Source organism: Paraburkholderia sp. SOS3 (assembly GCF_001922345.1).
Lineage (GTDB): Bacteria > Pseudomonadota > Gammaproteobacteria > Burkholderiales > Burkholderiaceae > Paraburkholderia.
Window position 1 is genome coordinate 1086150 of the sequence record NZ_CP018811.1, and the last position, 115343, is coordinate 1201492.

Here is a 115343-nt window from a genome sequence, read left to right on the forward strand (position 1 = left end):
AGGATGTAGACGCGCACCAGCAGATTCGACGTCACGAAGGAGAAGTAATACATGCTGCCCAGCACCAGCGCGAACATCGCCGCATGCGTCGATAGCCGCCAATGAAGCCCCGCCCTGCGCAGAACGCCTTCCGCCAACAGTTGAACACTCGACACGTAAAATGCCGCCGAGATAAGCGCGTTCGATCTCCATTCATCGGGCAGGTGGCAGATCTGCACTGCCGAGCCGAGTGCGAAAGCAAAAAACGAAGCGGCGAGAAAACGCAGATAGCGCAGTCTCCTATCGTAGATCCATGCACAGGCAAAGCCGAGCGAAAAGACTGCCGTGATACCTGGGATGATCAACTGAACGAGCTGATTGGGCGTTATATGAGCGGGCATGTGGCTTGTTCTCCGCGGACGGCCGCGAATCGCCGGGCCTGGGGAGTGGCGTTTCTCGGCGCGTACCGTCAGCCGCCATGTACGACTCCCTCAAAATGGAGGTGCATCCGACAGGGTCAGAGGATTGTACGCCCGGTGCATGGAAGGCTTCGGGCAGTGCGACGTCGGCGCACTCGGGACAGATGTGGGGCGGTACGCGCTTTCCGCCCCGACTCAGGTCGGCATAAATGCAGTTATCCTTTGCAGATAAACTATATATGCCTTCGTCGCTCTATTAAACTCGCGCTCGACGACCGGCCCTTAAGCCGCTTTGAGAGCTGTTGATGCATTCAAACATCGACGGCGAGCGCGCCGGGCCGCAGGTCGTCCGGCTTGAGCCTGGCCACATCCGCGCCTTCTCAATGAGGAATGACTGTGCAGCCGTTCGAACCTGTAATCCTGGCTACACCACGACTCGTGCTTCGCCCGCTTCGCGAGGAGGACGCGCAAGCGCTGTTTGCCATTCGGTCGGACGAAGTTGCGATGCGCTATTTCTCGTTTCCGGCAATGACATGCCTAAGTCAGGCAACGGACAGGATCACCCGCAAATTGTTGACGTCCACCAACGGACAGGACCTCATTTGCGTGCTTGAATTGCGGGAAACTGGCGAAGTGCTCGGAGATTGTGCGCTGTTCCATGCGGACCACCAATGCGCGCGCGCCGAAATAGGCTTTAGCCTGCTACGCAGGCATTGGCGAAGAGGATATATGTACGAAGCGGCCTCTGCTCTGATAGAACACGCGTTCTCGACCTTGCAGCTACGGCGGATCGAGGCGGATGTCGATCCACGTAACGCGGCCTCGGCTCGTCTTCTTGAGCGGCTCGGATTCGTCCGCGAGGGGCTTCTGCGTGAGCGTTGGGTAGTCGGCGACGAGGCGTCCGACAGCGCGCTGTACGGGTTGCTCAGCCGGGATCGTCGTCAATCAGATTGTCGAATCGATCGACGTGTTGTTCGAGAGTCGACCTGACGTGTTGAGACCGGCACCGTTGACGTCGTGGCGATAAATTCTTTGCGCAAATCGCTTCGGTGCATTCCTTCGTCTCGACCGTGTTGTCTGTGGCGACTGCTACGCCGGATGAACACATTGTGCCCCTGACGGACCTCGATGAACATTACGCTATCTCCCACTACCGAGCTTGATGCTGAAGCTTTGGTGACCATTCGCATTGCAGCGATGCGAGAGAGCTTTGAACATATCGGGCGCTTCGATCAGCGGCGGGCTCGCGAACGTTTTCTGATTTCCTTCGACCCAGCAATGTGCCGTTTCATCGAGGCCAATGGCACTCGTGTCGGCCTTGTTCTGATTCGCCCTCACGAAGGTCATTGGTTGCTCGATCACTTCTACGTTCTGCCCGAACACCAGGGAAAAGGAATGGGTGCATTTGTGCTGGAGCAGATTTTTGCGGATGCGGATGCGCGACACATGCCCATCCGGGTGGGCGCTTTGCGTGGCAGTCATTCCAACCGCTTCTATCAGCGGCATGGCTTTGTTCAAACACATGAAGCGCAATGGGATATCTATTACGTGCGCCAACCATGTACGCCCAGGAAAAAGCAAGCATGACGGGAGCGAGCGCCAATCCAAAAGTCTATCAGCGGTAACGTTGGAAATCGGCGCGTAACAACGCGAACTGAGAGAGATCGTGATAGGCGCCGCCCCAGTGCCCTGCCTGACGTTGTTGACCTTCCAGGAGAAAACCCAGCCTCTTCAATGTGCGAATGGAGGGCGCGTTATGACCAATGGGCACGACGGTTTACTCAATTCGCTCGACAAACTGCGCCCTGTCGAATGGCGCCTCGTATGGCTGCGGCCAGTACTCAAGCACGTGAGCGATCTTTCCGCTTTTGACCGTAAAGAACGAGATCGCTCTTGCATCCGAGGTGCCATCCGTGACGGATACGTCTGAAACAACCTCATTCCCGGCAGCGACGATACGATTGATCGTGAAGACCCACTTACCTTGCGCCGGATACGCCGTGTTAAGTCCGGCGAAATTTGCAGTACCCCGGATCCGCTCGTTCGACTGGGGCCAGTCGAGAACAAAATCGTGCGCAAGAACAGCGGCGACAGCATGAAAATCGTTTGTAGCCATGAGGTGCCAAAACGCCTGAACCACATCGAGCGCGGTCTCGGGGAGGGCAGTCATAATCGTAGATGTGTCGTGTGCACGTAGTGAAAAATTGGTTACGGCGGATTGTCAACCGTCCAGCTCTCAACGTCGACTACCTCTTCACGGCCGAACTCGGGAATCCATCGTGCAGGGATGCATACCGCATTGCTCTGGTCGGCGAATTTCCGCAGCCGACCCGAAGCGGACCACCAAAATGCCGGAGCGCACGACCGCAAACCATCTCGCAGCGGTCGTTCTCATGCGAGCGCAAACAAGCGAGGCTTCTGTCGACGCTCCGACATTGGCTGGCGCCTGTTTTTCAAGGCTTCGTTTGATGATCGCCCGACGCTCGCGTGGCCCCGCGGCTAACAGGGCGCCGACGCAGTACGGTCGATTTTGATGTGAAGCGTGCACAAAGCCTTTGGCCTAGTTATTTCGCAGGATCTTGGACCTTTTGCCCGGGTTCTCCGAATAGTAACTTCGCGTTATGTCATGGATTCGCAGGAACCCGAATCACCCAACCTGTGCCCGTGACGCAAGAGATATCATTTATGGCCAAACGGCAAAGGATGCAGATGACCCGCTTGAAATGGAACGAAATTGCTCCGGACGGCGCGAAGGCCCTTTTCGGTGTCCATCAATATGTGACCAAGAGCACCAACCTGCCGGAGGAACTGATTCATCTCGTGTTCCTTCGAGTTTCTCAAATCAACGGATGCGCCCATTGCATCGACATGCACAGTCGCGATCTGAGGAAGACCATGTCCATCGACAAGATCACGCTGATACCGGTGTGGGACGAGGTCCCGCACCTGTTTTCCGAACAGGAGCGCGCTGCCTTGGCGTGGGCTGAGGAGGTGACTCGCGTCAGCGAAACACATGCTTCGGATGACGCCTACGCGGCAGCCTCGGCAATGTTCGCGCCGAAGGACCTCGTCGACCTTACGATAACGATTGCCGCGATGAATGCTTTCAACCGTCTCGGCGCCCCATTCCGACTTCCGGTCGCCGCGAAGGCCTGAGCTCACGGGCGGCCTCCAAGCCGAGGGCGACTAAGCGAAAGCAGGTATTCGCCAGTTTTCAGTCGCGCAATCACAAACGGCCTGACAGCAACGTCGCGTGTCTGCCCTGGAGAAGCTCAGCGAGCTACGTGCGTTGCATGTTTGGCAGAATTTCGCCGCCCCGTCTTGGCGAACGATAGTACATGTATGGCGCGCCTTGGCGCTTCGGGACTGCAATCTCTGCAACATTTTCTCGCATCGTCGAGATACCTTATCGCCGCGAATCTGCAAGTAGACAGATGGAAGGTGTACGCGGCCTATGCGTACTATGTCGCACCATAGTGCAGTCAGGCGCGGCCGCCCGTACGGATCACCACGCTTCACGCCGTGGCGGGCGACGCAAGGCGCGTGCGGTCCAGCCAGTCGCCGAGACTCGTGCGGCCGTGCCGCGCTGCACGGATTGGCACCAGCGAACGCTCGTCCATCACACCGCCGAAGTAGGTGGCTTTGTCGTCTGGTATAACCGGGCGGCCATCGCGCACGGCCCGCAGATAGTTGCCGATAAACGCATGCATCGCACACTGCTCGGGACCGGCAATGTCCACGATGATGGCCGTTACATCGTCCGCGGCGATGGGCTGGAACTGGTGCGGTGACAGCGGCGTCGTGCCGTCCATCGTGCTCAGATCGGCGATGGTGCCGGGGAACTCGAAGAACTGCATGGCGCGCACGACCGAATACGCCCCCCGATTGCGCGACCAAGCTTTCCTGCACGCACTTCGCCGCAAAATACGTATTGCCCTCCATCCGATCCACGCCGACAATCGACAGCACCACATGGTGCCGCACGCCTGCATCGCGCTCGGCCTGAAGAGATTGCGCGTGGCGTCGCGAAAGAAGGCCGCGACGGTTCGCGGGCCATGGCCCGGCGGGTTGGTCACGATGATTACCTGCGCACCGCGCTGCGCGCCCTCCAGGCACGCACCCGCGATGGCGTTGACGCCCGTGCCCGGCGATGCAGCAACGGCATCATGACCCTTCTCGCGCAGCAAGGCCACGGCCTTCACACCGATCAACCCGGTCCCTCCGATGACGACAATCTTCATGACACACCTCGTTCGGTTCGTGAAAGTGAAGTCATTGTGTGACAATCATGTCTTAGCCAGAATGGACAGGAAACGTCGATGGGACTAGTCCAGGAATTATCGATATCGAACCGGAAATACGCGCTGAAGATCGATATCGACCGGCGCCATGCGCTGCCGGTCTACTTGCAGATCTGCGAGCGCTTCAAGGCCGCGATCGCGGCGGGACACCTGAAGCCGGGCGACCGCGTGCCCGCGCTACGCGGTCTGGCCACGCAACTAAACACGGCGCGCGGCACGGTGGAAATGGCCTATGAAATTCTCGTCGACGAGGGTTATCTGCAGATGCGCGGCGCGGCGGGCACCTTCGTATCGTCGTCCTTGCCGGCGTCGGTGCTGAAGCCGGCTGCGCGCCGGGGACGCGAGCACACTGGCATGCCGCGCCCTAAACCGGCGCCCGCAGCCGGGCCCGGTCACGAAGCACGGCCACTGCGTCCCGGCCTGCCCGCGCTCGATGCGTTTCCGCGCAAGGTGTGGAGCCGCATCATCGCGCATCGCGCACGCAGCGTGGACTTTGCTTCGCTCACGTATCCGGACCCGGCGGGCTTTGGGCCGCTGCGCGAGCGCATCGCGACGTATCTGGGCCTTTCGCGCGGCGTAGAGTGCACGCCGGAACAGGTCTTCGTGACCAGCGGCTACCGTGCGTCGCTCGAACTCATTTTGCGCAGTCTCGCCAAACCGGACGACAGCGCATGGTTCGAGGAACCGGGGTATTTTCTGGCCCGTGATTTTCTCAATGAGGCGAGGCTCAAGCTGGTGCCCGTTCCGGTGGATCACGACGGGATCGATGTCGATGCCGGGCAGGCGTTGGCTCCGGACGCGCGCTTCGCGATCGTGACGCCTTCGCATCAAAGCCCGCTCGGCGCGACGCTTTCGCTGGCGCGGCGCATGAAGCTGCTCGAATGGGCGGGACGGGCGGGCAGCTGGATCGTCGAAGACGACTACGACAGCGAGTTTCGCTACGCCGGACGGCCGTTGCCGGCGCTCAAGAGCCTGGACGTGGACGATCGCGTGATCTATTGCGGAACGTTCAGCAAGGTGTTGTTTCCCGGTTTGCGGCTGTCCTACGTAGTGGCGCCCGAACGGGCCATGGCCCGCTTCGCGCAGCTCACGACCAGTATGAACGCCGGGCCGCCTTATCTGTTGCAGGCGGCAGTCGCGGACTTCATCGCGCAAGGGCATTTCGCGCGGCATCTGAAGCGCATGCGCGCGCTCTACGCGGAGCGCCGCGAGGTCTGCGCAAGGGCGCTGGAGAAGGCTTTCGGCGCAAAGGCGCGTATCGAGCGGCCCGCAGGCGGTATGCATCTCGTGATGCTGTTCAACAGCGGCGACATCGGTCCCGTCGATGATCTAGCCATCGTCGCGCGCGCTCAGGAAGCGGGGCTGGCGGTGAGCGCGCTGTCGTCGTGGCATATCGGTGCGCGCACGAAACGTACGCTGCGAGGAGTAGTGCTGGGCTTCGCGAATATCGTCGACGAAGCGGAAGCGGCGCGCCTTGCACGCATGCTGCGACGCGCGTATGCCGGTTGAGGCACGCAAGCTACCGAACAAAGGCGCCGTTATCGGACGCAAACAGGGTGTGTTGCGCGAGTTCGTCGCGTGCGGCCTTCACTGCTTTGGTCACGGCTTCGCCGCCGCGCACGAGACCTTGCAGCAGCAGGAAGTGCACGCTCTTCACGCCGATGCAATCCAACGCATAGCGCAGATAGGGCGTAAGGAAATCCTGTTGCAACGCATGCTCGCCGGTATGATGACCGCCCGAGCCGACGATCACGAAGGCTGGCCGGTCGCGCATGAGCCCGAGTTTGCCTTCCGGCGTGGACGCGAAGGTGCGATGAATGCGCAGCACGTAATCGATCCACAGCTTGAGCGCGGCGGGCACCGTAAAGTTGTGCATCGGCGTGTTGACGATGAGCACGTCGGTCGTCTCGATCTCGCGTATGAGCTTCTCGGAGACGTCGAAGTGGCGCATATCTGGCTCGCGCGACGTAATTGCTCGCGCGTAGTCGCCCGTGAGCGGCGGCAGTGGCTCTGCGGCGAGGTCGCGCTCGGTGATCTTCACGTGCGCACGCCTCTCCAGCGAACGGATCATCTCCAGGGCCAGCCGGTAGCCGTGGCTCGCCTTACTGTGGGGGCTCGCGTTGATGAACAGCACATTCATCGCGCGGCCTCCTCGTGAGCGGCCTGCAGCGGCTCGACGAAACGCATGCCTCGCGCGAGCAGACCGTTGCGGAAGTAAAAACGCTGCGCGAGCGCCATGTGCAGGCCGGTATCGAGCACAAGCTGCGCGCAGTCCGAGCGTCGGGCAATGTCGCGCATCTCCTCGATCAAGCGCGCGCCGATGCCGCTGCGTTGCAGCCGCGCGGTGACGACAAGGTCATCGACATAAAGGAAGCGGCCGTACAGCGTATTCGTTTGCACGCGATAGCCGGCCAGACCGAGAATCACGCCGTTCGCATCGCAGGCGGCGAGCAGGCGGTAGCGCTCTTCGAACTGCGCCCGCATGCGCGTGCCGAAAGCAGCGGCGTCCGTCAAATGCGGGCGCAGTTCCTTCATGATCGGAAAGGCGCGGGTCCATTCTTCGGGTGAATCGAGATGCCGGAAATCGATTGTCGTGTCCATGCGGGTTCTCCACGTTGCATGGTTTACACGATACCGATTCGATGACTCAGTCAGAAGGGCCAAAAATCGCGCCAAGCACTAGGCCATCTTGAGCGGCGAGACGTCGACGCTGACGCCGAGACCGCCGCCGCTTCGTCGTGCGAAGCTCGCGCAGCAAAGCCTTCCAGCAACTCCTGCAGCGCATACATCTCCTCTGCCTCGTTGCGAGGGATAAATGCAACTGCAGGGCTATTGCGTGGAATATTGACGACGAGCTTTTCGGCCTCAAGGCGTCGTAGCGCCTCTCGCACTGAATCGTTGACGGAGCGATCCACGTCGTGCTACGCCAAACCTATCCGACTTCGGGCCGTTTTTGTCGCGATTCTCAATGGTGAACGTCGATGTTCCGAACCGACACAAGTATTCGTCTTGTCCGTCGCTAACGGGTCTCATGCCGTCGCCATGTTCGGCGTTTTGATCGCAGAGGATGACGAACGTATCCCTCGCTGTGGTAACAAAACGCCGTCACGCGTCATACCAATTCGACGTTGTACCTTTCGAGCCAGTCCGACATCGCCAGCGCATGGTCGATGTCCCATCGGTCGTGGCCGATGCTGACGTCGCGCAGCGGTTGGCCAATCAATTTTCGGATCGCGTCTACATTGAACGTCCGCGTCGTGCGTGGCGAGGGCTTCGAGATTACGTTGCTTATGCCATCACGCAACGCTTGCTCATACGCGGGGTCTTGGGTCGCCGGATACGGGCTTTTCACACGTTTGAGAATCGCTTCAGGTACGACATCGGCCGCTGCTGCGCGCAACAGACTCTTCTCCCGTCCATCGAACGTCTTCATGCTCCACGGCGTGTTGAACACGTACTGCATCAGTTCGTGGTCACAGAATGGCACGCGCACTTCGAGACCTGCAGCCATGCTCATTCTGTCCTTCCGGTCCAGCAGGATTGGTAGCCAGTTGACGAGATGGAGGTGGCAAATCTCGCGCATCCGCTTCTCCATGCCGCTCTGGCCGATATGCGGTACCGCCGCGAGCGCCTGGGCATAACAGTCAGCCTCATATTCCTTCAGGCGAAGATCCTTGGCGAGGTCAGGCGACAACAGCGTGTCGAGTTTGAATGGCGCAATGTTCATCCAGGGGAACGTGTTCAGATTGACGCTTTCGGGCGTATGGAACCATTTATACCCACCGAACACTTCGTCGGCTGCCTCGCCCGACAAGGCGACTGTCGAATTCTCGCGTACGGCCTGGAAGAGCAGATAGAGCGATGGGAACATATCGCCCCAAGCGAACCATGCCGAGTCGAGCGCATCGACAACCGCGCGCCGCACCTGCACACCCGCGAGCTCGCGATTGTTCAACAACACTTCCTTGTGCCGGGTCTTCACCTGTTTGACGAACTCGCGAACGAACGGCGTATCGGCCGTGTCGCGTATTGGGTCCTTGACGAACTCCTTGCCGAAATCCGCGAAGTCCACAGAATAAGAATGCACCGGATTGCCGCTGCGTTCCCGAATGATCCGGTCGGCCATCGCTGTGACAAGCGACGAATCGAGGCCGCCCGAAAGCAGGCTGCAAATCGGCACATCGGCAACGGTTTGCTGACGCATGATGCGGTCCAGATGTCCACGAATTGTTTCGATCGTGACCTCCAGCGAATCGGTATGCTCACGGCCCTCGAGCTTCCAGTAGCATCGTTGCGTGAGACCATCGCGCGAGACACGCAGCACATGCCCAGGCTTCACTTCACGCATGCCCTCGTATATCGCTTCTCCCGGCATGCGGAACACGCTCATTGCCTGCCGCAGTCCATCCATCCCCACCCGGGGGGCGACGTCCGGGTGAGCCAGAATTGCTTTAGGCTCGGAACCAAACAGCACGCCGCAGCCGAACGGCTGATAGAACAGCGGCTTCACGCCCACACGGTCGCGTACCAGCAACAACTGTTCTTTACGCGCGTCCCAGATCGCGAACGCGTAAATACCGACCAGATGATCAACGAACGATTCACCCCATTCAAGGTAGCTGCGCAGCACGACCTCGGTATCGCTTCGCGTCCCGAAGCAATGGCCCCGCTTCACCAGCTCATTGCGAAGTTCGACGAAGTTGTAGACCTCACCGCTGTAGGTCAGGCATGCAATCGTTTTACCGTCTTCCGCCGCATACATGGGTTGTGCGCCGCCCTCGATGTCGATGACCGATAGCCTGCGGTGACCCAGTGCCGCATGGCGGTCGATCCAGACGCCCTGCGCGTCAGGTCCGCGCAAGGCCATCGTGCGCGTCATTGCTTCAACGACCGACTTCTGCGCGCCCAGATCGCGTTCGAAATCCACCCAGCCCGCAATACCACACATCATGCATCTCCTTTCCAATCTTAAAGATGTGACTATTTGAAATGCGGCTCGCCCGTCGTACCACTAAAATTGCGGCTTGCCGCCCCGTCAAATTGCTTCCGAGTGTTAGAGATAACACCCGGTCTGCCTGCCCACTCCGACGTCGAGATGGAAATGCGTATGCCCTACGTGAAGACGCTCGATAGTGCCGCGAGGTCGAAGGGCATACCCGGCCGCTTGATGTCTGGCAGCAACACGACTCGATGCTTGTCGCTTTCATTCAACTGAATGCTCGAACGTGTCGTCCCACAAATGGAATTCTCCATCGCGAAGGCATGATTCACTGCCGTCCACTGTTAGGAAAGCGGCCGGAGTGCCGTCGCTATGCATGGGCATGGTTAACACGAGATAGCCTCTCAATACGCCTCGGAATGGACCTCTATGAGGCGGAATAAATTCGCCGGGCCCAAGAACGGACAGCGATGCTGATATCACATCCGGAGACGTAGCGCGAATGCATACGATAGGCACGCGTGATAAAAATGCGCCAGCCCTGCATCGGATTCCTTACGGAATAAGAATCGAATGTTCCCGGCATACTGGAAGACACGCCGGAGAGGCCAAAATTTCTTGCCCGTTTGGAACATCTGAATTTACCGGCCCGCTGTGTACAGACTAAAGGATGGGGGCGCTCCATTCAGGCGATACGAAGGGGCGATTTGGATAACCTTATTCCCACCGAGTCACGAGCGTGATCGGCGTCGCGGCTTCCGCCAGCGATCTCACTTAGCGAAGATCGAAAGCATGAACCGGGAGCGACCGAGGTGGGAATGGTCCAGGACACAGGCAAATCGCCCTGTAAACGCGTTTTCGTCTCAACCGGAGACGAGATTGTTACGCGGTCAGGTAAGAGACTGTTGAGTCCTCGTGGCCCAGTTTCTGTCGATCCAGCGCATAGAATACGAGGAGCGTCTCGACGAGACCGCACAACGCGGAGAAGCCTATGCCTGTCTATATTGTCTATGCCGCAGTCGATCGACTGTCACCCGGCGTGAAGGAGGTGGTTGCGCGTGCCATTACCGACGCTCACCGCGACCTCACCGGCACAAATAGCTTTCTCGCACAGATTCGCTTCCAGGAGCATGAAGCGGGCGACGTATTCCATGGAGGGGTACGTTCAACATCCGACAGCATCTTCGTGCATGGCCTGAACCGGCTTGGACGTGCGCCCGATGTGAAGCGCAGGCTGACGGAACGAATCGTCCGCGATGTTGCGATGGCTGTATCGATGCCGACCCGCGATGTCTGGGTTTACATTGATGAACTGCCAGCGACCCAGATGGCCGAATACGGACATATCTTGCCGGAACCCGGAAAGGAAGCCGAGTGGCTTGATCGGCTGCCTGCTGCGGACCGAGACTACATGGAAGCGTTCAGTGCGCGCGGGCGCGCTCGTAGCTGATCGTGCCGGGACGCTGGAGTGGCTCATGGTACGGGTCTCCGACATAGACGATCTGTGCGAGCACGCAGATGAAGTCCTGGCCGCTGGTAGACGTCAACGATCGAAGTCTGGTTGCTCACGATTCATGTCGTTCTTGTCCAGCAGCGCATAGCGACGCGGCTGATCGCCTCGCCGTTGAGTTCCGATATCACCCTGTGTGGCTATCCGGCGCATACAACGCTACTCGGGAGACTGTGCGGTGCTTGCTCGGCCATCGGTCAGTCTCTCAAATCCGAACTGCTTCCATAACAATCGATCGACCCAGCGGGTCGGCAGGAGCGATGAGAGCAGCCAAGCCTCAAACGGTTTGGGCGCGACGCTATATCGTGCACGGGGCGCCGACGATGTGATCGCTTCATACACTATGTTTGCCACATGTCCCGGGTGTAGTCCTTTCTTGGCGTCGCTCACGGCGAACTGTAGCACCCTCTCGCCGGTCTGCCGATATGGCGTTTCGGCATACGCGCCAAGCGCTCCTTGCCGCTCCGCCTTCTCGAGCATCGGGGTGTTTGTCGAATGGGGAGCAATGACGACGACATCAATACCAAACAGACGCAATTCTCTACGCAAGCTTTCCGAGAACCCCTCAATCGCGAATTTTGTACCCGCATAGCCTCCCATGTACGGAAAGCCGACGCGGCCGCCGATCGAGCTGATGTTCACGATGCGACCGGGGGCGCCGACTAGCGATGCGTCGGCACCCAGCAATGGTGCGAACGCCTGTATCGCTGCAATCGTGCCAATCACGTTGACATCGAACATATCTTTGATTTCTTCAATCGGCTGCAGCAATAAAGGAGCGCCCGACGCTATCCCAGCGTTATTGACAAGTGCTGTCAGCCGTGCGCCATGGAGTGCTGCACGAACCGTGCTGGCCGCTTCCCGGAGTGCACTCTCATCCCTGATGTCAAGCTCCAGGGGCGTAAAGCGCACACCGAACTCCAACACGAGACGCTCCGCATCGGCCCGCTTGCGAACGGTGCCAAAAACGTGAAAGCCGCGCTCAATCAGCAACCGTGTGGTTTGATAGCCAATGCCAGTTGACACACCCGTAACTACAGCAAACTTTTCGTCATTCATGCTTTCCTCGGGAGGTAATTGATGAAGAAACCTGACCAATGGTGACTCTGACTGTTCATGAAGGTGTCGCGCAGTTCGACGCGCGACCCGGCCAACAGAGAGAACCACGCACCGATGTGCTGGCTCGCTGCACGACAGGAACGAAGCCTTGATCGTCGGCGGTCACACGGGCGGCAGTTTGCCGAACAGCCTGTCGGCGAACAGCGACGACCTCTAAGCAAACGAAAACTGCCAGAGGGAACTGGACGCCCCGGTGCCGGATGTGAATACGATGCTCCTACCATCCGGAGACCATGCCGGGTGGACGTTATTGGCCCCTTCCGGCTGGCGTATGAGGCGCACATCGCCACCGTCGATATTCATCGTCATGATCTGGAAGTTAGCGCCCGGGTTCTTCGCTGAAACAGCAATCCGTCGTAGATCCGGACTCCAGAAAGGCTGCTGCCAATCTCCATGGCTAGTGATCGGAACTGCGTGTTGACCGTCTGGTCCGCACGTCCAGATATTGAAGGTCTTTGTTCCCGCGTTGGCCGAGTAGGCCATTCGAGTTCCATCCGGCGACCACCATGGTTGACGGCTTTCGCCCGCGCCGTTAGTCACCTGACGTTCGTTTGATCCGTCCGGCGACACGGTCCAAATGTTGAGCCCGTTTCCTCCCTTTCTCGAGAAGTATGCGATCGAATTACGCGACGACCACGTCGGCCCGAAACTCCACCAGTCGGGATCCGACACGCGCAACGCCTGCGTACCTTTAGCATCTAGCACAAAGATCGCGTTCTTGCCGTCGCGATCCGAACTGAAGCTCATACGCGATCCGTCAGCGTTGAGCGCGACGCGCCCGAAGTCGTTTGCATCGCTCCGATGCAGGCGCGTAGGTACGCGACCATCCGCCGGAATGGTCCAGATCTGCGATTTGCCGGTATGCATTGACGCGTAGACGATCCGACTTCCGTCTCGCATGTAGACGGCGCGGTTATCGCCATGACCCTCGACTGTCAGTTGACGAAGCTGTCCGGCATGCACTGCATGCCGGACATTCGCGAGCGCCAAGTCAAACGGAGACTTCATCGCAAGTGCAGAGCATAGAAAAAGCCGACGCTTCACCGTCCCTCCTGTCTATGCCATGTGTTAACGTTCGTTGCACGCGCGTTACCGGGAAACGAGCGGCGACTTCCTGCGACATTGTCCAGTTTGCTACTCATGACTGCCTCTCTCGCAAAGTGGTTGTAAGGCTGCCTGTGCTAACACGAGAAGTCGCCTGCTATTCCGTGCAGGGCTAATCGCTTCGCACGACGAGACTGAACATCGCCTGACTGCTCGGCGATAAAGACCGGCCCTTCATCCAGACCATGTGCAGCGGTCGTTCGATGCGCAGGTCGTCGACAGCGATCGTCGTCAGCTCTGCGCGTCGTATCTCGTCCTTCACGCTGAGTACCGACAGATACGCGAGCGCATGCCGGGCAAGCAGCATGCGTTTGATTGCTTCGGTATCGCTGACCGACATCAAAGGTTCGATGCGCGACCCGGCCTGCGCATAGGCTTCCTCGACAGCCGCTCGCGTACCCGATCCCGGCTCGCGCATGATCACCGCGTGATCCACGAGCTGGCGCGCGAGCAACGACGTTCCCGCACGCGGATGAGACGATGCCGCTCTCGAACAGGCGACGCACCCCGATGGCGAATCGCGAAACCAGCATCGCAGCTATCACGAGTAGCGCGCCGGCCACGCTGTTGTCGGTGCGTGTCAGCACCTCGGCCAGATAGATCGCAATGCCGATCACTGCTGGGTGATGCAGGATGCGGCGGCCTGACAGCACGTTCATGGTTTGACCTCGCAGCCGCTAGAAGCACGGGACGTCACATCGTGCCCTGACGGCACCGGACAGGTGCCGCAGCCACGCCATGGCATACCCGTCCCGGTGGACATACATAGCTGTCACGATGTCTCACTCGCCGTAGTAGATATCGCAGAAGCTCGCGGGACCCACACATGACGAGGACGAATCACGGGGCGCGGCGGCTCGCTTCCCGGCATCCGACGTGCCGTTGCCAGCCGTGCCGCCGACTGCGTCATTCGACGTCTGCCGCGCCTGCTCAGCCGCGACTTTCGCTTCGGCTGCCTGAATATTCGCGGGGTAATAGACATCGTCTGCCGATGCCGGGTTGTAGCCGGCCTGCTCAAGGCGAATCAGATCGGCTCTAACCTCGGCGCGCGTGAGCGGAGCGGCGGTTTGCGCGAAACACAAAACAGGGCTGAAGAGCGCAGCAACGGCAATGGAAGCGAATGTGAGCGTTTTCATGATGTCGACTCCTTCGGGTCATGGGTTGTCAAGAGATCCACAAAGATTCAGAGGGGGTTAGCCGCCGAAATAGATGTTGCAGAAGCTCACCGGGCCGACGCAGTCGTCGGGGTGCGCGTTGTGACTGGCCTTCTCCGGCTTGCTGGTTTGCGAAGTGCCGGCAGGTGTGCCACCGATGCCGTCTGGCCGCGCGGTCGTGGACCTGGCCTGATGCGAGTAGATAAGACCGATGTCGGGATAGGACGTCTCGGTCACGAGACGTGAGCCGTTGTTTTCCGCGTCTATGAGTTGCTGGCGTACTTCGGCACGGCTGAGGCCCTGAGCGGAAGCAGTGGAGACAAAGCCGGTCGCCGCGAGAACCAGCAAAGCGCCAATCGTGATTGAGGGATAGATACGCATTTCGATATCCTTATTTAATTCGACATCTATTCATCAACAAGGCAAACCGCAGAGGTTCCTGAGCGTTGCCGGAGACGTTTCGCGGTGCTGGCCACAGCGGCCTGTCAAGTGCGATTCGTTGAGTGAAAGATTAGCCGGGTAAGGAAGAGGCGAAAAATACCTACTTTCGATGCGTCCCATGCCTTCGGGTTATGCCTCGCCGCGATCTGCCCGGCAAGTGAGTACGGCCTCGCCTTCGATTTGCTGGACTTTCACGCGCCGGCATACCGCTGCGCGGCCGCCCGAGGCATGGCATTCTGCGCGACGCGCCGGCTTACCTTTTTGTCCCTTTTCATCCGGGTTTTGTGGGGAGCGGCGGATTGAACGGATATAAACAGCGGAAGAAAAAGCAACGATGGTGCGCGACTCGAATGGCCGGTTGCCAGCGGACCCAACAACTGAGCTCCCCAAACCGCAGAGCTGCCGAACGACTCCTGACGATCCGATCACGGACGTTGGCTGCTCGTCTGCGCTATTGAACACGCGGTTCGCGCAAGCTTGTTAGCCAGGGCGCAGGCAACAACGCTTGAATGTCGTCGGGTACGCGAGAAAAAATTCTTTGGGGGCCACAGCGGAATAATCAGTTTGCCAGTGGGTTAACCGCTATGACGACACGTCATACCGTTCAACACACTAGGAGACCATACGATGAGCGGCCCAAATCACGCGCGCCACGGCGCCGTGCTGCTGTCGCTGGCTTTCGCATTGTCCGGACCACCGACGGCCGCGTATGCCGCCGGCGCCGCCGACCACGAGGGGACGGCTCAATCGCAGAGCAAGCATGCTCTGGCCGCCGAGCAGCCTTTCCTCGCGGAGAACGATGCGGCCATGACAAGGATGATGGATGACATGGCCATCCAGCCTTCCGGCAATATCGATCAGGATTTCGTCGCGATGATGGCGCCGCATCACCAAGGGGCGATCGAGATGGCTCAGGCGGAGTTGCGCTATGGGCATAACGAACAGTTGCGCCGCATCGCGCAGGAAATCATTGTCGAACAGCAGCAGGAGATTCTCGCGATGCGTATCGCGCTGGGTCTACCGTTACCGCCGCCTGTAGCCGCACCCGACCAGGAGACCCCGGCTGCGCCCGCAGCGCCGGCATCATCCGCTGGCGCGTCGGCTGCGAGGCCGCCCGCCACATCGTCTGCGCCGACAATGCATATGAACATGTCAATGCCGATCAACAACACGAAGGAATTCAGATGAAAGCCACACGACTCCACGCCGGCGCGCTAATGCTCGCACTGACGGCAGCCGCACGTATCGCGTGCGCCGGACAGGCGCCTGCTTCGTCGAGCGCACCGGACATTGCGGTGAGCCATCACGACCGGGTGTACGCCGCCGAACAGTTCTCTAATACGGTGTCCGTGACCGATCCGGCCGATAACCGGCTACTCGGCGTGATTCGTCTCGGCGATCCGACGCCGGGCAACTTCAGCCCACTCTATCGCGGCCAGGTGCTCGTGCACGGGATGGGTTTCTCGCCGGACCACAAGACCATCGCGGTGGTGTCAATCGGCTCGAACTCGGTTGCGTTCATCGACACCGCGACCAATGCGGTCAAACACATCACGTATGTCGGCCGCGCACCGCACGAGGCGTTCTTTACACCGGACGGAAACGAAGTATGGGTGACCGTGCGCGGCGAAAACTATATCGCAGTGCTCGACGCCAGGACGTATGAAGAGAAGACTCGCATCATCGTGCCGGCCGGGCCGGGCATGCAAATCTTCTCGCCGGACGGCAAGTATGGCTATATCTGCTCGTCGTTCAATCCGGAGACCGACGTGGTATCGGTTGCGGACCACAAGATTGTCGGCAAGGTTTCGCAGGCAAGCCCGTTCTGCCCGAATATCGCGGCGACGCCGGACGGCAAACAGGTTTGGTTCACGTTGAAGGACACCGGCAAGACACAGGTGTTCGACGCGCATCCGCCATTTAACGTGCTGGCGACGCTTGACACGGGGCCGATCACGAACCACGTGAATATCGTACACAATGCGAACGGCACGTTCGCTTATGTGACCGTTGGTGGACTGAATCAGGTGAAGGTGTTTCGCACCAGCGACTTCGCGCAGATCGCGACAATTCCGGTCGGCAAGCTGCCACACGGCATCTGGCCGTCAGGCGACGGGACGCGCGTGTATGTCGGCCTCGAAAATGCGGACGCATTGACCGCGATCGATACGTTGACGAACAAGGTCGTGGCAACCGTGCCGATCGGCCAGGCGCCGCAAGCGGTCACGTACGTGCCCGATGCGGTGCCGGCCGGCGCAAGCGGCGACGGTATGCAAAATCTGCAGCAACTGGGTGTCGCAGGGCAGACAGCGCATCTGACCTTGAAAGCGGTCGACGCGTCGGGCAGCGCAGCGAGTGCGCCGACCAGCGTCGCGCTATTCGATCAGGGGTTGCTGCAGGTGCTGCAGGCATCGGTCACCGGGCTAGCGCCGAAATCGCCGTATGTGCTGGCTCTTGCAGATCGTCCGGACGGTAGCGGCAACATTGAGCCGCTCACGACGTTCATGACGAATCCGGCCGGCTCAGCGATCGTCAACGCACTTGGACAGATCCGACAGGTGGTCGCGCCTGACGACGAGAGCGGCAGGCGGCGTTTTCTGGTAATCGCCCCGCAGGTGTCCGGCAAGCCGGGTGTGCCGGTGCAGGTGCAGGCACTCTGATCGTGGTCGAGCGTGGCCCGGTTGCAGCGATATGCAGGATGTGCCGCATAAACGCGATCGCGAAACGTCAATTGATGCGCCATGTCATTCAATTCGAAATTGCATCGCGAATGCTTACTTGCAGTCCCGTTGTTTCAGCTAGGATTTGAAGCGACAGTTCGCATGCTACCGACCTGTCGAGTCCTAGCCTTCAACGAAGTAGTTATGCGAGTGCTTTTCCTGCTTGCAACGTCAGTGGCCGCGCTCGACTCATTGCCGCCCGTCGCGGCACATTCGGGGAAGGTCCGCTCGCTGCCGTGGCCCAGACATGGGTCATCGCGGTGAGACCCGATCAAAGGTCGGCCGCATTCACCCTGAGCGCTTGACAAATGTTTCCACGGAAATCATAATGGTTTCCATGGAAATTACATAAAGGGGTCGTCGTGGACGATGCGACTTCGATGCAGCCGGCGCCCGCTCTCGAAGCGCATTTGGGCTACTGGATAAGACTCGTTTCTAACCGCATTTCCGGCACGTTCTCTCGCGCGTTGCAGGAGCAAGGTGTGTCGGTCGCTGAATGGGTCGCACTGAATCAACTCGGGAGCGGGACGGCCTTGAGTCCAGCTGGTCTCGCCGACGCAATGGGCATGACTCGCGGGGCCGTTTCAAAAGTGCTCGACAAATTGCAGTTCAAGGGATGGATTTCGCGCACGACGAGTCAAGAAGACAACCGCGTTCAGCTACTGGCGGTGACGCGACAGGGCAAACGTGTTTTGCCCGAACTAACAACAATTGCCGACGGCAACGATGAGCGTTATTTCGGTGCTCTGGATGCTACCGAACGAGCTACGCTGCGAACGTTACTGCAGAAGCTGGCCGATACTCATCAAATGCACGACATACCCGTGGACTGAGGCAGGGCACCCGCCACGCGTTCCCACTGCACCCTTTGTTCGTAATGAGGATATCAATGAGCAAGGCGCTCGACAATCTGAAGGCCGCGCAGCAGCGGGCCATGTCCGGCCGGCCGAAAGTGGGCGGGTTTCCGTACCTCGCTGACACCCTTCGGCGTGCAGGGGTGAGGCGGAATGTCTGGTTCTTGCCTGCATGCGAGAGCCTGTATCTGACTGAAGATGGCCCCGTCGTCGTGCAGGGCGCGCCGCTAGTGTCCGGCGCCGCTGACGTGCCACCTTTCGACCCGCAAGCACTCGTGAAAGCGCTGCGCATCGATCAGGCAGGAGAGAGTTCATTTCCAGAATTTCTGGACGCGTCGTGGCGCGCGGGTGTCGTCCGCTACGACGTCGATCTGGTTAATCGTACCGTTACATACTACGGCTGCGACGATGAAGAATATGTCGAGCAATATCCCGCTCCGGAAGCGCAATAGTCCTCAAGACTCTCGCCGCGCATGAATGACCGGGCACTTTGGAGTTCGAGATGACTCTTCTTCTGGCGTTTGCTCCATTTATCGCGTTCGTGGTGATCGAGCGCCTCGTCAGCGTGCCGGCGGGACTTACAGCCGGCGCGATCGTAGCCGCCGCGCTTCTGGTACGCGACGTCGCGACGCCTGGCCGCCACATCAAGCTGCTGGAGATCGGCACGGTCTTGCTGTTTGGTGCACTTACGGTCTATGCGCTCACGAACGATGTGCGATGGTCGATCGCTGCGGTGCGACTACGCGTCGATGCCGGACTGATGCTGATCGTGCTGGCGTCTATCGCTTTGCGGCAGCCGTTCACACTCCAGTACGCCCGCGAGACGGTCGGCCGCGAGCATTGGGGCAGCACGGACTTCGTGCATATCAACTATGTGATCAGCGCGGCGTGGGCCGTCGCGTTCGCAGCGCTCGTCCTCGCGGATATCGCGATGGCTTACGTGCCGGCGCTGCCACATTCGACGGGAGTCATCGCCACAGTAGTGGCACTTATCGCAGCGGTAAAGTTTACGGCTTGGTATCCGGAGCAGCGTGCAGCAACGCGCACATGACCGGACGTCCGGTTTGCCGGGAGACGCGACATTCGAGCGTCATGCGGTCTACGGCTGGCGCCGCCCGAGCGCGCATCGCTGCTGCTGGCGGAAGTGGAAGGCTTGAGCTACGAGGAAGCGGCGGCGGTCTCCGCGTCAGCGTCGACCGTGCGAAGCTCGCGCATGTATCGGTGCGCCTGAAGCCGGGGCGCGCGTTTATAGAGCACACCCGGCAAAGTGCGCTGCCCGCAAGCCGCTGAGCGGCGCTTCGTTTATTGCGCAAGCAACTGCGTGAACGCCTCGGTAATGAACGCAGCATCCTCGACGTTGGCGGTCGGCAGGCCCGCGCGATGGCCCCATACCGAAGGAATCGGCAGCAGCCGCGCATTGCGCATCTGCTCGACTTCGAGACGGTTGTCTTCCACCTGAAAATACAGATCGGTCTCGCTCGGCATGATCAGCGCGTTGGCGGTGATCGCCTGCAACGCGGCGTGGAAGTCGCCGCGATAGATGTCGTTGGCGGCGATGTTCGCGTGCTGCCAGGTCCACAGGTGCGCGAGCAGATTGTTCGCATCGCGGCGCAGGAAGTTGGCCTCCCAGCTCATCACCAGATAGTCTTCCAGCGAAGAAAAACCGGCGCGGCGCCACAGCTCCTCACGATAGAACGTCTGCGACATCGCCATCGCCGCATAGCTGCGGCCCATCGCGCGCAGTCCCCGTTCGGGGCGCGCGACGAAGGTGCCGTTCTGGAAAGCGGCATCGGCGGTCAGCGTCGCGCGAACGCCTTCGAGGAACACGAGGTTGTGCGGCGACGTCTTCGCCGCGCCGCATAGCACGGCGAGCCGCTTCACCATCGCCGGATAGAGCGCGGCCCAGTGATACGCCTGGATGCCGCCCATCGACCAGCCGCACGCGAGCTGCAGCGTATCGATGCCGAGTTCGGCGAGCAGCCGGCGCTGCACCGCGACGTTGTCGGCAATCGTGAAGTTTGGCCAGCGCGTGCCGTTGAACGGCTCGACCGCATTGCTCGGCGACGACGACAGCCCATTGCCGAACAGATTCGGCACGATCACAAAATAGCGCTCGGTATCGAGCGCCTTGCCGGGGCCGATCAGCCAGTCGACGTCGTAGTGATGCGCGGAGAACGACGTCATGTACAGGATCACGTTCGACTTCGCGGCGTCGAGCCGGCCGTAGGTCTTGTAGGCGAGTTGCGTGTCCCTGAACGTGATGCCGGACTGCAGCACCACGTGGCCCGCGTTGAATATCGAATAGTCTTGCATGGCTTTCGGCGTAACAGGTGAGTGAGGTCGGTAATCGAAGGCAACGATCAAGGCAATGGCGGCGGCGCGGCACCACGCCGGCGCGCGCACGCACGCGCGGCGTGCGCGCGGGGCGCTTGCGGTGCTGCCTGCGCTCCGGCTCGCCGTCCGGCTTGCCATCGGCTTGCGGCTCGCTTGCGGTTCATGCGAGGCCGCATCTGCGTGGGCTTGCCGTGCGCCTGTTGCGGATCCGGACTGCGCTTTCTGCTGCGCCGTCCGTGCGCCGCACGGCTGCTGCTGCGCGCATCCGCATCATGGCATAGACATTGCGCGGGCGTGGGCCCTTCAATATTGCCGCCCCTCCTTGCCCATGAGCACGCAGCCTGTCGATACCGCCGTCCGAACGCAGTTCGCGTTTTCCTTTCACAACCGCTGGTGCCAGCTCGCGTGCGGCGTGGTGTGCGCGATGGTCGCGTCGAATCCGCAGTACATCTGGACCCTGCTTACGCATCCGCTCATGCAGCGGCTGGGCGTGTCGTTGCCCGCGCTACAGGTGACGTTCTCGATCCTGATCGTGTGCCAGACCTTCCTGTCGCCGCTCGAGGGCTATCTGATCGAACGCTTCGGCGCGCGCTGGCTGCTGGCGGCGGGTGGCGCGTTGACCGGGCTCAGCTGGATACTGACCAGCAGCGCGTCGTCGCTGACGCAGGTGTATCTGGCTTATGGCGTGATCGGCGGCCTCGGTGTGGGCATTATCGTGGTCGGCACCATCGGCCTGATGGCGCGCTGGTTTCCGGACAAGCGCGGCCTCGCGATCGGTGTGGTGATGGCCGGCTTCGGCATGGGCTCGATGCTGACTACGTGGCCGATCGCGGCAAGCCTCGCGAAGTACGGCTATCAGCACACGCTGGCCGGCTTCGGCGTGTTGCTGGCGGTGGTCGGCATCGCCGCGGGGCTCGGCATGCGCTTGCCGCCGCCCGGCTACATGGCGGACTGGCGGCCGCCGGTGGCCGCGCAAGCGGCGCGCGACACGCGCACCGGCGCGATGCTGCGCACGCCGATCTTCTGGCTGCTGTTTGCGATGATGTCGATGATGTCGACCTCCGGCCTGATGGTCACGTCGCAAATGGCCGTGTTCACGCGCGACTTCGGCCTCGCCGACCTGAGCGTATTCGGACTCATGGCGCTGCCGCTTGCGCTGACCATCGATCGCGTGGCCAACGGGGTGACGCGGCCGCTGTTCGGATGGATTTCCGATCGCATCGGCCGCGAGCCGACCATGTGCATCGCATTCGGCATGGAAGCGGTGGCCATGGCATTATGGCTCGCGCTGCGGCACGACCCGCTGTTGTTCGTGCTGCTGTCGGGCGTGGTATTTCTCGGTTGGGGTGAGATCTTTTCGCTGTTTCCTTCGACGCTGACCGATACCTTCGGCAGCCGGCATGCGATCGTCAACTACGCGTGCCTGTCTTATGCGCAAGGCGTCGGCTCGATTCTCGGCGGTCCGGTGGCGGCGCTGCTGCATCAGCGCACCGGCAGTTGGCATGCGGTATTCGGCACGGCGATCGCGCTCGATACCTGCACGGCGGTGCTGGCGATCGCGGTGCTGCTGCCGCTGCGCCGCGCATGGTTTGCGCGGCAACGGGCACACTAAGCGTCGGCGCGTGCAGCAGTGATGCAAACAACCTCGAGGGCTGCTTGCGCGGTCGAAGGGGCTCTACCGATTCATGTGGTCGAGACGTAGTCATATCATCCCGCGTTGCCCCGAGCTTTCGCGGGCATGTCTTCACGTTGCTCCGGTTCAATACATATCGGTTCGGTGACAGGCTTGCGACGGCCGTTGCACGCGTAGAAGCGGACGTTTCTGCAGAAGTGGCGCACGGCTCTTCATGGCCGACCGCTGCCTTACGCAAAACCGCATTTTCTGCGTTGATGCGGCAAAGCCACGACTGACGACACGCGAGCATCAACGGTCGTTCAGCTTTCTCTATAACGGCCGCTCGTTCGGGAGTGGAGGCGTGTTGTAAGCCATCACCAATCCGAATGCTCTTTTATTGTTCACTGTAAAATTTTTTGCAGGTGTTGACTTGCTCCGGTCTTCACCGCCTGACATCAAAAAGCCATACCCCTCTAGGCAGGACGAGTTCCTTCAAAAGACTGCTTGAGTAACGCAAGCTAGCGCGACGGCTTTGCTACCTGCTCCGCACTCGTAGAGGAGCATGAGAGTAACCTCTCTCGAAAATTGACCTTCGAATCTAAGGACGGTAGATGCTAAGCGACCTGGGTGATTTCGACGATTACATAAACGCGCAGGTGCATCAATGGAATGCGCCCGGCATAGGCGTCAGTATTGTAAAAGACGAAGAAGTCATCTTCACGAGAGGCTATGGTTACCGTGACCATGCAAACAGACTGCCGTTTTTATCTTCAACTTTGTTTCCTATCGCGTCGAACACCAAATTATTTACAGCCATTGCAGCCGGCATTCTAGTCGAGAAGGGCGCGCTGACCTTCGACCAGCCGATTCGCGACGTCGTCCCGAGTTTGCGCTTTTACGACAAGTCGCTTGATGCCGCGGTGACACTACGCGATATGCTCGGCCATCGTACCGGCGTGCCCCGGTATGACATGATCCTGCATAGAGCCGAGTTCTCAAAAAAGGAACTATTCGACCGGATCCGATTCATGAAGCCTGTCGCTCCCTTCCGGACGAAGCTTATCTACAACAACATGATGTACGAGGCTGTGGGCCACATCATCGAGTTGCTAAGTGGCAAGTCGTGGGATCAATTCATCCGCGACGAGGTTTTGACTCCTGTGGGTATGCCCCAGACTGCTTTCACCATTGCCGACATGTTGGCTCATCCGAATCACGCGGTACCGTTCACAGAGAGGCGAGATAGCGAGGCGCTCTGGCAGACACCATATCCAGAGCTGAATTGGTCGAGTCCAGCGGGGAGCATCGTCTCTAGCCTCGATGATATGAGTCGCTGGGTGGCCATGTTGATGAACAACGGGATGATGGCTGGAAAGAAGGTCATTCCGGAGCAGATACTTCGGGCTACTTTGGCGCCGGGGCTCGCATTTCCGGACCCGCTTGCCGACGTCCTTGGTTTTCAGCCGGAGATCAATTCAATCTATGGGATGGGCCGGCAAACCTCTTCGTATCGGGGACATCTACTTACGAGTCACGGCGGCGATCTCCGCGCCTTCCATTCGCAGGTCTCGTATTTGCCACGCGAGAAATTGGGCGTAGTCGTGTTCGTGATCGGCGACCACTGCTCAATGCTGCGAAATGCCGTCGGCTATAACGTCTATGATCGCCTGCTTGGACTGGGCGAGTCGAGTTCGATGGAAGCCTTGCGCGAGTTCCATTCGAAAGCAAAGCAAAACATGCGTGAGTCGCGCGAACGGGTAAAACCAAGCGCCATTCCCAACACACGACCCTCACACGATCTCGCAGACTACGTCGGTCGCTACGAGCATCCTGCTTACGGGAAACTGTATATCTCGCTCAAGGATTCCGAGCTTGAGTTTCGCTTCCGCCAAACGAAGCTTCCATTGCATCATTACCACTATGACCGGTTCGATACCGACGATGACGAGGCAGAAGGCGCGTGGTCCATGTCGTTTTTGACCAGTCCACTCGGCGATATCGACCGCGTCAGTTTGTGGCTCGACGCGACGGATGCCGTGTTCGTCCGGATTCCGGATGCGCCTTCGCCGAGTGTGCTCAGGCAGCTTACCGGCACGTACCAGGCTGCTTTCGGCGCCAAGTGCACGATCAAGCTGCGGCGCGACAACCAACTCATGCTGCACTTTCCGGAGGCTCCCGCGGAAGTTCTAACTCCGTTCAAAGAACTTCAGTTTCGCAACCCGAAATGGCCACAAAGGACATTCGAGTTTGTGATGGAAGACGGGCGAGTGAGTGCATTGAGGCACTGGAACTCGGTCGCCGAGTTTGTTCTGACTCGGGTCGAGAATGCTGAATCCGCCGATACGATGGAGGACGAAGAGCCGATCGCCGATTAAACCAGGGGACCCATCCTCGTCGACAGGATGTGTATCGAGGAATGCTAGAAACGAGTTATCGCGAACCACCCGGTTTGCTCTATACCCGCACACGGTTTTCCTCCGCGCGCTTCTGAATCAATTCATAAACTTTGTGCCCGTTTGAAATCAAACGGACAGGCCTGGATCCGCAAAACTCGGCATGCAACGTCGAACCCGGTGGCAGCTCCTTAAGTAGACTTATTCCGATGGGACCACTGGGATGCCTTCCGCCTGTTGCCAGGAGAAAGGAATCGATACCATCGACCAGGTATTCCTGCGTTACAAAGCCATTGTCGATATGAAGTGTTCCGTCGCGGCTAGTTACATGACACGGTAGCCCAACTGGATGTTCCATGCAGAGAGGGAACATGATAGCCAGGGCAGTCAGGCCAGCGAATATCCCGAACAAAAAAAGTATGAAGCCGCGTATCAGATCGTCGCACGATTACCGCCCGCTTCCCTCAACGCCTTCATATCCCGCATCGGCGGTGCCCCGAAGAGGCGGCGATATTCACGGATGAATTGCGTGGAGCTTTCATAACCAACCTTCAGTGCCACCAGCCCAACTTCCCATTCATTCTCCAGAATCAGCCGACGTGCCTCATGTAGGCGCAGATGCTTCTGATATTGAATCGGACTCATGCCGGTAAGTTCAGCGAAGTGGCGATGCAATGTCGACACACCCATGCCAGCCTTGTCCGCCAAGTGTTCAACGCGCAGACTTTCATGGAAGTGAGTGCGCAACCAATCAATGGCTTTTGCAATCCGATGACTTTGCGACCCTGATCGTACAATTCGTCTCAAGCGAGCGCCGCCGGAGCCAGTTAAAAGGCGGTAAAGAATTTCTCGATGGAGAAGCGAGGACATGAAGGCGATGTCTGCCGGGCGTTCCAGCAGTCTTACAAGACGGGTCACGCCATCAAGGAGATCAGGATCAAGCTCTACAACGGCAAGGCAAGCATCGGCAGGAACAGAGTCCGGCCCCTCTATGTCGATCTCCGCCATGATCTGGCGGGCGAGATTGAGGTCAAGGTCAATACGCAGCGCGGTATAGGGACGAGTCGGACTTGCGTCGGGAATTGCAATGATGGTCGGCACTTCGATAGCGGTAAGAACGCAGTGGCTCTCGTCATGCAGGATGACGGTTTCTCCCGCGGATACGCGTCGACGCCCCCGGACGCATACGCACAAATAGGCCGCGTCGAAATGCGCCGTGGGTGGAACGGGCTTGGATATGCGTGCGACACGAAGTCCAGGCACGGGTGTTCCGTAGCCGCTGCGCGTCGAAGCAAAGCGCGCGATGATCGCCTCGATTTCATCACGTTGGCGTTCGGATGGATCGGTTGAGCTTTGAGGACGCATGGAAGTTGACTCGATCTGGACACCTGGAATCTTGCCACATCGCGTCGTTGAGGGTTATCCAGTTCTGTCCGTTTAGAGAGAAATGGGCAGGAAACAGGCAGCATAAGGCTACCGATATCGCGTCGTACGCACGTACGCTCTCAAGCAGGTCACTCTCTAACCTGCTTGAGGTAGGCATGAAATATAACCGCTTGGGAAACACCGGTCTTTTCGTTTCGGAACTGGGTTTCGGCGCGATGACGTTTGGTGAAAACAAAGGCTTTCAAGCGCTTGGTTCCTTGGCTCAACACGAAGCCAACACACTTGTCGCGCGCGCCTTCGAGGCCGGCGTCAATCTGTTCGATACCGCCGATCGCTACGCTTTGGGCGAGTCCGAGCGCTTTCTTGGTGAAGCTCTACGCAACCTGCAAGTGCCGCGAGAAAGTTATCTGATAGCCACCAAGGCGTTCGGAACGATGGGCGAAGGGCCGAACGACGGCGGCGTGTCGCGCGGTCACTTGCTCGACGCCGCCAAGAATAGTCTCACGCGATTGGGAGTTGATCATATCGACCTGTATCAGATCCATGGCTTCGATCCGGCAACACCAATCGAGGAATCCCTTCGAGCACTTGACGATCTCGTTCGGCAGGGGTACGTCCGATACATTGGCGTTTCCAACTGGGCAGCCTGGCAAATTGCGCGGGGAATCGGTATTTCGGAGCGTCTCGGAATCGAGAGGATTACTTCGCTCCAAGCCTATTACTCCGTTGCTGGACGTGACATAGAACGGGAAATCGCCCCGTTGCTGGAAAGCGAAGGCATCGGCCTTCTGGTTTGGAGTCCTCTCGCAGGCGGCTTCCTCAGCGGAAAACAGCCGCGAGGCGCGGCTGCGCCGGATGACAGTCGTCGCTCCGTGCATGCATTTCCACCCTTTGACGAAAAGCGCGCTTACGATGCGATCGACGTGATGCGCCCAATTGCTGAAGCTAAACAAGCGTCGATCGCGCAGATTGCGCTGGCTTGGCTGTTGCACCAGAGGGTGGTCACGAGCGTACTGATTGGTGCTAAGCGCATGGATCAGTTGGAAGAGAATCTCGGGGCTGCCAATGTGACACTTGCCCAAGACGAACTTATCGCGATCGACGGCGTCAGCAAACTCGTCGCCGAATATCCAGGATGGATGTTCGAGTTCTGGAGTCAGCGACGCGCAGATCAGCTTGCACAGTCCAAACGCTGATATTGTTTGTCGCGTTGTTATCGCCTGACGGGGTCTGTCTTCAACCCCCGTCTTCGACCGGCTTCTGTATCTCGAACTGTCAACGATTCGAAGCTCAAAATCGACTGACCGAAGTTGGGCAGCGGATGTCAGTTTGTGGGCCGAACCGCTTATACCTCGCTCATGACTGGCCGCCGAGGAATTCGGTAAACGACGGATATGTACTTTGATGTCACGCGGCTTTCCACAATGACGCCGCCCAACGATTCGGCGATGCGCCGGCTGGCGCGGTTCTCTTCGGCAACCGGATAGGTGAAACTGGCACAGCCAATGGTTCGCGTTGCCCAGTGTGCAACCAAAGTTACGGCTTCGCGACCGAAGCCATTTCGATGACGATCTTCACGAATCCAGATGCCGAGTTCCGGGCTCTCAGTGCGTACGTGGTGTAGGCCGGCCAACCCAAGGAAACTCCCGTCAGCGCGTTGCCGGATCGCGAATACATAGTCCGATCCGTCGTCTATCGGCGGTATCCAATGATCGCTGATTGACCGAGGCGCTTGTCGCTCCTCGACCCCGAGCGGCCTTTCGACCCATTGCGAAGGCTACGGGGCGGGGTTAAATCCCGAGCGGCCATTCCGATACATCCTGCCGGTTCCGGTCGGCAAGGTCAGCATCGACAACTTTCGTCCGCTCTCGATGCCGCCGTTCCTGTACCTCGATCACTGCTTGCCAAGCGGCGCGCCGCGCGGGAATGCGAGGCTTGATCATACTGCCAGAGCTTCAAATAACTGCTCCACGTTCCGCGTTCAATCGACTGACGAGCGCGATGCCAGATATCGCTGTGGCGGCTCTCCCGTTACCTGACGGAACATAACGATAAATGCACTGGCGCTGCGATAACCGAGCTTTTTCGACACCTGCGTCACGGGCTGTCCTAGTGTAAGCAGCGTGATCGCCTCTGCCACGCGTATTTGCTGGCGCCATGCGCCGAACGTCAACCCCGTCTCGGCGTTCAAACGGCGAGCCAACGTTCGACCGCTGGTCTGGAACTGCTCGCCCCAGAAATCGAGCGTCAATTCGCTCGCCGGGTCGTTCATCAGATGCTCGCAGATTTGCAGCAGCCGTGCGTCACGCGGCAGCGGCACGCCTGGTTCGACGAGCGCGCGTGTTTCCTTGAGGACTTTCAGCAACAGCGGCGCACTGAGCGCGGCATGGCTTCCCGCCGCGTATTGCTCGCCCGCGGTGCCGAGCACGATTGCCAGTTCTCTCATCAACGGCGACACGGCGATCACGGCCGGTTCGTGCCACGACCAGGGAAATACACGCGGCTCGAAATACACGCTGCACAGCTGCGTGTCACCGACCGCGTGCAGTTCATGATCCACGTCGGATGGCAGCCACACGGCGCGTGATTGCGGCAGCGTCCAGGTGCGCCCGGGGGTGAGCACACGCACGACGCCTCGCACGGCGAATGCGAGTTGCCCATGCTTGTGCTGATGCCACGTCACGCGCGCGCCGTGGCGATAGTCGACGAGCGTCGCCATCACGTCTCTGGGCAACGGCACACGGTCCAGCGGATAGCGTTTGAGCAGGAACTCTTTCATGATCTGTGCAAAAGTCGCCCGGCGGCGATATCGTCAAAAGACAAATTTTTGTCAGAAATTCGATATTGCATGTCGGCCTGCCTTTTTAGCGGAACGCTAAACTCTCGATCACTCAAGGCTTTGTGCCAACTCGCCAGCTTAAATGTTAATGGTTCGCATTCTCGCATTATTTCCGCCTTCTGCCGCCGTTTGTGGCCACTCGCCTGCCATCGCTTCTTTCTACGACGGTTGCCGCCCGTGTCATTGCTAGCCTCGTCCATCCGCAGCGCGCGCGGTCTGCTTCCCGTTGCGCTGGCCATCAGCCTCGTCAGCGGCGCGGCGAACGCAGTGCTCGTCGCGCTGATCAATCAGGCGCTGCGCGCAAGCGGCGAGGAACTGCTCGCCCTGGGCCTGCGCTTCGCGGCGCTGGGCGTCGTGGTGGTCCTCACGCGTGTCGTCTCGCAGTTGCTGTTCATGTACCTCGGTCAGCGGGCCAAGGCGCGGCTGCGCCTGCAGACGATCGGCCGCATCGCGGGCGCGTCGTACCGCGACCTCGAACGATGCGGCGCATCGCGCGCCATCAACGCGCTCACGCAGGATCTCGACACGATCGTCGTGTTCTTCATCAGCCTGCCGTCGATCGCCATGCAGGGCGCGGTGATCGTGGGCTGTCTGGTCTACCTCGGCGTCCTGTCTCTGCCGATTCTGCTGTTCGCGCTCGTCGTGATCGGCGTGGGGTCGCTCGGCACGCATCTGATCGGCACGCGAGCGCTGCGTCATTTGCGCGATTCCCGGCAGCGCGAAGACAGCCTGTTGCAACGCTTCCGTTCGCTCTTCGACGGCGCAAAGGAACTGAAGCTGCACCGGGCGCGCGCCGACGCGTTTGTCGCGCGCGATCTCGCCCCGCACGTCGAAGCCGTGCGTGTGCAGCGCACGCGCGGCTATATCCTGCACGCGCTGGCCGCAAGCTGGGGGAATGTGCTGCTGTTCGGTTTCGTAGGCCTGACCCTCTTCGTGCTCGCACGCGCTTTTCATGCCGATGCGCACGTAATGTCCGGCTATGCGCTCGTCTTTCTCTACCTCATCATGCCGGTCGAAGGTTTGTTGGCAGCGCTGCCTGCCATCGGCAGCGCGCGGATCGCTTTCGAGCGCATCGATCAGCTCGAAGCGGCGCTGCCGCCCGAGCCCGCGAGCGTCGCGCTCGACGCCGATGCGTTCAAAAGCATCGCGCTCGAAGGCGTCGAACATCGTTACAGGCGCGAAGCCGAAGATGGATTCTTTACGCTCGGACCGATCGATCTGACATTCCGGGCGGGCGAACTCGTCTATCTCGTGGGTGGCAACGGCAGCGGCAAGACCACGCTCGCGAAAGTGCTGGTCGGACTGTATCCGGCGGAGGCGGGGCGTATCGTCATCGACGCAACGGCAGTGGATGACGACAACCGCGCCGCGTACCGGCAGCTTTTCTCCGCGGTCTTCAGCGACTTCCATTTGTTCGATTCGCTGCTCGGCCTGCCCGCGCACAGCGAGGCGACGGCGCGCACCCTGCTCGTGGCGCTGCACCTCGAGCACAAGGTGCGCATCGAGAACGGGCGCTTCTCGACGCTCGATCTGTCACAAGGCCAGCGCAAGCGTCTGGCTCTGCTGATCGCTCTTCTCGAGGATCGCCCGTTCTATCTGTTCGACGAATGGGCCGCCGATCAGGATCCCCCGTTCAAGGACGTCTTCTACCGCGTGCTGCTGCCGCAACTGAAGGCGCGCGGCAAGACGGTGCTCGTCATCACGCACGACGACCGTTACTTCGATCTGGCCGACCGCATCGTCAAGCTCGACAGCGGTCAGGTGAGTTCCACGACAAAGGCAGCCTTCGCATGAACGGCAACGTCTCCCAAACGGCGCTCGCCATCGCAACGCCGCCCGCGTTTTCGCTCGAAGGCGTGTCGTGTTCGGCAGGTGGACGCGTCCTGCTGCATCCGCTGGATCTGCATATCGAACAGGGCTGCCTGACGGGCCTCGTCGGGCACAACGGCTCCGGCAAGTCCACGCTCGTCAAGCTGCTGGCGGGACAGCTCCGTGCGGATGCGGGCGTCGTCCGATGCGCGGGGAGGCCGCTCGCCGACTGGACCACGCGCGAATTCGCGCGTGCCGTGGCCTGGCTGCCGCAGCAAACGCCATCGACCGATGGCATGACCGTGCGCGAACTCGTCTCGCTGGGCCGCTATCCGTGGCACGGCGCACTCGGGCGCTTCACCGCCGACGACGCCACGCACGTCGAAGCGGCGCTGCACGCCGCCGATGTGCATCGCCACGCCGATCGCACCGTCGACAGTCTGTCGGGCGGCGAGCGCCAGCGTGCGTGGATCGCGATGCTCGTCGCGCAAAACAGCCGCTGCATGTTGCTCGACGAACCAACGTCGGCGCTCGACGTCGGCCATCAGCTGACCGTGCTCGAACTCGTCAGGACGTTGTGCGCCGAACGCGCGATGACCGCCGTCATCGTGATGCACGACATCAACATGGCGGCGCGCTTCTGCGAGCGTATCGTCGCGCTGCGCGAAGGGCGGCTGCTGATGCGCGAGGACGCGGCGAACATCGTCGATCCCGCGCGGCTCGAAGCCATCTACGGCGTGCCGATGTCCGTCACGACCGATGCCGCCACCGGCCGCCGCATGGGGTTTCCGTCATGATCGCGCCACGCAGACGCACGCTGCTGCGAGGCGCGGCCGCGCTGTTCGCGTTCTCGCGGGCCGCGAGCGTCATAGCCAGACTCGCACCGCGACGCATCGTCGTATTGAACTGGGAGCTGACCGAAACGCTGCTCGCGCTCGGGCGTTCGCCGGTCGGTATTCCGCTGCCCGCGTGGTACAGGAACACCATCGCGGTGCCGCCGCTGCCGTCCAATGTCGCGGATATCGGCCTTCTGTATCAGCCCAATTTCGATGCGCTGCTCGCGCTCGCGCCGGATCTGCTGATCGTCACCCCCGCGCATGCCGGGCTGCTCGAACCGTTGCGGCGCATCGCGCCGACGCTCACGCTCGGCGCGTACATGACCGACGCGCATCCGTATGCCCGCCTGCGTGCTGAAACCTGCAGCATGGCCGCCGCTGTCGACGCCCGAGTCCAGGCCGAGGCGCTGCTCACCGCGACCGAGCGCGTACTAGGCGATGTGGCGGCGCGCATGCCGCACGGCCGGCCGGTGATCGTGGCCGATGTCGTCGACGAACGGCATCTGCGCCTGTACGGCGCAGGCAGTCTCTTTAACGACGTGCTGTCCAGAATCGGCATGTCGAACGCGGCGAATGCACGCGCGCGGTGGACGACGAACGCGATGGGTTCCGCGGTCGTGCCACTGCCACGCCTGGTCGATGCCGCCGAAGCCGATATCGTGCTGACCCGGCCGCTTGCGCCCGACATCTGCGCGGCGCTGGCGGCGAGCCCGCTCTGGCGCGCGTTGCCGGCGGTCCGCGCGAAGCGCGTGGCGGTGTTGCCCGTCATCGCACCGTACGGCGGCCTGATTTCAATGCAACGTTTCGCCACCGCAATGGCCGATGCACGCGCCACCATCGACAACGGCGGAGGCGGACTTGCGTAGCAACCGCGTCGCGCTCGCCCGGCCATCGACACCGGCGCGTGACCGGCGGGTCGTGATGCTCGCCGGCCTGCTGGTGCCCGCCGTGTGCCTCGCCGCGCTGCATCTGCATGGCGTGCTCGATGGCGCATCGTTCTGGAAAGCGCTCGTCTCACCCGATCTCACCGACATGCGCGACGTGTTGGTGCACGAGAGCGTGCTGCCGCGCATCGCCATGACGCTGCTGTGCGGCACGGCGCTCGGGCTCGCTGGCGTGCTCGTGCAGCAGGTGCTGCGCAATCCGCTTGCCGAACCGATGACGCTAGGCATATTTCCCGGCGCGTATCTCGCGCTCGCCGTCGTCAGCGTCTGGCTGCCGGGCTGGCTCATTGCGGGCCGCGAAACCATCGCGCTCGCGGGCGGCGCACTGGCGATGGCAATCGTGCTCGGCCTCGCGTGGCTGCAACGCATGTCCTCGCTTGCCGTGATTCTCGCAGGCATGGTGGTCAACCTGTACTGCGGCGCGATCAGCCTCGCGATCGGCGTCATGCATTTCGATCTGCTGCAGAGCCTGCAGATCTGGGGCGGCGGGGCGCTCGATCAGACCGGCTGGCATCCTGCCGCGCGTGTCGCCGCGAGCGTGGCCGGTGCTGCGCTCGCGGTGGCGGTGCTGCAGCGCCCGCTGCAACTGTTCGATGCGGGCGACGCCGCCGCGCGCAATCTCGGCGTCGCGGTCGGCAGAATGCGCGGCGCGGCGCTGCTCGTGGCGGTCGTGCTCACGGCAAGCGTGGTGGCGCAGGTCGGGGTGATCGGCTTTATCGGACTGGCCGCACCGCTGCTGACGCGGCTCGCGGGCGCTCGCCGCTTGCGCGAACGGCTCGTATGGGCGCCGCCGATAGGCGCGGCGCTGCTCTTTCTGACGGACGAACTCGTGCGCGTCGCGACGGCGGGCGATTTCTCGGCCCATCTGATTCCCACCGGCACGGTCACGTCGATGATCGGCGTGCCGCTGCTCGTCGCGCTGCTGCCGCGTCTGCGCACCACGCCGGACATGCACGCAGCGCACGACCGCGGCAGCGCACGCCATGGCGTGGATGCGATGCCGCTCGCGTGGGCGGCGCTCCTCGTGATCGCGTGTGCGCTGTCGTTCGTCGTCACGCGCGGACCGGACGGCTGGCGGCTCGCGCGCCTGACCGACATCGACGCGCTGCTGTTCTGGCGCGTGCCGCATGTGCTGGCCGCGCTCGCGGCGGGCGCTCTGCTCGGCGCGGCGGGCACGCTGTTGCAGCGCATGACTGCCAATCCGATGGCAAGCCCCGATCTGCTCGGCGTCGGTTCGGGCGGCATGTTCGGCGTCGTCGCGGTTTTGCTGATCGCGGGCAGCTTCAGACCAGCCGCGCTGTTCGCGGGATGCGTGGCCGGCGCGTGCGTCACGCTCGGTCTGCTCCTCTGGCTCGGGAGGCGCGCGCACTTCGCGCCAGAGCGGCTGCTGCTGGTCGGATTGTCGATCAGCGCGCTGTTTCAGGCCGTCGTCGGCGCGGTGATGGCGAGCGGCGATCCGCGCGCGGGCGTGCTGCTCAATCTGCTCGTCGGTTCGACCTACTACATCGAGCCGGCGATGGCGTTCGTCATGGCCGCGCTCGCACTACTGTCGCTCGCCGTGGCACCCCTGTTCGCGCGATGGCTTGCGGCGCTCGGCGTCGATCCGCAGGTGGCGGCGAGCATCGGCGTGCCGGTTGCGCGCGCGCGCTTTGGCCTGTTGTTGCTCGCGGCGTTGTCAACGGCAGCAGCGACGGTCGTGGTCGGGCCGCTGTCCTTCGTCGGGCTGATCGCGCCGCATATCGCGCGGCTGTCGGGTGGCCGGCGTCCACTGCCGCAGCTCTATCTCGCGGCGATGCTCGGCGCGCTGCTGATGGTCGTCGCGGACTGGTTGGGCCGGCAGCTTCCGTATCCGGAGCAGCTTCCGGCAGGCCTCGTCGCGACGCTGCTCGGCGGTCCATGGCTCGTCACGCTGATGTTGCTGCGTGGCGCGCGGCGAACATGAACGTCGCATCGAAACGAACAAAAACGGGGCCGTCCGTGCCTCGAAACATAAAGCGAAAGTCCCCCATCCGATTCGAGCCCGCATGCGCGGGATAGCACCGTTTGTCTACTCAACGATGGGATGAAAAACATGAGAAAAACGAAAGACCTGCACGGCGCGGCGCCTGCGCCGCTAACGGGATGGCACGCGCGCATGACGCCACTGGGGCTCGCGCTCCTGACGGTGTTCGGCGCGATGTCGCCGCCGTCGCGCGCGCAGTCTGCCGACCCCGCAGGCGGCGAAGTCACGCTGCCTGCCGTCACGGTGACCAGCAGCTACGGCGCCGATGCAACGACCGAAGGCACCGGCTCGTACGCCGCGAAAAACGCGACCATCGCGGGCAAGAGCGCGCAGTCGATCAAGGAGACGCCGTACTCGGTGTCCGTCGTCACCCGCCAGCAAATGGACGACCGTAGCGACACGACCATCGAGGAAGCCTTGCGTTACGTGGTCGGCGTCAGCTCGATCAGCTACGGGGACGGCACGGCCTACTTCCGCGCTCGCGGCTCGCAGCTCGGCATCGAGTTCGATGGCACGCCGATCGTCAGCGGTCTGCAATATCTGACGCAATTCGACCTCGCGATGTATGACCGCGTAGAAGTATTGCGCGGGCCGGCCGGCGTGATCGATGGCGCGGGCGAGCCGGGCGGCGTGGTCAATCTCGTGCGTAAGCGGCCACAGAATCAGTTCCATTTGACGACGGAAACTCAGGTCGATTCCTTCGGCAGCTTGCGCCAGATGATCGACGTCACCGGACCGCTCAATAAGGATGGCAGCCTGCGTGGGCGCGCGGTGATCGTCGGCGACGCGGGGCACGAATCCATCGATCGGGCGCGTAGCAAGGAATTCATGGTCTATGGCGCAGTCGACTACGACTTCACGCCGCGCACGACGCTTTCGCTCTCGGGCGGCTATGAAGTCCTGCCGATGTACGGCTTCGACTACGGCGCGAGCGGCGTTGTCAACGCGGACCGGACCGCGCTCGTCGGCCGCGTGCCGAGTTCGTACGCGCAGAACTTCAGCCCGAGCTGGAACAGTTCGTACACGTCGATTCAGGAAGCGAACGCGAACCTCGTGCATCGCTTCGAGAGCGGGTGGAAGTCGTCGACCACGCTGTTTTATCGACACATGCTGACGCGGGCCTATTACGCGTACTCGGGACCCGGCGCGACCGCCGATGGCCTTAGCCGTTACGGCGATCAGAACCAGCGCAATACCTACGACTGGTTCGGCGCGGACAGCAACGTGTCCGGTCCGATCCAGCTTTTCGGGCAGACGCATACGCTGACGGTTGGCGCGAACTATTCGGTGATGTCGTCGACGGCGCTTTCCGGCTTCCAGTCCGTCGCTGGCCCGTTCGCCGGTGGCACCTTCAGCCTGTTCGATCCGAACGCCGTGCCGCAGGTCGATACGCCGTTCAGCTTCGGCACTAACGAGCGCACTGTCCAGTACGGCATCTACGCTCAGGCTCGCATCAAGCTCGCGAATCCGCTGACCCTCGTGCTCGGCGGGCGTGAAGCGTTCGTGCAGGATCGCACGCAATCGACGCTACCCGAGGTCTCGGACTGGGCGACGAACTCGCAGATCGACCATCGCTTTCTACCGTCGGCGGGACTCGTCTGGGATATCGTGCCGGCCGTCACGGCGTACGCGAACTACGCACGCTTCCTCGATGCGCAGACAGAAACGACGTTTTCCGGCGCAGGCATTCCACCGCGCTCGGGCGAGCAGTACGAGGTCGGCGTGAAGAGCAGCATTCTCGGTGGACGGTTGAATACGAACCTGGCGTTGTTCCGCATCAACGACAACAATCGCGCGGTGGACGACCCCGATCACCAGTATTACTACATTGCGGCTGGCAAGGCGCGCAGTCAGGGCGTCGAACTCGAAGTCGCCGGACAGCCGTTGCCGGATTTGAACGTCTACGCGGGCTATACGTATCTGAACGAGCACTTCGAGGACGATACGCCCGGGCTCACCGATGGCACGGACCCGAAACATCTGTTCAAGCTGTGGACTCGATATCAGTTTTCGCAGGGCGCGATGCGCGGCGTGTCGATTGGCGGCGGCATGCTCGCGCAGACCCGCATATCGCGCGGCGTCGAACAGGGTGCGTATGCCATCTTCAATGCGCAGGTCGGTTATCGCTTCAACAAGCACCTGGAAGCGACGCTGCAGTTGAATAACATCTTCAACCGGGGCTACTACATTCGTCCACCCGGCCAGTTTTATAGCGTGTTCGGCGATCGACGTAACGTGATGTTGACCGTGCGAACGGACTTCTGAATGCGTAGTGACGATGAGCCGGCGACGCCTGCGAACTCCGATTGATAACCACAGAACATCAATCGTTCCAAAAATTGCACTTATCGTTTTACCGGCGCCGGGCGAATATCGCCAAAACCACAATCGGCCGGACCACCGCGCCTTTTCGAGTTTTCAGGAGACACCTCGATGCACCCCTCGTCTAACCTTTCGACCGGACGTTCAAAGGCCGCTGCGGTGTTCCGCGTAACGGCCGGGAATTTCCTGGAGCAGTTCGACTTCTTCCTGTTCGGCTTTTACGCCACGCAGATCGCCAACGTCTTCTTTCCTGCCCAGAGCGAGTTCGCATCGTTGATGATGACCTTCGCCGTCTTTGGCGCGGGCTTCCTGATGCGGCCACTGGGTGCGATCGTGCTCGGCGCCTACATCGACGACGTCGGCCGCCGCAAGGGTCTCATCGTCACGCTGTCGATCATGGCGAGCGGCACCATTCTGATCGCATTCGTACCGGGCTACGCGACGATCGGCCTTCTGGCGCCGGCGCTCGTGCTGCTCGGACGGCTGCTGCAGGGCTTCTCGGCGGGTGCGGAACTGGGCGGCGTGTCGGTCTACCTCGCCGAGATGGCCACGGCCGGCCGCAAGGGCTTCTTCACGAGCTGGCAGTCCGCGAGCCAGCAGGTGGCGATCGTCGTCGCCGCAGGCCTCGGCTTCGCGCTCAACCAGTGGCTCAGCGCATCCGCTATCGCCGCATGGGGCTGGCGCGTGCCGTTCTTCGTCGGCTGCATGATCGTGCCGTTCATCTTCATGCTGCGCCGCAATCTGGAGGAAACGCAGGAGTTCAAGGCGCGCCGGCATCGTCCGACCATGAAGGAAGTATTCGGCACGCTGGTCCAGAACTGGTCCGTCGTCGTCGCAGGCATGATGCTGGTGGCGATGACCACCACGAGCTTCTATCTCATCACGGTCTACGCGCCGACCTTCGGCAAGACGGTGCTGCACCTGAGCACCGCCGACAGTCTGCTCGTGACGCTGTGCGTCGGCGTGTCGAACTTCGTGTGGCTGCCGATCGGCGGGGCGCTCTCCGACAGGATCGGCCGCCGCCCGTTGCTCGTCGGCATGACGGTGCTCGCCATCGCGACCGCCTATCCGGCACTCTCGCTGCTCGCTCACGCGCCGAGCTTCGTCAACACGCTGCTCGTCCTGCTCTGGCTCTCGTTCATGTACGGCATCTATAACGGCGCGATGGTCGTCGCGCTCACGGAAGTGATGCCGGTGCAGGTGCGCGTCGCTGGTTTCTCGCTCGCCTACAGCCTCGCGACGGCCGTGTTCGGAGGCTTCACGCCCGCGATCTCGACGGCACTCATTCATATGACCGGCGACAAGGCCGCTCCCGGCTACTGGATGAGCTTCGCCGCAGCGTGCGCGCTTCTTGCGACGTTCGCGCTCTATCGCCGTCGCGCGGTGACGCTGACCCCGGCGCACTGATGCGCTGGCTGCGCACCCCATTGCGATCCTGCACGACCACAATCACGACCATGAAAAAGCTGCTTCTGAAACTTTGCGCGGCGGCGCTCGTCGCAAGCTCGGCCGCTGCGGCGAACGTGCAGGCCGCCGACCTGCATGTCATGAGTTCGGGAGGCTTCACCGCAGCGTACAAGGTGCTCGGGCCGAGATTCTCGTCCCGGACGGGCGACACGCTCGACACCGCGCTCGGGCCGTCGATGGGCAAGTCGCCCGAAGCGATCCCCAACCGGCTCGCGCGCGGCGAGCCCGCGGACGTCGTCATCATGGTCGGCTATGCACTCGACGAGCTGATCAAACAAGGCAAGGTCATCCCCGGATCGCGGGTCGAACTGGCCGATTCGCGCATCGGCATGGTCGTGCGCGAAGGTGCGCCGAAGCCCGACATCAGCTCGGCGGAAAGTCTCAGGCAGACGCTGCTGCATGCGAAGTCGATTGCCTACTCGGACAGCGCGAGCGGCGTCTATATCGAGCGAGAGTTGTTCAGGAAGCTCGGCATCGAGGATCAGGTCAGGGCGAAGGCGAAGATGATCCCGCGGATTCCCGTGGCCTCGGTGGTGGCGAACGGTAACTACGAAGTCGGCTTTCAGCAGGTGAGCGAATTGCTGCCTGTGCAGGGTGTCACATTCGCCGGCAGGATTCCCGAGTCTTTGCAGTCCGTCACGCGTTTCGCGGCCGGCATCCCCGTCGGTGCGCAGCATCCGAACGAGGCGAAGGCGCTCCTCGACTATCTCGCATCGCCCGCTGTGCAAGCAGAAGTGAAATCGACCGGGCTCGATTCCGTCTCCGCGCATTGAGAGAACGGCGGGAAGGCCTGCCTCAGCCGGTCTTCCCATCATGTCCCGCGGACGTCGCGGGGTCGTTCGCAACGTCCGGGCGGCCTGGCCCTGACGTCCTTAGCATCTGTGCGAGACGCACGCGATCGCACGAGCCTTCCCACATCGAAACGAAGATGACGGCGCACGCGTTGCTGATGACGCTCGTGAGGGCGCGCGCCTCGGACATGAAGCGGTCGATACCCACCAGCAGCGCCACGCCGGCGACGGGCAGATCCGGAATCACCGTGAGCGTGGCGACGAGCGCGACGAGCCCGCTGCCGGATACGCCGGCCGCGCCCTTTGATGTGAGCAACATGACGGCGAGCATGGTCGCGATCTGCGGCGCGGAAAGCGGCACATCGCACGCCTGCGCGATGAACATCGCGGCGAGCGTCAGATAGATCGCGGTGCCGTCCAGATTGAACGAATAGCCCGCGGGCAGCACGAGTCCCACGACGCCCTTGTCGCAACCGAGCATCTCGAGCTTCGCGATCAAACGCGGCAGCACCGGCTCCGTCGACGATGTTGCGAGAACGATCAGCAATTCCTCGCGCATGTAGCGCAACAGTCGCCAGAGCGCGAAACCGTGCAGACGCGCGAGCGGCGCGAGCACCAGCGCGACGAACAGCACGCATGCGACGTAGAGGGACACGATCAGCATGCCGAGCGAGCCGACCGAACGAATGCCGAAGCGGCCCACGGTGAAAGCCATCGCGCCGAATGCGCCGAGCGGAGCGAGCCGCATGATCATCGCGAGCACGCCGAACAGCATTTGCGCGACGCTGTCGATGAGCGCCAGCACGGGCCGACCGGCCCGCGGATACGAATTCAGCGAGAAGCCGAAGAGCAGCGAAAGCAGCAGCACCGGCAGCACCTCGCCTTTGTCGAATGCGCCGAGCACGGTCTCCGGGATCACGTTCAGACCGAACGCCACGAGCCCGCCCGTCTGCGTGTGCTTCGTATATTGCGCGAGGATGCTCGAATCGAGACGATGCACGTCGATGTGCATGCCCGCCCCCGGTCGCAGCACGAACGCGGCAACGAGTCCGAGCACGAGCGCGACAGCCGTCAGAAGATAGAAAAGCGCCAGTGCCCGGACGATCGTGCGTCCGATGGCCTTCCCGCTGGCGAGCGACGTGATGCCCGAGACGATCGTGCAGAAGACGATCGGCGCGATCATCATCCGCACGAGCGCGACGAACGCGTCGCCGAGAGGTTTGAGCAGCGTGCCCGTCGCCGGCCATAAGTGCCCGACGGTGATGCCCAGCACCATTGCGAGCAGCACTTGCACATAAAGCAAATGAAGCGGTCTTGCCGACCTCACGATGCGGTCTTCCTTCTCGTCCTGGCCGCCGTTGTCGTGGTTGTGGTCTTGGTCGTGCTGTTGCTCGCGGCTTCGCTGGTTGCGGCGCCGGCGCGCTTCGTCTCGATGATCGCCCGGTGAAACTCCTGTGCCGCCGGCGTGAGCGGCCGTCCGCGCCGTCTTACGATTCCAATGCGTCGTTTCACCACCGGTTCGACGAGCGGCACGCTCGTGAGGATCGGGTGGTCGTGTCCGGGCATGGCCATCGACGGCACGGCGGCGACGCCGAGTCCCGCTTCGATCAATCCGAGCATCGTCGTCACGTGCCGTGTTTCGCAGACGCTTGGCGCGCGAGGCGACACGGCGGTGAGTGCCTGGTCGAGCAACAGGCGGTTACCGGAAGTCTTGTCGACAGAGACGTAGTCGTGTTCGTAGAGTTCGTCCCACGTCACGCGCTTCTTGCGTGCGAGCGGATGGTCGCGGCGGCAGGCAGCAACGAATCGCTCCTGCAGCAGGACTTTGAATTCGATCTCGGATTCCTGACTGCCCATGAAGCTCACGCCGAAATCGGCCTCGCCGCTGTTGACGGCGCCGAGTACCTCGTTGGCACTCGCATCGAGAAGCTTGACCCGGATGCGTGGAAAGCGGCGATGGTAGCTTGCGATGACGCCAGGCAGAAAGTAGTACGCCACCGATGGCACGCACGCGATAGTCACCTGACCCAGGCGGCTCGATGAAACATCGCGAATGCCGAGCAGTGCGATGTCAAGGTCATCCAGCAGTCGTTCCGCGCTCGGGGCGAACACGCGGCCGACCGTCGTGAGTGTGACGCTGCGTGTGGTTCGCTCGAACAGACGCACGCCGAGCGCTTCCTCGAGCTTGTCGATCCGGCGACTCAAAGCCGGTTGGGAAATGCTCACGGCCTCGGCAGCTTTGCGGAAGCTTCCCAGCTCCACGACCGCGCGAAACGCCTGCAAATCGTTCAAGTCGAAGTTGACGCCCACGACTGGACTCCGCGTTTTGGAATCCGACTATTTTGCATCAGTCAGGAGAGGTGCTGCAGCGGTTTCAGCGAGACGATGGTGCACAGTGGGAAAAACAGGCAACGGGCTACTTCGATGCGTTATGGCCGTCCTCGATCGCTCCGAGCATGCGCTCCACATTGATGCTCTCTTGATTAGGTGAGAAGTGAATGGCAAGGTTACGAGCATTACCAAGCTCGACGAGAGCGGTAAAGCATTGCAGGATGCGGCGGGAAAGCCTGTTACGGTGCCTGTGAATTGAACGACTCTGATAGGAAACCCACACGAAAGGAACAGCTACCAAAATGAGTGAAGCATTCGACAAACTGAGGCGTGAGCCTTTGCTTCCAGAGCATCACTACCGAGAAAAATTGGAGTACAAGGAAGGCCGGTTAGTGAAGCTTGAGCAGATGCTTGCTGCTCCAGAAAAATTCCCTGGACACAAGCGAGGTCTATCTTGGGACAGGGGCACTATATCGTTAGAAATTCTGATTGCCCGCTATTCAGCCGGTGAAGCCGTGGCTTCACTCAAAGATGACTTGACCCGCTGCATGGAATTGTTCAAGTCCCACTATGAATCATATCCAGACTACGGACGACTGCGCCTTTGGGAGCCTGACGCCTACCAATACGTAATGTGGCTGCTATCGCTGGCGGTGCTGCTCGGCCTGAGGGAATGGGTGCCGGTCATCGCGACGTGGATTAGCACTGAATCCGAGGACGGCCAGGACGTGTTGGTGAGCCGCCTGTTTGGCCGCCTGGGCATTTCCCTGCCGGGTGATTCGCTGATCCACGAGAAGCCCTACGCCGACCTGTTGCGCGCAACAGAAACGCAAGATGAGGCACAGCAACAGGCAATGGCCGACTACCTGAAGCGCTGGTATGGCGGCATGAAGGATTGCTACTGGTACGACCGCCACAAGCGTCTCGAAGCGGGCTTTTTCGGGTATTGGGCGTTCGAGGCCGGGCTGGTGACGCTGCTTTGGAACATCGACGACCGCAGCTATCGCGACATGCGTTTTTATCCGAAGGATCTGTTGCACTTCGCGAGCGAGCAGGTAACGGTCCCGCACGATGAAGTGCAGAAGCCGCATATCTCGCGAAAGACCGGCGAGCGCTGCCCCTACGCGGGCCGCTGGGGCGTGCTCGAATCGCCGGGCGCGTTCGTGCAGGAGCGCATGTTCAAGGAGGGCGACGTGTTCCCCGAAGGCATTGGCCGCGAGCGAATCGAAGGGCCTGTCACGTGGATCGTGATGTCCCGCGAGGACGGCGGACCGACCCGCGAAGCGTGAGCGAATGATGGTCGTCAGACTGTAACCCTCAGTGCATCGGCCACCTGCTCGACCACCCCCTGCCAATGCCCCGGTCTACGTTGGCGGCACAGCGTCACACTCGGGTACCAGGGTGTATCGCTGCGCGTCATCAACCAGCGCCAGTCGGGCGCGTAAGGCAGCATCAGGAAAACCGGCACACCCATCGCACCGGCCAGATGCGCGACGGCGGTATCGACTGTAACTAACTGTTCGATATTCGCGAGAATCGCCATCGTATCGTTGAAGTCGCGGATTTCGGCGCCAAGATTGAACAGGGGTGCCGCGCCGAAGTAGCGGCCAATTTCCGCTTGCGTCGGACCCATCTGCAACGAAATAAACGCCACCCGTTCGAGCTTCGCTAGCGCCTCCAGTTGTTGCAGATGCATCGATCGGTTGAAGTCATTGCCATGCGTGGGCCGTCCCGCCCACACCAGACCGATGCGGCGGTACCCTGCCGGCACCAGTGCGTCGATTCTCGCGCGCCACTGCGATACCCATTGCGGATCAGCGTGCAGATAACGGGGCGCCGCGGGAATCGTTTCAACCCGTGTACCGAAGCAGTGTGGCAACCCTGAGAGCGGACAATAAGCGTCGAATGCGGGCACGTCGTCCCATCGATCGACACAGCGGGCGATACCTGCGTGCTGCGCGACGATAGGCTGCATGTCGCGGCTGCATGCAACCACCACGGTCGAGCACCGCTTCGCAACCTCGGGGATATACCGGCTGAACTGAATCGTGTCTCCAAATCCCTGATCGCCGATCAACAGCAGCGTGCCACCGGGCATCGGCTTGCCGTCCCAAAGCGGCCGATCATTCGAGGGCAGCAGGCTCGGAGAATGGGCCATCGAAAAGCGCCATTCATATTCGCGCCAGCCCTCTTCGAACTGGCCGCTCACCAACAACGCCTCAGCCAGTTCGAAATGCGCGGCGGCTATCGTGTTATCGAGCAGCAACGCGCGACGCAGGCTACCGATAGCCTGCTCGATCTCGAGGCAATCGTATTGAATCACGCCAAGGTTGTAATAGCCGTGCGCATCTTCGGGCGCAAGACTGACCGAGCGCGACGCATACTCGTGCGCCTCGTCGAGCCTCGATTCGAGGCGATAGAGCTCGGCGATGTTGCGATAAAAAACCGGCTGATCGGGCTGCAGGCGCAGTGCCTGTTCCATGCGGCCAAGCGCCTCCCGCACACGCCCCCGCTTGTGTGAGACGATTCCGGCCTGATGATGCGCGATCGCGCTTTCGGGCATTGCCTCGAGCAGCTGTGCAAGAACCTGTTCGGCCTCGTCGAGCCTGCCGGCCTGCTCATGCGCGGCGGCCTCGGCCAATCCAGCTTCGAGGGCACGCTGGCCCGCCCCAGTCTGAGTGAAGCTATTCATCGATCGTATAGCCGAGACGTTCGATCATCGGCTCAAGAACAGGAATAACAGGCGCGAGATGTTTGAGGTAATGCCGGTAGCGAAAACGCGAACGGCTATAAAGCTTCTCGGTTACCTGCGCATAACTGGCTGTGCGTGCATAGCGGCGGTTTTCGTGAAAATTCAGGCAACGCTGGTCAAACTCGACGCCGACGAAATCCAGCATGCGCTTTACGTTGGATTCCTGATCATGTATCACATCTTCGTAGCGCACCGTCATCACCTTGAGCGCCATCTCGGTGCGATAGTGTTCGACCAGTTCCGCAATCCGCACATAGTGTCGCGCAGCCGTCTCCAGGGCATTCGCGCAATAGAACCCATGCGTCAAATGATTCGAGAATAACGACAGCACGACGTCTAGCGGATGCCGCAGCATATAGATAACCGGCGCATCGGGAAACAGCAGCGCGATCAGACCAAGATGCGTTTCGTTGAGCGGCATCTTGTCGGTGAACCACACCGCGTCCGTTTCCGCGAGCCGGCGTTGGCGCACGCGCTGCAGGTAGTAATCGCGCAGATTGTCGAGCCCTTCACGCTGATCGCCCATCCAGAGATCGGCCAGCGCCTCCGGATAGGCCAAAGGGCTGTTCAGCATGCGCGGCATCAGCTCGGTTAGCTCATTGATAAAGGGCAGCTCGTCGCCGGCCGAGATCTTCGGATGCGCCGACAGGATCTGCTCTGCCATGGTCGTGCCGGAACGCGGAAAGCCGAGAATAAAGACCGGCCGTGGTCCGCTTCGCACCGGCGCCGCACGCGGCACGATGCGCAGACGGCCGGCGGTGAAATAACGCTTGAGGCGCTCGGTCAGGTCGTTGGCATGATCGTCAAGATAGGCCTGACCGCCCTGTTCGAGATGCATGCGTTTGCCTTCGGCGAACGCGGCAAATGCTTCGTCGAAACGCCCCATCTTGTCGAGCAGACGTCCTTTTTCCAGCCACTCTTCAGTGCCGAGACCGCCGCTTTCGCGCTCGAGCCGCTCCAGCATCGAGAGCGCGGCGTCGTATTCTTTTGTCCTCGCGAGCAGAATCGCGCGGTGCAGCAGAACGCTCGGGTTACCGGGCGCAAGCCGCTGCGCTTCGTCGAGCAGCGCGTGGGCACGCGCGAACTCGCGGTCCGATTCCTCCATACGCGCCCAGCCCAGCCAGGTTTGCAGAATGGTGGAATCGAGCGCGACCGACTCCTCGTAGAGCGCCCGCGCTTCAGCGATCTTCCCCTGGTTCCTGAGGTTCCACGCAAGATTGGCGAGCAGGATGGGCGGGCGCTCGTTCGTTAGCTCGAGCGCGCGGCGGTAGTGATATTCGCCGACCTGCGGCCGGTTCGCCTCGGTCAAAACCATTCCCATCAGGTTATGCGACTGCGGGTCGGTCGGCGCAATACGCACCGCGTTGCGCGCGTGCACTTCGGCATCGGCGAGTTTACGCCTGGCAAACAGCGCGAGCGTCAGTTCGTGCGTCGCCCAGACATTGTTCGGGTTGAACGTCACGAGGCGGCGCACGAGCATCTCGGCGGCCGTAATCACGCCCTGCGCCTTGCGGATCTGATACAGCACCGCGAGCGCGCCGCCCTGCGACGGCGCCAGTTCGAGCACTTCGAGGCAACGCTTTTCAGCCTGCGCGAGATCGTTACGCGCGTGAAGCGCGATGGCCTCGTCGACCAGCGGCAGCAAATGCCGGCTCGCCTCGGGCGGCCCCAGCGAGGCCTGATCGAGCGCGCAGCAACGCAGCGCGCGCAGACCGCTCCCGCAAGAACAGCGTGTCGTGGCGGAATAATTCATCGATAACCTGCCTGAGCTCACGCGAAGTACGATCTGGCGCGTGAGATTACCAGACGTAGCGGAAGCTTCCCGTCACCGCATTGCTGCTTCCCGTACCCGAAAAATAGCCGTCGTAGTGCAGATTGAGACTTCCGCCCGCGGACACGCGGGTCGACAACCCGACCGCGACCATCGCGCTATTGCCCGGCACCCGCGCTCCTGCCACCGTAAACGCCGTCGAAGGCAGGCCCGCGAAATACGCGGTGGAATTGCGGTCGGTCGGCGCGAATTCGTGAGACCAGCCCACCTGCAGGCTGCTCGCGACGAGCCAGCGGCTGACCGGAACATCCGCGGCAAGGCGCGCTCCGAGCGTGCTCTTCACCGAACTCTTCGACTGATTCTGCGTGGACAGATCGAGCGCGCCCGCGCCGCTTTCCGTGAATGCGTTTTGCCACACGGTCCCGAAGCTGAGCCCCGCGAAGGGCGTCAACGTCAGCGTCCGGTTCAGCGGCAAACGATACCCGGCCTCGATGCCACCCAATACTTCGGTAGACGAAACGTCGGCGTGCGCCTGGGCCGGCGCGCCTGGCAACGAGGCATCACGCGATGTCGAGCCGTTGCCGACGGCCACGCCGAGCATGCCTTCGAGATAGACCGGCCCCTTCGTATAGTCGCTATAGACGCCGACCTGCGTATAGTTGACGTCGCCGGCGCCGCCGCCGTTATCGAGGCTGTACGCGGCGGACCCATAGCCCACCGCAAGGCCCACGCGCAGCGCAGGGTTCACCTTGTAGTCGGCGCCGACGGCCGCACCCGTCACGCTTTCGCTCAAGCCGTGCGTATTGCCGTCGCCGTCGAGGTGGCCCATCTGTCCGTAGCCGGCCGCCCAGATCCCCCACGGCAAGGACAGATTGGCCCACGGATTGGTAACCGGCGCGCCGTTCAGGCTCGCCAGCTGTTGACGTCCGCCCGCCGCCGCGGCGTCGCGGCCGGCCGCGCTCGCACTGTCACCTAGCCGCGCGAGAATCGCCTGCTGCTGGAACTGACTGACGAACTGTTCGCCGGCCATCAGCGCAATGGTCGGCAGGCTCGCGAAATTTTCTCCGGACAGCCGGTCGAGCGAAGCGCGCACTTGCGCCGCCGACATCTGGTCGAGACCGGTGAGCGTCGCCGCAAACGCGGCCGGATTCGCCGCCACTGCCTTGTCGAGCGCGAACGCCGTCGCGCTCTGGTTCGGCGTGCCACCTCCCAGGGGCGTGGAAGTCGCCGTCGAAACCGGCAGTTGACCAAACGTGACGACCACATCGTTCGGATCGTAAGTCAGGTCGGGCGCAAGCAGCGCGTTGCCGAACGTTACCTGCCCGAAGACGCCGCTCACGCCGCTGCTTGCCGTCAGGATCGTGTAGCGCGTACCGGCGACCGTGAACGAGCCAGTCGGGACGAGCGCAAGCGTGCCCGCGAGCGCGGCGCTGCCGTCGATCGCGAATGTCGATGCGTTGCCATTGCCGCCCAGCGCCACCTGCAGCGTCGCGCCCGACAACTGCGTGAAATTGCCGGTCAGCTGCAACGGCGTCGTGAGCGTCCCCGCCTGAAACAGGCCCGCATTGGTCACCGTCGCGATGGCCCAGTTACCGCTCGCGATCCAGCTCGCGCCGCTCGCGATCCCGAGACCGCTGCCGGCGCCGAAATGGGTGACGGCATTCGTCAGCGTGCCCGAGCCCGTCAAGGTGATCTGACCCGCGCCGCCGCCGCCGTCGATATCGCCGTTGAGCACCGAGCCGGTGCCAAGCGTCAGGCTGTTCGCGCCCGCGTCGAACTGCACGGCGATACCGCCGCTGCCGCTGATCGTGCCGCTGTTGGCAAGCGTCGCGCCGGTGCCCGTGAACACCGCGCCGGTCACGCCGCCGATCGTGCCGCTGTTGTTGACCACCGCGCCGCTGCCGAGCGCGGCCCCAGCGATCGCATCGTCGAGGATCGTACCGGCATTGTTTACCGTGCTGCCCGTGCCGACCTGAATGCCGTACTGGCCGCCTTGAATTAGCGCATGCGCCGCGTTGGTCAGCACGCCGGGGCCCGTCATCTGGACGCCTGTGCCGGCCGTGCCGATGATCGTGCCGGTATTCGTAATCGACCCGCTGCCGGTAATGCCGTTCGTATCGCCCGTGATCCGGCCGTTATTGACCACGCTCGCGCTGTTGCCAAGCGACCCGGCGCCATTGATCGTGCCGTTGTTGGTGAGCGCACCCGCATTGGCGAACGAGCCATTGTTGGTCAGCACACCGATATTGGTCAGGCTGCCGTTGTTGGTCAGCGTGCCGCTATTGGTCAGGCCGCCGCTGTTGCTGAACGAACCGTTGTTGATCAGCACGCTGCTGTTGATGAACGTGCCCTCGCTCGTGAGCGTCCCGCTGTTGATCGACGCCGCAGCGGTCGTGATGGTGCCGGGATTGTCCAGCACGCCGCCGCCTACCACGTTGAGCGCACCCGACATCGTGCCTTGGTTGACGACCGACGCGCCGCTCGCGATCGTCGGATTGACCACGGAGGTCGTGGTGTCGAGCGTCGATGTGCCGCTGAACTCCGTGTTCTGGAACCCGACGATCTGCGCATCGGAAAGATGGCCCGTTCCCTCGATCAGCAGCGTGTTGTTGCCGTTGGTGCCGTCCGCGATGCCGCTCAGCACGCCGCCGCTTTCGACAATCAGTACGTTCGTGCCGCCGCTGAATTTGACGGCCGTGCCGCCCGCGCCGTCGATCGTCCCGACGTTATCGATGGTGCCCGACGCGCCCGTTTCGAACAGCACGCCGATACCGTTCGCGCCGGTCGCCTTGATCGTGCCGGTGTTGGTGATCTGCGTGTTGCCGCCGGTCGCGATAACGCCATAGCTGGTGCCCGAAATCAGCCCGCTATTGTTGACGCTGCCGCCGGCCCCGAGGCTGATGCCGGCGCCGCTTGCTGCACTGATCGTGCCGCCGTTGGTGATCGTGCCGGCCCCGCCTTGAACGGCGATGCCGCCGGTCGCACCCGATATCGTCGAAGCGGTGCCCGAATTGACGACGCTGCCGCCGCCAGCGAGCAGCACACCCTCTTGCGCCGTACCCGTAATCGTACCGGCGTTGTTGATCGTGGCGACTGCGTCGAAAGCGACGCCGAGTGCACCGGAGACCGACGCCGAACTATTGGTGTTCGTGAAGCTGCCGCCGGCGGTCAGGAACGCGACTCCATGTCCCGCTCCGGTCCCGCCCCTGATGGTCCCATCGTTGAAGACATCGCCGCTGCCTTTGACGATGACTCCATCGGTCGAACCCGAGACAGTGGACCACGTACCCGAATTTGTCACCGTGCCGCCGGCGCCGAGATAGATGCCGCGCGCCGCCGTGCCCTTAATCGTGCCCTGGTTGATGACGGTGCTGGCCTGGCCGAAAACATCGACCCCGTCCATACCGCCTGTGATCTGCGAGGCCGTACCGTTGTTCGTCACGATGCCTCCGGCCTGCAGCGCAACGCCGGCATTTCCGCTGCCCGTAATGATGCCGTCGTTGGTGATGGTGACGGGACCGTTCGCGCTGCCGTAGACCGCGTCGGTCGCGGACGATATCGTTGCACCCGCCGCGTTGGTCAGCGTTGCGCCATTGCCCGGCGTTCCCGCGTTGCTGAGCGTGACTGCGCCCGCGACCAGCCCGATATTGGTCAAGCTGCCGCTCACTGTCACAGCGCCGGTGGTGGTATTCGCGAGCGTCCCGGCATTAACCAGCGTTCCGGTATCGAGCAGCGTTCCCGTGTTGGTCAGGGTTCCAGAGTTGACCAGCGTGCCCGTGCTTGTCAGCGTTCCAGAGTTGACCAGCGTGCCCGTGCTGGTCAGCGTTCCGCTGTTGGTCAGCGACACGCCCGTACCGATCGTGTTGCTGTTGCTGAAGGTCCAGCTGGCGCCCGCGTCGATATCGACGGTGCCGAAGTTCACAAAGCCGCTGGACCCGAGTCCTGTAAAGGTTCCCGCGCCCGTGCCAGCCGCGAACTCCAGCGTATTGTCGCCGCCGCCGCCGTCGACTACACCGAAAAAACTCGCGCCTGGTTTGATCTGCAGCACATCGTTGCCGCTGCCGAATTGAATGGCCGTGGTGGCGCCGCTGATCGTCCCGCTATTCGTGATCTGCGTGTCGCCGCCCGTCACCAGCACCCCAGCGGAAACGCCCGAAATAACCCCGCTGTTGCCGATACTGCCGCCGCCGGCCAGTTCGATGCCGGCGCCAGCGCTGGCGCTGATCATGCCGCTGTTGACGACGGTGCCGCTGCCGTTGATGTCGACCCCGCTCGTGGCCCCGGAGATATTCGCCCGAGTGCCCGAGTTCATGACCTGGCTACCGGCTCCCAGATTGACGCCGGCCGCCAACTGGCCGGAGATCGACCCCTGGTTGATCACGGTGCCGGGTTGTCCCGAGATGTTCACCCCGTTCTCATCGCCGACGATCTGGGAGGCCGTGCCCGAGTTCGTGATCACGCCGCCGCTCAGGAACTGCACGCCGTCGGCGGCGACACTCTTGATCAGGCCGAGGTTGGTGATCGTCCATTGCGTGCCGCTCGGGCCATAGACGGCGGTCGCATTGTTGGTGATCGTCGTACCGGTTGAAAAAATAAAGGTCTGAGTACCGTAGCCCGCGAGATTGATACGGCCGTAGAAATTGCCGGCGAAAGTGACCTGAGCGTGGCTGACATTGGGCAGCGTCACGCCAAGCGTCACGCCGATCGGCAGCGTCAGCGCCTTGATCCAGCCGCCAGCGGTTGCACGGCCCGGTAACGGATCGCCGGCAGCGTCACGCCGGCGCGGCGCGGTGCAAGACAAGGTCGCCTGGTCCGCCTGGTCCGCCTGGTCCTTTTGGCCCCTCGATTTCGCGCTCATTTATTGTTCGTCACTTTTCAGTAGTGCTCGTGTGCAAGCCGCGCTTCCCGCCTTGGGTCGAACCGCAGGCCGCCGCTGCGCAAAGGCCGCGTGGCTAAAGCGAGTATTCGGGAAACGGCAAGAACCTGTGCGACGGCCGTCGACGCCGTTAGAGATAGCCCCGTGTTGAAGCCCCGTTTTGCAGCCCTTAGCTTTCAACTTCTGTTCTGCAGCCAGTCCAGCTTGCTTTTTTAGTTCTCTAAGCATGCCTGCATTCGCGCAGCATGGTACCGAAGCAAAATTCGGATTGTCAATGTTCCCGGTGATCACGACGCGATCGTCGGTTCCTGTGGCGGAAGCGGCTCATATGCCCGGGAGCATGCAATCGACGCCGGTCTGCTTTCAGACTGTTTGCCGACACACGAATGTCCAGATCGGGTTCGCGGTGGATGTCGCATGTTGGCCGATCGCTGTCTCATGCAACTGGCATGAGTCGAGCGTGGTCCGCGTGATCTTGATCGGCGGCGGGCCTGTTTCTGCCAGACGAGTCGTCAGAAATTGCCTTCCGTGGTCAAAGAATTCGAAGCTTCCGGACGCATCCGAGCTAGAAAGTGTGCAAAACTTCGTGCGATATCTGCCTTGATCTGTCTCCACGCCTCACCGCCGATCCCAACACTGACGCGGCAGGCAGCTGAATTCGGTGCGTTGAAGAGGCCGCATTCTGGAGGCGTGACGGTATACGAACCGCAGAAAACGGCCGTATACCATCAGAAATACCGTCAGAAACTCGTAGCTGTAGCGGGGTTTAGCGAGACGACGGTAGACAGTGGAAAAGCCAAAAACCGAATTACTTCGACGCGTTATAGCCGTCCTGAGACGCCCCGAGCATCCGCTCCACATACCGCGCAATCAAATCAATCTCCAGATTGACCTTAGCGCCTTCCTGAAGATGCTTAAGCGTCGTCACCTGCACGGTATGCGGAATCAGGTTGATCGAAAACTCACACCCATCTTCGCGGTCGCTAACGGAGTTGACCGTCAGGCTCACCCCATTCACTGTAATGGAGCCTTTATACGCGAGATAACGCCCAATCTCCCTGGTCGCAAGCACACGCAACTCATGCGACTCCCCCACAGGCGCAAACCGCGTCACCGTCCCCATCCCATCGACATGCCCCGACACGATATGTCCGCCAAGCCGGTCATGCGCCCTTAACGCCTTCTCAAGATTCACCTCACCGGTCTGCGAAAGCCCCGACGTCAAATTCAAACTCTCGCGCGACACATCAACATCAAACGAATGATCAGTCTTCCCGATCACCGTCATGCACGCACCCTGAATCGCAATACTGTCGCCGAGCTGCACATCCTCGAGATCGAGCGCACCCGCTTCGACCGTCAACCGCACACCCGCTTCCGGCTCGTGACCAAGCGGCGTGATCGAGGCAATACGGCCGACGGCCGCGACGATTCCTGTAAACATCGTTGACGTTTCCTGTTCAGTGCAAAGGCGGCGGCGGCACAAGCCGCGCAAGAATACGAATGTCAGTGCCGATCCGATCAACCGATTGATACTCGAGCTGCACGCGCTTATCAAGCGATGCCGGCGCAACAAGGTTAAACATGCTCATCGAATCCGAACCAAGCAAACTCGGCGCAAGATAAACGAGCAGTTCATCGACACACCCTTCGCGCAGCAGCGAGCCATTGAGCTTGTATCCCGCTTCCACATGCAGCTCGTTCACGCCGCGTTCCGCGAGCTCTTTCAACATAGCCGGCAGATCGACCTTGCCGTTCTCATTCGGTAGCGCCACGATCTCCGCGCCGCGATCGCGCAACGCAGCAGCGCGCGCTTCGAGCCGCTCGTCGAGATGGCCGCAAATAATCAGCGTCGGCGCGCCCGCCAGAATGTGCGCTTCAGGCGGCACGTCGAGCCGGCTATCGATCAACACGCGCTTTGGCTGGCGCGGTGTATCCACGGCACGCACCGTCATACGCGGGTTGTCTTCGCGAATCGTGCCGATGCCGGTCAGAATCGCCGATGCGCGCGCACGCCACGCATGGCCGTCCGCACGCGCAGCCTCGCTGGTAATCCACTGGCTCTCGCCGGAAGGCAAACCGGTGCGGCCGTCGAGCGACGCCGCCACTTTCATGCGCACCCACGGACGGTTGCGCGTCATGCGCGACACAAAGCCGATATTGAGCTCGCGCGCTTCATTCGCAAGCAACTCGCAGCGCACTTCGATACCGGCATCGCGCAGCATCGACAAACCACGCCCCGACACGAGCGGATTCGGGTCTTCCATCGCCGCGACCACGCGCGCAACCTTCGCTTCGATCAGCGCATTCGCGCACGGCGGCGTGCGGCCGAAATGACTGCACGGTTCGAGCGTCACATAGACGGTTGCACCGCGCAGTTCGTGACCACGCGCGCGCGCATCCTTCATCGCGCGAATTTCCGCATGATCCTGGCCGGCCGGCTGCGTAAAGCCTTCGCCGATCACCGCGCCGTCCTTTACGATCACGCAGCCCACGCGCGGATTCGGATCGGTCGTGTACATGCCGCGCGCCGCAAGCAAAAGCGCGCGCTCCATATGAACGAAATCGGTTTGCGAGAACATCGGTGTCCTGTTACGCGTTCAACGCTGCAAATGCCTTGCGTGCAATTTCGACGGTCGTGTCAATCACCGCATCGTCGTGCGCGCTCGACACGAACCCCGCCTCATACGCGGACGGCGCAAAGTACACGCCCGCATCGAGCATCTTATGGAAGAACGCATTGAAGCGCGGCACGTCGCAATGCGAAATCTCCGCGAAGCTGCGCGGAATCGCATCGGTGAAGTAAAGACCGAACATGCCGCCGATCGAATCGGCCGCGAACGGCACCTTCGCCGCGCGCGCTGCCTCGGTCATGCCGCCGACAAGACGCGCGGTCTGCCGCGCGAGCTTGTCGTAGAAGCCGGGCGCCTGAATCAGTTGCAGCGTCTTCAAACCCGCCGCAACCGCGATCGGATTGCCCGACAGCGTGCCCGCCTGGTAGACGCCGCCGAGCGGCGCGAGATGCGCCATGATGTCGCGCCGTCCGCCGAATGCGGCTGCGGGCATGCCGCCGCCGATCACCTTGCCCAGGCACGTGAGGTCCGGCGTAATGCCGTACACCTGCTGCGCGCCGCCGAGCGCGACGCGGAACCCGCACATCACTTCGTCGAAAATCAGCACCGAGCCGTATTCGCTCGTCAGACGCCGCAGCGCCTGCAAAAACTCCGGCGTGGCGCGTACGAGGTTCATATTGCCCGCCACGGGCTCGACGATCACCGATGCGATCTCGTTGCCGAACGCCGCGAACGCCTCTTCGAGCGCCTCGACGCTGTTGTACTCGAGCACGGTCGTATGTTTCGCGATATCCACGGGCACGCCCGCCGACGTCGGATTGCCGAACGTCAGCAGCCCCGAGCCGGCCTTCACGAGCAGGCTATCCGCATGACCGTGATAGCAGCCCTCGAACTTGACGATGCGGCTGCGGTTCGTAAAACCGCGCGCCAGACGCAGCGCGCTCATTGTCGCTTCCGTGCCGCTCGACACCATGCGCACCTGTTCGATCGACGGCATCAGCTTGCAGATTTCCTCGGCGATTTCGATTTCGGCCTCAGTCGGCGCGCCGAACGAAAAGCCATCGACAAGCACGCGCTGTACCGCTTCGAGCACTTCCGGATGCACGTGGCCAACGATCATCGGCCCCCATGAGCCGATGTAGTCGATATAGCGCTGGCCGTCGGCGTCCCAGAAGTACGGGCCTTGCGCGCGCTCGATAAAGCGCGGCGTGCCGCCGACCGACCGGAACGCGCGCACGGGCGAATTGACGCCGCCGGGGATGGTCTGTTGTGCGCGTTCGAAGAGAGCTTGGTTCCTGGACATGGCTTGGGCCTGCGTAATGTGATTGCAGCGGTGATTGCAGCGGTAATTGCAGCGCTAGTTTCAGCCGCAGTTCGAGCGGGTAGTGCGGATGCTGCGCGCTGGTGCACAGGGCGCGCAACGGCACCCGTGGCGCCGCGATCAGAGCCGGCGGGCGGCTTGCCTTGTGTTGCGGGCGGGCCGCGGCGGCTGAATGGTCTCGTGAAATTGTACCGGAGTCGCGGCGGATCGGCCCGTGGCCGGATGGCGCGGGGGCGGGCGGAGGCGCGCGGTTTGCCGGCTATTTGCGGTTTTTTCCGGCTGCGAGCGCCGGCCGGATCCGCGCGCCCGTCAATTCCTTCCACCGCTTCTCGAGCGCGCCTTCCACCATCGGCTTGATCGACGTGCCCGAACTCTGCGCATCCCACGTCTGCACCGAAAACGGATGCGTGCGCAATGCGTCGCGCGGAATCACCACCTCTTCGCGCGCATCGACGAGCCAGTCGTAGACGAAATCGATACACAACCGATAGCCGCGTTTGCTCGCCGCATCGGGCACCTCATACGGCGCGCGCGTCACATAGCCCGAAGCGAACAGCCCCTTCGGCTCCTGCGCGACGCGATGCACGAACACGCGATCGCCGGGCATGATGCCGCGCGCGACGCCGCAACCCCAGACGTCGGCAACCGCTTCGCCCGCGGCGACCCGTTTTGCCATATCGGGCAATTCGGGCCAAGGCCACTTCCTGGGGCTCCAGATCAGCAGAAAAGCGGTCATAACGGTTTCAGTCGACAAATTGCATCGGTTAAAGCGGGCAGCTTAACCGAAAGCACCGTCGCAGGCCGACCGCGCATTCCCCCAATAACGCCTCGGCTGCAAGCGAAGTGAAATAGCTTTCGACTTCGCGTCGGCTACAATTACGAATCCGCTACATCGTCACTCGCCATTCGTTGCATCCGCATCCAGTTAATACCGGTTTGGCGGACTTGCGGCGAGCCGCCCCCACGCGTCATTTAGCGCTTCACTTGTCATTCAATGTCCCACGCCACCAAAGGCCGGCCTGATTTGCGGCTGATTCTGCTGCTCGGCGCGCTTGCCGCATGCGGTCCGATTTCAATCGACATGTATTTGCCGAGCCTGCCGTCGCTCACGCAGGCGTTCGCCATCAGCGCGAGCGCCGCGCAAACGACGCTGACGAGCTTCATGCTCGGCTTCTCGATCGGCATGCTGCTCTATGGGCCGCTTTCCGATTCGCTCGGAAGGCGGCCGGTACTGCTGGGCGGCATCATCATGTACGTGCTGTCGACCATTGCGTGCGCACTGTCGTTCTCGATCGGCTCGCTCGTCGTGTTCCGCTTCGTGCAGGCGTTGGGCGCGGGCGCCGCGTCGGTGCTCGCGCGTGCCATTGCGCGCGATGCGCACGAGCCCGGCGAAGCGGCGCGCGTGATGTCGATGATGGCGATCGTGACATCGGTCGGACCATTGCTTGCGCCGCTGATCGGCGGGCAATTGCTGTTGCTCGGCGGCTGGCGCGTCGTGTTTGTCGTATTGACGCTGTTCGGCGCGTTCTGCGCGGTGACCGCGTTCCTGCGCGTGCCGGAAACGTGGCCGCGCGAGAAGCGCGCGAATTCGGCGCTGCTGAAGTCCTTCGCGGCCTACGGGAAGCTGCTGAAAGACCCGGTCGCGTGGGGCCATCTGCTATGCGGCGGCATGGCGTTCGCGTCGATGTTCGCCTATATCACCGCTACGCCGTTCGTCTATATCGAGTACTTCCATGTGTCCGCGCAGCATTACGGCTTTCTGTTCGGCCTCAATATCGTCGGCATCATGGGCGGCAATTTTCTCAATACGCGGATGGTCGGGCGGCATGGACCCGTGCGCATCATCATCGTCGCCGCCGCCGTCAGCTGCTTTGCGTCGCTGTTTGTCGCACTCGTGTGTCTGACAGGGTGGGGCGGTTTGTGGTCGATCGTGTTCGGATTGTTTTTCGTCGTCGGCATGGTGGGGCTGCTGTCGGCGAACTGTGTGACCGATCTCATGCATCGCTATCCGACCAGTGCGGGCGCGGCGGCGGCGTTGTTCGGCGCGGTGCAGTTCGGGCTCGGCGCGCTCGCGAGTCTTGCAGTCGGCTTGTGGCGCGATGGGTCGCCGCAAGGGATGGGCGTGACGATTGCCGTGTGCGGGCTGCTTTGTTATCTCGGGCGCGTGCTGATCGTGCGCTGGCATGCGCGGCCGGTCGCGGCGGCGCCGGCGCGCTAAGGTGCATGAGAGGTGCATTGACGCGCGCGGCCTGGCGGCGTGACTTTCCGCTTCTGCAAAACACACAGCCGCCCAACGCGGTCAGCTATCCGCTTCCGACAAGTACGCGATCACGCGCCGATTCACATCGTCGGCCGCTTCGAACTGAGCCCAGTGTCCCGCATTCGCAACCAGGGCGAACCGATGGCGAACACCTTGCGCATGCAACTGATCGGAAAACGCCTGCGGCTCGGCCGCGGTGACATCGTGCGTGCCCCACAACAGCAGCGGATCGACATCGGCTGTTTTTAGCAGCGGCGCAAGCGAGCTTGCCAGCGACACGTCCTTGCTGCGAAAGCGCGTCTTCAGGCATGCGTCTTCATAAACGGTCAGCGCGAGCGAATCGGCGTTGGCGGGATCGTGCAGCATGAACGATTTGAGGTTCGCATCGAACATCGCGCGGCGTTCGTCTTCGGCGTGTACTTTTTTCCAGTTCAGCAACTCGCGCTGCGGCCGCCGCTTGCCGCCATGACCCGCGCTGCCGACCAGCGCGAGTTTGCCCACCGGCCTGCGGCACGCGAGCGTCGACGCGACCACGCCGCCGAACGAAAACCCTGCGAGATCGATTTCAGTCGACGCGCCGATAAGACCATCGAGCGATGCGAGCGTCGCCGCGAGAAACGTTTCGAAATCGGCGCCTGGCGGCAACGCATCCGAATCGCCGTAACCGGGCAGATCCGGCACCCATACCTCACGCATTGCGCAGAGCGCTTCGACGTTGCGAACCCAATGCGTCCAACTGCCGTGTCCGCCGTGCATGAGCACGAGCGGCTTGCCGCTGCCGAATACACGCCACACGATGCGCGCGCCGGATGCGATGCGGTAACGATGATGTGTTGCGCGCGCATCGATGCGCGCAAGCGCCGCGCGACCTTCGGTCAAAGCCGACGCGGGCACAGAAATGAGGTCCGCCATGCTGCAGAAGAGAGTGCGTTATCGATGCCTCAATCGTCTCATACGTTGGGCATCGATGCTGCGAGGTGCGCTAAGGGGTCAACCGGACTGGATCTCGAAGGCGCCGTGCTCTTCGCCCGCAGCACGATCGATAGCCGCAAGAAAAAAGGCCGATCTGCGAGAGGTCGGCCTTTTAACCCGGCGGCAAAATGCGCTTGCCGCCGTCTGAACACTTGGCTTTAGTCTTTAGGCGTAGCCGCCGCCCCGTGGCTCAACCAGTCCAGCACCGCGCTCGTCTCTTCATCCGCCCCTTGCCGCGCCTTCGTAACTGCGTCGGTCACTTCCGCTGCGGGCACCGCACGACGAATCGCCACGCCCACCGCGAGAATATCGATCATCAGCAGATGCAGAACGCGCGAGATCATCGAAAGCTGCGATTCGCGAATTTCGATGTGATCGGTTTCGAGCGCAACGGTCGCGCGTTTCGCGAGCGGCGTATTGCTCGAAGTAATCGCGATCACCTTCGCACCGGCCTGCATCGCCACGTCGAGCACACGCAGCAACTCGGGCGCACGCCCCGACTTCGACACCGCGACAATCACATCGCCCTTGCCAAGCAATGCAGCCGAAGCGGCCTGCATATAGAGGTCGCCATACGCAATGGTCGGAATGCCGAAGCGGAAGAACTTGTAGTGCGCATCCTGCGCGACGATATTCGAATTGCCGAGCCCATAGAATTCGATACGCCGCGCGTTGTTCAGCACATCGATGGCCGCTTCGACATGCTCGAAGTTCAGATGCTCGCGCAACTGCAAAATCGCGGACACCGTGTTGTCGAGCACCTTCGCGCCGAAGTCGGTAGCCGTGTCGCCGAGATGCACCTGGCTATGGCTCACCGGAATCGTGCCCGTCAAACCGGTGGCGAGCTTCAGCTTGAAATCGGACAAGCCCTGGCAGCCCAGCGAGCGGCAGAAGCGAATCACGGTCGGCTGACTCACATCGGCCTTGCGCGCAATATCGACAATCGGATCGTTGATGATCGAGCGCGGATGATTCAACGCGAGATCGGCCACGCGGCGTTCCGCCGGCGTCAGCGCGTCGCGCATCTGGCGAATGCGCTCGAACACGGCCGAAGAACTGCCGCCCGTGCGATTCGACAGCTGTTCCGCGAGAATCGCCGAGACGCCGAGAAACGCCGGATATTCAGCGGTAATCACGAAGGTCGGCACGTTCTTCAGATAGTCTTCGAAGCGGCCTTTCGCTTCGAAGCGCTGACGGAACGACGACTTTGCAAAGAAGTCGCCCAGGCGCGGCACGACGCCGCCGCCGATATAAATACCGCCGAGCGCGCCGAGCGTCACCGCGATATTGCCGGCGAACGTGCCGAGAATGCCGCAGAACACATCGAGCGTTTCAGCCGCCAGCGGATCGCCTTCAAGCCCGCGCTTCGAGATTTCGGCCACGTCGAGCGTCGACGGCACGCGCTTCTTGTCGCGCGCCGCCAGTGCGCGATAAATGATCTCGATACCAGGCCCTGCCGCTACGCGTTCGAACGACACATGCGACCACTTCTTGCGCGCATATTGCAGCACGAGGTCTTCGCGTTCATCGGACGGCGCAAACGACGCATGGCCGCCTTCGCTGCCCAGCGCGATCCAGCGGTCGTCGGCCGGAATCAAACCCGACACGCCCATCCCCGTACCCGGCCCAAGCAGGCCGATCACGCTATGCGGCCGGCGCGTGCCGCCGCCCACCTGCACGCGCTGCGTATCGGTGAGCCCCGGCAAGGCCATCGCAAGCGCCGTGAAGTCGTTGACGACGAGCAGCGTATCGAAGCCCAACGCGCGACGCGTCGCTTCGATCGAAAAGTGCCAATCATGATTCGTCATCCGAACCTGGTCCCCGTCGACCGGATTCGCGATGGCGACCGCCGCGTGATTCACGCGGCCGATCTTCGTATCTTTCAGGTACTTCTTGATGACGTCCGCGATGCCCGGATAGTCGGCACACGGATAAACGTGCACCTGGGTGATTTCCCCCGGCCGGGTTTCGAGCGCGAATCGCGCATTGGTCCCGCCGACATCGGCGAGAAGCCTCGGTCCATCGGCGTGCTGGCCCGCTTGCGGGGCAGCTTTAGTTGGCACACCAGTAGACATCGAGTCTTACCCCCTTGTCGTTTGCGAGCTGAGAAATGGCTTTTTTTTGCAGGGTAGCGGACGCTTCGTTCAGCACGTCCATCTTCTTCGGACCGGCAATCAGCAAAAACAGATGATCGACCTTCTTCAACGCCGACATCGACCAGCTCACGCGCGCATGCGGCGCGCTGCCCGGATGCACGGCAACGAAATGGTCGGTGGTGGTGATCGCGAAATCCCATTCGGGCGCGTCCGCGAAAATCGACGCGGTGTGCCCGTCTTCGCCCATGCCGAGCACCGCGACATTCGGCACGCGCCGTTTCGGATCGCCGTTCAATTTGGCGACCTGCGCTTCGAGCGTCGTCGACGTATCGACGAGCGGCAGATAGCTCGCGCTCGCCGCTGCATTCTGCAGCAACGTTTCGTGCACGAGACGCGAGTTGCTTGCGCTGTCGGTATCGGGCACCCAGCGGTCGTCGACGAGCGTCACGTCGACGCGCGACCAGTCGAACGGCTCGTGCGACAGCGTTTGCAGGAATGGACGCGGACTCGTGCCGCCCGACACGGCAAAGGTCACGCGGCCGGCGCTCACGCCGGGCGTGGCGGTCTGGGCGGCAAGCGACGCCTGCAATGCGTTGCTCACGGCCTTGGCCAAAGCGGCCGATTGTGCCGCCTGGTCGTCGAAAGCATGTAGCTGGATCATGGATTTCTCCTCCGTGCTGCTTTCTTGTTTAGTCTAGGAACAGCGGGAAATATGACATCGGAAATGGCGAACAGTCGATTAATTCTCTTCCTCGAGCCAGCAGGTGTTGTGTTGCGCGAGCATCGCGCTTGCCGCCGCCGGGCCCCAGGTGCCCGACGCATAAGGCTTCGGCTTCGTGCCCGAGGCGGCCCATTCGTTGAGAATCGGCTCGACCCAGCGCCATGCGGCTTCCTGCTCGTCGCGACGCACAAACAGCGCAAGCCGGCCGTTGATCACGTCGAGCAATAGCCGCTGATACGCTTCCATCTGACCTTCGCGGAAGAACTGATCGAACGCGAGATCGAGGTGAACGCTCGACAGGTTCATCCCTTCGCCGGGCTTCTTCGCGAGGCAGTACAGGCGGATCGTTTCGTTCGGCTGCAAGCGGATCACCAGACGGTTGGCGCCGGCGCGCAAGGCGTTCGCGCCAAGCGCCGAATGCGGCACCGCGCGGAAGTTGACGACAATCTCCGCAATCCGGTCGGCCAGACGCTTGCCCGTGCGCAGGAAGAACGGCACGCCGGCCCAGCGCCAGTTTTCGATTTCCGCTTTGACCGCGACGAACGTTTCAGTCGTGCTGTCGGGCCGCACGCCCGATTCGTTCGTATAGGCCGGCACCGCCGCGCCGCGAATCACACCGGCGTGATATTGACCGCGCACGGCCACGCGGCTGATATCGCGCGGATCGATCGGCTTCAACGCGCGCAGCACGCGCAGCTTTTCGTCGCGGACCGAATCGGAATCCATCGAATGCGGCGGCTCCATCGCGACAATCGAAAGCAGCTGCAGCAAATGGTTCTGCACCATGTCGCGCAAGGCGCCCGTATTGTCGTAGAAATCGCCGCGCGCTTCCACGCCGAGTTCTTCGGCAATCGTGATCTGAATGCTCTCGACCCATTCGCGGCGCCATAGCGGCTCGAACAGCGCATTGCCGAAACGCAAGGCGAGCAGGTTCTGCACGGGCTCTTTACCCAGATAGTGGTCGATCCGGTAAATCTGCTCTTCGGCAAACATCTCGCCGACCGCGTCGTTGATCGCATTCGACGAACGCAGGTCGTAACCCAACGGCTTCTCGAGCACGATGCGCGAATTCTCGTTCAGCCCGACCGATGCAAGCGCGCGACAGATCGGCACGAAAAGCGAAGGGCCCGTTGCCAGATAGAACACGCGAATACCGGGCAGATTCGAAATCGCATCGCGCAGCAGGACGAAGTCTTCGGCTTTGCCGAGGTCGATGGCGACAAACTCGATACGATCGAGGAACGTGCGCCACGCGTCTTCCGTGAACTGCGCATTGGCCACATGGGCGCGCACGTGTTCATTGACCCATTGCAGGTACTGCTCGCGGCCGTCGATATGACGCGCCACCGCATAGATCTTGCCGCCCGGAGCCAGCATGCCTGCGCGATGCGCTTCGTACAGCGCGGGCAGGATCTTGCGCATCGATAGATCGCCGGTGCCGCCGAACAGCACGAAAGTGAAGCTGGAATCCGTTTGCATGTGTCTCCGCGATGCCTTTGGAAGGCGCTGAAAGCAGGCCGTAGTGCGATAAAATTTTTTTTGACACTGAATTGTAGTTTAACTACAATCCAAATCAAGAGGTAGCGTGAATTCGATGAAAAAAGCGTGCGGGGCCTGCGGGAATGCGCGTTTTCACCGAGTCGAGAAAGCTTCCCGGCATGTTATCGACAAATGCGTTTTGATGCGGTGTCCACGCTAGGCGTGTGCAGCATCAAGGGCTTTAACGAAGGGCGTGCGGGGGAGTGAACAGCGCCTCGAGTCTGCAACGCGCGACGCGGGCAGGCACAAAAGCAAAAGAGGAGACGTTCTTTGCATTCCGAGTCACTCATCTCTTGAGCATCCGCGGCCGGACTTCGGCTAGCAGGCGCACGCCAGGAAGCGAAGCGCTTGTCGATGCCTGTTCGTCACGCTGTGTTCCCGCAGTGATCACGCAGTGTTCGGGTTGTTTGCGTGTTTGATTCGACCATAACCGCTCCCTGTCCAGCAGGGGCTCAACGTGTTTAAGTCAGGTGTCTGGAGGAGATAAGCAATGAAATTCCGTGCGATCATGGGCGCCCTGTGCGCCGCAGGTCTGATGTGTGGCGTCGCTGCGGCACAAGCGGCCGAGCAGGTCGAGGTGTTGCACTGGTGGACGTCGGGCGGCGAATCGAAGGCCATCGGCGTGCTGAAGGATGATCTGCAGAAGCAGGGTTACGTCTGGAAGGACTTCGCCGTGGCCGGCGGCGCCGGCGCCGCGGCCATGACCGCACTGAAGACCCAGGTGATCGCGGGCAACGCGCCGAGCGCGGCCCAGATCAAGGGTCCGCTGATTCAGGACTGGGCATCGCAAGGCGTGCTCGTCAATATCGACTCCGTCGCCGGCGACTGGAAGAAAGAGCTCCCGCCCGAAATCGACAAGATCATGCATGCGGACGGTCACTATGTGGCCGCGCCGTTCTCGGTGCACCGCGTCAACTGGCTGTACATCAACAAGGCCGCGCTCGACAAGGCGGGCGGCAAGGTGCCGACCACGTGGCCTGAGTTCTTCGCGGTGGCCGACAAGATGAAGGCCGCGGGCATCCAGCCGATCGCAATGGGCGGCCAGCCGTGGCAAGACCTGACGCTGTGGGAAGACGTCGTGCTGTCGCAAGGCGCGGACTTCTACAAGAAGGCGCTCGTCGACCTCGACCAGAAGACGCTGACGTCGCCGCAAATGCTTCAGGTGTTCGACACGGTCCGCAAGATCCAGGGCTACTTCGACGCAGGCCGCACGGGTCGCGACTGGAACCTCGCCACGGCGATGGTGATCAACGGCAAGGCCGGCATGCAGTTCATGGGCGACTGGGCGAAGGGCGAGTTCGCGAACGCGAACAAGAAGTCGGGCACGGACTATATCTGCGCACCGGTGCCGGGTACGGACAAGGGCTACACGTTCAACGTCGACTCGTTCGTGTTCTTCCAGCAGAAGGGTCAATCGGCGGCCACGCCGGGTCAGCTCGCACTCGCGAAGACGATCATGAGCCCGGCCTTCCAGGAACAGTTCAGCCTGTACAAGGGCTCGATTCCGGTTCGCCTTGGCGTGTCGATGGCGAAGTTCGACGATTGCGCGAAGAAGTCGTACGCCGATGAACAGGCTGCGATCAAGGCAGGCGGCTATGTGCCGTCGCTCGCTCACGGCATGGCTCAGCCCGATGCAACGGCCGGTGCGATCAGCGACGTCGTGACGAAGTTCATGAACTCGCAGGAAGACTCGAAGAGCGCGGTCGAAGCGCTCGCGAAAGCAGCGAAGACCAAGTAATTCGCGCTGCACGCACTACAGTAGTGATATGCAGTAGCAGGATGCCCGGAGCGTGCTTGTGCTTGCCGCATAAGCGCGCTTCGGGCCAAGACGGTTCGACGACAGTCGCGCCCTCGGCCGCATCGATGGGCCGCACTTTTCCGGATTTTCCGACGAAAAGCGCGCCGGCCCTCGCGGCATAGTTCCAGGAGTCGAGTTGTGACTGCTTCTATTAGCGGAAACGCAAAGCGCACGGTTTCCGTGCCGAGCCGCACGTCGCCGATGGCGGCACTCGCCGACCGCTGGATTCCGAAGCTGGTGTTGTCGCCCAGCATCGTGATCAGTCTGGTCTTCGTCTATGGCTTCATTCTTATTACCGGTTATCTGTCGCTGTCGAATTCGCGACTGTTGCCGCGTTACGACTTCGCCGGTTTAGCGCGTTACCGCGAGCTGTTCGACAACGACGTTTTCTGGACGTCGGCAAAAAATCTCGGCTGGTTCGGCATTCCGTTCATTGCGATCTGCATTGGCCTGGGCCTGTTCCTTGCGATTCTGCTCGACCAGCGCATTCGCAACGAAGGCGCATTGCGCGCGGTGTTTCTGTATCCGATGGCGCTGTCGTTCATCGTGACCGGTACCGCGTGGCAGTGGATCTTGAATCCGGACCTCGGCTTTCAAAAGGTGCTCAACGACTGGGGCTGGACAAGCTTTACGTTCGGCTGGCTCGGCGATCCGGACAAAGCCATTTTCTGTATCGTGATCGCCGCCGTATGGCAATCCACGGGCTTTGTGATGGCGCTGTTCCTCGCCGGTTTGCGCGGCGTGGACAGCGAGATCTTCAAGGCCGCGCAGGTGGACGGCGCCACGCTGCCGACCATCTATCGCAAGATCGTGATTCCGAGCATGCGGCCCGTGTTTTTCTCGGTGCTGCTCATTCTGTGTCACATCACGATCAAGACCTTCGACCTCGTCGTCGCGATGACGGCGGGCGGGCCGGGCACGTCGTCGAATCTGCCGGCCATGTTCATGTACACGTTTTCGTTTAACCGCGGGCAGCTGGGAGTGGGAGCGGCATCGTCGATGATGATGCTGGCGACGGTGGTCGCCGTGCTGGTGCCGCTGATGTATCTGGAATCGCGAGGTACCCGCAATGCAGCCTAAGATGAACCTCAACCGCGCGGTGATTTACGCGGTGCTGATTCTGTTTGCGCTTTACTTCCTGTTTCCGCTGTACGTGATGCTCTCCACGTCGTTCAAGGACATCGATCAGCTGCGTCACGGCAATCTGCTGACGCCGCCGACGAACTGGACCTTTGCGCCGTGGATCAAGGCGTGGGCCCATGCGTGTACCGGCGTGCGATGCGACGGCATGGAGCCGTTCTTCATGAACTCGGTGCGCATGGTGATTCCGGCCGTGCTGATCTCGTCGATTATCGGCGCGTTCAACGGTTACGTGCTCACGCACTGGCGCTTCCGCGGCGCGGACGCGATTTTCACGATGCTGCTGGTCGGCTGCTTTATTCCGTTCCAGGCGATTCTGCTGCCGATGGCGCGCGTCGAAGGCTTCTTCGGTCTTTCGAATACGACGACGGGCCTCGTGGTGGTGCACGTGATCTACGGCATTGCGTTCACGACGATGTTCTTCCGCAACTTCTACGTGAGCATCCCGGCGGAGCTCGTGAAGGCGGCGCGCATCGACGGCGCGGGTTTCTTCATGATCTTCACGAAGATTCTGCTGCCGGTGTCGCTGCCGATTTTCATGGTGTGTCTGATCTGGCAATTCACGCAGATCTGGAATGACTTCCTGTTCGGTATTGTGTTTTCGGGCGTCGATTCGATGCCGATCACGGTGGCGCTGAACAACCTCGTCAATACGTCGACCGGCGTGAAGGAATACAACGTCGACATGGCAGGCGCGATTATCGCGGCGCTGCCGACGCTGCTGGTCTATGTGATCGCCGGCCGCTATTTCGTGCGCGGCCTGACGGCGGGCGCGGTGAAGGGTTAATCGAGCAGGTTAAGAGACTAGAGGATTCACAGCATGGCAAGCCTTTCCATCCGTGACGTGTACAAGACCTACCCGAACGGGGTGCCGGTCTTGAAGGGTGTCAATATCGACATCGAAGATGGTCAGTTCCTGATCCTGGTGGGCGGATCGGGTTGCGGGAAGTCGACGCTGCTCAATATGATTGCCGGGCTCGAGACCGTGACCAAGGGCGAGATTCAGATTGATGGCAAGACTGTCAATAATCTGTCGCCGAAGGATCGCGATATCGCGATGGTGTTCCAGTCGTATGCGCTGTACCCGTCGATGACGGTGCGCGACAACATTTCGTTCGGCCTCAATATCCGCAAGGTGCCGAAGGGCGAGCAGACGCAGATTGTGGATCGCGTATCGAACATGCTGCAAATCCAGCATTTGCTCGATCGCAAGCCGGGGCAACTGTCGGGCGGCCAGCGTCAGCGTGTGGCGATGGGCCGTGCGTTGGCGCGCGACCCGGTGATGTTCCTGTTCGACGAGCCGCTGTCGAACCTCGACGCGAAGCTGCGCATCGAGATGCGCTCGGAAATCAAGCTGCTGCATCAGCGCCTTGGCACGACGATCGTGTATGTGACGCACGATCAGATCGAGGCGATGACGCTTGGCGACCGCATTGCGGTGATGAAGGACGGCATTGTGCAGCAGTTCGGCGCGCCGCAGGACATTTATGACTCGCCGTCCAATCTGTTCGTGGCCGGCTTTATCGGTGCGCCGCCGATGAACTTCATTCAAGGCAAGGTGGTGGAGCAGGGTTCCGGCGTCGGCATGGAACTCGACACCGGTGTCAAGAAAACGGTGCTGAACCTGCCGTTCGACGGCAAGGTGAAGTCGCACATCGGCAAGGAAGTCATTCTGGGCTTGCGGCCTGAGCGGATTACCGATCCGCGCCATGCGCACGATGCGGAAGGCGGCAAGCTGCAGCAGGTCGAGGTGAGGGTGGACGTGATCGAGCCGACCGGGCCCGATACGCTGGTGTTCGCGCAGGTGAACGGCAAGCGCATTGTGAGCCGCGTGCACCCGGGCGCGAATCCGCAGCCGGACCAGAATATGTCGCTGCTGTTCGATGTGTCGAAGGCGGTGTTGTTCGATCCGGCGACGGAAGAACGGATTGCGTAAGGATTTTTGACGACGGACTATGCCAAGGCCCTAGGCGTGCGATGACGCTAGGGCCTTTTTTGATGAGCTTTTAGGAGACTGCATCATGACGTCCGATTCTTCTACTCCCAAAAAGCCGCTATCGCAGAAGCGCGTCGATCTGCTTGGCGCGCTGCTGCAGGAAGCGCTGGTCACGGGGCGGCGACATCAGCGCCAGTTCTCGCAACTCGCGGCGCTGGCGCGTGCGATTGAAAGTCCGGAGACGCCGGCGGTGGATCGGGTTCGGCTGCTTGCGCTGTTAGGGCAGGTGGCGGCCGATGGCGAGGCGCAGTCGCAGCTCGATCTGGATATGTTCGAGAATCTGCTGGGCGGGCGCGTGATGAAGCGGCAGGCGCAGCAGGAGGCACATCACGGTAAGGATGTGTTTGTGGTGGCGGCGAATGGTACTAGGCATTAGCCGCGTTGCAATGCGCTAATGCGGTAGGCGGATGTCGAATTTGAAGGTGACGAGCCGCGCGATCAGGATGAACATGGTCGCGATGAGCACGCTATAGACGTTGTCGAAGTTGATGTGATCGAGAAAGACATAAAGCAGGCAGCCGACGAACGCGCAGGTTGCGTAGGGGCGGGAGTCGCGCAGAATGAGCGGGACTTCGTTGCACAGCACGTCGCGGATCACGCCGCCGAAGACGCCGGTGGTGACGCCCATCATCGCTGCGGTGAAGCCGGGGAGTTGGGCGTCTAACGCGAGCGATGTGCCCGAGACGCTGAAGAGGCCGAGGCCGATGGCGTCGGCTACCAGCAAGACACGCTCCGAGAACAGGCCTGAGGCGGCCTTGAGCAACATCGGCGCGAAGAACGACACGACGAAAAGCGCTATTACATAGTCCTGATGCTGGACCCAGTAGCTGTTCTACTCGTCTCCGGAAACGTCACCACTGCTGAATACGACCGCTTTGCACGGCAAGCGGTCTCTTTCTTGTGCATTCGAAAATCTGTGACGAGTGGGCTTAAATGGCGCGTGAGTTGCGATGCTATCCATATCGCATAAAGTTGGTTGTCGCTCTCATTGGATTTGCCTCGTCGGATTACAATTGCACTGACAGAACCTTAGATCCAGTCCACAGCCGGGAAACAAACGTGAGTTCCAACGACAAGATTATTCTTGAGCAGATCATTGATCAGCAACACCAAGAGCGAGCTCCTTCCACTTCGAAATCAGAGTTCTTTGAAATATTTGTTGCGGAGCAGGTACTCAAAGATTTTGACCTTGGCTATGACGAGATCGAGTCAGGGATCGTAGATGGAAGTCAAGACGGCGGTATTGACTCAATGTATGTGATTGTGAATGGTGAGTTGGCACAGGAAGACTTTGACATATCTTCCCTGAAAAAGGGGGTTGTCATTGAAACTGTCCTAATTCAATCAAAGCTAACCGATGGATTCAGTGAGACCGCCGTTGAGAAACTTACTGCCTCAACGGAGGACTTGTTCAATCTAGCTAAGGACCTTGATGCGTTAAAGTCCGTCTTCAATGAAGGCGTGCGTGCGTCGGTCGGAAACTTCCGTCGCATATACTCAGGTCTGGCCTCCAAATTTCCTACGCTGCGTTTCCGGTACGTCTACGCTACGAAAGGTGCAGATGTTCATCCAAACGTGGTCCGCAAGACGGAAATATTGGGCGAAAAACTGGGGGGTCTCTTTTCTCATTCAGATTTTTCGTTCGACTTTCTCGGCGCGAGTAAACTTCTTTCATTGGCACGGCAGGAACCCCCATCGGCTTATAGTCTAAGCTTAGCCGAGAACCCAATTAGCTCAGCGGGAGACGTTGGTTATGTTTCTCTTGTTAAGCTTCGCGACTTCGACGCATTCATTCGGGACGAGATCGGTAGATTACGCCGAAACTTGTTCGAAGCCAACGTTCGCGACTACCAAGGATCGACGACGGTAAATGAAGAAATATCAGCGTCTTTAAGGACCACGGGTGGCGAAGATTTTTGGTGGCTTAATAATGGAGTCACTATCATCGCCGCCAAAGCCACGGTTAGCGCAAAAACACTTACTCTTGAAGATCCACAGATCGTCAACGGCCTGCAGACGTCAAATGAAATTTATCGCTATTTTAAGGAGGCAAACACGTTAAAGGATGAGCGCAATCTGTTAGTGCGCGTAATCGTGCCCACTAAGCCGGAGAGTCGAGATAGAGTAATCAAGGCGACCAATAGTCAGACCACTATACCCGCGGCTTCCCTTCGCGCCACAGACAAGATTCACCGAGACATTGAGGAGCATCTACGCCCATACGGTTTGTTCTATGATCGACGCAAAAATTTCTATAAGAATGAGGGAAGATCGGTCGATCAGATCGTGAGCATTTCGCTTATGGCGCAGGCGGTGATGTCGATTTTGCTTCAAAGACCTGATGACGCGCGTGCACGTCCGTCGTCCTTACTGAAAAAAGACGAGGACTATGCAAAGGTGTTTTCAACCGCGATGCCCATTGGCTTGTATCGAGTTGCTGCGGTGATTGTCAAGAGGGTCTTCAGCGCCCTACGAGCTCGTGCAGACCTCGACGCACAAGGCCGTAACAACCTACTGTTTTACGTTTCGATGCGTGTCGCAGCAGTAGCTGCGGGACTCGCCGAACCGGACCCCGCTGACGTCGCCTCTATCGACACGTCATCTATCGATGACGTTGACATTGCCAAAAGCGTTGACATCGTCAAATGCATGTTCGATGCGCTTGGAGGCGATGATCAAGTTGCAAAGGGTAGTCAGCTAGTCGCGAAGCTGAAAGAGGAGATCGCGCAGGCTACGTTGTAACGCCATCTGGGTGCGACGCCGTCGGGTTTTCTCGGTCCAGATGGGCGTCTTCCTCCTCGGTGGGAGTGCTTGTTGGACTAATGAAGGCGCTCTTAGGGCAGCGGATTTGCTCGGCGGAGAGCGGCGATTAACCATTCCAGTTCCGGTTAAACGCCTGTCCGGTGAATATTCCGGTTTCCAATGGAACTGGATAGACTGGCGCGGACCAGAGCCAACCACCCTCTGGTCCCCGAGTAGCTCAAATCAAGCCGGCGTAATCACCAACTTCCCCTTCTGCACTTCCACACGCACCTTGTCGGAAATCTCAAACCCGGCCTCTCTCAGCCATTGCCCCGACAGACGAATCCAGGGCGCAGGCGGATAATCCGCGGGAGTGTCCTTCCAAAACGGCCACCCCTTCGGCCGATAAAACGGCTGTCGTAGTCTCGACACGGTCAAGTAGCGAACCGAATTGCCGTCCTCTGTTTTATGATTGCGTTTAGCCATGGTCAACTCCTCATATGAGTTGGTTGTGGTTAGCGGGCCGTGAGGGCTGCAACCCTTGCGACCCGCGCTCTATCTCCTTCCTGCTCCCCCTTCTTCTCATTCCGTTTGCTGTGGAAAGAACGCGCTTCACGTTCTTTAGCGATCCATCATATTTTCGATGATCGGATGAATGAATGCAATGACTTGTACGGGCTAAAGATATTCCCAACAAGCGAAGTCTTAAAGCCTGCTTGGGGCAATGAAAACCTAGCAATCCCCCGCACAGTAAGCAGTTTTCCTCCGTGTCCAAAGAAATCCAAAAACAGCATTAGAAAAGCTAAGAATCGTCCAATAGACGTGGCGTCTTAGCTCGCGTAATTTGTCGTGCTTATCTCGTTCGAGATAAGCAAGCGCTAAGACCGTCAGCGCGATTCATCCACGCACTAAGAAATGGACATGTCAGAACAAGAACAGAAAGGGAAGACGTATTGCTATGCAACCGTCGGCGCGCTCACGGAGCGAGGCGGACGCGTCACGACCGGATCGATGGTCTCAATCGGTGGCCTCGGCATTGCGCGCGTCGGCGATGTGGTGACCTATGCCGGCGGAAGCGAAGCCGTCGTCACGGACGGTGCGGGCGCTGCGCGTGTCATCGGTAATCGGCCCGCGGCGCTGGTCGGGAGCAGTCTGAGCAACGGCGACCGGATCATCGAAACGCCTTGGCAAAGCCTTCGCATGACCTTGTTTGTTCCGGACGGGAAAGTGATTCCGGGCTTGTTCGATGCAGCGTGGGCGCCGCCGTCACGCGGACCTGATCACCGTTTTGTCGTTCGCGGATCGACGACCGCGCGCGGCGGCGTGCTCACGCACGCAACCAGCGATTGGGAGGTGCCGGGAACGGACCGCAAGGCTGCCCGTATCGGCGATTGCGTGGAGTATCCGGACGGAAGCCGCGCGCGCGTGGTCACCGGCGTCGGAATGCGTGGCAATCCGCAGCTCGCGTTTGCTGTGGTCGGAAGCCTGCTCGAAAACGGTGACGTGATCACCGACAGTCCGCATCGCACGCCGTGCCTTTCGACGGAATTCGTTCCTGTCGGTGAGCGCGGCGCGGCAGCCTGATCCTGCGCCAGGGTCGTGGCAGTTGGAAAAAATTTGAATGGATGCCGGACTTTTTGACTCAAGGGACGTGGTGAATGAAACCGATTGTTTGCTTGTTGTTTTTTCTGGGGATTGTGGGGCAGCTTTGCGGGTGTGCGGCTGTGCAACACATGGCTATGTAGATGCGCGGGTGTACGGAGTGGACTACTCCGAAGCCTATGTTACTGATTTTTCGATTCCGACTCCGACAGGCAAGCATACGGGAATGGGAGGGGACCAGGTTCAGGAGTTTTCGAGAGGCGGCCTTAGTGGACAAGAATGTTGTGCGCCGATTCCGGGACCGGGCCAAACCCTGCTTGTCGAATGGCGCGTGGGTCGTCACCACGAACCCGTGTGGGACTCGCCAGGACCACACGGCGGGCCATGTCCACGGCTTGATCAGCTGTTTTACGGGCGCCGCGTCATGCGTCAAATGGGAGACTAGTGAGTGAAACGAATTATTTGCTTGATGCTTTACGTGGCGATCGCGGCAATGCTCTGCGCGTGCGCGTCTGCGCGATCCGGTAACTACGTGACGGCATCTGTGTCTGCGGTGAATTACAGCGAAGACTATGTTCCAGATTTCTCGATTTTGACTGCGGCCGGCGAGCGTACGGGAATGGGAGGCATCCAGGTTCAGGAGTTCTCAAACGGGGGCCTCAGTGGACAGGAGTGTTGTGCGCCGGTTCCAGGGGCTGGTCAAACCATGATTGTCGAATGGCGCGTCGGCGGTCGCCATGAAGCGGAAACGAACTGGAAGACTTTTCGCAAAGCGATCGTTGTGAGGGGGGAGACATCAAGCGATCGGAAAGCGGTGAACCACTTGATCGTTCGCTTCTTTCCCGAGCATCAGGTAGAGGCTGAATTCATGTGGGAGTGGACGGGTCCGCACGGACAACCAAACCCGCGCCTTGATCAGTTGCTCTACGGGCGCCGCGTCATGCGTCAAATGGGAGACTAGTGAGTGAGACGAATTGTTTGTTTGCTGCTTTAGGAGCACATGAATGGGTATTTCATTCGCGCGAATTGCTTGCTTATCGCTTTTCATAGTCGTGATGTCTCTTACCTACGGATGCGCATCGGTACAGTCGCGCGGTTATGTTAGTGCACCGGCGTGGGCTGCGAACTACACCGAGGACTACATCCAGGAGTTTTGGGTTCTTACCGAATCAGGCCAGCGAACCGGACTAGAAGGTATCCAGGTTAGTGAATTCTCGAGGGGAGGAACCAGCGGTGGCCACATGGGCTACGCCTCGGTCCCCGGCGTAGGTCAGACAATCAAAGTGGTGTGGCGCGTTGGAGGGCATAACGATGCTGAGGCGACGTGGAAGACATTTAGTAAGGACGTCGTGGTGAAGGGAGAGACATCAAACAACCCTGAGACCGGGAATTTTCTGATCATCCGATTTTTCCCTCAACATGAGGTAGAGGCCGAATTTGTTTGGGAGTGGGCAAAGCCATATGCCAAATCAAGTCCACGGGTCGACCAATTGTTTTATGGACACCGTGTGATGCGACAGCTAGGGGAATGACGATGCAGGACTGGCTAACTGATAGTCCGATGGACTTCTTAAGGTCGATGAAGACGGCAACGCAACTTCATGCTGAAGAGTTTTCGACCTGCGCTACTTGTGAGCAACAGCCGTGGTTCACCTTCTTCTTCGACGGAACAGGCAACAATTCTCGCATCGATGAACCGAAACACAAGCTGTCGAATGTCGCCCGCTTGTATTCGGGGCATGCCTTTCAGGAGACGCCACTCATCAATCGCTTCTATTACCCAGGCGTTGGGAGTCCACTCAACGCAGGCGATGCGGGCTGGTGGGAAAACGTCCGCGACAGCGAGGTATTGGGGGCTGGCGCCGGGCTTGGCAGCGACGCGCGGTTAGTGCGGGCCGAGACTGATTTTTACTTTAACCTTCGCAAGAACAACAAAGTAACCCGCATCGACATCGCCGTCTTCGGCTTCTCGCGCGGCGCGACACTAGCACGCGCGTTCGTGAACCGCTTACTCGACCGATGCACGATGAAAGACGGCGTCCCTCACTGGCCGTGCCACACAGCACTCGATGGCGAATCCGCTCCACTGCACATTCGCTTTCTCGGCTTATTCGACACGGTCGAATCGATCGGCTTGCCCGCTCATAACCTTTCCGACTTGCGCCTGCGCGTGCCCGAGCAAGTAGAGAGATGCGTGCACCTGGTCGCCGGTCACGAGCTGCGCGCCTGTTTCCCGCTTACCGCTGTCGGAAACGGTAGCGCATGCGAGGAGATCGTGCTGCCCGGCGTTCATTCCGACGTAGGCGGCGGATATCAACCGGACGAACAGGGGCGCTCCGATATGCTCGCGCGCATCGCTTTGAATCGCATGCGTCTCGAAGCTGCGATCAGCGGTGTACCGTTTACCGCCCCGAAGCTCGCGGAAGAGAAGATTAACAACCTGTTCGAATACGACGAGACCGTAAAAGCGCTGTTTAACGAATACATGGAGGCGGTGAAGGAAACCGGCACACTGGAGCAGCAGCTATTCGCCCACATGCGCCTGTACTACGGTTGGCTGAAGGCCCGTTTCGGCCGCAACCCATGCGAGCTCTACAAAGATGCCTGTTCAACGAACCCGGAAGTCGACGCCCAGCTGAAGCGCATCCAGCAGTTTCACGAGCGTATGAAGGTGGATGCCGACACGCTCAATTGGCGAGCGTATCTGACGCAGCTGTGGCAATCCGATCGACCGGAGTACGACCGCACGATCGCCACCGCGGGCGGCGACACGGTGACGAACCGGCCGTTGTCTGCCGCGGAGCAAGCCTATTGGGAAGCATGGCTAAACCCTCCAACGTTGTCGCGCAACCTGATCCGTCTTTTCGACTTGTACGTGCATGATTCCCGCGCCGGCTTTCTGAATATCGACAGCAGCGGCTATCTCAGGCCACGCCATATCGGCACCCGCGTCGCAATCACGCGTCAATAAGCCGGAGCACGAAAAATGACGCGCATCTTTTACGCCATCGTAGACGGCGATCCGCTAACGAGCGGTGGTTACGTGATGGTGCCACCGCATCAAGACACAGTCGAAGACGATCAGGGAAAGAAGCGAAACATCGCATACGTCGGGCACAGCGCATGGTGCGCGCAATGCAAGTCGATGGGCGTGATCGTCGGTGGCTCGGGCATGTCGATGGACATGCGTCCGGTCAACCAGGCATTAGGCGGTTTGAAGCAGGCGATCAGCGGCGATTACGTCGCGTGCGGGTGCCACGAAAACCCGAGAGTCGTCGCTCGCTACGCCCCCGGGTTAAGGTTTATCGACAAGCAAACACCTGAGCTTTAAACGAAAAACGACCAACCTCATCGGAACGACACGCCCGCACCGCCAATACTGCGTCGACGTACCGCAAGCCGCAGTGCCGACCAGGCCGACATCTTGAGCTTCGACGGGCGAGCGCGCAATCGCATATCGGCAAGGAAGTCATTCTGGGCTTGCGGCCTGAGCGGATTACCGATCCGCGCCATGCGCACAATGCGGAAGGCGGCAAGCTGCAGGAGGTCGAGGTGAGGGTGGACGTGATCGAGCCGACGGGGCCCGATACGCTGGTGTTCGCGCAAGTGAACGGCAAGCGCATTGTGAGCCGCGTGCACCCGGGCGCGAACCCGCAGCCGGACCAGAATATGTCGCTGCTGTTCGATGTGTCGAAGGCGGTGTTGTTCGATCCGGCGACGGAAGAACGCATCGCTTAAGGATTAATATTGGCGAGCTATGCTAAGGCCCTACGCGTGAGATAACGCCAGGGCCTTTTTTGATGAGCATTCCGGAGACTTCATCATGACGTCCAATTCTTCCGCTCCCAAGAAGCCGCTTTCGCAGAAGCGCGTCGATCTGCTCGGGGCGCTGTTGCAGGAAGCGCTGTTGACGGGGCGTCGACATTTGCGCCAGTTCTCGCAGCTGGCGGCGCTGGCGCGTGCGATTGAAAGCCCGGAGACGCCGGCGATGGATCGGGTTCGGCTGCTTTCGCTGTTAGGGCAAGTGGCGGCCGATGCCGAGGCGCAGTCGCAGCTCGATCTGGAAGTGTTCGAGAATCTGATGGGCGGGCGCGTGATGAAGCGGCAGGTCGAGCAGGAGGAGGCGCATGAGCGGAAGGATGTGAGCGTTATGCCTTGCAATGGCACGCGACACTAACTGCGTCTGCACCTGTCGACACAAAAGCTGCAAGAACTCGATGCACACCGCATTATTTAGGCGTTAGGCGGTGTGCGTATTAAAAAGCACGACAACACGTTCATGAAAACATATCTTCGACCTTTTTGAGTCTTAGACGCCACATTTCGAGGTCTTCGACTCTGTCGGCATAGCGCTTCTCGATGTAGTCGGCTATATATTTTTTCGAATTATCTTCTAAATATTTATTGCAGAAAGTCAAATTATAAGTTTTGGGTTGGCCGCTAATTTCGGAGCGACGAATTAGGTTGATGCCATACATGCACTGCATAAATCCGGAAAGAAAATTTTCCAGTGATATCTCCGTTGCCTGGCAAAAAGTAGAAATGGATAGGTTTTTCTGGGTTGCCTTTGCTAGTACGCAAGCATAGGTGAACAGATTTCCTGCAAGCGACGTAACTTCTAAAAACCGTTTTACCGCGTCATCACTTATATCTGTCGCGCTATAATTTGAGACGGTCGGCTTCTCCCCAATTAATCGGAATCTCGATTCCAATTGATCGAATCTTGTGGGGATGGCTGTTATCGATGAGTTTAGTGCTGCTGTCTCTGTTTTAACGTCGTCGAGAGTCGAGCGTAAGGCCGTTAAAGTTATGTTAATGTCATTGGAGAATCGTTCAATCGATTCAGTGTTGTGTCGGGCCGATTCGGTTGAACTTTTTGTTAGTTCTATGAATTCGGAAACCTGATCTTTTGACGCGCGAATATCATCTGAGATGTCTTCGATATTGCCTAAGCTTTTCGATAATCCAGCGTTGGATATAAATGAGTAAAAGATTGCCACAAGTCCGAGCATAAGTGATGTCATTGTCGCGGCATTGCTCAGATAATTTGTGAAATCAGGTATATCAGTCCATTTGTATGTGGCAATCAATATGATTATTGATGTTAATATGCCAATACAATAGCGGAAGTGAATTTCAAGCGTGCGTGTTTCGTTCGTCATATATTTTCCGGTTTTGTTGGTTTGTCGCGGTCGCGCACGATGCTGCCGTGGCAGGCCGTCAGCGACCTATGCGCATTAATGCTAGATGAATAAATGATCATCGCCAAATCTTGAAGTTGTAATGTCACCCTTCGGCCATTTGTGCGTCCACATTATCTCAATTTGTGGCAGTATTACGCGAATATCAATTTGGACGCTGCGGGGTAACGCATGTCTGGTTCCGGGTCTCGTCGATGGATTCCTTCGACACCAAAAGAGTCATGCGATACGTTAGCGTTTCGCACCGCCTTAAACTCTCCCCAGCCAAACGTTCTGGGCAACCTGCGCGTAGGTGAAGTACTGGACGTTGCGCTATCTGCACTACCTCATCAACGCGTTAATGTGTTGAAGTCAGGGACTATCGTCGGAACGCTAACTGGGCACGCCGTACCCGCGCTAATTCGATGCCTTCAAAACGGTTACGGTTTCGAGGCGCAGGTCTCGGAGATAAAGGGTGGTGATTGCAAAGTTCTAGTGAGGCCAAGGTGAGCGCGGATATAGCAGTGATCGGTGGCAGCTACGGTGAAGAGTGTGCATTTCCACGACGGCAGGTGTTTCGCGGAAGCGGTACTCGTGCAGCGGTGGCGTTGGCCACCATGGGCGCGAAAGTACGCCTCCATACTGTTCTCGGTACCGCTTTAGAAGCAGAGTTTCGTGCAATTGCAGACAAATTTTGCTATGAGTTGGCCGCGACGACTACATCCGATGATATTTGGTTTAGATATAGATATCCCATGGGTCGCCCTGAGTTATATCCGTCGCGCGTTCTAAAACCGGTGGTGCATGAAACAGTTCGCGCCGACTGTGCCCTTGTATTCGGCATGGTTGAAGGGCGTCCGCAAACTCACGCAAATCGGGTCGTTTATGATCCGCAAGACGGCGATGGGTCCATAGACTACATAGCTAACGGATCTACAGCTAATGAGCTTGCGATGGTCGTATCCCTTTCCGAGGGGCGTGCGCTTACTGGCCATAACGAGGCTGACTGTATCTTGGCAGCGTTGCTTAAGTTGTCAGGCGTAAGCGCCGCGGTGATTAAGTGCGGTCCGCAAGGGGCGCTGGCGGGCACGTTGAACGCTCGAATTTGGATTCCATCTGTTCCGACGACAAACGTGTATAAGATCGGATCCGGAGATATATTTTCAGCGGCTTTTGCCTTTGCTTGGATGGCGGACAACGCGCCCGCCATCGAGGCGGCTAAGTTCGCATCGTTGGCGACAGCACGGTATGTCGAGACGGCAACCGACAGTTTTAACAGCGGCGTTAGGTCAGATCTGAAAATCCACGCGTCTTTTCTCGCAGAAAACGGTCAACAAGCGGAGCGCGCCGTCCCCAAAGGCCGGATTTATCTCGCGAGTCCGTTTTTCAACACAGCACAGCAATGGATGGTCGATGAGGTTCGCGAGGCGCTACGCGATATGGGATTTAACGTGTTCTCGCCAATTCACGATGTGGGCGAAGGGCTTGTTGAGGACATAGTAGAGCGCGACTTGCAAGCGCTGGATAGGTCCGAAATTGTCATCGCACTTTTAGACGGACTCGATCCGGGCACCATATTCGAAGTGGGATATGCAAGGGCGCGTGCGATCCCAGTGGTAATAATTGCTGAATCCGTTAGTGAGAATGCGCTGACGATGATGATTGGATCGGGCTGCTATGTTACAAGTGATTTGACGACTGGAATATATGCGGTCTGTTGGAAATTAATGGGCGATGTCTAGTCTCTTATTGTTATCCGGAGGCATTGATTCAATTTGCCTTGCGTATTGGTATCGGCCTGATATTTGTTTAACGGTTGCATACGGGCAAGTAGCGGCAGCCGCAGAGATTCAAGCGTCCGCCCAAGTGTGCTTTGAGCTAAGTTTAAGGCATGAGATCGTTCACGCTGAGATTCCCCGTTTAGGCAGTGGAACCATGGCAGGTGAGGCTTCATCACCTCACTCAGCGCATGAAGAGTTTTGGCCCTTTCGGAATCAATATCTCATCACTTTGGCTGCGATGCTGGCGATAAATCAAAAGTGCGATAGAGTGATAATTGGTACCGTTGCTACAGACGTTCGGCATGCGGATGGTTCCTCTGCGTTTGTGCAAACGATGAGTAAAGTTTTGAGCATCCAGGAAGGCCAAATTCTGTTGGAAGCGCCAGCGATTGGATTGAGCAGCGTTGAACTTATAGTGGCTTCGCGCATTCCATATTCGCTTTTGGCATGGGCGCATTCATGCCACGCGGGGTCATTTGCATGTGGCCAATGTCCTGGCTGTGTGAAGCACTCGCTGGTGATGAATGAGCTGGGGATCGATCGATAGTGCGTTCCTACTGTGGCACGTTTTGGCACGCGTTCAAGAAGTCCGCTCGAAAATTTTCAGGAATGTCCAGAAAGTTGTTAAGGCTTAGTGCGGCAGGCGGATGTCGAATTTGAAGGTGACGAGCCGCGCGATCAGGATGAACATCGTGGCGATCAGCACGCTGTAGACGTTGTCGAAGTTGATGTGATCGAGAAAGACATAAAGCAGGCAGCCCGCGAAGGCGCAGGTTGCGTAGGGGCGGGAGTCGCGCAGAATGAGCGGGACTTCGTTGCAGAGCACGTCTCGGATCACGCCGCCGAAGACGCCGGTGGTGACGCCCATCATCGCGGCGGTGAAGCCGGGGAGTTGGGCGTCTAACGCGAGCGACGTGCCTGAGACGCTGAAGAGGCCGAGGCCGATGGCGTCGGCTACCAGCAGGACACGCTCTGAGAACAGGCCCGAGGCGGCTTTGAGCAACATCGGCGCGAAGAACGACACCACGAAAAGCGCTATCACATAGTCCTCATGCTGGACCCAGTAGAACGGGCGATGCTCGAGCAGGATGTCTCGTACGGTGCCGCCGCCGAAAGCGGTGGCCATGGCAACCAGAAATGTACCGATTGGATCGAGGCGGCGCGCGCGGGCTTCGATAAAACCCGAGATGGCGTACGCGAGGATGCCGATTGCCTCCATGACGGCAAGGGCTAGGGTGAGGCGCGGGTGCATTGTTGGGTGCGCTTGGGTGCTTTTAAGGCTTGGGTTGGTTTGTTGGTGCGCCCGGTTGCAGCAGGACGAGAACGGCGCCGGCGCCGCCGTCGTGCGGTCGGGCCTGGCAGAAGGCTATCACTTCTTCCTTTTGCACGAGCCATGCGCGGACTTTGCCCTTTAGAACCGGCTCTTTGCCGATTGAGCCTAAGCCCTTGCCGTGGATCACGCGCAGGCAGCGTAGGCCTTTCTTGCTCGATTCGCGGATGAATTCGGCCAGTGCTTCGCGCGCTTCTTCGCGGCGCATGCCGTGCAGGTCCAGTTGCGCTTGCACGATCCATGCGCCGCGGCGCAGCTTGCGGACGACTTCCTGGGCGATGCCGGGGCGGCAGTAGAAGAGGGATTCGTCTGTGTCTAACAGCATCTCCGGGTCGAACTCGTCGGAGATGGCTTCGGTTAGGACGGCGGCTTCGTCCAGGCGCGTTTGGACCGGCAGAGGCGCAGGTGGGTTGCGGGGGAGGGTGGCGCGGGGTTTTGTGCCGAGTGGCGTTACGCTTTCGCCTAGCTCGCGGCGGAAGAGGTCGGAGTCGGCGTCGGCTGCGCGCTTGGCTTCGCGGGCTTTCGCTTGTGCCTGCTGCTGGCGCTGGGATTGTTTTTTTAGGGCGTCGCGGAGGGTGGCGAGGTCGGAGAGGGTGGAGCCGCGGGTGAGGGCGGGTTGGGGTGGTTCGGCCGCCGGTTGTGCGGGAGGCTCGGGTATGCGGGCTTTCGCTGTGCGCTTGGGGTCGCTTGGGTGGGGGCGGTTCTTTGGCATGATGCGTGAAAGCTTGGAGAAAGTTACGACGCTTATACAGAACGCCCTCGCGAACAACTATTGCGGCGCTTAGCGACCTCAGCTCGTCGACTACCTACGAATTTTATCCACTCTCCACGACAGGATGTGAATTGTCCGGATCCCTTCGGTGGAACGCGATCGGCCATGAACGGCCGGTCGACACCATCGCGTAGATCGTCGACAATCAACGCACTCGCGAACTGGGATTCGCACCGCATCCGTCTAGGCGCAACATGCGAAATGATCTAAACCGCGCAACTTACTGGATTGCGTTCACACTCGAACGCTGCCAGTTTCCGAATCGCGAGGCGCTCGCGGCGCAATTCGCGAATGCTGAAATCGGCGAGCTTTGTCAATGCGGGTGCAACAGTTTCGCGCTATCAATGGCTGCGCCCGATGGCGTGCCTAGAATATCTACGAGCGGACACGGTTACGGTCTGGTGTTTGAAGCTCACTTTCGGGACCTTAGCGAACCCGACGAGTCACGATCGCTTGAAATTCTTTTGTTCGCCGATGATTCGGGTCATTTGAGCTACGTTGAGATCGACTACTGCGGAAACGGACTACCAATCCCCGAGCGCATGAACCTCGACTCGGCTCCCTATCACCTTTTCCAAGGTGACACTCTGATCCGCGCATAGATAACGGGCGTGTCCATTCAACGTACGTTCGTCGCGGCATGCCGACACACCAATGATGTCCGCTCCGGAGAGCGTCGAGCGGCCGGAACGGGTCGCGTGCTGCCGATCTCGGCCGTGTGAGATTCAGGTGGTCCATGCCATTTGCATGAGTCGCTGATCGGCCAGGAGCCGCCGGTCGAGGCGCCGATCCACTTTGCAAGCCAGAGGTCTCGGCCGTCCCTTCGCAATGGCCGGTTTCCGGCGAGCAAATTGACAGCGATATCGCCTCAAGGCGGCCACTTTGAGCCGTTCGATCGAGGCACCTAGATCGCTAACGATTTTGTTCGGAACCGCAACGACGCCAGCCTTTCCGTGAATTATTCAGCTACGGCTTGCGACAGCAAGTCGCGCCGCCAATCCAGCGAAAACGGAAGCAAGCAGGTATTGAGGGGTTCGAGACGGACGGCGTCGGGCCGCCCATTGGCGGCTAAGGTGACTTGCAGAAAGTATGACCACACCGTTCACGATCAGACCGATGAAGTTGAGCACGGTGGCGAGAGTCAAAATCTGAAAGGCGATTGCGCCGTCTTGGGGACGGACAAATTGCGGGAAGAGCGCAAGGACGAACAATGCCATCTTCGGATTCAGCAGATCGGTCAGCAACCCCTGCCTGAATATCTTCCCAACAGGAAAGCGGGCACCGCCAGCGGTAGTCGAGATCGGCATCGGGGATGCGCGGACGGTCTTCCATGCGAGATAGAGCAGATAGGCGGCACCCGCGAACCGGACGACATCGTAGGCGATGGGAACCGCGAGAAACAACCGAGACAGGCCAAACGCCGCCAGCATTGCGTGGCAATAGGTTCCAACCAGAATCCCGGCAAGCGATGCGAAACCAGCCGACCGTCCTTGAGTGACGCTTCTCGACGCTATGAGCAGCATGTCCGGACCGGGGGTCATAGTCAGCGCGAGACAGGCCGCTGAAAAGAGTCCGAGAGTAGCGAGGCTAAGCATGGAAGATCCCCTTGTGCGCGTGACGCAAAAGGGATCTCAGTCTAATGAACGCTATTTGTGGGGTCAATCGGTTTGACTGGCCGTTTTCGGTCATGCCGTCAGTCCGTTGTGGGTCGATTGTGGTCAGATATGCGCATTCAATCGATGACTGCCCGCCGTTCGACGGGGAAAAGCCGGGTGGATGTCTAAAGGACCAGAGCCAACAACCGTCCGGTCTGGTCCCCTTCCTCATCCCCCTACGCCGGCGTAATCACCAACTTCCCCTTCTGCACTTCCACGCGAGCCTTCCCCGAAATCTCAAACCCCGCCTCTTCCAGCCACCGTCCCGACAGCCGAATCCACGGCACAGGCGGATAATCTTCGTAATTATGTCTCCACGACGGCCAGTGCTTCGGCCGATAAAACGGCTGGCGTAGTTTCGACACGGTCAAGAGACGAACCGAAGTACCGTCCTCTGCTTTATGATTGCGATCAGCCATGAACAACTCCTCGATTGAGTTGGTTGTGGTTAGCGGGTCGTGTGGGTGGCAGCCCATGCGGCCCGCGCTCTTTCTCCTTCCTGCTCTCCTTCTTCTCATTCCGTTTGCTACAGAAAGAACGTGTTCAACGTTCTTTAGCGATCCGACATATTTTCAATCATCGGATCAACAAATGCAATGACGCGTTCAAGCTAAAGATGCACAAAACAGGCGAAGCTCACGCCCACCGCACATAGCAACCCGATTGCACAATCCCCCACGCAGCAAGAGAAATTAGCTGCTTAAGCCGCAATTCTTGTATTCCCCCGAAAAAGCTAAGAATCGTCCAATAGACGTTACCGACCGTGTCGCGTAATTTGTCGGGCTTGTCCCACTCAAGCTAACTAAAAACCGCATCTCTAAACGACAAACGTCCATGGACAACGAATCGACACACTCTCACCGCCAGTACCGTCTCGACATCCCGCAAACCCCCAGCGCCGAAAAAGCCGACATCTACAGCTTCGAGGGCGAGCGCGCAATCGGAGAGCCGAGTCGCTACGTCATCCGCTTCACGCATCCGAACCACGAGCTCTCACGCGCCGACTATCTCAACAAACCGGCATCGCTCGTCATCCAACCGCGACACGACCCGTTGCAAACGCGCGAGCCCGAACCGGAGCGCCGCGTGCAGGGCGTGATAACCCGTTTCACTCAACGGCAAAGCAGCCCCGACGAAACCACGTACGAGGTTGTATTGGAATCGCGCCTCGCGCTGCTACGCAACGCCCCGAAATGCCGCTTCTTTCTCGATGCGACTCTTCCGGAAATCATCGAGAAAATTCTGCGCGAACATCAGTTCGACATGCTCATCGCGCGCTTCGATTTCACGCTGTACCGTCAATATCGAAAGCATGCGTTCGTCATGCAATGGGAAGAAGACGACCTGACCTTCATCACGCGCCTATGCCGTCGCAGCGGAATATGGTTCGTCTGCGAGGAGGGCAAGCGTTGCGAAGTCGTGCGCTTCGCCGACGACCTCACGCACTACCGGCGCGATCCGAACCTGACCGTACCGTATCTGGAGTACAGCGGTATGAACAGCAACGGTGCGCAGTCCGTGCACACGCTGAAAATGCACGCGAAAACCATCCCCACGCGTTACGCGGTGCGCGCCTACAACTATCGCCAGGCATTCAAGCCTGTCGAGAGCACGAACCTGATTCGCGACGACCGCACAACCTACGGTGAAACGTATACATGGGGCACGGCGCATCTGAACAACGAAGAGGCGCAACAGGAAGCGCTGCTGAGGCGCGAGGCCGCACTAGCGAGCCAGGTGATCTATGAAGGCAAGGGCGATATGCTGGACCTCGCGCCGGCGAGCGTCATCAAACTGTCCAACCGCGAATTGCCCGACGCGAAGCATGGCTTGCTCGCGGTACGCGTGAAATGCAGTGCCTCGCGCAGCAGTTCGTATCAGGTGGAGTTCACCGCGATTCCGTGCGATCGGCTCTACCGTCTGCCGTTGATGGAGCATACGTGGCCGCGAATTCACGGCACGATCACCGGCACGATCGCGTCGCCGGGCGATTACAAGGAACCGTATATCGACGAGAACGGCGAGTACATCGTCAACCTTCACCTCGATCGCGACCAACGCGTTCCCGGCCTGAACAGCTGCCCGATGCGGCTCGCGAAGCCGTTTGCCGGCGCCGATGAAACGGGTTTCCACTTTGGCCTCGTCGAAAGAACGGAGGTCACGGTCGGCTTCCATCACGGCAATCCGGATATGCCGTACATCAGCCAGGTGCTTCACAACTCGCGCGCCCCAGACCCGATCGTATCGAAGCGGCGCTGGAACAGCCGCAGCACGTTACGCACGCGTTCGAACAATACCGTCGAGTTCGAAGACTGGCCCGACGAGGAACACATCAAGGTCGCCACCGAGCAGGGTAAGTCGCAGCTCAACCTCGGCTATACGGTGGACCGCAACCGCAAGTTCCGCGGCGAAGGATTCGAACTGCGTACCGATCTGAAAGGCTGCCTTCGGGCCGGCGGCGGCATGCTGTTGTCAGCGGACATGCAGGAGCGCGCCATTGGCGAACAGACGGACATGGAAGCCGCGCTCAATCACTTCCGCACCACGCTTGCGCAAGCACAGGCGCTGGCGGATACCGCACGGGCCGCGCAGGCAGAGATCGCGGATGTGAAGGCGGAAAACCAGTGGCTTAAAGAAGAATTGGCGGACCTGAAAAAAGCCGTGATCGCGCTGTCGGCGCCAGACGGTATTGGCTTGTCTACGCCAAGCCGGGTGCTGGTTGCGGCAGGTAAGGATATAAGCGCCGCAACGTCGTCCGCATTTAACGTGAGCGCGATGAAGAATGTGGTGGTTGCCGCGGGCGGCATGTTGTCGGTGTTTGTTCATCGGCTCGGCATGAAATTCTTCGCTTCGCGCGGCAACATTGAAATCCAAGCTCAAAGCGACGAGATCAAAATCGCATCAAACAAGGATACAACCATCACCAGCAGCAACGGGAGTGTTGTGATCGAGGCGAAGGAGCAGCTGATCCTCAAATGCGGCGATTCGTATATCAGCCTCACACCTTCCGATATCGAAGACGGAACATCGCGCACTCGCACCTGGCGGGCGCGTAATTTCCACCGCCAAGACCCCGCGAGCATGCCGTCCGATTTGCCCGTGCTTCCTCAACCTGTAGGGACGGAGTGCGCGCGCAATGCGGGCAACGCTAGCGTCCCGTTCGTGCGTATTCGACGTGGCCTCTAATTCCCAATTTCTAATGTCATCGCCCTACGATGAACCGTTGCTTGAGCCGATCCGCGAGCAGTATGCCTCGTTCGAATCCACGCATCCTTCCATGCGGCTCTATGCGTTGATCGACGCCCACGTGTTGTATTCCCCCTGGGCGCATGGCTTCCGCGGCCGTCTCCGTGGTATGCCGTGCTTCCCTTTGTACGGCGGCACGGGTCTCGATGATCTGTCGGAATCCGGCCCGGTGCTGATTGCTTGTCCGAAACCGGATGACGGCCACGCGCTGGGGTTTATGCGTAGCGTGATGGAACTCGCGCTACGCGATTGCAGATTCGCTTCGTGGATATGGTCTACGCACGAAATCGAACCGCTTGTCGCGCATCTTCAAACATTGCTGCAGGCAAGACTCGGCCCTGACGGCGATGAAGTGTGGTTCCTGTTTTACCAGCCTGCCTATCTTGCGGTGCTTCATCGCTTGCTCTCGGACGAGGCGCGGGCCTATATGTTCGGCCCGTGTCTCGCGTGGTGGTGTATCGATTTTCGCCACGAGGTGATCAAGCTTGCTGGCGAGAATTTGCCGCTGCCAAAGGCGTGGGATGCGCTGCCGATACCGGAGCACGTGGCGAATGAACTGCAACGCGCCGGTTCGCTGATGCAAGTGCATGCGTGGCTGAAACGAGCGCGTCCGGAATTGCTCAATCGCCTGTTCCATACAAACAGGCAATTGCAACAGGTATCACCGCATGTCGAGCGTGCACTCGAATATGGCATTACGCGCAAGATCGATCTGTGTACGTATGCGGCGTATGGACTGCTTTACGGCGAGCGATATGACGATCATCCGGCGTTGCAGGCAATCCTTAGCCGTGCGGGTACGTGCAAGACGACGCTGATCGATGCGTATGCGGCGGCGGGTCCGAACGTGTGGGCAGAAGTGGCCGAGACCGCGAAGCAGCGCGCGGCCGAGGCCGCGATAGCCGCATACCAGCAAGAGATACGTACGTCTAAAACAGCGACGGTGAAAGTCTGGCTCGTCAATGCTCGACATGCTCGGTTACGCAACGTGCAGATCTGGCTGATCGACGGATGTCGCTTCTTTTGCGCTTCGCTGGGAAACATTCAGGAAGCCTGGTCGAAATTCCTCGAGTGCGGGATGGAATTCGCGTCCGCAAGCATGCCGGTGCCGGGGGAGCGCGTCCAGGTGGGATGGTGGGAGCGCGGCGTGACCTATTGCGAAACGATCGTAAGAGGAGAACTGCCGCGCGCGGAAGGCGAGGGGCTCGCCATCGTGACGCTTCACTTCGATGGACGCGTCACCGTGAGCATGCATGCCGATCAGCCTGATCCAGCGCCGGAATGGTGGCGGTTGCAGCAGCCTTGACGGGGTGTGGGATTTTTTCGACTGATAGGGGTGTTGAATGAAACGGATTGTTTTGTTGCTGATTGGTGTGGGCATCGGGGCGCTGATGCCGGGCTGCAAATCTGCGGGTTCTGGCGAGGACGTGCTGGCGACTGCCTGGAGTGCGAACTACACCGAGGACTATATCTACGACTTCAGGATACGGAAGGTCTCGGGCAAGGACACCGGCCTTGAAGGTATTCAGGTTAAAGAGTTCTCGAGAGGCGGGACGGGATCGAGTGAGTGTTGCTCGACCATACCTCGCGTCGGGCAGCAGATCGAGATTGTGTGGCGCGTCGGTAATTACCGCGCCGCGGATACGGACATGAAGACGTTTAACAAGACCGTAGTCGTGACCGGAACAATGCCAAAGAAAACGCTGGAACACAGCGTTTTGATCGTGCGCTTCTTCCAGAACCATGAGGCGGAGGCCGAGTTGATACCGGGTGACGGCGATTTTGGTCCATCGAATCAGCGCATCGACAAGCTGTTCTTTGCCGTCCCGCGCGTGATGCGAGCGAAGGGGGAATGACATGCAGGAATGAGTTGATGTGGGATTTGATCGCGCCGGACGGCGGTCCGGGTTCGCGGCTTGATCAGTTGTTTTACGGTTGGCGCGTTATGCGCTAAATGAGGGATTAAGGAAATGAGGCGAATCGCTTGCCTATTGCTTTGTATTGGAACTATAGGACTGCTCTATGGCTGCGCGTCGACCAAATCGCAGGAATACGTGAGGGCATCCGTGTATGGACTGAACTACAGCGAAGACTATGTTTGGGATTTTTCGATTCTGACGGAATCGGGCGAGCAGACAGGTATGGGTGGCTCCCGGGTACAAGAGTTCTCCAAAGGAGGTCTCAGTGGACTCGAGTGTTGTGCCTCAATTCCACGCGCTGGCCGGACCGTGATTGTTGAGTGGGAAGCGGGCGACCGCAAAGAAGCTGACGTGAACTGGAAGAGTTTCAGGAAAAAGGTGGTTGTGAGGGGCGAGGACTCGAGTGATCCGGACAAGTTGAACTCATTGGTTATTCGCTTCTTCCCCGGGCACGAGGTAGAAGCTGAACTGATATGTGAATCGACAGGATCTGATGCCAGACCCAGCCCGCGGCGCGATCAGTTGTTTTATGGAAGCAGCGTTATGCGTCAAATGGGGGAGTAAGGAATGAGACGAATTGCTTGCCTATTGCTCTGTATGGGGACCGTGGGGCTGCTCTACGGTTGCGTGTCCACCAAATCAAATGAATACGTAACCGCATCTGTGTACGGAGTGAACTACAGCGAAGACTATGTTCCGGATTTTTCAATTCTGACCGAATCGGGTGAGCAGACAGGTATGGGCGGCTCCCGGGTTCAGGAGTTCTCCAAAGGGGGCCTCAGTGGACTTATGTGTTGCGCGCCGATTCCAAAGCCAGGTCGGTCCTTGATTGTCTCGTGGCACATCGGTGACCGCAAAGAAGGCGAAGCGAACTGGAAGAGTTTCAGGAAAACGGTAGTTGTCAGGGGGGAGGCCTCAAATGATCCGGACAAGATGAACTCACTGGTGGTTCGCTTCTTTCCCGGATACGAAGTAGAAGCCGAATTGATGTGTGAATCGACAGGGCCTGATGCTGGTCCCAGCCCGCGACTTGATCAGTTGTTTTATGGACGCCGTGTTATGCGTCGAATGGGGGGCTAAGAAGTGAGACGAATTGCCTTTCTGTTGCTTTGTGTCGGAGCCTGTTTGCTCTGTGGATGCGCGTCAACGCGACCGAGCGGACACGTAACAGCATCTGTGTCAGCAGTGAACTACAGCGAAGACTATGTTCCGAGATTCTCCATTCTGACTGCATCTGGCGAGCCCACTGGAATAGGAGGTGTACAGGTTCAGGAATTTTCGAAGGGTGGCCTCAGCAGAGATGAGTGCTGTGCGCTGGTTCCAGGCGCGGGACAAACCATGATTGTCGAATGGCGCGTCGGTCGCCGCGAAGACAGCGAACGGGAGTGGGGGAAATTTAGAAAATCGATTGTCGTTAGAGGCGAGACGTCAAGCGATCCGAAGTCGATGAACTATCTGGTCGTCCGCTTCTTTCCCGGACATGAGGTAGAGGCGGAGCTTATGTGGGAGTCGATGAGGCCAGACGGTGAGCCAAGTCCGCGGCTTGATCAGCTGTATTACGGGCGACGGGTTATGCGGAAAATCGGAGATTAACGAATGAGACGAATTGCTTTTCTCTTGCTTTGTATGGGGATCGTGGGACCCTTGTGCGGTTGCGCGTCTACGAAATCAAATGGCTACGTAACGGCATCCGTATACGGAGTGAACTACAGCGAAGACTATGTTCCCGATTTTTCGATTCTGACCGAATCCGGCGAGCAGACTGGTATGGGGGGCTCGCGGGTTCAGGAATTTTCTGAAGGAGGCCTCAGTGGAGAGGTGTGTTGTGCGCCGATTCCAAAGCCGGGTCGGACCACGACCGTCTCATGGCGCGTTGGTGGTCACAAAGAACCTGAAGCGAACTGGAAGCATTTCAGGAAAACCGTCGTTGTGAGGGGAGAAGCCTCGAATGATCCAGACAAGGTTAACTCGCTGGTCGTTCGCTTTTTCCCCGGCCACGAGGTGGAGGCTGAACTGATTTGTGAATCGACAGGGCCGGATGCGAGACCGAGCCCGCGGCGCGATCAGCTGTTTTATGGGCGCCTCGTTATGCGTCAAATGGGGGACTAGGAATGCAAGACTGGCTCACTGATAGTCCGATGTCCTTCTTGGCATCAATGAAGACCGCGACGCAGCTTCATGCAGAGGAATTCATGACTTGTGCGACTTGCGAACAGCGACCGTGGTTTTCCTTCTTCTTCGATGGAACAGGCAATAGTCAATATATCGACGGACCAAAGCAGAAGATGTCGAATATCGCCCGTTTGGCCGTAGGGCACGTTCAGGATAAAGGAACGCTTATTAGGCATCGATACTATCCAGGCGTAGGGACTGCACTCAACGTTACCGATTCGACCTGGTGGGAAAAGGTTCGCGATAGTGAGGTACTAGGGGCAGGTGCCGGAGTTGGTTGCGATGCGCGATTGATACGGGCGCTGACTGATTTCGAAAACGGTCTTTTATTGAACCGTAAAGTAACCCGTATCGACGTCGCCGTATTCGGCTTCTCGCGTGGCGCAACGCTCGCACGAGCCTTCGTGAACCGGGTACTCGACCAATGCAAGATGAAAGACGGGGTCCCTCACTGGCCGTGTCATACAGCGCTCGACGGCGAATCCGCGCCATTGCACATCCGCTTCCTCGGCTTGTTCGATACCGTCGAATCAATCGGCCTGCCCGCTCATAACCTGTCGGACTTGCGCTTACGCATACCCGATCAAGTAGAGCGATGCGTGCATCTGGTTGCGGGGCATGAGTTGCGCGCCTGCTTCCCGCTGACGTCTGTCGGAAATGGTAGTGCTCGTTGCGAGGAGATCGTTCTGCCTGGCGTCCACTCCGACGTCGGCGGGGGATATCAACCTGACGAGCAGGGGCGCTCTGACTCGCTCGGGCGCATTGCGTTGAATCGCATGCGTCTTGAGGCTGCGATCAGCGGCGTACCGTTTATCGCTCCGACGCTGGCGGACCAAGGCGTTAAAGACCTGTTCGAATACGACGCGAACGTAAAAGCACTGTTTGACGAATACATGAGTGCGGTGAACGCAACCGGCACCTTAGAACAGCAGCTCTTCGCCCACATGCGCCTTTACTACGGCTGGCTAAAGGTTCGCTTTGGCCGCAACCCATGCGAGCTCTACAAAGACGCCTGCTCAACGAATCCGGAGATCAACGCGCAGTTGCAGCGGATCCAGCAGTTTCATGAACGCATGAAAGTAGACGCGGACACTCTGAACTGGAGAGCCTACCTCACGCAGTTGTGGCAAACCGACCGGCCTGCATACGACCGCACGATTGCTACCGCGGGCGGCGACACGGTGGCAAACCGTCCTCTATCAGCGGCAGAGCAAGCGTATTGGGAAGCATGGCTCAATCCGCCCACGCTCTCGCGCAACCTGGTTAGTTTCTTCGACCTGTACGTGCACGATTCGCGCGCCGGATTCCTGAACATAGACAGCAGTGGCTATCTAAGGCCTCGCCGCGTTAGCGAGCCACCTTCCGCTAGCCCAGCGATACCTCAATTGCCGTCCACCCGCACACCCCAACCAACCTTATCAGCATCATGACGCAATACAAAACCAGAATCTTTCGCTCCGAAAACGGATGCATCTTCGAGGAGTTACCGGCCTACGTCATTGGCTACCACGATGACGAGGGTGAACCATGTATATGGGCCGACATAACGGAATTCGGACCCACGATTGTTTGCCACTTGTCTGCGGTAGACGCACTGATCGACATCAAGCAGAAAGAACGCGCCGGGCATCCTTCCTGGGTCATGCCTGCGTCGCAGTTGCCGCCGGAGATGCTTCGCTCAGCGGATCGGCGAGGCATGATCGCCAGAGTGCACCTCGCGTGGCCCGTCGTAAACGGGAAGTTATTGCAGGACACATCGGGCGAGCTTGGCGCTTATCGCCGGGTGATGCTCCACGTCGGAGAAGACGCGCTAACCCTGGCGTTCGACGATGGCATACTCGATCAGATCGATCGCCTCTATCAGGCGGCAGGCCTGTTTGCATGGCGAGACACGTTCGCCCACACACACAGCTGGCACCCGAAACGAATCAGCCGCGCGGCTGACATCGCACTGAAATCGATGCCCACCATCAGAGGCAAGGAGGAAGAGTGCATGGATGTGGCGCTCTTCGATCCGGAAGCGGAACGATGGCATATCGTGCCGCTCCCCGAGAAGGCCCGGGCATTCTACGATTCGATGCGCTAGAGCTGATCGCCGCCAACGACGCATCCTTCGCTATCCGGCCTTGCCGCCGCCCGATGCAATAGGACTTCATACGCAGCAGCAAGCTAAATGAAATGCAGCACGACTTCGGGCGTTGTCGTACTCTTGTCGCCTTGTTGGTCTCATTCCCGCAATGAGCGCACTGCAAATCGGCGCTCATGCAATTCGAATAACCCAAGGAGAACACATGGAATTCCGATATCTAGGCGCGTCAGGCTTCAAGGTCCCCGTGCTGAGCTTCGGCGCAGGGACCTTCGGCGGCAAGGGCGAATTCTTCAAGGCGTGGGGCGAAATCGATGTTGCCGAGGCACGCAGGATGGTCGACATCTGCCTTGAAGCCGGCGTCACGATGTTCGACACGGCAGACGTCTACTCGAGCGGCGCATCGGAGTCGATCCTTGGCGAAGCGCTCAAGGGTCGCCGCGACCAGGCCATCATCTCGACCAAAGTAACCTTCAGAGCCGACGGAGACGACGGCCCGAATCACGTCGGTTCGTCGCGCTTTCATCTGATCAGAAGCATCGACGCAGCGCTCAAGCGCTTGCAAACCGATTACATCGACCTGTTCCAGCTGCATGGCTTCGACGCGATGACGCCGGTCGAGGAAACGCTGTCGACGCTCGACGATCTCGTCAGGGCGGGCAAGATCCGATACACGGGCGTCTCGAACTTTTCGGGCTGGCATCTGCAGAAGTCGCTCGACGTGGCAGACCGTTATGGCTATCCGCGCTATGTCGCGAACCAGGCGTATTACTCGCTGATCGGTCGCGACTACGAATGGGAACTGATGCCGCTCGGTCTCGATCAGGGCGTGGGCGCGGTGGTGTGGAGCCCGCTCGGCTGGGGTCGCCTGACGGGCAAGATCCGTCGCGGTCAGCCGCTGCCCGCGACAAGCCGCCTGCATGCCACAGCGGATTCGGGGCCGCCGGTGCCGGACGAATATCTGTATCGCGTCGTCGATGCGCTCGATGCGATCGCGGAGGAAACCGGCAAGTCGGTGCCGCAAATCGCACTGAACTGGCTGCTGCAACGGCCTACCGTATCGACCGTGCTGATCGGTGCGCGCAACGAAGAGCAACTGCGCCAGAACCTGGGCGCAGTGGGCTGGAATCTGAGCGCGGAACAGATCAAACGGCTAAACGACGCAAGCAGCGTGAGGCCGTGTTACCCCTATTGGCACCAGGAAGGTTTCGCGGAACGTAACCCGGCGCCGGTATAACGGAACGCGCGCAGCGGAGGCCTTCTTAGGCGGAAGACGACAAGCGCGAGGAGACGACGAGCGGAGCCCTATCTCCGGCTATGCTCATCGTCTCCATAGATGGCGTACAAGACGCTAAACGCGCGTGCGCCTAAGCGCTCACCAGGCGAGATTTTCAGAAGGCGCCGCCGACATCGATTCGCGCACGCAGCGCGCGAACTCCAGTGCGGCCGGCTGCACCGTCGCGGGCAGTTGCAGACAGATGGCGAACGGCGGCAGAGCGGGCAAGCCGGACCCTTGCGGCGCAAGCGTTTGCAGGTCGGCTGGAACCGTCGAGGCTAGACAGGTGGTAATCGCGAGGCCCGCGCGCACGGTTGCGGCAGTCGCTTCGATGTTGCCGCTCTCGAATACCGTGTGCCACGGAATGTTCTTGCCCGCGAGCGCACCGAGCACTACTGGACGGAATGCACAGTGTTCGTCCACCATCGAGAGCGGCACAGGCCGCTTCTGCCAGGCATCGCTGCCTCGGCCGCTCACCCATACCAACGGCTCGATGCGGACCACTTCTCCTTCGGCTTCACTCGCAACATATTCAACCAACGACACGTCCACGCGGCCGGTATGCACGGCCTCGCACAAATCCGACGACGCCGCGCACACTAGCGATATCTTCACATGCGGGTGCATTTCGGCGAACGCTCTCATTGCCGAGGCAAGCGGTGAGACGAGATCGTAGGGCACGCCGACGCGCAGACCGCCGCGAAGCGACTCGCTTGTCATGTCTGACCAGATTTCGTCGTTCAACTGCAGTAATTGGCGCGCTTTGGCGAGAAACTGCTCGCCCTCGCGTGTCAATTCCAGCTTGCGCGCGTTGCGCACGAACAGCCGGTGGCCCAGCAAGTCTTCGAGGCGTCTCACCTGCTGGCTGATGGCGCCTTGCGTCATGTGAAGCAGTCTCGCGGCGACCGTCATGCTGCCGCTATCGGCGACCGTGACAAAGGTGCGGACCAGATTGAGATCGAGATTTCGGATCATCGATGCATTATGCCGCGTAATGCATCGGATTAACATTGATCGCTTTTCTGATCCATGCGTGATCCGTACAGTGCAAGTCCCGACCATCCGGACATGTGCTTATGACTTCCTCGGTCTTGCCGCTTCTCCTGTTCGTCGCCGTTGCGACGGTGACGCCCGGTGGCGCAACGATGCTGGCCACCGCGTCGGGAGCACGCTTCGGCTTTACGCGCTCGATTCCGCTCATGCTCGGCATCGCCCTGGGTCTCGCCTTGCTGGCCGCCGTTGCCGCGCTCGGGCTTGGCAGTCTGTTGCTCGCAATGCCTGCGTTGCAAACGGGCGTCAAGGCGCTCGGCTCCGCGTATCTGCTATGGCTTGCGTGGCGCATCGCGCGAAGCGGGCCGCCGAACGCAGGCACCGGCCCTGCGCGGCCGGTTACGCTCGTCAACGGCCTGCTGCTGCTGTGGCTCAATCCAAAGAGCTGGGCGATGACAGTCGGTGCGGCAGCGTCCTTCGCATTGCTGGCAAACAATCCGAATCGACTCGCGATGCTGCTCGGCGTCGCGTTCGGCCTGGCCGCCTGCGTGTCGCTGGTACTGTGGTGCGTGCTCGGCATGCTGCTTGCACGGCTGTTCCGGACGCCGCTTCACTGGCGTGTCCTTAATATCGCGTTGGGCGTGCTGCTTGCCGCATCGATCATTCCGACGTGGCGATAAACTGTTCGCGCTCGAGTGCCTGTCGGCACACCTACCGTCGAATCCATCCCACGACGATCAATTGTCCAACCTCGCTCTCGCCTGGTTCATGTCGCGCTTGGGTGGCGCACCGAACATGCGTGCGTATTCGCGGCTGAATTGCGACGCGCTCTCATAGCCCACCGCAAATGCGGCCGCTTCGGCCGCAAGCGACTGAGACAACATCAACCGCCGAGCTTCAAGCAGACGAAGCTGCTTCTGATACTGAACCGGCGTAAGCGAAGTCAGTGCCTTGAACTGACGGTGGAACGCGGAACGGCTAAGCTGCGCGACCGACGCGAGCTCGTCGATGTGAACACGGTCGGCATAGCGCCGCCGCAAGGACTGGACGGCTTGCAACACTCGATGGGAGGGGCCATCCATAAGGGCGAATCGCGCCATTTCGCCGCCGTGAGCACCCGCGAGAAGCCAGTAGCACATCTCGCGAATGATCAACGGGGCAATGGTCCGAACTGCATCGGGTGTGTCGAGCAAACGGACGAGTCGTAAAGCGCAGTCGGCGAGCGCGCCGCCGAAATCGGTCACGAGAACACCCGGGCTATTCCCTGCAACGGGTTTCGGCGGATTCTCCATCTGTTCGGCGACACTGCGCATCATGCCTGGATCGAACTCGACAATCAGCACGAGGCAGGGCTTGTCAGGCCGCGCTTCGAAGACGCGCCCAAGCGAAGGCGTCTGCACACCGACGACTAGCGCCTGACCTGCCCGGTATTCAAGCCGGCTTCCGCCGAATGTCGCCCACTTTGCGCCTTGAGCAACGATACACAACGCGGGGTTCGCGAGCCGGTAGGACGGCGGCTTGGGATTGTCGGCACGAAGAATGTAGACGCCGTCGATCGCCGTCTCGTAGGGGCTCGTTCCCGGCTGACGTTTCGTATAGCGCAGAATCGCTTTGGCCAGATCCGACATAGATTGACGACTCCAGAATGGACTCGGCGAGCATACTCCGTCGGAGCACAATTAGGCAAAAAACACGCAAGTTTAGGCATTCAATGCGGCTACCTCGTCTCGCTACAATCGCCTCACACTCAAGTTGCGAGAGAGGAAAACATGTCACACACCACAAAGAACGCTGCCGGCAAGGTAGCGATTGTCACGGGCGGCAGTCGAGGTATTGGTCGCGATACCGTGTTGAGACTGGCCGCGCGAGGCGTGCGCACGATCTTCACTTTTCGATCGAACCGCGCGGAAGCGGATGCGGTTGTTGCCCTGACGCGCGAGGCCGGTGCGCCCGGCATCGCGCTTGCACTCGACACCGGCGTAGCGAGTTCGTTCGACGGGTTCGTTGCGCGTGCAAGCGAAGCACTTGCGACAATGGGCGCCGATCGTTTCGACTTTCTGGTCAACAACGCAGGCATCTCGTCCACCGCCAGCTTCACCGAGGGTACGGAGCACGAACTCGACGCCCAGTTCGCCGTGCATTTCAAGGGCATCTTTCTGCTGACGCAAAAACTGCTTCCTCTTATCCGCGATGGCGGACGCATTGTGAATATCTCGTCCGGGCTTGCCCGCTTTGCTTTCCCGAACAGAGCCGTCTACGGTTCCATGAAGGCCGCCGTCGAAGCGCTTACGCGCTATATGGCGCTCGAGTTGGGACCGCGCCGCATCTCGGTCAATGTCGTCGCTCCGGGTCCGATCGCCACGGATTTCAGCGGCGGTATTGTCCGCGACAATCCACAGGTCAACAAGGCGGTCGCCGATCAGACGGCGCTCGGTCGTGTCGGCCTCGCGGAAGATGTGGGTCCGGTCATCGCAGGACTTCTGTCGGACGAGTTCGGATGGGTCAATGCTCAGCGTATCGAGGTGGCAGGGGGCATTCACATCTGAATCGCTTATCGCGTGGCGCCCGCGGTGCGCAGCGCGTTCGCTGCGTCGTCGCTGTCGTGCGACAGCGCGATCTGCAGCAGCGACTGGCCGCGTCCGTCGACGTGATTCGGATCCGCGCCGGCGCTCACGAGTAGCGGAATCATGTCGAGCCGGTTAAACAGCGTCGCGAAACCTAGCGCGGTTTCGCCCGCGCCGTTGGTCTGATCGATCGGGCAGTGCGCGTTCAGCAACCGGCGCGCAATGGCAGTCTCGCCTTTGAATAGCGCGCCCATCAGCGCCGTGTTGCCATGACGATCGCCTATGCATGCGTTCGCGCCCGACGACAGCAAAAAATCGAGCGCCGCCGGCTGGTGGTCGTAGGCCGCGAGAATCACCGCCGTGTAGCCGTGGCTATCGGCCGCATCGATCGGATAACCGGCATCGAGCAAGCCTTTCAGAAGATCGATGCGGCCGACGCGCGCTGCGTCGAACCAGTCGCCATCGTATTGCCGCAAGGCAACGGGATCCGCTTTGGTATAGGCCGGTTTGTCGGGCAAATGTACGCAGCCAGCCGTCGTCGCGATCGCCGCGGCAAGCATAACGCCGGCCACGGCCGAACGTGTCGCGCGAAAAGAGTATCGGGAGAACATCGTTGTCTTCTTCGGGTGCGGGCACGCACGCATGACACGTGCGAGGACAGCAGCGGGCGGCAGGCGCGCCGCCCGCACGCTGGATCAGTTGTCGCTGAGCTTCGAGGCAAGCGACTGCACTTGCTGCAGGTTCGCGTGCAGCGCATTCGCAAGACGAGTGCCGTAGTCGGCATCGGCCTTGTAGAAGTACGACAGCATCGTGTATTCGTTGTGCTCGTTCGTCACGCGGCCAAGGTCACCCGACAACGCGGTAATCAGATCGGCCTTGTCCTGCGCCGACAGGCTGCGGTAGTACTCGCCCGCCTGACCGAACATCATCTTCTTGTGAATCGCTTCCTGCTGCGTCGTGCCGCTCAGTCGCGTCCTCGTCGACTTGTATTGCGAGTCTTGCGCGATTTCGTTCATCGTCGACGGCTCATAGTTGACCTCGCCCTTGCGGTCCCCCATGTTCATCTTGCCGTCCTGGTTGTTGTTCGTGACAGGAACGATCGGACGGTTGATCGGCAAGTCCATGTAGTTCGCGCCAAGCCGGTACATCTGCGTATCGGCATATGCAAACAGACGGTCCTGCAACATGCGGTCTTCCGACGGCTCGATGCCGGGAACGAGACGCGACGGCGCGAAGGCCGATTCCTCGGTCGATTCGAAGTAGTTGTCCGGTATACGGTTCAATGTCATCGTGCCGATCTTGCGTTCGGGCACGCCATCCCAGACCTTCGTATCGTCGAGTGCGTCGTACGCGAACTTGTTCAGGTCTTCCGGTTTCAATACCTGAATGTAGAGATCCCACTTCGGATCGTTGCCGGCCTTCAAGGCGGCGTAGAGATCATCGGTATTCAGGTTCCAGTCATGCCCGATCGATGCTGCAATGTCTTGCGGGCGAATGCCGTGAACGCCCTGCAGGCTTTTCCAGTGGAATTTCACGTAATGCACTTCGCCCTTTGCATTGACGAACTTGAACGCATGAACGCCAAAGCCGTCCATATGGCGATAAGAATCGGGCATGCCCTCGTCGGTATAGAGTCGCGTCAACATGTGCGTTGCTTCGGGCGTATTGGCGAAGAAATCGAACGCAAGATTCGGATCGGCCACACCGGTTACCGCGCTCGGCTTGTTCGCATGAACGAAGTCGGGGAACTTGATGCCGTCGCGGATAAAGAACACGGGCCAGTTGATGCCGACCATGTCCCAGTTGCCTTGCTGCGTGTAGAACTTCACCGCAAAGCCGCGCGGGTCGCGCGCCTGCTCGGGCGAGCCGCGGTAGCCCATCACGGTCGAGAAGCGCACGAACACGGGTGTCTTCGTGCCCGGCGCGAAGACCACCGCTTTGGTCAGGTCGGAGATGTCGGCGGTCGGAACGAATTCGCCGAATGCGCCCGTGCCGCGCGCATGCACCACGCGTTCGGGAATGCGCTCGCGATCGAAGCGCTGCAGCTTCTCGATCAGCGCGGAGTCTTGCAGCAGCACCGGACCCTCAGGACCGGCCGTTTGCGAATTCTCGTTGTCGCCGACCGGTGCGCCCGTATCGCGCGTGAGCGTCGCCGCGTAAAGCGGTGAAGTGGCGACCAACGACATGACGACCGATACGGTGACGCGTTTGAGCGATACGAAACCACGCTTGCCGAGCGCTGCTCTATCGTTGCGTTCACGATGATTTGCTTTCAATTTTTCACCTGTCTGTTTCATGGTTGAACTCGCTTCGATCACACGGAGCGGTGTTGATATCGCGCGCAACGCGCACGGTCGATCTGCCGAACCCTGCCGCACGCTTGCGGGCAAGGACGAAGCAAACCAGATACAGCAACGCGATGCCGCGAAAGGAAGCCGTATCGAACACGGTTTGCGGAACCCGGAAAATGAAAACGAGCACTAGCACCGGCAATTGCAGCGTCAGGCACCCCGTTGCGAGAAGGGGGAGATGCGCGCGAATGCTTTGCGGCATTCTCGTACTGATTCCGGCAAAGCGCATGTTGAAAGTGTCTATGGGATTGATAGGGGGGAAGTTGCGATGAGCAGGCTAGAATCGCGAAGCTGACAAGCCAATGACGGCATGCCATCTCGCATCGAAGAAAATATTCTGTAGACCGTGCTAATTGCTTATCGGTCGATGCACTCGAGATCGAGTGCCGGCTTCGTCGAACCTGCGTCGCTGATTCTGGACGGCGGTAACTGATCGGAAGATGGCTGGAAAATGTCTTTTTTGACATCTTCGTCAAGGCGGCCATTCGTTTCGATCTGCGCTGCATAGGCAATGTTCGCGATCGCAAGCAGCATCTGTCAGCGTCGGTTATCATGGCCTCCGTCCGTGGTTTGTCGAAGGTTGCCTCTCAGCATGCGAATCCTGATTGTCGAAGACGAGCCGAAGATGGCTTCGTACCTCCGCAAGGGATTGATGGAGGCAAGCTATCGCGTCGATATGGCGGCCGACGGCAAAGACGGCCTGTTTCTCGCGCTCCACGAGAATTACGACGCGATCGTGCTCGACCTCATGCTTCCGGAGCTCGATGGGCTTGAGGTGCTCAAGCGCCTGCGCGAGCAGAAGGGCACACCTGTCCTGTTGCTAACCGCGCGCGACTCCGTCGAAGACAAAGTGGTCGGTCTCGAGTCCGGAGCAGACGACTACCTTTCGAAGCCTTTCGCCTATGCCGAATTTCTTGCGCGCATTCGCGCGCTGTTGCGCAGGCCCGCGCATTCGGTCGACACGCTTCTTACCGTCGGCGATCTGGAAATCGATCTCCTCAAACGCCGCGTGCGTCGCGCCAATGCGCGCATCGAATTGACGGCTCAGGAATTCTCGCTTCTGAAGTTGTTCGCGGAGCGTCAAGGCGAAGTGCTTACGCGTGCATTTGTGACCTCGCAAGTGTGGGACATGAATTTCGACAGCGACACCAATGTCGTCGAAGTGGCCGTCAAGCGCTTGCGCGCGAAGATCGACAATCCATTCGGAAAGAAGCTGCTGCATACGGTGCGCGGCATGGGGTATGTGATGGAGGAACGGTCGTGAGGGCGGCGAATGAAAGCTATTCGTTGCTCAGGCGCCTGACCGTCGCCTTTACGATCGTAGCGAGCGTGGTGTTGTCGCTCGCCGGAGGGCTGCTGTACCACGCGCTTTCGCGCCAGTTGAGGCAGCGCGACGATAGCGAGATCTCGGTGAAGCTCGGCGAATTCCGCCGCGAAGCGCGCAGCTTTGGCTCGACGCAGGGCGTAGCCCGGAACGGCACGTTGTTTCAGGAAGAGCTGCTTACGCATCCCGCCATCAAGTTCGCGATTCTCGATGCGGGCGGCAACGTATTGGCCGAATCCGCGGGGTCGCGACAGCACTTCACCTCGGTGGGTCCCGACAATCCAGCCGCAAACCAGCCCTATTCGTGCGATCCGCCAACGGTCGGGCCGGCGCGCTGCGTGTTCGGTGACGAGACGCTGCCGTCTAACGAAAAAATTCGCGTTCTGCTCGCGCACGAAGCCGCCGCGCGATATGCGGTGTTGAACGAGTATCGCGGCGACGTATGGATGGTGTTGCTCGGCGGCTCGATCCTGATGGGGCTGCTCGGCTATGCGATCGCAAGACGAGGCTTGACGCCCGTCAAATCGATCGGCCAGCATATTTCGCGAATCGAGGCACATAACCTCGGTGAGCGACTCGAGATCGGCGGCGGCCCGGTCGAGCTCCACGATATCGCGGTGCCGGTTAACCGCATGCTGGACAGGCTCGAGCGCGCCTTCGCTCGCCTCTCGCAGTTCTCATCGGACCTTGCGCACGACATGCGCACGCCGCTTGCCAACATCATCAGCTCGTCGCAGATCACGCTATCGCGCGAGCGCAGCACTGAAGAATACGAAGCGCTGATCGATTCGAATATCGAAGAGTGCGAACGGCTGCAGCGCATGATCGAAACGATGCTGTTCCTTGCGCGAGTCGATCATGCGGAAGAGCCGTTGAAGCCCGTTGAGCTCGATTGCGCGAGCGAATTCGCGCGGCTTATGTCTTACTTCGAAGCGATTGCCGATAACAAGGGAATCCGCTTTGTCGTTAAAGGCGCGGCGCGTGTCCACGCCGATCCGACCATGTTCCGCCGCGCCGTCAGCAATCTCGTATCGAACGCGCTCGAGTACGGCAACGCCGAATCGTACATCGTGCTATGCGCGTGCCGGGCCGGTGACCATACGGCCGTGTCCGTGACGAACGATGGCCCGATCATCGCCCCCGAGCATATCGGCAAGATCTTCGATCGCTTTTACCGCGTCAATGCCGCGCGGCAGGGATCGGCAAGGAATATGGGCCTTGGCCTTGCGATCGTGAAGTCGATCATGGAATTGCACCGGGGAAAGGTCGACGTCGTAAGCGCCGCTGGCGCGACGACGTTTACGCTGTATTTTCCGTCTGCAGCCGTCGAAACGCCGCGCAAGAGCCGTCGCGGCGCGGTTACTGGATCTCGCGCAGCGGTGCCTCTGTCTGCGGCTCGCGTGCGGAATCGCAAAGTCTGAATCGCACCGTAACATGACGATTGCGTCAGCTGTGCATACGCGCTGCTTCAAACACGATTGCCGCGAGCGTTGCCCCAAGCCGCCGTCGCGCAAGGACATCGGCCTCGAGCCGTCACCATCGCCCGAGTGGCCGACGTCCTTAAACCCGTCTTCAGAACTTGTGGCGCAACGCAAGACGCAGCACAGCCTGACGGTCGTTCGACGAATCGCCGAGACCGCCGATATTCGCCGCCGCCGCGCCGCCCGTCGAACTGACGCCCGAGGCCAGCTGGATGGCCCCGGTGAAATACACGTCAGTCCGCTTCGAGATGAAGTAGTCCGCGAGCACGGCCACCTGATGATAGTGCTGGTCGCCAAGCGAGACGCCGTGAGCTTCGACGCCCGTGCTGCTCGTGTAGTTATACGCAATGCCGGTGAAGAACGACGGCGCGAACTGCCAGCGCAAGCCTGCTTCGAGGTCGTTGAATTTCGGCGACACGCCGCCGAGCGACGCAACGTTCCCGTACTGCGTGTTCGAATACGTCAACCCGATGATCGCCGGCCCGATCGCATAGGTGGCGCCAATCGCCGCGACCTGGTACGAGCTCGCGGTGACGTAATTGCTGTTCATCGTGCCGCTCAACGAGTTCGCGCCGTTCACGTTGTCGGTGAACAGGCCCGTGCCTGCCGTGCTGCCCGTCGGATTCTTGAAGAAGTTGAAGCCCGCGCCGACCGTCAGGGGGCCGTTCGAATACGATGCACCGAACGAATAGCCGCTGCCGCCGGTCACGTTGCCCGGCTGCCCGCCAAGACTCGCTTCCGCGCCGAAGATGAAGCCGTGCAGATTCGGGCTCACATACTTGATGCTGTTATTCACGCGCAGCGTGTTGACCAGATTGTCGAGGTCGACTGGATGGCCGAAGGTGGTCGATCCGCCGATATAACCGGTGCTCGTCACCGGCTGGACAAAACCGACGACGAGGTCGTACTGCCGCCCCAGCGTGACGGCGCCGTAGTCGAGGCTGTTCAGGCCGACATACGTGGTGCGCCCGAACGGTGTGCCGCCCTGCGCGAATGCGCCGGTGTTCGCGTTGATGCCGCCCTGGATGTCGAAGATCGCAGCGAGATGTCCGCCCAGGTCTTCGGCGCCGCGAATGCCCCAGCGGCTGCCGTTCAGACCGTTGATCGAATCGAGCGTGAGCTGTCGGCCGCCAACGTTGACGCCGTTCACGACGTTCTTCGCGTTGGTATTGAACTGCACCCCTTCGTCGATAATGCCGTATAGCGTGACGCTGCTCTGTGCATGGGCCGTCACCGATCCTGCGGCCATCAGCGCCGCCAACCACCTTTTCTTCATTTTCATTCCCTTCGTCGTGTGTCGTCGTTAAAAGACGTGCGGCAGCGACGGCGTGACGACAGTCACCGCCGTTGTGATCCAGATTGCGGATTTCAGATTCGGAATTCCAGTTGGGATACCGAATCAATCAGTGCGAACCGGCAGACGGAATTTCCATCCATCACCGTGTTCGACGCGCGGCCAGACAACATATGCCGCGCGTCTCGCGCCAATCAATTGCGGTACTGCATCAGCAGCTGCGCGGCTGCCTGGAACTCTGGGGTAAAGGGGCGATCGTCGTCGCGAAACGGCACGACCTGGCGCAATGCATCAAAGAGCTTCTGCGTGTCAGGCGCAAGCGTGTATCCGCCGGCCGACTTCTGGCGCAACTCGACCGCCTGCGCCGACGAAATCAACTCGATGCCGAGCAACTGGAACGAGTTGTCGATCTGCTTGCGCACACGCTCGATCACGACCGGCGCGTTGGTCGCGATGTCCTCGATGTCGCCCGCGGCGGGCAAATAGTCCATCGAAACGGGCATCGCCAGCGCCTTGTTCGCCTCGGCGAGCGCAAGAGGCGGTTTCTCCATCGCGCCGAAGGCATGCAACGTGTGATCGGTGCCGAGGAAGCGGCTCAGATGCGTGAAGCGCGGATCGTTGAGCTTGATCACGCGCTGCGCCGACGCGAGCGACGCATGAGCCAGTGCAAGCCCCGTTTCCTCGAACGACAGCACGAAGGGCAGCGGTTCGAAGTTCGCGTTGGGCAGAATCGCGCCGTAGAGCTTGCCGGCCTTCAGGTAGCTGCGTTTCGCCTGATACAGGTCGCTGTGAGGCTTTACGCCCAACGCGACACCGGGGTTGTCGTCCGACGAGTTCAACTGGATCTCGATCAGACGCCGGTCTTCGTCGTAGCTGCGATCGATTTCGGCCAGCAGATACGGCGCATCGCGAAAGCTGAGCGGATCTTGCAACGCGCGCGCGTCATCGCGCTGCCAAAGGCTGCTGCCGGCCAGCATGCCGCGCAATTCGGCGCCGACTTTCTCGACATGCGGATACGGATGCAGCGCGAGCGAGTCTTCGAGGAACGGAGACACGTTGCCGTTCAACCCTTGCAGGCTGACCGCGTACACGAGCTTTTCGACGCGCTGCAATTGATGCAGATCGACGAGCGCGAGCGACGCCATGCCCGTTGCGTACGCATTCGAGCTCAGGATGCCGAGCGCGTCTTTTCCCCACGGACGGATCGGCGCGATGCCTGCTGCTTGCAGCGCCGCCGCGGCCGGCATCTTTTGCCCGTGGTAATAGACATCGCCTTCACCCATCATCGTGAGACCGATGTGGGCGAGGATCGTGATATCCGCTTCGCCGACCGAGCCGACGGTGGGCATTACCGGCGTGATACCCGCATTGAGAAACTGCTCGTACTTCTGTGCAACCGATAACTGCACGCCCGACCCGCCCACGAGCATCTGGTTGAGCCGCGTGGCCATCGCCGCGCGCGCGGTCCGCACATCCATGTCCGGGCCGACGCCGGCCGAATGCGCATGCAGCAGCGCCGCATTGAAGACCTTCGACGCCTCGATCACTTCCGGCGTCAGCTTGCCCTGCGCGTCGACCATTTGCCGGTCCTTGTTGAGACCGACGCCTACCGTGAGTCCGTAAATGCGTTGCCCCTGCACGGCCGCCTGAAGCAGCAGTTCGTGGCTTGCATCGACGCGCTTCGCCGCTTCCGGCGTGATTTCGACGTTCTCGCCCGCTGCGATGCTGGCGATGATTTCCGGCGTGGCTGATTTGCCGTCCAGCGCCACGGTCGCATGCGCCTGCAGCGCAGCAAGTATCAGCGCCGCACCAACCCCGCGGCGAATTGAGGTGAACATGATTAACCCTTGGTCAGCTTATCGGTGGTCTTTTGTTTTCGCCGGCGCGCTTGCGGCTTCGTCAATCACATCGGCAGGACTAAAGGTATATGTATATACAAAGCTAAGCAACCCTGTCAAAAATAAAAATCGCACGTCGTGCGTTCGGTACGGAGACCGATGCGATTCAGAATTGATCCAGATTACAAGGCGTTTTCGTGCGTCGCATGCGAGGTTGCGCGCACTGCGCAAACGTGGAGAGGTCGAACCGGCCGTTTGTGTTGTTTATACAAATCGAGGCCGGTGAAGCGCGACGGACGGACGTCAAGCGTCCGGTAAGGTGGCTGGGCTGACAGCGGCCTGGGCGGGATGTGTTGATCTGACAGCTTGCGTGAGCAGGAAGAACGCGCGGCCCGCGTTGCACGGCGCCGCGCGAAGCGGCTAGAACTTGCCGCTGAGCTGATAGCGGCTGGCGGGATGCCAGAGCACGACGTCCGTGGCGATCTTGCCGCGCACGCGCGTGCGCCGATGCAGCACGAGGCACGGTTCGCCGATTGCCATCTTCAACGCCTGCCTCACGAACGCGGGCGCCTGGCGCGCCGTCACCCAGTACTCGACGCCTTGTGCGGGGGCGATGCCGGTCATGTACTCGTTCGGTGTTTCACGATCGAACTTCTGGTCGATGTATTCGGGGAACACGAGGCCGTTCACATGGCGGTCTTCAAGCTGAATCGGCACATCGTTCTCGAAATGCACAATGCGGGAATGATAGGCGGGGCCATCGGGCGGCAGTTCGAGCGCCTGCAGCACGGCGGGGTCGTCGGTTTGCTGCAGCATCAGCAGCTTGCTCGAGTACTTGTCGCCGCGGCTCTTGATCTCTTCGGCGATGCTGCGCACTTCGATCAGCGTGGACTGGTAACGCGTATCGGCCACATAGGTGCCGCTGCCGCGAATGCGCATCAGCACGCGCTCCGTCACGAGCTCGCGCATCGCGCGGTTGACCGTCATGCGGGAGAGCCCGAATTCTTTTGCCAGTTGCTCTTCCGGGGGAATCATATCGCCGCCGCGCCACTTCTCCGCTTCGATCATATGGAGCACATGCTCCTTCAGTTGCTGGTAAGCGGGCGTGGACGTGTGGGACTTCTTGGTCATGGTGTGTGGCATTCGCGATGCACGGGATCACGATTGTATAGCGTTGATTCGATACTTCGGCGAGGCGGGCGTTATCGCGCCCACCGTAAAAAAAGCGTGCGCCCGCGCGGCGCACGGTTTTCCAGCAGAACGCTCAGGCGAACTTCAAGGTCTGGCCGATGTCGAGCCGTTTTGCCTTTTCGAGCATCGCGTGACCTAGCCCGATATCGCTAAGGCTCAGGCCGCGATGCCAGAACAGGATGGTTTCGTCGTCGTTTTCGCGGCCGGGTTTTTTGCCCGCCACGATTTCGCCGAGTTCCGCATGCAGCGTTTCTTCCGAGAGCCGGCCGCTGTCGACGTGTTCGCGCAGCGCGCCGAAGGGGAGGCCTTTGCGGCATTGGCCCCAATCGTCGACGACCATCTTGCTCATGATGTCGGTCAGCGAGAGCTCGACCGCGCTCATCGTGCCGTACGGCACGACGAACGCGCCGCGCTTGATCCATTCGGTTTTCAGCATCGGTTGCGGCTTGGGCAGACGCGACGCTTCGACGACGATATCGGCATCGCGCACGCACGATTCCCAGTCGGCGGTGACCTTGACGGGCTTGCCGAGGTCGCGCGACAGACGCTCTGCAAATGCGGTGCGGCTTTCTTCGCGGCGCGAGTGAACGCGGATTTCGTCGAAGTCGTACAGATGGTCGAGCAGGCGTACGTTCCAGTACGACGTGCCGCGCGCACCGATATGAGCGAGCACCTTGCTGTCCGCGCGCGCGAGATGTTTTGCGCCGAGCGCCGTCATCGCGCCGGTGCGCATGTCGGTAATCGAGGTCGCGTCGAGGATCGCTTTCGGCACGCCGGTTTGCGGATCGAACAGGTTCAACACCGCGAGTTCGGACGGCAGATCGTGTTTGTAGTTGTCGACGAAGTCGCCGACCACCTTTACGCCGGCAAGGCCGAGCGGATGAATCACGCCGCGCAGCACATTGAAGTGGCCTTCCGCGGAGTCGCGCGGAATCAGGTGCATGCGCGGTTCGATCACCGTTTGCCGGTTGCCCTGCGCGTGGAGCGCGGACTCGACGGCGGCGAGAATTTCGTCATTGGTCAGCGCGAGCTGTTCGACGTCCTGCCGATTCAGATAGGTCAGGTTGATGGATTGCATGAAGAAGTGTCTCCGGTTGAATCGTTCCGCCCGGCCGGCGGTTGAAATGCGGTAGCGGACAGGCGCCACGCGCGTGTTTGTGTCGGTTTATCTCGCAGTCGATGTGTTCGCTGCGTCGGGCACGTTCCCGGTGGCCGATGCCTTGAAGCGCGCGAGGTCGGCCTCCGGATGGATCAGGGCGAGCGCGGCGAGTCCCAATACCGCGACGAGCGCGCCGGCGTAGAGGTAGCCCGTGCGGAATCCGTCGACGGGATCGGCTCCGACGTCGACGATCATGCCCATCGCAAGCGGCGCGACGAGACCCGCGAGCGTGTGGATCGAATTCGTGATGCCGAGCATCGCGCCGCGCTGCGAGGCCGGCGAGATCTCGCCGATCAGCGTCGAACCGAGCGTGAAAATCACGCTGCCTGTTGAAAACGCGAGGCCGATCAGCAGGATCTTCGCGATGCCGGGCGGCACGATCGCGAAGCTTATGGCGGCAATGCCCGCGATCGCGACGCACGCGCAGCCGGGGGCCGCGCGCGACACGCGGCTCGAATAGCCGGCTTTCGACAGCGTTTGCGAAACATAGGCGAGGCAGGGTGCAAGCGCCATCTGCATGATGGAGGGCAGGGTGATGATCCACGCCGCGGACGATGGCTCGAGGCGAACCGCCTTGATCAGATAGTTGGCGAGCCACACGATGTTCAGCGCGATCATCCAGTAGGCGGCAAAGCCTGCGATAAATACGCCGATCGCGGTGCGGCTAAGAATGAGCTGGCGGTACGGCACTCGCGCGGGCGCATCGGGCTGGCCGGCGGGCGCGTCGAGCGGGCCGTCCTCGCCGAGCAGCGCCCAGGCGAGCGCCCATACCGCGCCGACGGCGGCCAACGTGCCGAAAGCCGCATGCCAACTGTAATGTTCGATGATCCATGTGATGAGCGGCGCGACGACGCCGGTGCCGAATGCGGCGCCGCATGCGACGACGCTGGTCGGCACGGCTCGGCGCTTGTCGCCGAACCACTTGTAGACGGCGTGCAGCGCAACGGGGAATGCGGGGCCTTCCGCGGCGCCCAGGATGACGCGGCTGCCGAGCATGACGGCGTAGCTGACGGTGCCGGCCATCGGCAGCAGCGCGAGCGCCCAGATGATGCTCATGCACAGCATGATGCTGCGCGTGGTGACGCGATTGGCGAGAAAGCCGACGACGACGCCCGAAATGGAAAACAGCAGGAAAAAGGCGCTGCCGAGCGCGCCGAACTGCGCGTGCGTGAGATGCAGTTCCTTGATGATGGCGGTGCTTGACAACCCTACCACTGCCTTGTCGGCAAAATTGACAAGCATGAACAGGAAGACGAGCACGACGATCATCCATGCCCGCCTGCTGCTCACTGATGAATGGACCATTCCCGGCCGCTCCGTTGTGTCGAGGGATTCGATGGCAAAGCCGTCGAGAAGGGCAACGTGGCCTGATGCCCTGCCGCCGATCAGCAGACGCAAGGTAGCAGCTTCAAAAAAATGTGTCTATACATATGATGCGGTTTGCGAGGAAGTGTGTCGCCGGAGGGTGGCGTCACGATTGGTTCGCTGCGCAATGTATATACATTGTCAGTCGCGTCAACCACATGTTCGACGAAATTCTTGACTTGGCTTAGAGAAGCTAAGAATCGTCCAATAGACGTCACGCATCCCATCGGTTAGTTTGTCGCGCGTATCTCGTTGATTCGCCTGGCGCATCGCAAGTTTTTGCGCGCCAAAGGCGGTATTGCTGCTGCTATCACTTTTCTCGCCGAAACGGCGTAGCGTCTTTTTAGTCGACCATGTTGAACTTGCTCACTATTGCCCGCGGTACAACCGTATGCTGAACCTGTACAAGGTGGCCCTCGGCCCCATTCTACTGATGCAGGCTCGCTGGTTGCGACGGACAGCATTGCGCTTGCCTGAAGCTTCTGGCCCGCGCAGCGGCATCGAGACGGGACGCGATTGCGTCACAGAGCCGCTACGCATCCTGGTTGTCGGTGACTCGTCGGCGGCGGGTGTCGGAGTGACCAACCAGGCTGAAGCATTGGCACAGCCCGTAGCAAAGCTTCTGGCGTCGATGACGGGAAGATCGGTGGCCTGGCAATTGGTCGCCAGGTCCGGCGTCAACACTAGCGAGGCGCTAGAACTACTGGCGCATAGCGATCTCGATGCGGCTGACTACCTGGTCACAGCGCTCGGCACGAATGACGTCACGTCGCAGCGCAATTCAATTCAGTTCTTGCGCGACTACGTTCTGCTCGTGGATACGCTGCGCAGACGCACTGGCGCACTCGGCCTCGTGGTGACGGGCCTGCCGCCGCTGAGAATCCTTCCTGCTGCACCTCATCCGCTGCGCTGGTATTTGGGCCGCTGTGCGATCCGGTTAGATCGGGCGTTGCGCGATTGGACCGAACGAGATCGAATGGCGCGCTATGTCTCGCTCGAGTGGGCCGCGCGCCCCGAAGACATGGCGCAGGATGGATTCCACCCGGGACCCGCACAGTATCGTCACTGGGCGGGACTCGTAGCCGAGCAGATTCACGCATTGCTCGCAAGCACGGCGCGTAATGAGGCCAACCATAGGTCAACGCCCGCTTCGACCGCAAGCGATGGGCTGGCGGTGTGATATCCGCTGGCAACCAGTCGTCTTAAACAGCGTCGTCAACGACAACCGTATTAGCCAGCCGGTCATGCAAGGCCTGCTTCCTCGCATTGAACAGTACCCAGAGAAAGCCCGCCCCACACAGGGCGAACGTCAGCAGATAGCCGAGCGTGCGCAACGTGGCTTGCTTCACCGTCATGGGCCGCCCCGTGTCGGCGTCGACAATGCGTAGCCGCGTCGCGCGCTTTCCCGGCGACGTGCCCCATACCGCCCAAAGAACGCCGGTCACGAGTATCGGAATGCATTGGCCCACTAGCATCCATATGAGCAGAGACGCGCCGGGATTACTCGTGGCCATCAGGTCGTCGAGCGAAGGTCCGAGGGGGACGAACAGGGCAATGACTGTCCACCATATTGAATCGATGAATAGCGCGCGAGCGCGCTTCGTCCAGGTCGCGTAATGCATCGGCGGTCGGCCCAAGCAGCGTTTTTAGAGAGGGAGACACGAATCGTCGGCAATTGTGCCTGTATTTGTGTGAACGTATGCGGTCGCGCGACCGATCAGGGCGTTCGACGTTGCGCATCTCCCACCGCTACCGGTTCGTCGCATCTCGCACGACAACGCGATTTCAGGCCGGTCTGCGTGGAAGTTTTAAGGAAGGGCCCTTTGCGAATCAACGTGTCCAGCATTGACCGCAGTAGGCGTCGATGGCGGGCACGACCCGTTTATCGAGCCAGCGAATCGGCACGATCAGATGGAGCAACTCGCATACGATCACGACGACCAGCAGGATGACGATCCAGCGTCGCGCCTGCCGGGAAATCGCCAGGCGCGCGCCTAACGCGCCACCGACGAGGCTGCCGAATGCCATCAAGCCGCCAACCGTCCAGTCGATGCTTTGGTGCCCGGCGAACACGAGCGTCGCGGCCAGAGCCGCCATCAGTGTGGCGAAGTTTCTGATGGCATTCGCTTCGACGAGATCGAATCCGCACGAGAGTACGAGCACGAGCAAGATGTATGTGCCGGAGTCGAGCACGATCAAACCCGCCCAGATTCCGACGACGAACAGCAGAAAGATCGGCTTGTAGTCGAGTCTGACCTCGCGCGTGCCGCCTGCGTTGAGCAGATTCTTGAGCTTCGTCAGGATCAGGATCAGCGCGGCGATCACCGCGCCCACAATGACCTTGCGCAGGTCGTGACCAGGCAGATATTCGCTTGCGAGAGCGCCGAGCACCGAGCCCAATGTCAGCGGAGCGGCGGCGATCAGCGCGGGACGCCACGGTATGGCGCCGCTGCGCGCGAGCCCCACCGTTGCGGCAAGCGATCCGACCAGAACCGGTATGCGATTGGTTGCATTGGCAACGGTGGCATGCAGACCAATCGTCAGAAGTACAGGCAGCGATACAGCGGAGCCTGAGGAGGCGACTGCATTGAGAAAGCCGCAAAACAGACCGGCAGCGATTACGACGACGACAATTTCCGCGTTGAAGGCCATGACGACGTCTCCCTTGGTTCACTGCGTGACGATCAAGGTGATTTCGGGTTCGAGCCTGCTCCATGAGATGGGGGCGGTGCGCTATGCGTCGGTTTATGTCGCTCGCATAGGAGGGCGGTGGCCGGCAAACGCACCGCCTGCAGATTACATCGAATGTTCGCGAATCCGATAACTCACGCGTGCGAGCCGATGCCGGCCGCCGATGTCTCGCCGAGCATCCGCTCGACAACAGCACGAGTAGGGATCGGCGCAACGGCTCCAAAGCCGAGCGTGGACAGCGCAGCGGCCACATTCGCGTAACGCGCCGCGGAAAACGGGTCGTCCCCGGCGCAGAGCCGCGCGACGAACGCTCCGCCGAAGCAGTCGCCGGCGCCGGTCGCGTCGATTGCGCTGACCGGATGCGCGGGCACCCGTTGCCGATGGTTTGGCGTGGCGACATAGGCGCCTTCGCTGCCGAGCTTGAGTGCGACGATCCGCGGCCCACGTGCCAGCAGGAAGTCGACGATTGCATCGCGATTGGCGAGCCCCGTCAGCGCCGTGACATCGTCCCAGCTCGGCAGACAGATGTCGGTCTGACCGATGACGTCGAGCATCGTCGCGCGTGCGCGTGCAAGCGGCCAAAGCTTGAGCCGCAGGTTCGTGTCGAACGACACCTGCACGCCATGTTTGCGCGCATGCGCCATCGCATCGAATGCCGCATCGCAGGCCGCGGTTCCGATCGCGAGGCTCACGCCCGAGAGATGCAACACCTTGGCGTCGGCCAGCATATCGAGCGGAAGATCGTGTGCGGCATAGCGGCTCGCGGCGGAACCGGCGCGCAAATACTCGAAGTGATGTCCGTCCGGTCCGTGCGAAACGAAATACACGCCCGTGTGCGCCGATTCGTCGATCCGCACCGCGGAGGTATCGACGTTCTCCTGTTGCCAGAGCTCGAGCAGAAGGCGCCCGAAGCGGTCGCCGCCCACTGCGGAGATAAAGCCGGTGTTCGCACCCTGGCGCGCGGCGGCGATACAGAAATTCGACGTGTCGCCGCCGTAGCCCTGAAGATAGTCCGTGCCGCCCGCGCATCGCTGGCTGAACTCGACCATCGCTTCGCCGAATGCCACGATCTCGGGCTGCTGTTTATGCGTTGCCTTTACCATCTGTCGACCCCGTACACGGCACGTTTGCGTCACATGACCGCGCCGCGCAACCACGGCACGAATTCGCGGTCGCCGAGGCCGTTTTCCTCGCTGCAGCTTTTGCGGCCCGACGCGACCTCGAGTATCAGTTCGTACAGACGCGCGCCCGCTTCCTCGACGCTTGACGAGCCATCGACAATCACGCCGCTGTTGAAATCCATGTCGGACCGCATCCGCTCGAACAGGGCGGTTGTCGTCGCGATCTTGATCGTCGGCACGGGTTTCGAGCCGAAGACCGAACCGCGTCCGGTCGTGAAGCAGACGAGGTTCGCGCCGCCCGCGATCTGACCGGTCGCCGAGACCGGATCGTAGCCAGGCGTGTCCATGAACACGAGGCCGTCTTCACGTACCGGCTCCGCGTAATCGTAGACGGCCTTGAGCGCCGAACTGCCCGCCTTCGACACCGCACCGAGCGATTTCTCGAGAATGGTCGTGATGCCGCCGGCCTTGTTTCCCGGAGACGGATTGTTGTTCATCTCGCCGCCGTTCTGCTCCGTATACCCTTCCCACCAGTGCAGTTTGTCCATCAGGCGCTGCGCGACTTCCGCCGACGCGGCGCGCGCGGTCAACAGATGTTCGGCGCCGTAAACCTCCGGTGTTTCCGACAATATCGCGGTGCCGCCGCTGCGGACGAGCAGATCGACCGCCACGCCGAGTGCCGGATTCGCGGTAATGCCAGAGTATCCGTCGGAGCCGCCGCATTGCAGCCCGAGCTTCAGCTGCGAAGCGGGCACGGCCGTGCGCGTCGCGCGATTCGCCGCGTCGAGTTCCTCCCGAACGATGGCGACGCCGCGCGCCACGGCTTCACGCGTGCCGCCCTCGTCCTGGATAACGAGCGTGCGCACCGGCCGCGACGAAGACGTGTCGAGCAATTCGACGAGTCCCTCGATCTGGTTCACTTCGCAGCCGAGTCCGACGAACAGCACGCCGGCGAAGTTCGGATTGCGCGCGTAACCGGTCAGCGTGCGGCGCAACAAAGCCATGCCGTCGCCGGACGAGGACATTCCGCATCCGCTCTGATGCGTGATCGCAACCACGCCGTCGACGTTTTCGAATGCCTCGAGTGCGTCGCCGCGGAATGCATCGGCGATTGCGTGGCAAACGGTGGCGGAACAGTTCACGCTGGCGATCACGCCGATATAGTTGCGCGTGCCTGCCTGGCCATCCGCGCGCACGTATCCAAGGAACGTATCGGCGCGATCGGCCGGCGCGGCACGCGTACCGGTCGCATTCGCGTGCGCCGCGCTGTCGTGTTGCGACGGCATGCCGACGTTGTCGACATGAACATGCGCGCCGGCGGGAATGTCGCGCAGCGCAACGCCGATCGTCTGACGGTATTTCGTGATCTGAGCGCCTTGCGCGATGTCGCGCAAGGCCAGCTTGTGTCCGGCCGGTATCGGCGACAGAACCTGCAGGCGCTGTCCATGCACGTCCACGATCTCGTCGGCTTCGAGCGCCCGCAATGCGACGGCAACGTTGTCGTCATCGTGAAGAACGATGAGGTGCTGATCTTTCACGACGCTGCTCCTTCCGTGCCGGACAAAGGCAGCGCGTGCGCGGCCAGCAATGCGCGCAAGCGCGGTTGTGCGACCGGCAACGACAGCGAACCGGCCAGCTCGACGAGCGGCTGTATCCGGCGCCTGATCTTCTCGCGATGATTGGCGGCAATATCCGAAATGCGGTGAGCGAGAAACGGATTGAGGAATCGCTCGCGCACGCTGTCGATGTACGCATGCGCCTCGCTCTGCAAACCCATCGCGTCGAACACGGGCAGCACCTCGTCGTGCCATACCGTTTCGAGTGCGTCGCGCACGCGCGGCGTGCTCATCGCCTCCAGCACGGTTTCCTGCTGCGCGCGGCTTTCGCTGAGCCACTGATCGGCCAGCCACGTATGACCGAGATTGAGAAAGAACAGCTTGAGCTGCGCATACCGGCGCAGTTCATCGGTGAGCACGATCTGCTCGTGTGTGCACGGAAGTTCCATGCCTTCACGCCGCTCGATCGCCCACAGCGCATACGGTTCCGCGACCGCGCCCACCGGATCGATCGGCGCGGACACGATACGGTCGACGAGCGAATTCACCCAGACGCACCGTTCCTGCAAATAGCCGATAAAAGGCTCGGGCAGCGACCATTGCCGCGCCATGCCAAGCACGATATCGCGCAAGGTATCGCCGTTTCTGTCGACGAGTTCGCACGGATAGACCGATACGCCGTGCTGCGGGCGCTCGCGCCAGCGTGCATGCAGCAATACGAGCAGCTTCGCCGGATAGCTGTGCGGCACGAGCGCGTCGTTCGCAAGCAGATCGGCGCAATCGCGTTCGTCGAGTTGGTAACCGGCATCGCTGGTGTTCGAGACGATGACGCGCACTTCCTCGATCGCCGCGCGACGGATCGCGGCCCAGTCCGTATCGGTTGACCACGCATGGCGGACCGCGCGGCATTCGACCACCCGGTCCACCACGCCGCCGCCTTCGCGACCCCGTATCTGCACAGGGTAGTGATCGGCGTGGCGCAGCGCGGCGATGCGCGCGCGGCTCGCCTCGTTCGCGGTCGTCTGCACGACGCTGATGCCGCCGATCGCATCGCCGCGTTCCAGCGCCTCGGAAACAAACAGCGCGACGTGCGCCAGAAGGAAGCGGCTCGTGCCGAACTGAAGTATCGGTGTGCTCATAAGTGCGATCCTGATGGCCCGGTGCCTTGCCTCAGCATTCGACCAGCGCTTTCACGACCGTCTGCCCCGGCTCCAGCAGGCGCGGAAACGCGTC

Annotated in this window: 99 protein-coding genes and 5 pseudogenes (2 of these 104 cut by a window edge); 51 read left to right on the forward strand and 53 right to left on the reverse strand. The window is 60.4% G+C overall.

Annotated elements, in window-relative coordinates:
* On the reverse strand, nucleotides 1-380 hold the 5' portion of the coding sequence (locus tag BTO02_RS04990) for a GGDEF domain-containing protein (protein WP_075156096.1). The gene continues 814 nt to the left of window position 1, outside the view; 380 of the gene's 1194 nt are visible here — the first part of the coding sequence; it begins with the start codon at nucleotides 378-380; its stop codon lies beyond the left edge, outside the window.
* 414 nt (nucleotides 381-794) lie between these two features.
* On the opposite strand from BTO02_RS04990, the gene BTO02_RS04995 reads away from it, so the two are divergent.
* Both BTO02_RS04995 and BTO02_RS05000 read left to right on the forward strand, forming a co-directional pair.
* The gene (locus BTO02_RS04995; RefSeq protein WP_156883747.1) at nucleotides 795-1388 is read left to right on the forward strand and encodes a GNAT family N-acetyltransferase; all 594 of its coding nucleotides are present in this window, start codon (nucleotides 795-797) and stop codon (nucleotides 1386-1388) included.
* A 138-nt stretch (nucleotides 1389-1526) separates the two neighbouring features.
* Nucleotides 1527-1985, forward strand: a complete 459-nt coding sequence (locus tag BTO02_RS05000) for a GNAT family N-acetyltransferase (RefSeq protein ID WP_075156098.1) — start codon at nucleotides 1527-1529, stop codon at nucleotides 1983-1985.
* 190 nt (nucleotides 1986-2175) lie between these two features.
* Here BTO02_RS05000 and BTO02_RS05005 read toward each other — a convergent pair whose 3' ends face one another.
* Nucleotides 2176-2568: a nuclear transport factor 2 family protein gene (locus BTO02_RS05005; protein ID WP_075156099.1), complete on the reverse strand. Its 393-nt coding sequence runs from the start codon at nucleotides 2566-2568 to the stop codon at nucleotides 2176-2178.
* 539 nt (nucleotides 2569-3107) lie between these two features.
* On the opposite strand from BTO02_RS05005, the gene BTO02_RS05010 reads away from it, so the two are divergent.
* The gene (locus BTO02_RS05010) at nucleotides 3108-3554 is read left to right on the forward strand and encodes a carboxymuconolactone decarboxylase family protein (protein ID WP_075158606.1); all 447 of its coding nucleotides are present in this window, start codon (nucleotides 3108-3110) and stop codon (nucleotides 3552-3554) included.
* A gap of 359 nt (nucleotides 3555-3913) precedes the next feature.
* Here the strand turns inward: BTO02_RS05010 and BTO02_RS05015 are convergent, their stop codons facing one another.
* Entirely contained in the window at nucleotides 3914-4639 is a 726-nt protein-coding gene (locus tag BTO02_RS05015) for an NmrA family transcriptional regulator (RefSeq protein WP_332262257.1), read from the reverse strand.
* A gap of 78 nt (nucleotides 4640-4717) precedes the next feature.
* On the opposite strand from BTO02_RS05015, the gene pdxR reads away from it, so the two are divergent.
* Nucleotides 4718-6208 carry a MocR-like pyridoxine biosynthesis transcription factor PdxR gene (gene pdxR / locus BTO02_RS05020; protein ID WP_232243448.1) on the forward strand — a complete coding sequence of 497 codons (1491 nt, stop codon included), beginning with the start codon at nucleotides 4718-4720 and terminating at the stop codon, nucleotides 6206-6208.
* A 10-nt stretch (nucleotides 6209-6218) separates the two neighbouring features.
* Here pdxR and BTO02_RS05025 read toward each other — a convergent pair whose 3' ends face one another.
* From BTO02_RS05025 to BTO02_RS33790, 4 genes and pseudogenes are all read right to left on the reverse strand, one after another.
* Nucleotides 6219-6839: an FMN-dependent NADH-azoreductase gene (locus tag BTO02_RS05025; protein ID WP_075156100.1), complete on the reverse strand. Its 621-nt coding sequence runs from the start codon at nucleotides 6837-6839 to the stop codon at nucleotides 6219-6221.
* Entirely contained in the window at nucleotides 6836-7300 is a 465-nt protein-coding gene (locus tag BTO02_RS05030; RefSeq protein ID WP_075156101.1) for a GNAT family N-acetyltransferase, read from the reverse strand. The genes BTO02_RS05025 and BTO02_RS05030 overlap by 4 nt, the downstream gene beginning before the upstream one ends.
* Nucleotides 7301-7811: 511 nt before the next feature.
* Nucleotides 7812-9650: an asparagine synthase (glutamine-hydrolyzing) gene (asnB, locus tag BTO02_RS05035; RefSeq protein ID WP_232243449.1), complete on the reverse strand. Its 1839-nt coding sequence runs from the start codon at nucleotides 9648-9650 to the stop codon at nucleotides 7812-7814.
* A 161-nt stretch (nucleotides 9651-9811) separates the two neighbouring features.
* Nucleotides 9812-10166 (reverse strand): annotated as a pseudogene (locus tag BTO02_RS33790) (aspartyl/asparaginyl beta-hydroxylase domain-containing protein); the annotation flags it as partial.
* Between the two features lie 463 nt (nucleotides 10167-10629).
* Here BTO02_RS33790 and BTO02_RS05045 point away from each other — a divergent pair.
* Entirely contained in the window at nucleotides 10630-11088 is a 459-nt protein-coding gene (locus BTO02_RS05045) for a tautomerase family protein (protein ID WP_075156103.1), read from the forward strand.
* 219 nt (nucleotides 11089-11307) lie between these two features.
* On the opposite strand, the gene BTO02_RS05050 is transcribed toward BTO02_RS05045, so the two are convergent.
* From BTO02_RS05050 to BTO02_RS05070, 5 genes are all read right to left on the reverse strand, one after another.
* Nucleotides 11308-12207: an SDR family oxidoreductase gene (locus tag BTO02_RS05050; protein ID WP_075156104.1), complete on the reverse strand. Its 900-nt coding sequence runs from the start codon at nucleotides 12205-12207 to the stop codon at nucleotides 11308-11310.
* Between the two features lie 213 nt (nucleotides 12208-12420).
* Nucleotides 12421-13275 carry a TolB family protein gene (locus tag BTO02_RS05055; RefSeq protein WP_075156105.1) on the reverse strand — a complete coding sequence of 285 codons (855 nt, stop codon included), beginning with the start codon at nucleotides 13273-13275 and terminating at the stop codon, nucleotides 12421-12423.
* 208 nt (nucleotides 13276-13483) lie between these two features.
* Nucleotides 13484-13909: a LysR substrate-binding domain-containing protein gene (locus BTO02_RS05060; protein ID WP_083614985.1), complete on the reverse strand. Its 426-nt coding sequence runs from the start codon at nucleotides 13907-13909 to the stop codon at nucleotides 13484-13486.
* 244 nt (nucleotides 13910-14153) lie between these two features.
* The gene (locus BTO02_RS05065; RefSeq protein ID WP_442953454.1) at nucleotides 14154-14510 is read right to left on the reverse strand and encodes a DUF4148 domain-containing protein; all 357 of its coding nucleotides are present in this window, start codon (nucleotides 14508-14510) and stop codon (nucleotides 14154-14156) included.
* Nucleotides 14511-14564: 54 nt separating this feature from the next.
* The gene (locus BTO02_RS05070; RefSeq protein ID WP_075156108.1) at nucleotides 14565-14906 is read right to left on the reverse strand and encodes a DUF4148 domain-containing protein; all 342 of its coding nucleotides are present in this window, start codon (nucleotides 14904-14906) and stop codon (nucleotides 14565-14567) included.
* 687 nt (nucleotides 14907-15593) lie between these two features.
* Here BTO02_RS05070 and BTO02_RS05075 point away from each other — a divergent pair.
* The 5 genes from BTO02_RS05075 (at nucleotide 15594) to BTO02_RS05095 (ending at nucleotide 19591) form a co-directional block, all read left to right on the forward strand.
* Nucleotides 15594-16154: a DUF305 domain-containing protein gene (locus BTO02_RS05075; protein WP_075156109.1), complete on the forward strand. Its 561-nt coding sequence runs from the start codon at nucleotides 15594-15596 to the stop codon at nucleotides 16152-16154.
* Complete coding sequence (locus BTO02_RS05080) at nucleotides 16151-17626, forward strand: YncE family protein (RefSeq protein ID WP_075156110.1); 1476 nt, start codon at nucleotides 16151-16153, stop codon at nucleotides 17624-17626. The genes BTO02_RS05075 and BTO02_RS05080 overlap by 4 nt, the downstream gene beginning before the upstream one ends.
* A 422-nt stretch (nucleotides 17627-18048) precedes the next feature.
* Nucleotides 18049-18519 carry a MarR family winged helix-turn-helix transcriptional regulator gene (locus tag BTO02_RS05085; protein WP_232243450.1) on the forward strand — a complete coding sequence of 157 codons (471 nt, stop codon included), beginning with the start codon at nucleotides 18049-18051 and terminating at the stop codon, nucleotides 18517-18519.
* A 56-nt stretch (nucleotides 18520-18575) separates the two neighbouring features.
* Entirely contained in the window at nucleotides 18576-18992 is a 417-nt protein-coding gene (locus BTO02_RS05090) for a DUF1398 domain-containing protein (protein WP_075156112.1), read from the forward strand.
* Between the two features lie 38 nt (nucleotides 18993-19030).
* A complete protein-coding gene (locus BTO02_RS05095) occupies nucleotides 19031-19591 on the forward strand; it encodes a hypothetical protein (RefSeq protein WP_232243451.1) in 561 nt (186 codons plus the stop codon).
* A gap of 251 nt (nucleotides 19592-19842) precedes the next feature.
* Here the strand turns inward: BTO02_RS05095 and BTO02_RS05100 are convergent, their stop codons facing one another.
* Entirely contained in the window at nucleotides 19843-20853 is a 1011-nt protein-coding gene (locus BTO02_RS05100; RefSeq protein WP_075156114.1) for an alpha/beta fold hydrolase, read from the reverse strand.
* A 349-nt stretch (nucleotides 20854-21202) separates the two neighbouring features.
* Between BTO02_RS05100 and oxlT the strand changes: the two genes are divergently transcribed.
* Together oxlT and BTO02_RS05110 are read left to right on the forward strand one after the other, a co-directional pair.
* On the forward strand, nucleotides 21203-22486 hold the full coding sequence (gene oxlT, locus BTO02_RS05105; protein WP_075156115.1) for an oxalate/formate MFS antiporter: 1284 nt from the start codon (nucleotides 21203-21205) through the stop codon (nucleotides 22484-22486).
* 614 nt (nucleotides 22487-23100) lie between these two features.
* A complete protein-coding gene (locus BTO02_RS05110) occupies nucleotides 23101-24864 on the forward strand; it encodes a serine hydrolase (protein ID WP_075156116.1) in 1764 nt (587 codons plus the stop codon).
* 450 nt (nucleotides 24865-25314) lie between these two features.
* On the opposite strand, the gene BTO02_RS05115 is transcribed toward BTO02_RS05110, so the two are convergent.
* Nucleotides 25315-26247 (reverse strand): AraC family transcriptional regulator, encoded by a 933-nt coding sequence (locus tag BTO02_RS05115; RefSeq protein WP_075156117.1) that lies wholly within the window; start codon nucleotides 26245-26247, stop codon nucleotides 25315-25317.
* A gap of 176 nt (nucleotides 26248-26423) precedes the next feature.
* On the opposite strand from BTO02_RS05115, the gene BTO02_RS05120 reads away from it, so the two are divergent.
* Nucleotides 26424-27464 (forward strand): aldo/keto reductase, encoded by a 1041-nt coding sequence (locus BTO02_RS05120; protein WP_075158609.1) that lies wholly within the window; start codon nucleotides 26424-26426, stop codon nucleotides 27462-27464.
* Between the two features lie 149 nt (nucleotides 27465-27613).
* Here the strand turns inward: BTO02_RS05120 and BTO02_RS05125 are convergent.
* Both BTO02_RS05125 and BTO02_RS05130 read right to left on the reverse strand, forming a co-directional pair.
* Nucleotides 27614-27994, reverse strand: a pseudogene (locus BTO02_RS05125) (GNAT family N-acetyltransferase); the annotation flags it as partial.
* 255 nt (nucleotides 27995-28249) lie between these two features.
* A complete protein-coding gene (locus BTO02_RS05130; protein WP_075156118.1) occupies nucleotides 28250-29047 on the reverse strand; it encodes an AraC family transcriptional regulator in 798 nt (265 codons plus the stop codon).
* Nucleotides 29048-29284: 237 nt separating this feature from the next.
* On the opposite strand from BTO02_RS05130, the gene BTO02_RS05135 reads away from it, so the two are divergent.
* From BTO02_RS05135 to BTO02_RS05165, 7 genes are all read left to right on the forward strand, one after another.
* Nucleotides 29285-30901, forward strand: coding sequence for a cyclic peptide export ABC transporter (locus tag BTO02_RS05135; protein ID WP_075158611.1), 1617 nt, complete (start codon nucleotides 29285-29287; stop codon nucleotides 30899-30901).
* Entirely contained in the window at nucleotides 30898-31713 is an 816-nt protein-coding gene (locus BTO02_RS05140; RefSeq protein ID WP_075156119.1) for an ABC transporter ATP-binding protein, read from the forward strand. The genes BTO02_RS05135 and BTO02_RS05140 overlap by 4 nt, the downstream gene beginning before the upstream one ends.
* A complete protein-coding gene (locus BTO02_RS05145) occupies nucleotides 31710-32618 on the forward strand; it encodes an ABC transporter substrate-binding protein (RefSeq protein WP_075156120.1) in 909 nt (302 codons plus the stop codon). Before BTO02_RS05140 ends, BTO02_RS05145 begins: the two co-directional genes overlap by 4 nt.
* On the forward strand, nucleotides 32611-34638 hold the full coding sequence (fhuB, locus tag BTO02_RS05150; RefSeq protein WP_232243452.1) for a Fe(3+)-hydroxamate ABC transporter permease FhuB: 2028 nt from the start codon (nucleotides 32611-32613) through the stop codon (nucleotides 34636-34638). The genes BTO02_RS05145 and fhuB overlap by 8 nt, the downstream gene beginning before the upstream one ends.
* 129 nt (nucleotides 34639-34767) lie before the next feature.
* The gene (locus tag BTO02_RS05155) at nucleotides 34768-36963 is read left to right on the forward strand and encodes a TonB-dependent siderophore receptor (RefSeq protein ID WP_232243453.1); all 2196 of its coding nucleotides are present in this window, start codon (nucleotides 34768-34770) and stop codon (nucleotides 36961-36963) included.
* A 168-nt stretch (nucleotides 36964-37131) separates the two neighbouring features.
* Nucleotides 37132-38427, forward strand: coding sequence for an MFS transporter (locus BTO02_RS05160; protein WP_075156121.1), 1296 nt, complete (start codon nucleotides 37132-37134; stop codon nucleotides 38425-38427).
* A gap of 50 nt (nucleotides 38428-38477) precedes the next feature.
* Nucleotides 38478-39260 carry a substrate-binding domain-containing protein gene (locus BTO02_RS05165; protein ID WP_075156122.1) on the forward strand — a complete coding sequence of 261 codons (783 nt, stop codon included), beginning with the start codon at nucleotides 38478-38480 and terminating at the stop codon, nucleotides 39258-39260.
* Between the two features lie 22 nt (nucleotides 39261-39282).
* On the opposite strand, the gene dctA is transcribed toward BTO02_RS05165, so the two are convergent.
* Nucleotides 39283-40605, reverse strand: a complete 1323-nt coding sequence (gene dctA / locus BTO02_RS05170; RefSeq protein ID WP_075156123.1) for a C4-dicarboxylate transporter DctA — start codon at nucleotides 40603-40605, stop codon at nucleotides 39283-39285.
* Complete coding sequence (locus BTO02_RS05175) at nucleotides 40602-41588, reverse strand: LysR family transcriptional regulator (RefSeq protein ID WP_075156124.1); 987 nt, start codon at nucleotides 41586-41588, stop codon at nucleotides 40602-40604. Before BTO02_RS05175 ends, dctA begins: the two co-directional genes overlap by 4 nt.
* Before the next feature lie 323 nt (nucleotides 41589-41911).
* On the opposite strand from BTO02_RS05175, the gene BTO02_RS05180 reads away from it, so the two are divergent.
* Entirely contained in the window at nucleotides 41912-42898 is a 987-nt protein-coding gene (locus BTO02_RS05180) for a PoNi-like cognate immunity protein (RefSeq protein ID WP_075156125.1), read from the forward strand.
* Between the two features lie 14 nt (nucleotides 42899-42912).
* Here the strand turns inward: BTO02_RS05180 and BTO02_RS05185 are convergent, their stop codons facing one another.
* The 7 genes from BTO02_RS05185 to BTO02_RS05215 all read right to left on the reverse strand — a co-directional run bounded on the left by BTO02_RS05185 (nucleotide 42913) and on the right by BTO02_RS05215 (nucleotide 55638).
* Nucleotides 42913-44301 (reverse strand): tetratricopeptide repeat protein, encoded by a 1389-nt coding sequence (locus BTO02_RS05185; RefSeq protein WP_075156126.1) that lies wholly within the window; start codon nucleotides 44299-44301, stop codon nucleotides 42913-42915.
* Nucleotides 44294-46114 carry a tetratricopeptide repeat-containing sulfotransferase family protein gene (locus BTO02_RS05190; protein ID WP_075156127.1) on the reverse strand — a complete coding sequence of 607 codons (1821 nt, stop codon included), beginning with the start codon at nucleotides 46112-46114 and terminating at the stop codon, nucleotides 44294-44296. Before BTO02_RS05190 ends, BTO02_RS05185 begins: the two co-directional genes overlap by 8 nt.
* 46 nt (nucleotides 46115-46160) lie before the next feature.
* Entirely contained in the window at nucleotides 46161-50990 is a 4830-nt protein-coding gene (locus BTO02_RS05195; RefSeq protein WP_075156128.1) for an autotransporter domain-containing protein, read from the reverse strand.
* 826 nt (nucleotides 50991-51816) lie between these two features.
* Nucleotides 51817-52452, reverse strand: coding sequence for a riboflavin synthase (locus BTO02_RS05200; RefSeq protein WP_075156129.1), 636 nt, complete (start codon nucleotides 52450-52452; stop codon nucleotides 51817-51819).
* A 16-nt stretch (nucleotides 52453-52468) separates the two neighbouring features.
* Nucleotides 52469-53590, reverse strand: coding sequence for a bifunctional diaminohydroxyphosphoribosylaminopyrimidine deaminase/5-amino-6-(5-phosphoribosylamino)uracil reductase RibD (gene ribD / locus BTO02_RS05205; RefSeq protein WP_075156130.1), 1122 nt, complete (start codon nucleotides 53588-53590; stop codon nucleotides 52469-52471).
* Between the two features lie 10 nt (nucleotides 53591-53600).
* A complete protein-coding gene (gene hemL, locus BTO02_RS05210) occupies nucleotides 53601-54884 on the reverse strand; it encodes a glutamate-1-semialdehyde 2,1-aminomutase (RefSeq protein WP_075156131.1) in 1284 nt (427 codons plus the stop codon).
* A 277-nt stretch (nucleotides 54885-55161) separates the two neighbouring features.
* Nucleotides 55162-55638 carry a hypothetical protein gene (locus tag BTO02_RS05215; RefSeq protein WP_075156132.1) on the reverse strand — a complete coding sequence of 159 codons (477 nt, stop codon included), beginning with the start codon at nucleotides 55636-55638 and terminating at the stop codon, nucleotides 55162-55164.
* 258 nt (nucleotides 55639-55896) lie between these two features.
* Here BTO02_RS05215 and BTO02_RS05220 point away from each other — a divergent pair, with 258 nt between their 5' ends.
* A complete protein-coding gene (locus BTO02_RS05220; RefSeq protein WP_075156133.1) occupies nucleotides 55897-57120 on the forward strand; it encodes a Bcr/CflA family multidrug efflux MFS transporter in 1224 nt (407 codons plus the stop codon).
* Nucleotides 57121-57201: 81 nt separating this feature from the next.
* Here the strand turns inward: BTO02_RS05220 and BTO02_RS05225 are convergent, their stop codons facing one another.
* The 4 genes and pseudogenes from BTO02_RS05225 to zwf form a co-directional block, all read right to left on the reverse strand.
* Nucleotides 57202-58041, reverse strand: coding sequence for an alpha/beta fold hydrolase (locus BTO02_RS05225; protein WP_232243454.1), 840 nt, complete (start codon nucleotides 58039-58041; stop codon nucleotides 57202-57204).
* Nucleotides 58042-58292: 251 nt separating this feature from the next.
* Nucleotides 58293-60209 (reverse strand): bifunctional transcriptional regulator/glucokinase, encoded by a 1917-nt coding sequence (locus tag BTO02_RS05230; protein WP_075156135.1) that lies wholly within the window; start codon nucleotides 60207-60209, stop codon nucleotides 58293-58295.
* A pseudogene (gene pgl, locus BTO02_RS05235) lies at nucleotides 60187-60895 on the reverse strand (6-phosphogluconolactonase). The gene BTO02_RS05230 and the pseudogene pgl overlap by 23 nt, the downstream one beginning before the upstream one ends.
* Before the next feature lie 74 nt (nucleotides 60896-60969).
* Complete coding sequence (gene zwf, locus BTO02_RS05240) at nucleotides 60970-62430, reverse strand: glucose-6-phosphate dehydrogenase (RefSeq protein WP_075156137.1); 1461 nt, start codon at nucleotides 62428-62430, stop codon at nucleotides 60970-60972.
* A 550-nt stretch (nucleotides 62431-62980) separates the two neighbouring features.
* Between zwf and BTO02_RS05245 the strand changes: the two genes are divergently transcribed.
* The 5 genes from BTO02_RS05245 to BTO02_RS05265 all read left to right on the forward strand — a co-directional run bounded on the left by BTO02_RS05245 (nucleotide 62981) and on the right by BTO02_RS05265 (nucleotide 67800).
* Nucleotides 62981-64228, forward strand: a complete 1248-nt coding sequence (locus BTO02_RS05245) for an ABC transporter substrate-binding protein (RefSeq protein ID WP_075156138.1) — start codon at nucleotides 62981-62983, stop codon at nucleotides 64226-64228.
* A gap of 198 nt (nucleotides 64229-64426) precedes the next feature.
* Nucleotides 64427-65368 (forward strand): carbohydrate ABC transporter permease, encoded by a 942-nt coding sequence (locus tag BTO02_RS05250; RefSeq protein WP_075156139.1) that lies wholly within the window; start codon nucleotides 64427-64429, stop codon nucleotides 65366-65368.
* Nucleotides 65358-66215, forward strand: a complete 858-nt coding sequence (locus tag BTO02_RS05255; RefSeq protein WP_075156140.1) for a carbohydrate ABC transporter permease — start codon at nucleotides 65358-65360, stop codon at nucleotides 66213-66215. The genes BTO02_RS05250 and BTO02_RS05255 overlap by 11 nt, the downstream gene beginning before the upstream one ends.
* A 33-nt stretch (nucleotides 66216-66248) precedes the next feature.
* On the forward strand, nucleotides 66249-67364 hold the full coding sequence (locus BTO02_RS05260; RefSeq protein ID WP_075156141.1) for an ABC transporter ATP-binding protein: 1116 nt from the start codon (nucleotides 66249-66251) through the stop codon (nucleotides 67362-67364).
* Nucleotides 67365-67449: 85 nt separating this feature from the next.
* A complete protein-coding gene (locus BTO02_RS05265; RefSeq protein ID WP_075156142.1) occupies nucleotides 67450-67800 on the forward strand; it encodes a hypothetical protein in 351 nt (116 codons plus the stop codon).
* Between the two features lie 15 nt (nucleotides 67801-67815).
* On the opposite strand, the pseudogene BTO02_RS05270 reads toward BTO02_RS05265, so the two are convergent.
* Nucleotides 67816-68250: pseudogene (locus BTO02_RS05270) on the reverse strand (trimeric intracellular cation channel family protein); the annotation flags it as partial.
* A gap of 233 nt (nucleotides 68251-68483) precedes the next feature.
* On the opposite strand from BTO02_RS05270, the gene BTO02_RS05275 reads away from it, so the two are divergent.
* On the forward strand, nucleotides 68484-70166 hold the full coding sequence (locus BTO02_RS05275) for an AIPR family protein (protein WP_075158613.1): 1683 nt from the start codon (nucleotides 68484-68486) through the stop codon (nucleotides 70164-70166).
* A gap of 243 nt (nucleotides 70167-70409) precedes the next feature.
* On the opposite strand, the gene BTO02_RS05280 is transcribed toward BTO02_RS05275, so the two are convergent.
* Nucleotides 70410-70652 (reverse strand): SymE family type I addiction module toxin, encoded by a 243-nt coding sequence (locus tag BTO02_RS05280; RefSeq protein WP_083614989.1) that lies wholly within the window; start codon nucleotides 70650-70652, stop codon nucleotides 70410-70412.
* 435 nt (nucleotides 70653-71087) lie between these two features.
* Here BTO02_RS05280 and BTO02_RS05285 point away from each other — a divergent pair, with 435 nt between their 5' ends.
* From BTO02_RS05285 to BTO02_RS05320, 7 genes and pseudogenes are all read left to right on the forward strand, one after another.
* Nucleotides 71088-71750, forward strand: a complete 663-nt coding sequence (locus BTO02_RS05285) for a PAAR domain-containing protein (protein WP_075158614.1) — start codon at nucleotides 71088-71090, stop codon at nucleotides 71748-71750.
* A gap of 466 nt (nucleotides 71751-72216) precedes the next feature.
* Complete coding sequence (locus BTO02_RS05295; RefSeq protein WP_232243455.1) at nucleotides 72217-72729, forward strand: DUF3304 domain-containing protein; 513 nt, start codon at nucleotides 72217-72219, stop codon at nucleotides 72727-72729.
* A 43-nt stretch (nucleotides 72730-72772) separates the two neighbouring features.
* Nucleotides 72773-73300, forward strand: a complete 528-nt coding sequence (locus BTO02_RS05300) for a DUF3304 domain-containing protein (protein WP_075156146.1) — start codon at nucleotides 72773-72775, stop codon at nucleotides 73298-73300.
* Nucleotides 73301-73347: 47 nt separating this feature from the next.
* Nucleotides 73348-74739, forward strand: coding sequence for a T6SS phospholipase effector Tle1-like catalytic domain-containing protein (locus BTO02_RS05305; protein ID WP_232243456.1), 1392 nt, complete (start codon nucleotides 73348-73350; stop codon nucleotides 74737-74739).
* Between the two features lie 15 nt (nucleotides 74740-74754).
* Nucleotides 74755-75099, forward strand: a complete 345-nt coding sequence (locus BTO02_RS05310; protein ID WP_075156147.1) for a PAAR domain-containing protein — start codon at nucleotides 74755-74757, stop codon at nucleotides 75097-75099.
* Between the two features lie 125 nt (nucleotides 75100-75224).
* Nucleotides 75225-75506 (forward strand): annotated as a pseudogene (locus BTO02_RS05315) (TOBE domain-containing protein); the annotation flags it as partial.
* Nucleotides 75507-75591: 85 nt separating this feature from the next.
* A complete protein-coding gene (locus BTO02_RS05320; RefSeq protein ID WP_075156149.1) occupies nucleotides 75592-75945 on the forward strand; it encodes a hypothetical protein in 354 nt (117 codons plus the stop codon).
* Between the two features lie 100 nt (nucleotides 75946-76045).
* On the opposite strand, the gene BTO02_RS34120 is transcribed toward BTO02_RS05320, so the two are convergent.
* Complete coding sequence (locus BTO02_RS34120; RefSeq protein WP_156883749.1) at nucleotides 76046-76930, reverse strand: hypothetical protein; 885 nt, start codon at nucleotides 76928-76930, stop codon at nucleotides 76046-76048.
* A 524-nt stretch (nucleotides 76931-77454) separates the two neighbouring features.
* On the opposite strand from BTO02_RS34120, the gene BTO02_RS05330 reads away from it, so the two are divergent.
* On the forward strand, nucleotides 77455-78690 hold the full coding sequence (locus BTO02_RS05330; protein ID WP_075158615.1) for a PfkB family carbohydrate kinase: 1236 nt from the start codon (nucleotides 77455-77457) through the stop codon (nucleotides 78688-78690).
* Nucleotides 78683-79276 (forward strand): 7-cyano-7-deazaguanine synthase, encoded by a 594-nt coding sequence (locus BTO02_RS05335; RefSeq protein WP_075156151.1) that lies wholly within the window; start codon nucleotides 78683-78685, stop codon nucleotides 79274-79276. The genes BTO02_RS05330 and BTO02_RS05335 overlap by 8 nt, the downstream gene beginning before the upstream one ends.
* Before the next feature lie 84 nt (nucleotides 79277-79360).
* Here BTO02_RS05335 and BTO02_RS05340 read toward each other — a convergent pair whose 3' ends face one another.
* The 4 genes from BTO02_RS05340 to BTO02_RS05360 all read right to left on the reverse strand — a co-directional run bounded on the left by BTO02_RS05340 (nucleotide 79361) and on the right by BTO02_RS05360 (nucleotide 82905).
* Nucleotides 79361-79981 carry a trimeric intracellular cation channel family protein gene (locus tag BTO02_RS05340; protein ID WP_075156152.1) on the reverse strand — a complete coding sequence of 207 codons (621 nt, stop codon included), beginning with the start codon at nucleotides 79979-79981 and terminating at the stop codon, nucleotides 79361-79363.
* A 22-nt stretch (nucleotides 79982-80003) separates the two neighbouring features.
* Nucleotides 80004-80771: a Smr/MutS family protein gene (locus BTO02_RS05345; protein ID WP_075156153.1), complete on the reverse strand. Its 768-nt coding sequence runs from the start codon at nucleotides 80769-80771 to the stop codon at nucleotides 80004-80006.
* A gap of 1022 nt (nucleotides 80772-81793) precedes the next feature.
* Nucleotides 81794-82426: a LysE family translocator gene (locus BTO02_RS05355; protein ID WP_075156155.1), complete on the reverse strand. Its 633-nt coding sequence runs from the start codon at nucleotides 82424-82426 to the stop codon at nucleotides 81794-81796.
* A 236-nt stretch (nucleotides 82427-82662) separates the two neighbouring features.
* On the reverse strand, nucleotides 82663-82905 hold the full coding sequence (locus tag BTO02_RS05360; protein WP_075156156.1) for a SymE family type I addiction module toxin: 243 nt from the start codon (nucleotides 82903-82905) through the stop codon (nucleotides 82663-82665).
* A 415-nt stretch (nucleotides 82906-83320) separates the two neighbouring features.
* Between BTO02_RS05360 and BTO02_RS05365 the strand changes: the two genes are divergently transcribed.
* The 9 genes from BTO02_RS05365 (at nucleotide 83321) to BTO02_RS05410 (ending at nucleotide 93146) form a co-directional block, all read left to right on the forward strand.
* The gene (locus BTO02_RS05365) at nucleotides 83321-85672 is read left to right on the forward strand and encodes a type VI secretion system Vgr family protein (protein WP_075156157.1); all 2352 of its coding nucleotides are present in this window, start codon (nucleotides 83321-83323) and stop codon (nucleotides 85670-85672) included.
* Nucleotides 85662-87038: a DUF4123 domain-containing protein gene (locus tag BTO02_RS05370; protein WP_232243457.1), complete on the forward strand. Its 1377-nt coding sequence runs from the start codon at nucleotides 85662-85664 to the stop codon at nucleotides 87036-87038. The genes BTO02_RS05365 and BTO02_RS05370 overlap by 11 nt, the downstream gene beginning before the upstream one ends.
* Before the next feature lie 37 nt (nucleotides 87039-87075).
* Complete coding sequence (locus BTO02_RS05375; protein ID WP_075156159.1) at nucleotides 87076-87588, forward strand: DUF3304 domain-containing protein; 513 nt, start codon at nucleotides 87076-87078, stop codon at nucleotides 87586-87588.
* Nucleotides 87589-87798: 210 nt separating this feature from the next.
* Complete coding sequence (locus BTO02_RS05380) at nucleotides 87799-88215, forward strand: DUF3304 domain-containing protein (protein WP_198039191.1); 417 nt, start codon at nucleotides 87799-87801, stop codon at nucleotides 88213-88215.
* A gap of 3 nt (nucleotides 88216-88218) precedes the next feature.
* On the forward strand, nucleotides 88219-88731 hold the full coding sequence (locus BTO02_RS05385) for a DUF3304 domain-containing protein (protein WP_083614993.1): 513 nt from the start codon (nucleotides 88219-88221) through the stop codon (nucleotides 88729-88731).
* Nucleotides 88732-89352: 621 nt separating this feature from the next.
* Nucleotides 89353-89760, forward strand: a complete 408-nt coding sequence (locus BTO02_RS05395; protein WP_198039192.1) for a DUF3304 domain-containing protein — start codon at nucleotides 89353-89355, stop codon at nucleotides 89758-89760.
* Nucleotides 89761-89762: 2 nt separating this feature from the next.
* A complete protein-coding gene (locus BTO02_RS05400; RefSeq protein ID WP_083614994.1) occupies nucleotides 89763-91253 on the forward strand; it encodes a T6SS phospholipase effector Tle1-like catalytic domain-containing protein in 1491 nt (496 codons plus the stop codon).
* Nucleotides 91250-91909 carry a hypothetical protein gene (locus BTO02_RS05405; RefSeq protein ID WP_075156164.1) on the forward strand — a complete coding sequence of 220 codons (660 nt, stop codon included), beginning with the start codon at nucleotides 91250-91252 and terminating at the stop codon, nucleotides 91907-91909. The genes BTO02_RS05400 and BTO02_RS05405 overlap by 4 nt, the downstream gene beginning before the upstream one ends.
* Nucleotides 91910-92114: 205 nt before the next feature.
* Nucleotides 92115-93146: an aldo/keto reductase gene (locus tag BTO02_RS05410; RefSeq protein ID WP_075156165.1), complete on the forward strand. Its 1032-nt coding sequence runs from the start codon at nucleotides 92115-92117 to the stop codon at nucleotides 93144-93146.
* 138 nt (nucleotides 93147-93284) lie between these two features.
* Here BTO02_RS05410 and BTO02_RS05415 read toward each other — a convergent pair whose 3' ends face one another.
* A complete protein-coding gene (locus BTO02_RS05415) occupies nucleotides 93285-94160 on the reverse strand; it encodes a LysR family transcriptional regulator (RefSeq protein ID WP_083614995.1) in 876 nt (291 codons plus the stop codon).
* Nucleotides 94161-94261: 101 nt separating this feature from the next.
* On the opposite strand from BTO02_RS05415, the gene BTO02_RS05420 reads away from it, so the two are divergent.
* The gene (locus tag BTO02_RS05420; RefSeq protein ID WP_075156167.1) at nucleotides 94262-94855 is read left to right on the forward strand and encodes a LysE family translocator; all 594 of its coding nucleotides are present in this window, start codon (nucleotides 94262-94264) and stop codon (nucleotides 94853-94855) included.
* 57 nt (nucleotides 94856-94912) lie between these two features.
* Here the strand turns inward: BTO02_RS05420 and BTO02_RS05425 are convergent, their stop codons facing one another.
* Nucleotides 94913-95803, reverse strand: coding sequence for an AraC family transcriptional regulator (locus tag BTO02_RS05425; RefSeq protein ID WP_075156168.1), 891 nt, complete (start codon nucleotides 95801-95803; stop codon nucleotides 94913-94915).
* Between the two features lie 141 nt (nucleotides 95804-95944).
* Here BTO02_RS05425 and BTO02_RS05430 point away from each other — a divergent pair, with 141 nt between their 5' ends.
* Nucleotides 95945-96721: an SDR family NAD(P)-dependent oxidoreductase gene (locus BTO02_RS05430; RefSeq protein ID WP_075156169.1), complete on the forward strand. Its 777-nt coding sequence runs from the start codon at nucleotides 95945-95947 to the stop codon at nucleotides 96719-96721.
* A 5-nt stretch (nucleotides 96722-96726) separates the two neighbouring features.
* Here the strand turns inward: BTO02_RS05430 and BTO02_RS05435 are convergent, their stop codons facing one another.
* The 4 genes from BTO02_RS05435 to BTO02_RS34130 form a co-directional block, all read right to left on the reverse strand.
* Nucleotides 96727-97350, reverse strand: coding sequence for an ankyrin repeat domain-containing protein (locus tag BTO02_RS05435; protein WP_075156170.1), 624 nt, complete (start codon nucleotides 97348-97350; stop codon nucleotides 96727-96729).
* An 84-nt stretch (nucleotides 97351-97434) separates the two neighbouring features.
* Nucleotides 97435-98925 carry a catalase gene (locus tag BTO02_RS05440; protein WP_075158616.1) on the reverse strand — a complete coding sequence of 497 codons (1491 nt, stop codon included), beginning with the start codon at nucleotides 98923-98925 and terminating at the stop codon, nucleotides 97435-97437.
* A 94-nt stretch (nucleotides 98926-99019) separates the two neighbouring features.
* Nucleotides 99020-99292, reverse strand: a complete 273-nt coding sequence (locus BTO02_RS34125; protein WP_156883751.1) for a hypothetical protein — start codon at nucleotides 99290-99292, stop codon at nucleotides 99020-99022.
* A 155-nt stretch (nucleotides 99293-99447) separates the two neighbouring features.
* Nucleotides 99448-99624: a hypothetical protein gene (locus tag BTO02_RS34130; protein WP_156883752.1), complete on the reverse strand. Its 177-nt coding sequence runs from the start codon at nucleotides 99622-99624 to the stop codon at nucleotides 99448-99450.
* Nucleotides 99625-99682: 58 nt separating this feature from the next.
* Here BTO02_RS34130 and BTO02_RS05450 point away from each other — a divergent pair, with 58 nt between their 5' ends.
* Both BTO02_RS05450 and BTO02_RS05455 read left to right on the forward strand, forming a co-directional pair.
* On the forward strand, nucleotides 99683-100354 hold the full coding sequence (locus BTO02_RS05450) for a heavy metal response regulator transcription factor (RefSeq protein ID WP_075156172.1): 672 nt from the start codon (nucleotides 99683-99685) through the stop codon (nucleotides 100352-100354).
* Nucleotides 100351-101835, forward strand: coding sequence for a heavy metal sensor histidine kinase (locus BTO02_RS05455; protein WP_075156173.1), 1485 nt, complete (start codon nucleotides 100351-100353; stop codon nucleotides 101833-101835). Before BTO02_RS05450 ends, BTO02_RS05455 begins: the two co-directional genes overlap by 4 nt.
* Before the next feature lie 151 nt (nucleotides 101836-101986).
* On the opposite strand, the gene BTO02_RS05460 is transcribed toward BTO02_RS05455, so the two are convergent.
* The 5 genes from BTO02_RS05460 to BTO02_RS05480 form a co-directional block, all read right to left on the reverse strand.
* Nucleotides 101987-103171 carry a porin gene (locus BTO02_RS05460; protein ID WP_332262258.1) on the reverse strand — a complete coding sequence of 395 codons (1185 nt, stop codon included), beginning with the start codon at nucleotides 103169-103171 and terminating at the stop codon, nucleotides 101987-101989.
* Nucleotides 103172-103383: 212 nt separating this feature from the next.
* A complete protein-coding gene (locus BTO02_RS05465; protein WP_075156175.1) occupies nucleotides 103384-105027 on the reverse strand; it encodes an HAL/PAL/TAL family ammonia-lyase in 1644 nt (547 codons plus the stop codon).
* A gap of 420 nt (nucleotides 105028-105447) precedes the next feature.
* A complete protein-coding gene (locus tag BTO02_RS05470) occupies nucleotides 105448-106158 on the reverse strand; it encodes a UTRA domain-containing protein (protein ID WP_075156176.1) in 711 nt (236 codons plus the stop codon).
* 133 nt (nucleotides 106159-106291) lie between these two features.
* Nucleotides 106292-107296 (reverse strand): ornithine cyclodeaminase family protein, encoded by a 1005-nt coding sequence (locus BTO02_RS05475; RefSeq protein ID WP_075156177.1) that lies wholly within the window; start codon nucleotides 107294-107296, stop codon nucleotides 106292-106294.
* Between the two features lie 87 nt (nucleotides 107297-107383).
* A complete protein-coding gene (locus BTO02_RS05480; protein ID WP_075158617.1) occupies nucleotides 107384-108682 on the reverse strand; it encodes an MFS transporter in 1299 nt (432 codons plus the stop codon).
* A gap of 358 nt (nucleotides 108683-109040) precedes the next feature.
* Between BTO02_RS05480 and BTO02_RS05485 the strand changes: the two genes are divergently transcribed.
* Entirely contained in the window at nucleotides 109041-109922 is an 882-nt protein-coding gene (locus tag BTO02_RS05485; protein ID WP_232243458.1) for an SGNH/GDSL hydrolase family protein, read from the forward strand.
* 22 nt (nucleotides 109923-109944) lie between these two features.
* Here BTO02_RS05485 and BTO02_RS05490 read toward each other — a convergent pair whose 3' ends face one another.
* From BTO02_RS05490 to BTO02_RS05515, 6 genes are all read right to left on the reverse strand, one after another.
* The gene (locus tag BTO02_RS05490) at nucleotides 109945-110364 is read right to left on the reverse strand and encodes an RDD family protein (protein ID WP_075158618.1); all 420 of its coding nucleotides are present in this window, start codon (nucleotides 110362-110364) and stop codon (nucleotides 109945-109947) included.
* 208 nt (nucleotides 110365-110572) lie between these two features.
* Nucleotides 110573-111394, reverse strand: coding sequence for a sulfite exporter TauE/SafE family protein (locus BTO02_RS05495; RefSeq protein WP_075156179.1), 822 nt, complete (start codon nucleotides 111392-111394; stop codon nucleotides 110573-110575).
* A 173-nt stretch (nucleotides 111395-111567) separates the two neighbouring features.
* Entirely contained in the window at nucleotides 111568-112536 is a 969-nt protein-coding gene (locus BTO02_RS05500; protein WP_075156180.1) for a sugar kinase, read from the reverse strand.
* A 29-nt stretch (nucleotides 112537-112565) separates the two neighbouring features.
* Nucleotides 112566-114092: a UxaA family hydrolase gene (locus BTO02_RS05505; RefSeq protein WP_075156181.1), complete on the reverse strand. Its 1527-nt coding sequence runs from the start codon at nucleotides 114090-114092 to the stop codon at nucleotides 112566-112568.
* On the reverse strand, nucleotides 114089-115249 hold the full coding sequence (locus BTO02_RS05510; RefSeq protein ID WP_075156182.1) for a D-mannonate oxidoreductase: 1161 nt from the start codon (nucleotides 115247-115249) through the stop codon (nucleotides 114089-114091). The genes BTO02_RS05505 and BTO02_RS05510 overlap by 4 nt, the downstream gene beginning before the upstream one ends.
* A gap of 31 nt (nucleotides 115250-115280) precedes the next feature.
* On the reverse strand, nucleotides 115281-115343 hold the final stretch of the coding sequence (locus tag BTO02_RS05515) for a zinc-binding alcohol dehydrogenase family protein (protein ID WP_075156183.1). The gene runs 948 nt beyond the window's last position; only the last 63 of its 1011 coding nucleotides appear in the window; the start codon falls outside the window, past its right edge; the stop codon is at nucleotides 115281-115283.

What these genes read in the sequence shown, in the direction of transcription:
- BTO02_RS05480 (WP_075158617.1), bottom strand. Translation starts at nt 108,682, where the DNA reads ATGGTCCATTCATCAGTGAGCAGCAGGCGGGCATGGATGATCGTCGTG.
- BTO02_RS05025 (WP_075156100.1), bottom strand. Translation starts at nt 6,839, where the DNA reads ATGAATGTGCTGTTCATCAACGCGAGCCCCCACAGTAAGGCGAGCCAC.
- asnB (WP_232243449.1), bottom strand. Translation starts at nt 9,650, where the DNA reads ATGATGTGTGGTATTGCGGGCTGGGTGGATTTCGAACGCGATCTGGGC.
- BTO02_RS05050 (WP_075156104.1), bottom strand. Translation starts at nt 12,207, where the DNA reads ATGAATGACGAAAAGTTTGCTGTAGTTACGGGTGTGTCAACTGGCATT.
- BTO02_RS05420 (WP_075156167.1), top strand. Translation starts at nt 94,262, where the DNA reads ATGACTTCCTCGGTCTTGCCGCTTCTCCTGTTCGTCGCCGTTGCGACG.
- BTO02_RS05245 (WP_075156138.1), top strand. Translation starts at nt 62,981, where the DNA reads ATGAAATTCCGTGCGATCATGGGCGCCCTGTGCGCCGCAGGTCTGATG.
- BTO02_RS05070 (WP_075156108.1), bottom strand. Translation starts at nt 14,906, where the DNA reads ATGCGTATCTATCCCTCAATCACGATTGGCGCTTTGCTGGTTCTCGCG.
- BTO02_RS05075 (WP_075156109.1), top strand. Translation starts at nt 15,594, where the DNA reads ATGAGCGGCCCAAATCACGCGCGCCACGGCGCCGTGCTGCTGTCGCTG.
- BTO02_RS05190 (WP_075156127.1), bottom strand. Translation starts at nt 46,114, where the DNA reads ATGAATTATTCCGCCACGACACGCTGTTCTTGCGGGAGCGGTCTGCGC.
- BTO02_RS05160 (WP_075156121.1), top strand. Translation starts at nt 37,132, where the DNA reads ATGCACCCCTCGTCTAACCTTTCGACCGGACGTTCAAAGGCCGCTGCG.
- BTO02_RS05100 (WP_075156114.1), bottom strand. Translation starts at nt 20,853, where the DNA reads ATGCAAGACTATTCGATATTCAACGCGGGCCACGTGGTGCTGCAGTCC.
- BTO02_RS05080 (WP_075156110.1), top strand. Translation starts at nt 16,151, where the DNA reads ATGAAAGCCACACGACTCCACGCCGGCGCGCTAATGCTCGCACTGACG.
- BTO02_RS05400 (WP_083614994.1), top strand. Translation starts at nt 89,763, where the DNA reads ATGCAAGACTGGCTCACTGATAGTCCGATGTCCTTCTTGGCATCAATG.
- BTO02_RS05340 (WP_075156152.1), bottom strand. Translation starts at nt 79,981, where the DNA reads ATGCACCCGCGCCTCACCCTAGCCCTTGCCGTCATGGAGGCAATCGGC.
- BTO02_RS05345 (WP_075156153.1), bottom strand. Translation starts at nt 80,771, where the DNA reads ATGCCAAAGAACCGCCCCCACCCAAGCGACCCCAAGCGCACAGCGAAA.
- ribD (WP_075156130.1), bottom strand. Translation starts at nt 53,590, where the DNA reads ATGTTCTCGCAAACCGATTTCGTTCATATGGAGCGCGCGCTTTTGCTT.
- BTO02_RS05000 (WP_075156098.1), top strand. Translation starts at nt 1,527, where the DNA reads ATGAACATTACGCTATCTCCCACTACCGAGCTTGATGCTGAAGCTTTG.
- BTO02_RS05180 (WP_075156125.1), top strand. Translation starts at nt 41,912, where the DNA reads ATGAGTGAAGCATTCGACAAACTGAGGCGTGAGCCTTTGCTTCCAGAG.
- BTO02_RS05220 (WP_075156133.1), top strand. Translation starts at nt 55,897, where the DNA reads ATGTCCCACGCCACCAAAGGCCGGCCTGATTTGCGGCTGATTCTGCTG.
- BTO02_RS05120 (WP_075158609.1), top strand. Translation starts at nt 26,424, where the DNA reads ATGAAATATAACCGCTTGGGAAACACCGGTCTTTTCGTTTCGGAACTG.
- BTO02_RS05320 (WP_075156149.1), top strand. Translation starts at nt 75,592, where the DNA reads ATGACGTCCAATTCTTCCGCTCCCAAGAAGCCGCTTTCGCAGAAGCGC.
- oxlT (WP_075156115.1), top strand. Translation starts at nt 21,203, where the DNA reads ATGAGCACGCAGCCTGTCGATACCGCCGTCCGAACGCAGTTCGCGTTT.
- BTO02_RS05030 (WP_075156101.1), bottom strand. Translation starts at nt 7,300, where the DNA reads ATGGACACGACAATCGATTTCCGGCATCTCGATTCACCCGAAGAATGG.
- BTO02_RS05450 (WP_075156172.1), top strand. Translation starts at nt 99,683, where the DNA reads ATGCGAATCCTGATTGTCGAAGACGAGCCGAAGATGGCTTCGTACCTC.
- BTO02_RS05090 (WP_075156112.1), top strand. Translation starts at nt 18,576, where the DNA reads ATGAGCAAGGCGCTCGACAATCTGAAGGCCGCGCAGCAGCGGGCCATG.
- BTO02_RS05115 (WP_075156117.1), bottom strand. Translation starts at nt 26,247, where the DNA reads ATGCGTCCTCAAAGCTCAACCGATCCATCCGAACGCCAACGTGATGAA.
- BTO02_RS05185 (WP_075156126.1), bottom strand. Translation starts at nt 44,301, where the DNA reads ATGAATAGCTTCACTCAGACTGGGGCGGGCCAGCGTGCCCTCGAAGCT.
- BTO02_RS05355 (WP_075156155.1), bottom strand. Translation starts at nt 82,426, where the DNA reads ATGCTTAGCCTCGCTACTCTCGGACTCTTTTCAGCGGCCTGTCTCGCG.
- BTO02_RS05310 (WP_075156147.1), top strand. Translation starts at nt 74,755, where the DNA reads ATGACGCGCATCTTTTACGCCATCGTAGACGGCGATCCGCTAACGAGC.
- BTO02_RS05140 (WP_075156119.1), top strand. Translation starts at nt 30,898, where the DNA reads ATGAACGGCAACGTCTCCCAAACGGCGCTCGCCATCGCAACGCCGCCC.
- BTO02_RS05490 (WP_075158618.1), bottom strand. Translation starts at nt 110,364, where the DNA reads ATGCATTACGCGACCTGGACGAAGCGCGCTCGCGCGCTATTCATCGAT.
- BTO02_RS05460 (WP_332262258.1), bottom strand. Translation starts at nt 103,171, where the DNA reads ATGAAGAAAAGGTGGTTGGCGGCGCTGATGGCCGCAGGATCGGTGACG.
- BTO02_RS05495 (WP_075156179.1), bottom strand. Translation starts at nt 111,394, where the DNA reads ATGGCCTTCAACGCGGAAATTGTCGTCGTCGTAATCGCTGCCGGTCTG.
- BTO02_RS05010 (WP_075158606.1), top strand. Translation starts at nt 3,108, where the DNA reads ATGACCCGCTTGAAATGGAACGAAATTGCTCCGGACGGCGCGAAGGCC.
- BTO02_RS05005 (WP_075156099.1), bottom strand. Translation starts at nt 2,568, where the DNA reads ATGACTGCCCTCCCCGAGACCGCGCTCGATGTGGTTCAGGCGTTTTGG.
- BTO02_RS05165 (WP_075156122.1), top strand. Translation starts at nt 38,478, where the DNA reads ATGAAAAAGCTGCTTCTGAAACTTTGCGCGGCGGCGCTCGTCGCAAGC.
- BTO02_RS05015 (WP_332262257.1), bottom strand. Translation starts at nt 4,639, where the DNA reads ATGAAGATTGTCGTCATCGGAGGGACCGGGTTGATCGGTGTGAAGGCC.
- BTO02_RS05145 (WP_075156120.1), top strand. Translation starts at nt 31,710, where the DNA reads ATGATCGCGCCACGCAGACGCACGCTGCTGCGAGGCGCGGCCGCGCTG.
- BTO02_RS05230 (WP_075156135.1), bottom strand. Translation starts at nt 60,209, where the DNA reads ATGTCTACTGGTGTGCCAACTAAAGCTGCCCCGCAAGCGGGCCAGCAC.
- BTO02_RS05430 (WP_075156169.1), top strand. Translation starts at nt 95,945, where the DNA reads ATGTCACACACCACAAAGAACGCTGCCGGCAAGGTAGCGATTGTCACG.
- BTO02_RS05470 (WP_075156176.1), bottom strand. Translation starts at nt 106,158, where the DNA reads ATGACCAAGAAGTCCCACACGTCCACGCCCGCTTACCAGCAACTGAAG.
- BTO02_RS05465 (WP_075156175.1), bottom strand. Translation starts at nt 105,027, where the DNA reads ATGTTCACCTCAATTCGCCGCGGGGTTGGTGCGGCGCTGATACTTGCT.
- BTO02_RS05300 (WP_075156146.1), top strand. Translation starts at nt 72,773, where the DNA reads ATGGGTATTTCATTCGCGCGAATTGCTTGCTTATCGCTTTTCATAGTC.
- BTO02_RS05375 (WP_075156159.1), top strand. Translation starts at nt 87,076, where the DNA reads ATGAAACGGATTGTTTTGTTGCTGATTGGTGTGGGCATCGGGGCGCTG.
- BTO02_RS05200 (WP_075156129.1), bottom strand. Translation starts at nt 52,452, where the DNA reads ATGTTTACAGGAATCGTCGCGGCCGTCGGCCGTATTGCCTCGATCACG.
- BTO02_RS05045 (WP_075156103.1), top strand. Translation starts at nt 10,630, where the DNA reads ATGCCTGTCTATATTGTCTATGCCGCAGTCGATCGACTGTCACCCGGC.
- BTO02_RS05215 (WP_075156132.1), bottom strand. Translation starts at nt 55,638, where the DNA reads ATGACCGCTTTTCTGCTGATCTGGAGCCCCAGGAAGTGGCCTTGGCCC.
- BTO02_RS05500 (WP_075156180.1), bottom strand. Translation starts at nt 112,536, where the DNA reads ATGGTAAAGGCAACGCATAAACAGCAGCCCGAGATCGTGGCATTCGGC.
- hemL (WP_075156131.1), bottom strand. Translation starts at nt 54,884, where the DNA reads ATGTCCAGGAACCAAGCTCTCTTCGAACGCGCACAACAGACCATCCCC.
- BTO02_RS34130 (WP_156883752.1), bottom strand. Translation starts at nt 99,624, where the DNA reads ATGCTGCTTGCGATCGCGAACATTGCCTATGCAGCGCAGATCGAAACG.
- BTO02_RS05265 (WP_075156142.1), top strand. Translation starts at nt 67,450, where the DNA reads ATGACGTCCGATTCTTCTACTCCCAAAAAGCCGCTATCGCAGAAGCGC.
- BTO02_RS05475 (WP_075156177.1), bottom strand. Translation starts at nt 107,296, where the DNA reads ATGCAATCCATCAACCTGACCTATCTGAATCGGCAGGACGTCGAACAG.
- BTO02_RS05365 (WP_075156157.1), top strand. Translation starts at nt 83,321, where the DNA reads ATGGACAACGAATCGACACACTCTCACCGCCAGTACCGTCTCGACATC.
- BTO02_RS05405 (WP_075156164.1), top strand. Translation starts at nt 91,250, where the DNA reads ATGACGCAATACAAAACCAGAATCTTTCGCTCCGAAAACGGATGCATC.
- BTO02_RS05410 (WP_075156165.1), top strand. Translation starts at nt 92,115, where the DNA reads ATGGAATTCCGATATCTAGGCGCGTCAGGCTTCAAGGTCCCCGTGCTG.
- BTO02_RS05285 (WP_075158614.1), top strand. Translation starts at nt 71,088, where the DNA reads ATGTCAGAACAAGAACAGAAAGGGAAGACGTATTGCTATGCAACCGTC.
- BTO02_RS05305 (WP_232243456.1), top strand. Translation starts at nt 73,348, where the DNA reads ATGAAGACGGCAACGCAACTTCATGCTGAAGAGTTTTCGACCTGCGCT.
- BTO02_RS05110 (WP_075156116.1), top strand. Translation starts at nt 23,101, where the DNA reads ATGCTAAGCGACCTGGGTGATTTCGACGATTACATAAACGCGCAGGTG.
- BTO02_RS05510 (WP_075156182.1), bottom strand. Translation starts at nt 115,249, where the DNA reads ATGAGCACACCGATACTTCAGTTCGGCACGAGCCGCTTCCTTCTGGCG.
- BTO02_RS34125 (WP_156883751.1), bottom strand. Translation starts at nt 99,292, where the DNA reads ATGCCGCAAAGCATTCGCGCGCATCTCCCCCTTCTCGCAACGGGGTGC.
- BTO02_RS05195 (WP_075156128.1), bottom strand. Translation starts at nt 50,990, where the DNA reads ATGAGCGCGAAATCGAGGGGCCAAAAGGACCAGGCGGACCAGGCGGAC.
- BTO02_RS05255 (WP_075156140.1), top strand. Translation starts at nt 65,358, where the DNA reads ATGCAGCCTAAGATGAACCTCAACCGCGCGGTGATTTACGCGGTGCTG.
- BTO02_RS05415 (WP_083614995.1), bottom strand. Translation starts at nt 94,160, where the DNA reads ATGATCCGAAATCTCGATCTCAATCTGGTCCGCACCTTTGTCACGGTC.
- BTO02_RS05360 (WP_075156156.1), bottom strand. Translation starts at nt 82,905, where the DNA reads ATGGCTGATCGCAATCATAAAGCAGAGGACGGTACTTCGGTTCGTCTC.
- BTO02_RS05055 (WP_075156105.1), bottom strand. Translation starts at nt 13,275, where the DNA reads ATGAAGTCTCCGTTTGACTTGGCGCTCGCGAATGTCCGGCATGCAGTG.
- BTO02_RS05425 (WP_075156168.1), bottom strand. Translation starts at nt 95,803, where the DNA reads ATGTCGGATCTGGCCAAAGCGATTCTGCGCTATACGAAACGTCAGCCG.
- BTO02_RS05130 (WP_075156118.1), bottom strand. Translation starts at nt 29,047, where the DNA reads ATGAAAGAGTTCCTGCTCAAACGCTATCCGCTGGACCGTGTGCCGTTG.
- zwf (WP_075156137.1), bottom strand. Translation starts at nt 62,430, where the DNA reads ATGCAAACGGATTCCAGCTTCACTTTCGTGCTGTTCGGCGGCACCGGC.
- pdxR (WP_232243448.1), top strand. Translation starts at nt 4,718, where the DNA reads ATGGGACTAGTCCAGGAATTATCGATATCGAACCGGAAATACGCGCTG.
- BTO02_RS05260 (WP_075156141.1), top strand. Translation starts at nt 66,249, where the DNA reads ATGGCAAGCCTTTCCATCCGTGACGTGTACAAGACCTACCCGAACGGG.
- BTO02_RS05155 (WP_232243453.1), top strand. Translation starts at nt 34,768, where the DNA reads ATGAGAAAAACGAAAGACCTGCACGGCGCGGCGCCTGCGCCGCTAACG.
- BTO02_RS34120 (WP_156883749.1), bottom strand. Translation starts at nt 76,930, where the DNA reads ATGACGAACGAAACACGCACGCTTGAAATTCACTTCCGCTATTGTATT.
- BTO02_RS05435 (WP_075156170.1), bottom strand. Translation starts at nt 97,350, where the DNA reads ATGTTCTCCCGATACTCTTTTCGCGCGACACGTTCGGCCGTGGCCGGC.
- BTO02_RS05335 (WP_075156151.1), top strand. Translation starts at nt 78,683, where the DNA reads ATGTCTAGTCTCTTATTGTTATCCGGAGGCATTGATTCAATTTGCCTT.
- BTO02_RS05280 (WP_083614989.1), bottom strand. Translation starts at nt 70,652, where the DNA reads ATGGCTAAACGCAATCATAAAACAGAGGACGGCAATTCGGTTCGCTAC.
- BTO02_RS05385 (WP_083614993.1), top strand. Translation starts at nt 88,219, where the DNA reads ATGAGACGAATTGCTTGCCTATTGCTCTGTATGGGGACCGTGGGGCTG.
- BTO02_RS05440 (WP_075158616.1), bottom strand. Translation starts at nt 98,925, where the DNA reads ATGTCGTTGGTCGCCACTTCACCGCTTTACGCGGCGACGCTCACGCGC.